The sequence below is a fragment of the Oceanobacillus sp. CF4.6 genome, from assembly GCF_051262635.1.
Lineage (GTDB): Bacteria > Bacillota > Bacilli > Bacillales > Amphibacillaceae > Oceanobacillus.
Window position 1 is genome coordinate 1 of sequence record NZ_JBIMEX010000009.1, and the last position, 115,343, is coordinate 115,343.

The 115,343-nt window shown below is 37.7% G+C and carries 119 protein-coding genes, 7 tRNA genes, 1 pseudogene and 3 other annotated features (1 of these 130 running past the window's edge); of the genes and pseudogenes, 42 read left to right on the plus strand and 85 right to left on the minus strand.

From position 1 onward, the window contains the following. Positions 1 to 65 precede the first annotated feature (65 nt). The 8 genes from ACHABU_RS13715 to ACHABU_RS13750 form a co-directional block, all read right to left on the minus strand. A tRNA-Leu gene (locus ACHABU_RS13715) sits at positions 66 to 149 on the minus strand. A 104-nt stretch (positions 150 to 253) separates the two neighbouring features. Continuing rightward, positions 254 to 326, minus strand: a tRNA-Lys gene (locus ACHABU_RS13720). Positions 327 to 545: 219 nt separating this feature from the next. Then, positions 546 to 620, minus strand: a tRNA-Gln gene (locus ACHABU_RS13725). A 5-nt stretch (positions 621 to 625) separates the two neighbouring features. Then, positions 626 to 702, minus strand: a tRNA-Asp gene (locus tag ACHABU_RS13730). A 26-nt stretch (positions 703 to 728) separates the two neighbouring features. Beyond that, a tRNA-Glu gene (locus tag ACHABU_RS13735) sits at positions 729 to 800 on the minus strand. A 10-nt stretch (positions 801 to 810) separates the two neighbouring features. Continuing rightward, positions 811 to 901 (minus strand) — tRNA-Ser (locus tag ACHABU_RS13740). A gap of 3 nt (positions 902 to 904) precedes the next feature. Beyond that, positions 905 to 979: transfer RNA gene (locus tag ACHABU_RS13745), tRNA-Asn, on the minus strand. 213 nt (positions 980 to 1,192) lie between these two features. Then, complete coding sequence (locus tag ACHABU_RS13750; RefSeq protein ID WP_435765470.1) at positions 1,193 to 1,648, minus strand: SprT family protein; 456 nt, start codon at positions 1,646 to 1,648, stop codon at positions 1,193 to 1,195. Between the two features lie 408 nt (positions 1,649 to 2,056). Between ACHABU_RS13750 and ACHABU_RS13755 the strand changes: the two genes are divergently transcribed. Then, positions 2,057 to 3,553: a catalase gene (locus tag ACHABU_RS13755; protein ID WP_435765471.1), complete on the plus strand. Its 1,497-nt coding sequence runs from the start codon at positions 2,057 to 2,059 to the stop codon at positions 3,551 to 3,553. Positions 3,554 to 3,650: 97 nt separating this feature from the next. On the opposite strand, the gene ACHABU_RS13760 is transcribed toward ACHABU_RS13755, so the two are convergent. The 14 genes from ACHABU_RS13760 to acpS all read right to left on the minus strand — a co-directional run bounded on the left by ACHABU_RS13760 (position 3,651) and on the right by acpS (position 14,744). Next, positions 3,651 to 5,825, minus strand: a complete 2,175-nt coding sequence (locus ACHABU_RS13760; RefSeq protein WP_435765472.1) for a Tex family protein — start codon at positions 5,823 to 5,825, stop codon at positions 3,651 to 3,653. 107 nt (positions 5,826 to 5,932) lie between these two features. Then, positions 5,933 to 6,541: a protein phosphatase 2C domain-containing protein gene (locus tag ACHABU_RS13765; RefSeq protein ID WP_435765473.1), complete on the minus strand. Its 609-nt coding sequence runs from the start codon at positions 6,539 to 6,541 to the stop codon at positions 5,933 to 5,935. After that, positions 6,538 to 7,329, minus strand: coding sequence for an RNA polymerase sigma factor SigB (gene sigB / locus ACHABU_RS13770; RefSeq protein WP_435765474.1), 792 nt, complete (start codon positions 7,327 to 7,329; stop codon positions 6,538 to 6,540). Before sigB ends, ACHABU_RS13765 begins: the two co-directional genes overlap by 4 nt. After that, a complete protein-coding gene (gene rsbW / locus ACHABU_RS13775; RefSeq protein WP_435765475.1) occupies positions 7,304 to 7,777 on the minus strand; it encodes an anti-sigma B factor RsbW in 474 nt (157 codons plus the stop codon). The genes sigB and rsbW overlap by 26 nt, the downstream gene beginning before the upstream one ends. Beyond that, a complete protein-coding gene (locus ACHABU_RS13780; RefSeq protein WP_435765476.1) occupies positions 7,777 to 8,109 on the minus strand; it encodes an STAS domain-containing protein in 333 nt (110 codons plus the stop codon). Before ACHABU_RS13780 ends, rsbW begins: the two co-directional genes overlap by 1 nt. A 124-nt stretch (positions 8,110 to 8,233) precedes the next feature. Beyond that, positions 8,234 to 9,247 carry a PP2C family protein-serine/threonine phosphatase gene (locus ACHABU_RS13785; protein WP_435765477.1) on the minus strand — a complete coding sequence of 338 codons (1,014 nt, stop codon included), beginning with the start codon at positions 9,245 to 9,247 and terminating at the stop codon, positions 8,234 to 8,236. A gap of 91 nt (positions 9,248 to 9,338) precedes the next feature. Continuing rightward, positions 9,339 to 9,740 carry an anti-sigma regulatory factor gene (locus tag ACHABU_RS13790; protein WP_435765478.1) on the minus strand — a complete coding sequence of 134 codons (402 nt, stop codon included), beginning with the start codon at positions 9,738 to 9,740 and terminating at the stop codon, positions 9,339 to 9,341. 2 nt (positions 9,741 to 9,742) lie between these two features. Then, positions 9,743 to 10,099, minus strand: a complete 357-nt coding sequence (locus ACHABU_RS13795; protein WP_435765479.1) for an STAS domain-containing protein — start codon at positions 10,097 to 10,099, stop codon at positions 9,743 to 9,745. A 5-nt stretch (positions 10,100 to 10,104) separates the two neighbouring features. Beyond that, positions 10,105 to 10,974, minus strand: coding sequence for an RsbT co-antagonist protein RsbRA (locus tag ACHABU_RS13800; protein WP_435765480.1), 870 nt, complete (start codon positions 10,972 to 10,974; stop codon positions 10,105 to 10,107). 258 nt (positions 10,975 to 11,232) lie between these two features. Beyond that, positions 11,233 to 11,595: a type II toxin-antitoxin system PemK/MazF family toxin gene (locus ACHABU_RS13805; RefSeq protein ID WP_379497823.1), complete on the minus strand. Its 363-nt coding sequence runs from the start codon at positions 11,593 to 11,595 to the stop codon at positions 11,233 to 11,235. 4 nt (positions 11,596 to 11,599) lie between these two features. Beyond that, positions 11,600 to 11,884 carry an antitoxin gene (locus ACHABU_RS13810; RefSeq protein WP_379497824.1) on the minus strand — a complete coding sequence of 95 codons (285 nt, stop codon included), beginning with the start codon at positions 11,882 to 11,884 and terminating at the stop codon, positions 11,600 to 11,602. A 313-nt stretch (positions 11,885 to 12,197) separates the two neighbouring features. Next, positions 12,198 to 13,229, minus strand: a complete 1,032-nt coding sequence (locus ACHABU_RS13815) for a LolA family protein (RefSeq protein WP_435765481.1) — start codon at positions 13,227 to 13,229, stop codon at positions 12,198 to 12,200. Between the two features lie 939 nt (positions 13,230 to 14,168). Continuing rightward, complete coding sequence (locus ACHABU_RS13820; RefSeq protein ID WP_435765482.1) at positions 14,169 to 14,318, minus strand: hypothetical protein; 150 nt, start codon at positions 14,316 to 14,318, stop codon at positions 14,169 to 14,171. A 69-nt stretch (positions 14,319 to 14,387) separates the two neighbouring features. Beyond that, a complete protein-coding gene (acpS, locus tag ACHABU_RS13825; protein WP_435765483.1) occupies positions 14,388 to 14,744 on the minus strand; it encodes a holo-ACP synthase in 357 nt (118 codons plus the stop codon). A gap of 167 nt (positions 14,745 to 14,911) precedes the next feature. Between acpS and ACHABU_RS13830 the strand changes: the two genes are divergently transcribed. Continuing rightward, complete coding sequence (locus ACHABU_RS13830; protein ID WP_435765484.1) at positions 14,912 to 15,679, plus strand: rhomboid family intramembrane serine protease; 768 nt, start codon at positions 14,912 to 14,914, stop codon at positions 15,677 to 15,679. A gap of 143 nt (positions 15,680 to 15,822) precedes the next feature. On the opposite strand, the gene ACHABU_RS13835 is transcribed toward ACHABU_RS13830, so the two are convergent. Next, positions 15,823 to 17,295, minus strand: coding sequence for a DEAD/DEAH box helicase (locus ACHABU_RS13835; RefSeq protein WP_435765485.1), 1,473 nt, complete (start codon positions 17,293 to 17,295; stop codon positions 15,823 to 15,825). A 528-nt stretch (positions 17,296 to 17,823) separates the two neighbouring features. Here ACHABU_RS13835 and ACHABU_RS13840 point away from each other — a divergent pair. Together ACHABU_RS13840 and ACHABU_RS13845 are read left to right on the plus strand one after the other, a co-directional pair. Then, positions 17,824 to 18,735: a DMT family transporter gene (locus ACHABU_RS13840; RefSeq protein WP_435765486.1), complete on the plus strand. Its 912-nt coding sequence runs from the start codon at positions 17,824 to 17,826 to the stop codon at positions 18,733 to 18,735. A 72-nt stretch (positions 18,736 to 18,807) separates the two neighbouring features. Then, the gene (locus tag ACHABU_RS13845) at positions 18,808 to 19,671 is read left to right on the plus strand and encodes a DegV family protein (protein ID WP_435765487.1); all 864 of its coding nucleotides are present in this window, start codon (positions 18,808 to 18,810) and stop codon (positions 19,669 to 19,671) included. Between the two features lie 29 nt (positions 19,672 to 19,700). Here ACHABU_RS13845 and ACHABU_RS13850 read toward each other — a convergent pair whose 3' ends face one another. The 5 genes from ACHABU_RS13850 to ACHABU_RS13870 form a co-directional block, all read right to left on the minus strand. Beyond that, positions 19,701 to 20,414: an alpha/beta hydrolase gene (locus ACHABU_RS13850; protein ID WP_435765669.1), complete on the minus strand. Its 714-nt coding sequence runs from the start codon at positions 20,412 to 20,414 to the stop codon at positions 19,701 to 19,703. 138 nt (positions 20,415 to 20,552) lie between these two features. After that, positions 20,553 to 20,993 carry a YppG family protein gene (locus ACHABU_RS13855; protein WP_435765488.1) on the minus strand — a complete coding sequence of 147 codons (441 nt, stop codon included), beginning with the start codon at positions 20,991 to 20,993 and terminating at the stop codon, positions 20,553 to 20,555. Positions 20,994 to 21,075: 82 nt separating this feature from the next. Then, positions 21,076 to 21,363 carry a glutaredoxin family protein gene (locus ACHABU_RS13860; RefSeq protein ID WP_435765489.1) on the minus strand — a complete coding sequence of 96 codons (288 nt, stop codon included), beginning with the start codon at positions 21,361 to 21,363 and terminating at the stop codon, positions 21,076 to 21,078. A 151-nt stretch (positions 21,364 to 21,514) separates the two neighbouring features. Beyond that, positions 21,515 to 22,084 carry a DedA family protein gene (locus tag ACHABU_RS13865; protein ID WP_435765490.1) on the minus strand — a complete coding sequence of 190 codons (570 nt, stop codon included), beginning with the start codon at positions 22,082 to 22,084 and terminating at the stop codon, positions 21,515 to 21,517. A 35-nt stretch (positions 22,085 to 22,119) separates the two neighbouring features. Then, positions 22,120 to 23,022 (minus strand): YegS/Rv2252/BmrU family lipid kinase, encoded by a 903-nt coding sequence (locus ACHABU_RS13870; RefSeq protein ID WP_435765491.1) that lies wholly within the window; start codon positions 23,020 to 23,022, stop codon positions 22,120 to 22,122. A 213-nt stretch (positions 23,023 to 23,235) separates the two neighbouring features. Between ACHABU_RS13870 and ACHABU_RS13875 the strand changes: the two genes are divergently transcribed. From ACHABU_RS13875 to ACHABU_RS13895, 5 genes are all read left to right on the plus strand, one after another. Beyond that, positions 23,236 to 24,252: a phosphate/phosphite/phosphonate ABC transporter substrate-binding protein gene (locus ACHABU_RS13875; RefSeq protein WP_435765492.1), complete on the plus strand. Its 1,017-nt coding sequence runs from the start codon at positions 23,236 to 23,238 to the stop codon at positions 24,250 to 24,252. 140 nt (positions 24,253 to 24,392) lie between these two features. Next, positions 24,393 to 25,169 carry a phosphonate ABC transporter ATP-binding protein gene (gene phnC, locus ACHABU_RS13880; protein WP_435765493.1) on the plus strand — a complete coding sequence of 259 codons (777 nt, stop codon included), beginning with the start codon at positions 24,393 to 24,395 and terminating at the stop codon, positions 25,167 to 25,169. Continuing rightward, positions 25,166 to 25,981: a phosphonate ABC transporter, permease protein PhnE gene (gene phnE, locus ACHABU_RS13885; protein ID WP_435765494.1), complete on the plus strand. Its 816-nt coding sequence runs from the start codon at positions 25,166 to 25,168 to the stop codon at positions 25,979 to 25,981. Before phnC ends, phnE (ACHABU_RS13885) begins: the two co-directional genes overlap by 4 nt. Beyond that, positions 25,981 to 26,781: a phosphonate ABC transporter, permease protein PhnE gene (gene phnE / locus ACHABU_RS13890; protein WP_435765495.1), complete on the plus strand. Its 801-nt coding sequence runs from the start codon at positions 25,981 to 25,983 to the stop codon at positions 26,779 to 26,781. Before phnE (ACHABU_RS13885) ends, phnE (ACHABU_RS13890) begins: the two co-directional genes overlap by 1 nt. A gap of 111 nt (positions 26,782 to 26,892) precedes the next feature. Further along, the gene (locus tag ACHABU_RS13895) at positions 26,893 to 28,461 is read left to right on the plus strand and encodes a bifunctional metallophosphatase/5'-nucleotidase (protein ID WP_435765496.1); all 1,569 of its coding nucleotides are present in this window, start codon (positions 26,893 to 26,895) and stop codon (positions 28,459 to 28,461) included. A gap of 74 nt (positions 28,462 to 28,535) precedes the next feature. Here the strand turns inward: ACHABU_RS13895 and ACHABU_RS13900 are convergent, their stop codons facing one another. The 8 genes from ACHABU_RS13900 to ACHABU_RS13935 all read right to left on the minus strand — a co-directional run bounded on the left by ACHABU_RS13900 (position 28,536) and on the right by ACHABU_RS13935 (position 36,152). Further along, positions 28,536 to 29,417: a PepSY domain-containing protein gene (locus ACHABU_RS13900; RefSeq protein WP_435765497.1), complete on the minus strand. Its 882-nt coding sequence runs from the start codon at positions 29,415 to 29,417 to the stop codon at positions 28,536 to 28,538. A 56-nt stretch (positions 29,418 to 29,473) separates the two neighbouring features. Next, positions 29,474 to 30,013: a PepSY domain-containing protein gene (locus ACHABU_RS13905; RefSeq protein WP_435765498.1), complete on the minus strand. Its 540-nt coding sequence runs from the start codon at positions 30,011 to 30,013 to the stop codon at positions 29,474 to 29,476. A gap of 692 nt (positions 30,014 to 30,705) precedes the next feature. After that, on the minus strand, positions 30,706 to 31,368 hold the full coding sequence (locus tag ACHABU_RS13910) for a PepSY domain-containing protein (protein ID WP_435765499.1): 663 nt from the start codon (positions 31,366 to 31,368) through the stop codon (positions 30,706 to 30,708). 91 nt (positions 31,369 to 31,459) lie between these two features. Continuing rightward, positions 31,460 to 32,815 (minus strand): ATP-binding protein, encoded by a 1,356-nt coding sequence (locus ACHABU_RS13915; RefSeq protein WP_435765500.1) that lies wholly within the window; start codon positions 32,813 to 32,815, stop codon positions 31,460 to 31,462. Next, positions 32,815 to 33,504 carry a response regulator transcription factor gene (locus ACHABU_RS13920; RefSeq protein ID WP_435765501.1) on the minus strand — a complete coding sequence of 230 codons (690 nt, stop codon included), beginning with the start codon at positions 33,502 to 33,504 and terminating at the stop codon, positions 32,815 to 32,817. The genes ACHABU_RS13915 and ACHABU_RS13920 overlap by 1 nt, the downstream gene beginning before the upstream one ends. Before the next feature lie 155 nt (positions 33,505 to 33,659). Then, positions 33,660 to 33,980, minus strand: coding sequence for a thioredoxin family protein (locus ACHABU_RS13925; RefSeq protein ID WP_435765502.1), 321 nt, complete (start codon positions 33,978 to 33,980; stop codon positions 33,660 to 33,662). A 59-nt stretch (positions 33,981 to 34,039) separates the two neighbouring features. Continuing rightward, positions 34,040 to 34,858 carry a DUF368 domain-containing protein gene (locus ACHABU_RS13930; protein WP_435765503.1) on the minus strand — a complete coding sequence of 273 codons (819 nt, stop codon included), beginning with the start codon at positions 34,856 to 34,858 and terminating at the stop codon, positions 34,040 to 34,042. 172 nt (positions 34,859 to 35,030) lie between these two features. Beyond that, on the minus strand, positions 35,031 to 36,152 hold the full coding sequence (locus ACHABU_RS13935) for a CapA family protein (RefSeq protein ID WP_435765671.1): 1,122 nt from the start codon (positions 36,150 to 36,152) through the stop codon (positions 35,031 to 35,033). Positions 36,153 to 36,506: 354 nt separating this feature from the next. On the opposite strand from ACHABU_RS13935, the gene ACHABU_RS13940 reads away from it, so the two are divergent. Continuing rightward, on the plus strand, positions 36,507 to 36,692 hold the full coding sequence (locus ACHABU_RS13940) for a hypothetical protein (protein WP_435765504.1): 186 nt from the start codon (positions 36,507 to 36,509) through the stop codon (positions 36,690 to 36,692). A gap of 34 nt (positions 36,693 to 36,726) precedes the next feature. On the opposite strand, the gene ACHABU_RS13945 is transcribed toward ACHABU_RS13940, so the two are convergent. Further along, complete coding sequence (locus ACHABU_RS13945; RefSeq protein ID WP_435765505.1) at positions 36,727 to 37,458, minus strand: YqcI/YcgG family protein; 732 nt, start codon at positions 37,456 to 37,458, stop codon at positions 36,727 to 36,729. Between the two features lie 143 nt (positions 37,459 to 37,601). On the opposite strand from ACHABU_RS13945, the gene ACHABU_RS13950 reads away from it, so the two are divergent. Next, the gene (locus tag ACHABU_RS13950; RefSeq protein WP_435765506.1) at positions 37,602 to 38,462 is read left to right on the plus strand and encodes a dimethylarginine dimethylaminohydrolase family protein; all 861 of its coding nucleotides are present in this window, start codon (positions 37,602 to 37,604) and stop codon (positions 38,460 to 38,462) included. Between the two features lie 95 nt (positions 38,463 to 38,557). Here ACHABU_RS13950 and ACHABU_RS13955 read toward each other — a convergent pair whose 3' ends face one another. The 8 genes from ACHABU_RS13955 to ACHABU_RS13990 form a co-directional block, all read right to left on the minus strand. Further along, positions 38,558 to 40,240: a glycoside hydrolase family 13 protein gene (locus tag ACHABU_RS13955; RefSeq protein ID WP_435765507.1), complete on the minus strand. Its 1,683-nt coding sequence runs from the start codon at positions 40,238 to 40,240 to the stop codon at positions 38,558 to 38,560. Between the two features lie 49 nt (positions 40,241 to 40,289). Beyond that, on the minus strand, positions 40,290 to 41,003 hold the full coding sequence (gene treR, locus ACHABU_RS13960) for a trehalose operon repressor (RefSeq protein WP_435765508.1): 714 nt from the start codon (positions 41,001 to 41,003) through the stop codon (positions 40,290 to 40,292). 12 nt (positions 41,004 to 41,015) lie between these two features. Then, entirely contained in the window at positions 41,016 to 42,677 is a 1,662-nt protein-coding gene (gene treC, locus ACHABU_RS13965; RefSeq protein WP_435765509.1) for an alpha,alpha-phosphotrehalase, read from the minus strand. A gap of 30 nt (positions 42,678 to 42,707) precedes the next feature. Continuing rightward, entirely contained in the window at positions 42,708 to 44,624 is a 1,917-nt protein-coding gene (treP, locus tag ACHABU_RS13970) for a PTS system trehalose-specific EIIBC component (RefSeq protein WP_435765510.1), read from the minus strand. Between the two features lie 270 nt (positions 44,625 to 44,894). Beyond that, positions 44,895 to 46,007 (minus strand): PQQ-dependent sugar dehydrogenase, encoded by a 1,113-nt coding sequence (locus tag ACHABU_RS13975; protein WP_435765511.1) that lies wholly within the window; start codon positions 46,005 to 46,007, stop codon positions 44,895 to 44,897. A gap of 664 nt (positions 46,008 to 46,671) precedes the next feature. Then, on the minus strand, positions 46,672 to 48,498 hold the full coding sequence (gene typA, locus ACHABU_RS13980) for a translational GTPase TypA (RefSeq protein WP_435765512.1): 1,827 nt from the start codon (positions 48,496 to 48,498) through the stop codon (positions 46,672 to 46,674). A 132-nt stretch (positions 48,499 to 48,630) separates the two neighbouring features. Next, the gene (locus ACHABU_RS13985; RefSeq protein ID WP_435765513.1) at positions 48,631 to 49,971 is read right to left on the minus strand and encodes a sensor histidine kinase; all 1,341 of its coding nucleotides are present in this window, start codon (positions 49,969 to 49,971) and stop codon (positions 48,631 to 48,633) included. Positions 49,972 to 49,973: 2 nt separating this feature from the next. Next, positions 49,974 to 50,660 (minus strand): response regulator transcription factor, encoded by a 687-nt coding sequence (locus ACHABU_RS13990; RefSeq protein WP_379497871.1) that lies wholly within the window; start codon positions 50,658 to 50,660, stop codon positions 49,974 to 49,976. A gap of 204 nt (positions 50,661 to 50,864) precedes the next feature. Here ACHABU_RS13990 and ACHABU_RS13995 point away from each other — a divergent pair, with 204 nt between their 5' ends. Then, a complete protein-coding gene (locus ACHABU_RS13995) occupies positions 50,865 to 52,181 on the plus strand; it encodes a S1C family serine protease (protein ID WP_435765514.1) in 1,317 nt (438 codons plus the stop codon). Positions 52,182 to 52,226: 45 nt separating this feature from the next. Here ACHABU_RS13995 and ACHABU_RS14000 read toward each other — a convergent pair whose 3' ends face one another. After that, complete coding sequence (locus ACHABU_RS14000) at positions 52,227 to 52,895, minus strand: TraR/DksA C4-type zinc finger protein (RefSeq protein WP_435765515.1); 669 nt, start codon at positions 52,893 to 52,895, stop codon at positions 52,227 to 52,229. A gap of 240 nt (positions 52,896 to 53,135) precedes the next feature. Between ACHABU_RS14000 and ACHABU_RS14005 the strand changes: the two genes are divergently transcribed. Continuing rightward, entirely contained in the window at positions 53,136 to 54,008 is an 873-nt protein-coding gene (locus ACHABU_RS14005; protein WP_435765516.1) for an NAD(P)-dependent oxidoreductase, read from the plus strand. A 29-nt stretch (positions 54,009 to 54,037) separates the two neighbouring features. Here ACHABU_RS14005 and ACHABU_RS14010 read toward each other — a convergent pair whose 3' ends face one another. From ACHABU_RS14010 to ACHABU_RS14035, 6 genes are all read right to left on the minus strand, one after another. Continuing rightward, positions 54,038 to 54,337: a hypothetical protein gene (locus ACHABU_RS14010; protein WP_435765517.1), complete on the minus strand. Its 300-nt coding sequence runs from the start codon at positions 54,335 to 54,337 to the stop codon at positions 54,038 to 54,040. Between the two features lies 1 nt (position 54,338). After that, positions 54,339 to 55,028 (minus strand): class I SAM-dependent methyltransferase, encoded by a 690-nt coding sequence (locus ACHABU_RS14015; RefSeq protein ID WP_435765518.1) that lies wholly within the window; start codon positions 55,026 to 55,028, stop codon positions 54,339 to 54,341. 104 nt (positions 55,029 to 55,132) lie between these two features. Continuing rightward, positions 55,133 to 55,330, minus strand: a complete 198-nt coding sequence (locus ACHABU_RS14020) for a cold shock domain-containing protein (protein ID WP_067726342.1) — start codon at positions 55,328 to 55,330, stop codon at positions 55,133 to 55,135. Positions 55,331 to 55,901: 571 nt separating this feature from the next. Next, a complete protein-coding gene (locus tag ACHABU_RS14025; protein WP_435765519.1) occupies positions 55,902 to 56,330 on the minus strand; it encodes a spore coat protein in 429 nt (142 codons plus the stop codon). 32 nt (positions 56,331 to 56,362) lie between these two features. Beyond that, the gene (locus tag ACHABU_RS14030; protein WP_435765520.1) at positions 56,363 to 56,932 is read right to left on the minus strand and encodes a spore coat protein; all 570 of its coding nucleotides are present in this window, start codon (positions 56,930 to 56,932) and stop codon (positions 56,363 to 56,365) included. Between the two features lie 122 nt (positions 56,933 to 57,054). Beyond that, complete coding sequence (locus ACHABU_RS14035; protein WP_435765521.1) at positions 57,055 to 57,258, minus strand: spore coat protein; 204 nt, start codon at positions 57,256 to 57,258, stop codon at positions 57,055 to 57,057. A gap of 277 nt (positions 57,259 to 57,535) precedes the next feature. Here ACHABU_RS14035 and ACHABU_RS14040 point away from each other — a divergent pair, with 277 nt between their 5' ends. Both ACHABU_RS14040 and ACHABU_RS14045 read left to right on the plus strand, forming a co-directional pair. Then, the gene (locus tag ACHABU_RS14040) at positions 57,536 to 58,507 is read left to right on the plus strand and encodes a rhodanese-related sulfurtransferase (RefSeq protein WP_435765522.1); all 972 of its coding nucleotides are present in this window, start codon (positions 57,536 to 57,538) and stop codon (positions 58,505 to 58,507) included. A gap of 118 nt (positions 58,508 to 58,625) precedes the next feature. Continuing rightward, positions 58,626 to 59,066: a general stress protein gene (locus ACHABU_RS14045; RefSeq protein WP_435765523.1), complete on the plus strand. Its 441-nt coding sequence runs from the start codon at positions 58,626 to 58,628 to the stop codon at positions 59,064 to 59,066. A gap of 83 nt (positions 59,067 to 59,149) precedes the next feature. Here the strand turns inward: ACHABU_RS14045 and ACHABU_RS14050 are convergent, their stop codons facing one another. Beyond that, positions 59,150 to 59,833, minus strand: a complete 684-nt coding sequence (locus ACHABU_RS14050; protein ID WP_435765524.1) for a GNAT family N-acetyltransferase — start codon at positions 59,831 to 59,833, stop codon at positions 59,150 to 59,152. An 817-nt stretch (positions 59,834 to 60,650) separates the two neighbouring features. Between ACHABU_RS14050 and ACHABU_RS14055 the strand changes: the two genes are divergently transcribed. Then, positions 60,651 to 61,130: a glutathione peroxidase gene (locus ACHABU_RS14055; protein ID WP_435765525.1), complete on the plus strand. Its 480-nt coding sequence runs from the start codon at positions 60,651 to 60,653 to the stop codon at positions 61,128 to 61,130. Between the two features lie 40 nt (positions 61,131 to 61,170). Here the strand turns inward: ACHABU_RS14055 and ACHABU_RS14060 are convergent, their stop codons facing one another. From ACHABU_RS14060 to ACHABU_RS14110, 11 genes are all read right to left on the minus strand, one after another. Next, positions 61,171 to 61,893, minus strand: a complete 723-nt coding sequence (locus ACHABU_RS14060) for an amino acid ABC transporter ATP-binding protein (protein ID WP_435765526.1) — start codon at positions 61,891 to 61,893, stop codon at positions 61,171 to 61,173. Continuing rightward, the gene (locus tag ACHABU_RS14065) at positions 61,886 to 62,545 is read right to left on the minus strand and encodes an amino acid ABC transporter permease (protein WP_379497874.1); all 660 of its coding nucleotides are present in this window, start codon (positions 62,543 to 62,545) and stop codon (positions 61,886 to 61,888) included. The genes ACHABU_RS14060 and ACHABU_RS14065 overlap by 8 nt, the downstream gene beginning before the upstream one ends. 31 nt (positions 62,546 to 62,576) lie before the next feature. Then, entirely contained in the window at positions 62,577 to 63,374 is a 798-nt protein-coding gene (locus tag ACHABU_RS14070; protein WP_435765527.1) for a transporter substrate-binding domain-containing protein, read from the minus strand. Positions 63,375 to 63,442: 68 nt separating this feature from the next. Next, complete coding sequence (locus ACHABU_RS14075; protein WP_435765528.1) at positions 63,443 to 64,600, minus strand: M20 family metallopeptidase; 1,158 nt, start codon at positions 64,598 to 64,600, stop codon at positions 63,443 to 63,445. Between the two features lie 215 nt (positions 64,601 to 64,815). Then, positions 64,816 to 66,255 carry a proline--tRNA ligase gene (proS, locus tag ACHABU_RS14080; RefSeq protein WP_435765529.1) on the minus strand — a complete coding sequence of 480 codons (1,440 nt, stop codon included), beginning with the start codon at positions 66,253 to 66,255 and terminating at the stop codon, positions 64,816 to 64,818. Between the two features lie 72 nt (positions 66,256 to 66,327). Next, positions 66,328 to 66,552: a binding site (T-box leader), on the minus strand. Positions 66,553 to 66,657: 105 nt separating this feature from the next. Further along, positions 66,658 to 67,488, minus strand: coding sequence for a bifunctional hydroxymethylpyrimidine kinase/phosphomethylpyrimidine kinase (gene thiD, locus ACHABU_RS14085; protein WP_435765530.1), 831 nt, complete (start codon positions 67,486 to 67,488; stop codon positions 66,658 to 66,660). A gap of 26 nt (positions 67,489 to 67,514) precedes the next feature. Beyond that, complete coding sequence (locus ACHABU_RS14090) at positions 67,515 to 68,000, minus strand: DUF456 domain-containing protein (protein ID WP_435765531.1); 486 nt, start codon at positions 67,998 to 68,000, stop codon at positions 67,515 to 67,517. A gap of 96 nt (positions 68,001 to 68,096) precedes the next feature. Beyond that, entirely contained in the window at positions 68,097 to 69,548 is a 1,452-nt protein-coding gene (locus ACHABU_RS14095; protein ID WP_435765532.1) for an ABC transporter ATP-binding protein, read from the minus strand. Positions 69,549 to 69,568: 20 nt separating this feature from the next. Beyond that, positions 69,569 to 70,402, minus strand: a complete 834-nt coding sequence (locus ACHABU_RS14100) for an ABC transporter permease (protein WP_435765533.1) — start codon at positions 70,400 to 70,402, stop codon at positions 69,569 to 69,571. After that, complete coding sequence (locus ACHABU_RS14105; RefSeq protein WP_435765534.1) at positions 70,402 to 71,391, minus strand: ABC transporter permease; 990 nt, start codon at positions 71,389 to 71,391, stop codon at positions 70,402 to 70,404. Before ACHABU_RS14105 ends, ACHABU_RS14100 begins: the two co-directional genes overlap by 1 nt. Before the next feature lie 19 nt (positions 71,392 to 71,410). Beyond that, a complete protein-coding gene (locus tag ACHABU_RS14110; RefSeq protein ID WP_435765535.1) occupies positions 71,411 to 73,003 on the minus strand; it encodes an ABC transporter substrate-binding protein in 1,593 nt (530 codons plus the stop codon). A 165-nt stretch (positions 73,004 to 73,168) separates the two neighbouring features. On the opposite strand from ACHABU_RS14110, the gene ACHABU_RS14115 reads away from it, so the two are divergent. Both ACHABU_RS14115 and ACHABU_RS14120 read left to right on the plus strand, forming a co-directional pair. Then, on the plus strand, positions 73,169 to 73,738 hold the full coding sequence (locus tag ACHABU_RS14115) for a M15 family metallopeptidase (RefSeq protein ID WP_435765536.1): 570 nt from the start codon (positions 73,169 to 73,171) through the stop codon (positions 73,736 to 73,738). A 93-nt stretch (positions 73,739 to 73,831) separates the two neighbouring features. Next, positions 73,832 to 74,809, plus strand: coding sequence for a ring-cleaving dioxygenase (locus tag ACHABU_RS14120; protein ID WP_435765537.1), 978 nt, complete (start codon positions 73,832 to 73,834; stop codon positions 74,807 to 74,809). A 565-nt stretch (positions 74,810 to 75,374) separates the two neighbouring features. Here ACHABU_RS14120 and ytzI read toward each other — a convergent pair. Then, entirely contained in the window at positions 75,375 to 75,533 is a 159-nt protein-coding gene (gene ytzI / locus ACHABU_RS14125; protein WP_435765538.1) for a YtzI protein, read from the minus strand. 400 nt (positions 75,534 to 75,933) lie between these two features. Between ytzI and ehuB the strand changes: the two genes are divergently transcribed. From ehuB to ehuA, 4 genes are all read left to right on the plus strand, one after another. Next, a complete protein-coding gene (ehuB, locus tag ACHABU_RS14130) occupies positions 75,934 to 76,833 on the plus strand; it encodes an ectoine/hydroxyectoine ABC transporter substrate-binding protein EhuB (RefSeq protein WP_435765539.1) in 900 nt (299 codons plus the stop codon). A 203-nt stretch (positions 76,834 to 77,036) separates the two neighbouring features. Further along, positions 77,037 to 77,696 carry an amino acid ABC transporter permease gene (locus tag ACHABU_RS14135; protein ID WP_435765673.1) on the plus strand — a complete coding sequence of 220 codons (660 nt, stop codon included), beginning with the start codon at positions 77,037 to 77,039 and terminating at the stop codon, positions 77,694 to 77,696. Next, entirely contained in the window at positions 77,696 to 78,415 is a 720-nt protein-coding gene (ehuD, locus tag ACHABU_RS14140; RefSeq protein ID WP_435765540.1) for an ectoine/hydroxyectoine ABC transporter permease subunit EhuD, read from the plus strand. The genes ACHABU_RS14135 and ehuD overlap by 1 nt, the downstream gene beginning before the upstream one ends. After that, on the plus strand, positions 78,415 to 79,185 hold the full coding sequence (gene ehuA, locus ACHABU_RS14145; RefSeq protein ID WP_435765541.1) for an ectoine/hydroxyectoine ABC transporter ATP-binding protein EhuA: 771 nt from the start codon (positions 78,415 to 78,417) through the stop codon (positions 79,183 to 79,185). The genes ehuD and ehuA overlap by 1 nt, the downstream gene beginning before the upstream one ends. Positions 79,186 to 79,348: 163 nt before the next feature. On the opposite strand, the gene murB is transcribed toward ehuA, so the two are convergent. The 4 genes from murB to ACHABU_RS14165 form a co-directional block, all read right to left on the minus strand. Next, positions 79,349 to 80,254, minus strand: coding sequence for a UDP-N-acetylmuramate dehydrogenase (murB, locus tag ACHABU_RS14150; protein ID WP_435765674.1), 906 nt, complete (start codon positions 80,252 to 80,254; stop codon positions 79,349 to 79,351). A gap of 103 nt (positions 80,255 to 80,357) precedes the next feature. Further along, the gene (locus ACHABU_RS14155) at positions 80,358 to 81,170 is read right to left on the minus strand and encodes an alpha/beta fold hydrolase (RefSeq protein ID WP_435765542.1); all 813 of its coding nucleotides are present in this window, start codon (positions 81,168 to 81,170) and stop codon (positions 80,358 to 80,360) included. 14 nt (positions 81,171 to 81,184) lie between these two features. After that, positions 81,185 to 81,565 carry a YbaN family protein gene (locus ACHABU_RS14160; RefSeq protein WP_435765543.1) on the minus strand — a complete coding sequence of 127 codons (381 nt, stop codon included), beginning with the start codon at positions 81,563 to 81,565 and terminating at the stop codon, positions 81,185 to 81,187. Positions 81,566 to 81,671: 106 nt separating this feature from the next. Beyond that, complete coding sequence (locus tag ACHABU_RS14165) at positions 81,672 to 82,472, minus strand: histidinol-phosphatase HisJ family protein (protein ID WP_435765544.1); 801 nt, start codon at positions 82,470 to 82,472, stop codon at positions 81,672 to 81,674. 140 nt (positions 82,473 to 82,612) lie between these two features. Here ACHABU_RS14165 and hisZ point away from each other — a divergent pair, with 140 nt between their 5' ends. From hisZ to hisC, 9 genes are read left to right on the plus strand one after another with little or no spacing between them, the layout of a single operon-like run. Further along, complete coding sequence (gene hisZ / locus ACHABU_RS14170) at positions 82,613 to 83,860, plus strand: ATP phosphoribosyltransferase regulatory subunit (RefSeq protein WP_435765545.1); 1,248 nt, start codon at positions 82,613 to 82,615, stop codon at positions 83,858 to 83,860. A 2-nt stretch (positions 83,861 to 83,862) separates the two neighbouring features. Further along, a complete protein-coding gene (hisG, locus tag ACHABU_RS14175) occupies positions 83,863 to 84,489 on the plus strand; it encodes an ATP phosphoribosyltransferase (protein WP_435765546.1) in 627 nt (208 codons plus the stop codon). Between the two features lie 6 nt (positions 84,490 to 84,495). Further along, on the plus strand, positions 84,496 to 85,782 hold the full coding sequence (gene hisD / locus ACHABU_RS14180; protein WP_435765547.1) for a histidinol dehydrogenase: 1,287 nt from the start codon (positions 84,496 to 84,498) through the stop codon (positions 85,780 to 85,782). Continuing rightward, positions 85,775 to 86,359 (plus strand): imidazoleglycerol-phosphate dehydratase HisB, encoded by a 585-nt coding sequence (hisB, locus tag ACHABU_RS14185; protein WP_435765548.1) that lies wholly within the window; start codon positions 85,775 to 85,777, stop codon positions 86,357 to 86,359. The genes hisD and hisB overlap by 8 nt, the downstream gene beginning before the upstream one ends. A 19-nt stretch (positions 86,360 to 86,378) precedes the next feature. After that, on the plus strand, positions 86,379 to 86,984 hold the full coding sequence (hisH, locus tag ACHABU_RS14190) for an imidazole glycerol phosphate synthase subunit HisH (protein WP_435765549.1): 606 nt from the start codon (positions 86,379 to 86,381) through the stop codon (positions 86,982 to 86,984). Beyond that, positions 86,981 to 87,703, plus strand: a complete 723-nt coding sequence (gene hisA, locus ACHABU_RS14195) for a 1-(5-phosphoribosyl)-5-[(5-phosphoribosylamino)methylideneamino]imidazole-4-carboxamide isomerase (RefSeq protein WP_435765550.1) — start codon at positions 86,981 to 86,983, stop codon at positions 87,701 to 87,703. The genes hisH and hisA overlap by 4 nt, the downstream gene beginning before the upstream one ends. Continuing rightward, positions 87,693 to 88,454 (plus strand): imidazole glycerol phosphate synthase subunit HisF, encoded by a 762-nt coding sequence (gene hisF, locus ACHABU_RS14200; RefSeq protein ID WP_435765551.1) that lies wholly within the window; start codon positions 87,693 to 87,695, stop codon positions 88,452 to 88,454. Before hisA ends, hisF begins: the two co-directional genes overlap by 11 nt. Continuing rightward, complete coding sequence (gene hisIE / locus ACHABU_RS14205; RefSeq protein WP_435765552.1) at positions 88,454 to 89,095, plus strand: bifunctional phosphoribosyl-AMP cyclohydrolase/phosphoribosyl-ATP diphosphatase HisIE; 642 nt, start codon at positions 88,454 to 88,456, stop codon at positions 89,093 to 89,095. Before hisF ends, hisIE begins: the two co-directional genes overlap by 1 nt. Further along, positions 89,088 to 90,143, plus strand: a complete 1,056-nt coding sequence (gene hisC, locus ACHABU_RS14210; RefSeq protein WP_435765553.1) for a histidinol-phosphate transaminase — start codon at positions 89,088 to 89,090, stop codon at positions 90,141 to 90,143. Before hisIE ends, hisC begins: the two co-directional genes overlap by 8 nt. Before the next feature lie 636 nt (positions 90,144 to 90,779). Here hisC and ACHABU_RS14215 read toward each other — a convergent pair. The 8 genes from ACHABU_RS14215 to fni form a co-directional block, all read right to left on the minus strand. Further along, positions 90,780 to 91,487, minus strand: a complete 708-nt coding sequence (locus ACHABU_RS14215; RefSeq protein ID WP_435765554.1) for a SurA N-terminal domain-containing protein — start codon at positions 91,485 to 91,487, stop codon at positions 90,780 to 90,782. A 240-nt stretch (positions 91,488 to 91,727) separates the two neighbouring features. Continuing rightward, entirely contained in the window at positions 91,728 to 92,675 is a 948-nt protein-coding gene (locus tag ACHABU_RS14220) for a siderophore ABC transporter substrate-binding protein (RefSeq protein WP_435765555.1), read from the minus strand. Between the two features lie 352 nt (positions 92,676 to 93,027). Then, positions 93,028 to 93,783: an iron ABC transporter ATP-binding protein gene (locus tag ACHABU_RS14225; protein ID WP_435765556.1), complete on the minus strand. Its 756-nt coding sequence runs from the start codon at positions 93,781 to 93,783 to the stop codon at positions 93,028 to 93,030. After that, a complete protein-coding gene (locus tag ACHABU_RS14230) occupies positions 93,777 to 94,727 on the minus strand; it encodes an iron chelate uptake ABC transporter family permease subunit (RefSeq protein WP_435765557.1) in 951 nt (316 codons plus the stop codon). The genes ACHABU_RS14225 and ACHABU_RS14230 overlap by 7 nt, the downstream gene beginning before the upstream one ends. Continuing rightward, entirely contained in the window at positions 94,717 to 95,670 is a 954-nt protein-coding gene (locus ACHABU_RS14235) for an ABC transporter permease (RefSeq protein WP_435765558.1), read from the minus strand. Before ACHABU_RS14235 ends, ACHABU_RS14230 begins: the two co-directional genes overlap by 11 nt. Positions 95,671 to 95,958: 288 nt before the next feature. Next, positions 95,959 to 96,681 (minus strand): DsbA family oxidoreductase, encoded by a 723-nt coding sequence (locus tag ACHABU_RS14240; RefSeq protein ID WP_435765559.1) that lies wholly within the window; start codon positions 96,679 to 96,681, stop codon positions 95,959 to 95,961. A gap of 146 nt (positions 96,682 to 96,827) precedes the next feature. Further along, positions 96,828 to 97,283 (minus strand): DUF2188 domain-containing protein, encoded by a 456-nt coding sequence (locus ACHABU_RS14245; RefSeq protein WP_435765560.1) that lies wholly within the window; start codon positions 97,281 to 97,283, stop codon positions 96,828 to 96,830. A 540-nt stretch (positions 97,284 to 97,823) separates the two neighbouring features. Beyond that, positions 97,824 to 98,879 (minus strand): type 2 isopentenyl-diphosphate Delta-isomerase, encoded by a 1,056-nt coding sequence (fni, locus tag ACHABU_RS14250; protein ID WP_435765561.1) that lies wholly within the window; start codon positions 98,877 to 98,879, stop codon positions 97,824 to 97,826. A gap of 134 nt (positions 98,880 to 99,013) precedes the next feature. On the opposite strand from fni, the gene ACHABU_RS14255 reads away from it, so the two are divergent. Then, a complete protein-coding gene (locus ACHABU_RS14255; protein WP_435765562.1) occupies positions 99,014 to 99,553 on the plus strand; it encodes an HD domain-containing protein in 540 nt (179 codons plus the stop codon). 340 nt (positions 99,554 to 99,893) lie between these two features. Next, positions 99,894 to 100,538 carry a hypothetical protein gene (locus ACHABU_RS14260; RefSeq protein WP_435765563.1) on the plus strand — a complete coding sequence of 215 codons (645 nt, stop codon included), beginning with the start codon at positions 99,894 to 99,896 and terminating at the stop codon, positions 100,536 to 100,538. 56 nt (positions 100,539 to 100,594) lie between these two features. Here ACHABU_RS14260 and ACHABU_RS14265 read toward each other — a convergent pair whose 3' ends face one another. The 3 genes and pseudogenes from ACHABU_RS14265 to ACHABU_RS14275 form a co-directional block, all read right to left on the minus strand. Continuing rightward, a complete protein-coding gene (locus ACHABU_RS14265; protein ID WP_435765564.1) occupies positions 100,595 to 101,158 on the minus strand; it encodes a DNA-3-methyladenine glycosylase I in 564 nt (187 codons plus the stop codon). Position 101,159: 1 nt separating this feature from the next. After that, positions 101,160 to 102,002 carry a sulfurtransferase gene (locus ACHABU_RS14270; RefSeq protein WP_435765565.1) on the minus strand — a complete coding sequence of 281 codons (843 nt, stop codon included), beginning with the start codon at positions 102,000 to 102,002 and terminating at the stop codon, positions 101,160 to 101,162. Continuing rightward, positions 101,986 to 102,531, minus strand: a pseudogene (locus tag ACHABU_RS14275) (N-acetyltransferase family protein); the annotation flags it as partial. The gene ACHABU_RS14270 and the pseudogene ACHABU_RS14275, both read right to left, overlap by 17 nt. Before the next feature lie 584 nt (positions 102,532 to 103,115). On the opposite strand from ACHABU_RS14275, the gene pepT reads away from it, so the two are divergent. Continuing rightward, positions 103,116 to 104,345 carry a peptidase T gene (gene pepT / locus ACHABU_RS14280; protein WP_435765566.1) on the plus strand — a complete coding sequence of 410 codons (1,230 nt, stop codon included), beginning with the start codon at positions 103,116 to 103,118 and terminating at the stop codon, positions 104,343 to 104,345. Between the two features lie 20 nt (positions 104,346 to 104,365). Here the strand turns inward: pepT and ACHABU_RS14285 are convergent, their stop codons facing one another. After that, on the minus strand, positions 104,366 to 105,565 hold the full coding sequence (locus tag ACHABU_RS14285) for an MFS transporter (RefSeq protein ID WP_435765567.1): 1,200 nt from the start codon (positions 105,563 to 105,565) through the stop codon (positions 104,366 to 104,368). A gap of 228 nt (positions 105,566 to 105,793) precedes the next feature. Here ACHABU_RS14285 and ACHABU_RS14290 point away from each other — a divergent pair, with 228 nt between their 5' ends. Together ACHABU_RS14290 and ACHABU_RS14295 are read left to right on the plus strand one after the other, a co-directional pair. Then, positions 105,794 to 106,861, plus strand: a complete 1,068-nt coding sequence (locus tag ACHABU_RS14290; protein WP_435765568.1) for a D-alanyl-D-alanine carboxypeptidase family protein — start codon at positions 105,794 to 105,796, stop codon at positions 106,859 to 106,861. A 138-nt stretch (positions 106,862 to 106,999) separates the two neighbouring features. After that, the gene (locus ACHABU_RS14295) at positions 107,000 to 107,527 is read left to right on the plus strand and encodes a hypothetical protein (protein ID WP_435765569.1); all 528 of its coding nucleotides are present in this window, start codon (positions 107,000 to 107,002) and stop codon (positions 107,525 to 107,527) included. 50 nt (positions 107,528 to 107,577) lie between these two features. Here ACHABU_RS14295 and ACHABU_RS14300 read toward each other — a convergent pair whose 3' ends face one another. The 3 genes from ACHABU_RS14300 to ACHABU_RS14310 all read right to left on the minus strand — a co-directional run bounded on the left by ACHABU_RS14300 (position 107,578) and on the right by ACHABU_RS14310 (position 109,636). Further along, on the minus strand, positions 107,578 to 108,117 hold the full coding sequence (locus ACHABU_RS14300) for an HD domain-containing protein (RefSeq protein WP_435765570.1): 540 nt from the start codon (positions 108,115 to 108,117) through the stop codon (positions 107,578 to 107,580). A 199-nt stretch (positions 108,118 to 108,316) separates the two neighbouring features. Beyond that, positions 108,317 to 108,769 (minus strand): DUF2269 family protein, encoded by a 453-nt coding sequence (locus ACHABU_RS14305; RefSeq protein ID WP_435765571.1) that lies wholly within the window; start codon positions 108,767 to 108,769, stop codon positions 108,317 to 108,319. A 162-nt stretch (positions 108,770 to 108,931) separates the two neighbouring features. After that, a complete protein-coding gene (locus ACHABU_RS14310) occupies positions 108,932 to 109,636 on the minus strand; it encodes a metallophosphoesterase (RefSeq protein ID WP_435765572.1) in 705 nt (234 codons plus the stop codon). A 228-nt stretch (positions 109,637 to 109,864) separates the two neighbouring features. Between ACHABU_RS14310 and ACHABU_RS14315 the strand changes: the two genes are divergently transcribed. Next, complete coding sequence (locus tag ACHABU_RS14315; RefSeq protein ID WP_435765573.1) at positions 109,865 to 110,413, plus strand: nitroreductase family protein; 549 nt, start codon at positions 109,865 to 109,867, stop codon at positions 110,411 to 110,413. A gap of 39 nt (positions 110,414 to 110,452) precedes the next feature. Here the strand turns inward: ACHABU_RS14315 and ACHABU_RS14320 are convergent, their stop codons facing one another. Next, entirely contained in the window at positions 110,453 to 110,656 is a 204-nt protein-coding gene (locus ACHABU_RS14320; RefSeq protein WP_435765574.1) for an SHOCT domain-containing protein, read from the minus strand. Between the two features lie 162 nt (positions 110,657 to 110,818). Next, positions 110,819 to 111,072 (plus strand) — a binding site (T-box leader). Positions 111,073 to 111,113: 41 nt separating this feature from the next. Continuing rightward, positions 111,114 to 111,385 (plus strand) — a binding site (T-box leader). Between the two features lie 71 nt (positions 111,386 to 111,456). Here ACHABU_RS14320 and trpE point away from each other — a divergent pair. The 5 genes in view from trpE to ACHABU_RS14345 are tightly spaced (each overlapping or abutting the next) and all read left to right on the plus strand, a layout consistent with a single transcriptional unit that may run on beyond the window. Continuing rightward, entirely contained in the window at positions 111,457 to 112,863 is a 1,407-nt protein-coding gene (gene trpE / locus ACHABU_RS14325) for an anthranilate synthase component I (protein WP_435765575.1), read from the plus strand. After that, a complete protein-coding gene (locus ACHABU_RS14330) occupies positions 112,847 to 113,461 on the plus strand; it encodes an anthranilate synthase component II (RefSeq protein ID WP_435765576.1) in 615 nt (204 codons plus the stop codon). Before trpE ends, ACHABU_RS14330 begins: the two co-directional genes overlap by 17 nt. Then, the gene (gene trpD / locus ACHABU_RS14335) at positions 113,433 to 114,458 is read left to right on the plus strand and encodes an anthranilate phosphoribosyltransferase (RefSeq protein WP_435765577.1); all 1,026 of its coding nucleotides are present in this window, start codon (positions 113,433 to 113,435) and stop codon (positions 114,456 to 114,458) included. Before ACHABU_RS14330 ends, trpD begins: the two co-directional genes overlap by 29 nt. Continuing rightward, positions 114,459 to 115,253, plus strand: a complete 795-nt coding sequence (gene trpC, locus ACHABU_RS14340; RefSeq protein WP_435765578.1) for an indole-3-glycerol phosphate synthase TrpC — start codon at positions 114,459 to 114,461, stop codon at positions 115,251 to 115,253. It abuts the gene before it with no gap. Then, positions 115,243 to 115,343, plus strand: the start of a protein-coding gene (locus ACHABU_RS14345) for a phosphoribosylanthranilate isomerase (protein WP_435765579.1). The gene runs 520 nt beyond the window's last position; only the first 101 of its 621 coding nucleotides appear in the window; it begins with the start codon at positions 115,243 to 115,245; its stop codon lies beyond the right edge, outside the window. Before trpC ends, ACHABU_RS14345 begins: the two co-directional genes overlap by 11 nt.

The window sequence follows — 115,343 nt, forward strand, 5'->3', positions numbered from 1 at the left end:
TTAAAAGCGAACCTCTTAAATGTAACATTTTCTAATGAAGATAGCAAACGTTTTTTTGAAGAAAGTGCGGTCGAGAGGATTTGAACCTCCACGGGTTATTCACCCACTAGGCCCTCAACCTAGCGCGTCTGCCATTCCGCCACGACCGCGTATGATCAATACTATTTAACCAAAGCTCTAAAATGATACATTAATGAAGGGAGTTGAACTCCCACGTCCGCAATGGACACTAGAGCCTGATTCAAGTAAATGATGAGCCATGAAGGATTCGAACCTTCGACCCTTTGATTAAAAGTCAAATGCTCTACCGACTGAGCTAATGGCTCATGTAAAATGAGTTTCCTTTAAATTAACGAGAGCGCACATTATTGTGCTCATCGTGTTGCAAGAATGTTCGGTGATGTTGCACTCCTCGTAGCCCTGCACATAGTCGTTATTTCGCTGATGCAAACGGCCAGTTAATGGCTCATGTAAAATGAGTTATGGAATTCAGGAATAAAAAAATACTATTCTTTAAATAGTATTTACTTCTTTTATAAATAAAATGGCTGGGCCACCAGGATTCGAACCTGGGGTACACGGGATCAAAACCCGATGCCTTACCGCTTGGCTATGGCCCAACTAATGGCGGTCCGGACGGGACTCGAACCCGCGACCTCCTGCGTGACAGGCAGGCATTCTAACCAACTGAACTACCGGACCTAACTATTTTTTATTTAAAAGAAAGATGACCCGTACGGGAATCGAACCCGTGATACCGCCGTGAAAGGGCGGTGTCTTAACCGCTTGACCAACGGGCCAAAAATAAAATGGCGGAGAAGGAGGGATTTGAACCCTCGCGCCGCTTACACGACCTACACCCTTAGCAGGGGCGCCTCTTCAGCCACTTGAGTACTTCTCCATATGGCTCCACAGGTAGGATTCGAACCTACGACCGATCGGTTAACAGCCGATTGCTCTACCACTGAGCTACTGTGGAATAATAATAATCATTTTGCCTGAAATCATTTATCAAAGAATAATTATGGCAACGAGAAATAGAATACAATAAATTCATTTGATTGTCAACTCTTACTTCCGTGCATGCTAACTCATAACAGAGTTAATTTGTTAGCTTATTTAATTTAACATGGATGACATTTTTCGTCAATGGATTATTACATTTTTTTTACAATAACTACGTTTACCATTATTACTTCTGGTAGATTAATTCCCCATGGCAATTTCCACACCTGTACTTTCCTACATTAACTCGCCGCCTTCTATTATAAACATGATGGCACTTATTACATTGATACTTATATCTATACTCTATCTTTTCAGTTGGTAGTGGGTTGCAATGCCTCGGTGACCCGGTCTCTTTTAAAAGGTTTCGGAAGTCTTTATCACGATGCTTATATCCTTTTCCTTCTATATGAAGGTGATAATGACATAATTCATGTTTAATAATGCCCATAAACTCATGTTCATCCATGTCCGTTGCATACTTTGGATTCAATTCAATTAACTTTTTAGCAGGAATATACCTGCCTCCAGTTGTTCTTAAACGATGATTGAAGCGTACATCATGCCGGTACGGTTTATGAAAATATGTTTCCGATAGTTTATTTACCAGTTCAAATAAAGCCTTCTCTTCTAGTAATGCCATTTTAAAATTACTTCCTTATATCTTAATTTGCATCTATTTTACCATACAATATCTATAATGGTATCTTACGCTCCTACATAATATGTATTTATTATAAGGACTTTTAAGCTTTTGTACTGTTCTTTCCCACTCATGCTCACTTCACTATAAATCTTCTCTTCTATCTTTTTCTCAATTAATTATCTCAATTGATAATATCTTTATTTATAAAATGTAACTTCTTATTCTATTTGGTTGCTAAGATGAACGTAATGGTTAGGTTAATTATTTTATGAGGTTGTGCTGTCAAAGCATTTTTTGATTTTATAGTTGAAAATTTACCGACATTAACTAACTACATTTATAGTAATCTGGTAATTATTGTGTTATTATAATTATTGTATTTAATAAATAGGAGGGATACTAATTATGAGTGAAAAAAACCTAAATAAAAAGAAAATGACCACTGCATTCGGTGCTCCAGTACCGAATGATGATGATTCAAAAACTGCTGGCCCTAGAGGTCCATTAGTAATGGAAGATTATTGGTTCCTAGAAAAAATGGCGCATTTCGATAGAGAAGTAATTCCAGAGCGTCGGATGCACGCAAAAGGATCTGGTGCTTATGGTACCTTAACAATAACGAATGACATTACTAAATATACAAAAGCTAGTATCTTCTCTGAAGTCGGTAAGAAAACTGACATGTTTGCTCGTTTTTCAACTGTTGCCGGTGAACGTGGGGCAGCAGATGACGAACGTGATATTCGCGGAACAGCATTGAAATTCTACACAGAAGAAGGTAACTGGGATTTAGTTGGGAATAATACACCAGTATTTTTCTTCCGTGAACCTAAACGTTTCCCTGATCTTAACCATGTTGTAAAACGTGATCCAAAAACAAATATGCATAACCCGGAAGCTAACTGGGATTTCTGGACAAACCTCCCGGAAGCTCTTCACCAAGTTAGTATTGTCATGAGTGACCGTGGAATTCCAAAAACGTTTAGAAATATGAACCTTTTCGGTAGCCATGCATACAGCATGTTTAACGCAGACAATGAGCGTACATGGGTTAAATTCCACTTCTACACAGAACAAGGCATTGAAAACTTAACTGACCAGGAAGCGGAAGCAGTCGTTGGTAAAGACCGTGAAAGTAATCAAAAAGATTTATATGAAAATATCGAAAAAAGTAACTTCCCGAAATGGAAAATGTACATTCAAGTAATGACGGAAGAAGAAGCACGAAATATGCCTTATAACCCATTTGATTTAACTAAAGTTTGGTACAAGGGCGATTTCCCACTTATCGAAGTAGGCGAATTGGAATTAAATCGCAATCCAGAGAACTATTTTGAAGAAGTAGAGCAAGCTGCTTTTGCTCCGACAAACATTGTTCCTGGTATTGGTTTCTCACCAGATAAAATGTTACAAGCTAGACTATTCTCCTATGGGGATGCACAACGTTATCGCCTAGGTGTTAACCACTGGCAAATTCCTGTTAACTATCCAAAAAATGTGGAAAACTTCCATCCATACCATCGCGATGGTGCCATGAGAGTTCAACCATATGGCGGAGGACAGGTTTCATACAGCCCGAACAGCTATGGGGAATGGCAAGATAGTAAGGAACATCAAGAACCTGCATTAAAACTTAGTGCGGATGTAGATTACTATGACTTCGATAAAGATGATGATCTTTATTTTGAACAACCAGGTAAGTTATTTAGATTACAAAGTCATGAAGCACAACAAAGATTATTTGAAAACACTGCACGTGCTATGGAAGGTACTACCAAACAAACTCAACTTCGTCATATTAATAACTGCTATAAAGCCGACCCAGCTTATGGTAAAGGCGTAGCGGATGCATTAAGTATTCCGATGAGTGAAGTGGAAGCTGCTAACGAAGAGTTAGTTTAATGCTAAAAAATAAGCAGTCCTGGGAAATCCTTGGACTGCTTATTTTTATTGTTTTTAAAGAAGGCTGGTTACTGCGTAGTAATCAGCCTTTTTCTATTTAGTTATCACTTTTAACCATCGAAAGAGCAATTCTCCCTTTATTCGCATCAATTTGTTCTACCCAGACGGTAACAACATCTCCAACTGAAGCAATATCCATCGGATGCTTCACAAATTTATTTGCCATTTTGGAAATGTGCACAAGTCCATCTTGCTTCACACCAATATCAACGAACACTCCAAAATCAACGACATTACGAACGGTTCCTTGCATCTCCATACCCGGTTTCAAATCTTCCAGCGTCATTACGTTTTGCTTCAACAGTGGTTGTGGAAAATCATCACGAGGATCTCGCTCCGGTCTACTCAGTGCATCCATGATATCCTTTAAAGTCGGTTCACCGATTTCCAAGTTTGCTGCGACTTCACTTTTATCCAGACTATTCATCTTATCTCGCAATTTTTCTGAACCAATGTCAGATAACCCACAATCGAGCATTTTCAACAACTTCTTCGCATTGATATAGCTCTCCGGATGAATAGGTGTTCGATCCAGTGGATTATCTCCATCAATGATCCGTAAGAAACCAATTCCCTGTTCATATGTTTTCGCACCAAGTCTTGGTATTTTCTTTAATTGTTTTCGGTCTGTGAATTTTCCTTCTTCATTTCTCTTATTCACAATGTTGTTAGCGACTGTTTTACTTAGACCTGCTACATATTGCAACAAGGAAGATGAAGCAGTATTAACATTCACTCCAACCTGGTTAACAGCTGTTTCTACTACAAATGTTAACGATTCATTTAACGCTTTTTGAGCTACATCGTGCTGATATTGACCAACCCCAATCGATTTTGGATCAATTTTCACTAGCTCCGCTAATGGGTCCTGAACCCTACGCGCAATAGATGCGGCACTTCTTTCCTCTACTTGCAAATCAGGAAACTCTTCACGAGCCAAAGCTGAAGCCGAGTAAACACTTGCTCCTGCTTCATTCACAATAATGTAAGGAATCGTTAGCTTATTATTTGTAATGACTTCGGAAATGAAGTGTTCGGTTTCACGTGATGCTGTCCCGTTTCCGATTGCTATCAATTCGATCTGATACTTCTCTATTAATTTCATGACCATTTTTTCAGATCCAACAGTGTCATTTTTTGGTGCGGTTGGATACATGACATCAACTTCATGGACTTTTCCTGTTTCATCGATGACAGCCAGTTTACATCCTGTCCGAAAAGCTGGATCAACTCCAAGGATTGTTTTCCCTTTTAATGGTGGCTGCAACAATAAATTTTTAAGATTAATGGAGAATACTTCTATCGCCTGTTCTCCAGCCTTTTCTGTTAGGTTATTACGAATTTCGCGCTCAATCGATGGCTGAATCAGCCGCTTATAACTATCTTCTAATGCATTCGTTAAAATCTCGGCCAACTTTTCGTCGGTCGTTCTTTTTATCACTTTCTTCTTAAGAAATTGGGTTACACGTTCTGTGGGTGGTTCAATTACCACTTTAAGAATATCTTCCTTTTCTCCACGATTTAATGCTAAAATACGATGGGACACAAGGGAACGGACAGACTCACTGTAATCATAGTACATTTCAAAAATACTTTTTTCGTCTTTTTCTTTATCTTTTACTTCTGACTGGATTGTTCCCCGTTTAAAGGTTTCTTCACGAATATAATCGCGATATTCAGCGTCATCAGAAATCCATTCTGCAATAATGTCATTTACACCCGAAAGAACTTCTTCAACTGTATGTAATTCATGCTCTTCGGAAAAGTACTTTTCCGTTTCCTTTTCCAATTCAAATGGTGAAGATTGCTTCCAAATCAGTTCTGCAAGTGGCTCCAGCCCCTTTTCCTTCGCAATGGTTGCCTTGGTTCTCCGCTTCTGTTTATAAGGACGGTACAAATCTTCCACACGTTGAAGCTGTGTTGCCTGATTTATTTCCCTTTCGAGATCTTCAGTTAATTTCCCCTGTTCTTCAATGATTCGGAGCACTTCTTGCTTCCTATCAGAAAGATTAACCGCATAATGCCATTTGTCCTGTACAGATTTAATTTGCACTTCATCAAGACCGCCAGTAAATTCTTTACGATATCTTGCAATGAAAGGGACCGTATTACCCTCGTCCAATAATGCAATCACTTTTTTAACTGTATTTGTATTAACTTCTGTTTCTTTGGAAACCCATTTAATAAGATTTTGATCTAACTGTTCTTCCACGGTTGTTCCTCCTTCATGTACCAATCTAGTTTACCAAAAATAATTATGTTTTCCCAATCAGCTATATAATCGAAAACCAAAACAAAAAAAGACCGACATCTTGTCAGTCATTTAGGTGATTCGGCTACATATCTCATAGCAATTAATGTGGTATCATCCATTCTGATTTTATCACTCAACTGCTCATATGTTTTTGTAATACTCTCCACGCTCTTGTTGGTAAAGAAGCATTGCGATAATTCTTTATCCTGCACACCATCAGAGAACATAATAAAATTCATATTTGATTCCAGTTTCTGTTTCATTACCTTAAACGACCGATGATATCCAGCTAAATATCCACCGATGGGAATATTACGTTTTTTCAACTTCTCATCTGTTATAGACATTAGTCCGATATTACCAATGGAAGAAAAGGAAGAAATATGATTTTTGAAATCCAATTTTAAGATCCCCACAACTACCCCGCGTTTTCCGATTAGTTGCGAATTACATACTTTCACCAACTGTTCGACAGTAGCATGAATATTACTTTTAATAATATCGATAACGATTTGGGAAGATTCCTTTGCGAACTCTCCGCTACCCAGTCCATCTGCGATTACGCATACAAATTCATTTTCAGTTTCTGTATAAAAATAGCTATCTCCGCATTGATAGTTCCCTTTTTTCGGTTTTTGAAAGACAGAAACCTCTACTCTATTTTGGGAATTCAATCGAAAACCTCCGAGCTTTCAGACTGAATTGCTTCGCGAAGTTTTCTGAGTGAGCGTCTTTGTAATCTCGATACATGCATTTGGGAAATACCTAGCAACTCGCCTGTTTCTTTTTGACTCATATTTTTAAAATACGTGCACTCTAATATCTCTTGTTCACGTTCAGATAGAATGGGGAGAATCTTCTCAAGCATCATTCTTTGTTCGGTATTCTCATAACCATTCTCATTATTTCCTACTAAATCAAGAATTGCTACCGTACTACCGTCTGAATCAGCTTCAATTTTTCGGTCTACGGATAGAGCTTTATAGCTTTTGCTCATTTCCATTGTTTCCAGTATTTCTTCTTCTGACGCTTCCAAATAATCAGCAATCTCACTAACTGTTGGAGATTCCTGATTCATCGTCGTTAACTCATCAACTGCTTTTTTTATTTTTGGGCCCAATTCTTTTATACGACGAGGCACATGTACACTCCATGTCTTATCACGAATAAATCGTTTTATTTCGCCTATAATGGTTGGGATTGCAAAGGATTCAAATGATTTACCAAATGTTGGATCATATCTTCTGACTGCAGCCAATAAACCGATCATTCCTACTTGTACTAGATCTTCATGAATCGCACTGTTTTTAGAATACTTTCGAGCTAGTGATCCAACCAAGTCTTTATAGGTAAGTACAATCTTTTCTTGGATTTCCTCATCTTTAGGCTCTTTTTGGAGATATTCAATCCATTGGTAAACCTCATCTCCACCTCTATTATGTGGTTGAGACTTGGTCGCCATCGATGTCCACCTCTTTTTCGCTAACATATTTTGTCATCAAAACGATAACACCATAGCTATTATTGATTTTGACTTCATCCATTAAAGCCTCAATTAGGAATAATCCAAAACCACCTTCTCTAAGAGTTTCAACCGGTTCACTATTTTTATATGGACCTGTGCCATTTTTTATCTCTGTTAAATTAAAACTACCGCCATGATCAGCAATCATAATTTCAATACGATCTTCGTATACACCGAACCCAATGGTTATTTCACCTTGATCCTCTTCGTTATAGGCATGGTTAACTGCATTTGTTATGGCCTCAGATACTGCGACTTTCAAATCTTCAATATCTTCATAGGGAAAACCCATTCTATTTGCAATGCCAGACATCGTTAAACGCACAACACCCACATATTCAGCTTTAGCAGGGACTTTAATTTCGATAAAATCAAATCTTTCCATTACTCATTTCCACCTCGAATCGTTGCTTTTATATCCATAATCTCGTCCAAACCTGTAATTTCAAAAATACGATGTACTCTATCTTGTAAATTGATCAATGTTAATGTGGAATTGCTTTCCTTCGTGGATTTTAGGGCACTTATGAAAACTCCCAATCCAGTACTATCCATATAATTAACATTCTCCATATCTACTTCTACAATTCTTCCATCCACCTTAGTCAACGGAAGTAAAGCTTCTTTCAGCTTTGGGGCAGTATATGCATCTATTTCACCTGCTACATTTAGTATCGACTTTTCAATTCCTTCCACAACTTTTACTGTTAAATTCATTTTATACCTCCTCATACAATAGTAATTATGTAGAGTTCCCTACATCAAACAGTAGATACGATATTCATATTTGTATTTATCCTAACATTCCTCATGAAGAGTAGTTTCCCGTTAAAACGAACCCTTAAACATCTTTTCTTAAAACCAATAAAGTAAAATCATCTCTCAACTGAAAATCCTGCAATCTTTCAAAATGTTTATAAACACTTTCCACCATTTGTTGTGCAGGTAAATCGGCATATTTCTTTATAATATCGAGTACTTCCTGAATTTCAATAAATCTGTCGCTATCTCTGCACTCCGTTACACCATCAGTAAGTAAAATGACCATATCATTTTTATTAATGTCTATCTCATATTCATTATATTCCGTATCCGGTGACACACCCAACACTAGCCCTTTGGTTTCAATTTGCTGAAAGGTATCCGTTTGCGAATTATAATAAAATCCAGGCTCATGACCAGCTGAAGAAAGGCGAAGTTTACTTTCTGAAGGCATATAATGCGCATAACACATTGTGATAAACATGCTTGGATCCACGTTCCGTTCCACAACCCTATTCAGATTTTTCAAAATTGATTTAGGACTCATTGATTCTTCCGGATAACTATCCATGGAATATTTAATCATCGACATACATAATGCAGCAGGGATTCCCTTACCAATCACATCTGCTATAGCAATACCTAAGGAACCGTTTTTCCCTTTCACAAAATGATGATAGTCACCGTTCATCTGATTAGCCGGGACACTAATAATGCCAATATCCAAACCTTCAATGGTGGGCTTCTTTGTTCCTAATAGGGTTTTTTGCATATTTGCAGCTACCGATATTTCTGATTTGAGTAAATGCCTTTCTTCTCTTAACAATGGAATTTCTTGCATTGCTAGTCCATAAAAAATCATGGCTTCTAGTAGGAAATTCATGGAATGTTTATATTGTTCACTAAGGTCAGGGTTTATTTCCGCCATCGCCTGAATATGAAGGTTCACTATCTCCTCTGGCAAAATTTGGTTTTTTATAAATTCTTTACTAACCTTCTCTACACCATAGAGTGACTGTTCATCCTGTGATGTTAAATAGTATTTCAATAACTCTTTGTAATTCTTCGCATTTTTGCTTATAACTTCTTCCATTCATATCCCCCTAAAAAATTAAATAACAGGATAAAACTCTACAGAAAAGGTGTTTGCACAATAAAAACAAACACCTGATCACTTCCTGTATTTAGCGAACCCATTTTATCGTCTTTATTCGAGTTCCATTTCCGATTTCTGATTCAATATCAAATTCATCCATTAAACGTCTGACACCCGGGAGTCCTGCGCCTAGCCCACCTGAAGTAGTATATCCATCTTCCATAACTTGACTGATATCAGAAATTCCAGGTCCTGAATCTACCGCCGTCATACATAAACCTCGATGTTCTATGTTGTCTATAACCTCAAAGCAAATTTGACCTTGTTCAGCATATAAGTATATATTACGAGCTAATTCGGATACCGCGGTAGCAATCCTAGCCTGATCGACCGTGCCAAATCCTAGCTTCTTGGCCATCTCTCGCCCAAGCTGTCTTGCTCCTACTATATCCCACTCTTTATTAATGTTTACACAGGATTGTGGCTCCATGCTTATACCCCCAATTCCTGGTGCAGCTTTACTAGCCCTTGTTCAAGGTCTAAAGCTGTGGGTACATTTTGCAAATGTATACCTAAGTCGATTAAAGTCATTGCGACAGCAGGTTGAATACCAGTTAAAACTACTTTTGCCCCCATTAAATCTGACATTGAAACTACGTCACCTAAAACCTTTGCAATAAACGAATCTATGATATCGACAGATGTTAAATCTATGACTACTCCTGACGCTCCACTTTTATGAATCTTATCCAGTAGATCTTCCTGAAACTGAATAGCGGTTTGATCATCAATTTCCGTCTGAATAGAGATAAGCAGATAATTGTGCAACTTGAGTATTGGAATTCGCATCAGTTTCACTCTCCTCTTATAGAATCCATAATTTGTTCAATATTATTCTGTTTCACGTCTATGTCTACAACTTGACGTCCGGTAATTTCCAGAGCCTTTGTGAATCCTTTTTTCAAGGAACTTTTAGTAGGGAAGTTACTCAAATCTATTCCTAGATTAACGATGGTTTGTGCAATTTCCGGACGTATCCCGACTAAAATGCACGTCGAACCTATTAACCTTACCGCTTCTGCAGCTTGAATAATATGATGGGCAACCATTGTATCGACCACCGGTACTCCGGTAATATCAATTAATACAACCTCCGAATTATGTTTAATTGCTCCCTCTAGTAAGTTTTCCATGATTAATTTTGCTCGTTCTGTATCAATCGTACCAATAAGCGGCATAATCGTTATACCTTCCATAACTGGGATCAGCGGTGCGGATAGTTCCTGTAATGCTAATCGTTGAAGGGATAAAATATGCTCCCAGCTCCCGGAATATTCATTAACTAGTTCACGAATAATCGGCTCTACCCAATTATCCACACTTGTTAATACATTGGAGAAATAGTCGGAATCCACTTGATCGGATTGTGTAAGCAAATAGTCTGTTGATACTCTTCTGAAAACCTGTAACCCATCTGTAATATAACTTAACGGCCAACCTAGATTGATTATTTTTTCAGAGAAATCTTCAACAGCCTTCGTAGACCCTTGATTACGTATGCTTGTAAATATTACATTAACAAATTCACGGTTTGTGCTTTCATATAATTCATCAGAAATTGTCGCCGTATAATTTCCCGATTTCAACGAATCAATTTCATCCATCCATTTTTGTACAATTGAATCACTATTATCAATGACTAGCTGTTTGAATCTAGCATCCATCTCTTTACCCCCAATGGTGTTTTTATAATTATTTTTATAAAAAGCCTTTTAGATATTGTACCATACAAATAATCTACCAAAAAGTTTTACAATCACCTGTATTGATGAGCATTTACCTTGAATCGGACGTTTAAGTAAGAATGATATGTAGTTGATAAAATCAAATAACCATTTATATTTACCCTATGATTTATCCTTCTAAACCTTCTTTTATTAAAAATCATAAAAAAACCCATTCTCATAGGAGAAGGGTAGTAGTTAATTGCCACTGTATACATCTTTGAGTCCAAGACTGATTTCCACAGCTTGGTTAATTTTATCCATCATTTCTTTATCTAATTTTGTTATTTTATCAGTTAAGCGTTGCTTATCCAATGTTCTAATCTGCTCGAGCAGAATTACAGAATTCCTGTCAAATCCATAACGCTTGGCATTGATTTCTACATGGGTTGGCAATTTAGCCTTCTGGATCTGCGCAGTAATTGCTGCAACGATAACCGTCGGGCTGAAGCGGTTACCAATATCATTTTGAAGGATCAGTACCGGGCGTACGCCTCCCTGCTCTGATCCAACTACAGGGGATAAGTCAGCGAAATAGACCTCGCCTCTTTGAACGATCAAATTATTACACCCCGATCACAGAGCGCTCTAGGGTGTTTTCAGCCTCCTCTTCAGCTTGAAAGGCTTCTGAAGCAATCGTTAAATTAATACGGCCCATTTCTTCATACCCGCGTTGCATCGTTTCTTGAAATCTTTGGATATGCTCCTCTTTCTTATGGTTTAGGTAGCTTTCTGTTGCTTTACATATAAAATCGCTTAAATCGCTATTTTCATATTTCATTAACCCATCCACCTCATTCAGTAGGTTTTTTGGTAACTTAACCAAGATTTCTTGTAAGCTCTCTGACAAAACCATGCACCTCCGACAACTGTTAACGAACGATATAAATTTCTATTTAATCATAGCATTGAATTGGGTTGTTTGCAAAGGGGTTCTGGTGATTTTATATAAAAAACCATGTTTTTGTCGTTTATTATTTATTACTCATGGTAAACGTTACTATTTATGGATAACTTAGAACCTGAAGAAGGTTTATGGATCTATAATCAACTTTAAACACTCCTGTAAAATATATGCAATTCCATCTATATCATGCATAGTAATTAAAGAAACGAGAGAAGACAGGCCTCACTTACAAAGCGAGCCTGCCTGATATTTTGATTTATTTTGCAACCTGCCCCTGAACGGATTGTGCGACTTGAATCATCTCTTCCCTTGTCAGCTCATCACTTGCCAACGTAAAATCTGTCCCATTGTAGCTCCATTCGAGTGTATTATCAGAAAGCGCTGCAATCGTATTACCCAGATTTACGATTTCACCATTCACTTCTTGTGGAGATGATAAAACCGGTGCCGTATGATTAATTTCTTCAATTAAAGTGAAATTCTTGTCCCCTTCAAACGTCAGAATAACCCGGCTTCCGTTTTCCAGTTCTACTTCTTTCTTTTCCATATTCTCTGATCCAGCTGTAAATAAAGGATACAGCACTGTTAGATCTTCACTAGCAGTTTCTTGAACCTGACCAGATGTTTCTTCGTCAGCAGAATCACTACTTGTCATATTTTTTTCCATCGTAAAATCATCTTCATTGAAAGCCGGATCCAATTCAAAATTGGAGAAATTTACTTCCACTAATGCATTTTGGTCCTTGTCCAATACTTTTACCATCGCAGGGGTGTACGTGTCTTTATCAAAGTATACCTCCTGAGAAGGCAGATTATTGTTACTTTGATAATTTGTTTTTGTTTTAAATATATAATGGTCTTCAGTCGTCTCAAATGTAGCTTCTGTATCTTTTAATACATCGTTTACAAGAGATTGATACAAATATGGTTGGCTGCTATTTTCCGGCCATTCCGTTTGAAACTTAAAGCTTTTATCAAGTGCAGGAGTTAATACAAAAACGCCATCTTCATTCTTAAGAATAATTTGGCTTTCCTTTTGATCAAGACTGTTCTCCAATGCTACCCGGTAAAAATCTTCCTGTTGATACCATATTTCAATAATGAATTTTTGTTCTTCCTGTCCCGTATTCATTGCCATTTCGGCTTTGGCCTTATACCCTGTCATCTCTTCCATGTTTTTTTCCAATTTAGCAAGAACATCTTCCTGTGACTTTTCACCACAAGCTGCCAGCAACAATATCAATAAGGCTAAAATAAAAGCCCCGCGATAAACATAGATCTTTTTCATCGACATATCTCCCTTGTCTCGATTAACAAAGGGAACATCATCACACGCAATTTTCAAGAACCTGTACGATACACTTTTGATATACCATCATTTACATCTGTTGGCATTATTCATAATATAAGTGCTTTTTGCTAACCTGTATATCCATTGATTTCCCATGAATAAAACAGGCATTGCAAATAGCATCAAAACTACTTTGGTTCTGAATAATCAATGCAAGCGTAATAAGGAACGGTGCTGACAAGAGCTAAGAAATATAAATTTTGGATAGGCATGGTTAGTTATCCTGGATATAAAGTTATTTTTATTGGATACCAATAATTAGTTTCATGTGATATAACACCATCCGCATTCATACCAACCGGGTACCTGGCATTTCTGTATTTCTTCTAATAATCAACCCGCTTCCGCGACTGTCTTTACGAGCATTTATACTACAGGAAGGGACTGTCTATCGAAATTCCGCTTCGTTCCATAATTTCCGAAGCGCCTATTTTAAGAATCCCACAGACATGTTCTCCTATTTCCATAGTAAAATACTACGCTTCCCCAAAATGTACGCTGCCTTTTCGGCGCACCAAATGCAAATGCATAGGTAAAATCTGCGACCAAAAAGGTGAGACCAGATCCTCGTTCAACTGCAAACAAAATCCGGGTGGTATATCTACTGAAATAATACTGCTATCAGATTCGTTGATTCCTGCAACAAACTCAGACAGTAGTTTCTTTAAATCGCCTTTTACACGAATACCCGAGTATGACATCAATAACTATATCTGATTGGCCCGCAATTTCTCTTATAGCAGAAAATTCTCCAACAAAGTTTACATATTGCCATTCCAATTAATAATTAATTTTTATGATAGAGCGTACCTTTTTTTTCATCCAGAACAATTTGTATAACCCGGACTAAATGCCCTTTATCAAGTAATGACCTTGCTATAACAAATCCATCTTCACTAACTGTCTGCACCACTTAACACTAACCGCCCTGCCAGCATTTCCCATCAGCAACCTGCCATCGAATCCAAATTCATGCATTGTGTAATAATCGATATCGTACATTTCTTTTGCGGTGACAATATACATTTCGTTCCCTCCTACCCGCACTAAAATATATGAGACAACCTTGTCAATTATGCAATAATCAAAAGTTTACTAAGTTTCCAAAACTACTTGAGCCGCAGCATACTCCTTGCTATGAGTGATAGAAACAAATATCTTCAATTCCTCATAACCTTTTGCTACTAAGAAAGGCGCACCGTTTGGATTATTCAGCACTTCAATATCCTGAAAACGAAGCCGCCCGATCCCCGTACCAGCCGCTTTAGCAAATGCTTCTTTTGCAGCAAATCTCCCGGCAATATATTCAATTCTACGGTTATAAGTCGGAAGCCCGTCACATGCTTTCTTTTCATTTCTAGTCAAAATACGATCTGCAAATCTTTGGTTTCTATCTACACTGTCCTGTATTCTATTCAGTTCGATTAAGTCCATGCCAATTCCTTTTATCATTTGTTTTTTACCTTCATTCTTCTAAATTTATGAAGCTGCCAAGTATCTTACATTGGTCATATTGGTGAATATTACGTATTATATTAATAGTAACTTACTTTCATCAGATGTTCAAAGTGTCATATATAAAGGTAAAACAAACATTCTTGTATAGGGGGTCCCCTTAATTGTTTATTCGAAATGAGAGAAGTATAAAAGAATTTATGCAATACTATCCCATCGTATCTACCATAGTTGTTATCAACTTATTTCTTTGGCTAATTAGAAATTTACTTGGACTGCAAATCGGATGGGACATTTACCAATGGGGAATTGGTAGTAATTTCCTAATTGAAATGGGTGAATATTGGAGGCTGGTAACACCTATTTTCCTTCATGCAGATTTGATGCATGTCTTATTTAATTCCTTTTCACTCGTATTGTTCGGACCCGCTCTTGAACAAATGCTTGGCAAATACAAATTTTTATTGGCATATTTGGGGACTGGGATTATCGCAAACATAGCAACCTACTTCCTTGAACCATTATCCTATGTTCATCTCGGAGCTTCAGGAGCAGTATTCGGTCTGTTTGGAATTTATGCCTTTATGGCTTTCTTCCGTAAAAATTTAATTGACCATGGCAGTTCACAAATAGTACTAACCATCCTAGGTATTTCCTTATTAATGACATTTTTGAGAAGTAATATTAATGTTTATGCTCATTTATTCGGTTTAATTGGCGGGCTGGCGATAGCACCATTAATTCTATCTAAAGTAGAGCCATACTCCCCATGGAGAAACATAAGAAAAAGCCGATACCAGGAAGATGACTCCATTCAATTTAACCCAAACCGATGGAACAATAAAAGGCGTATCCCAACAGCTCTAAGGAAAAACATATTCTGGATTATTTTAGGCGTATTAGTTATCTTCGGGTTACTAAGCAGATTATAAGAATCAAAAGCGCACAGAGGTGAAGGAAGTCCAATAGCCCCTGGTCGCTGTAGCTAGCCGAATCAAAAGCGGAAGCTACTAAAACCATACAAAAAAGGCTCCTGAAAAAAATCAGGAGCCTTTTCTATATATAAATTTGTTCTTTATTCATCGCGATTTCTGCGTTGGAAGTTCCCTTTACGGTTTCTTCCGCCTTGATTACGTCCACCTTGACCACCACTACGCTGGCCATAAACGCGTTTGTTGTTCGAACGACGATTATTATCTTTAGAACCAGAACCTTGTGCTTTCTTCATACTAATTGGTGCAACAGAAGATATTCTGACAGGTGTGTCTCTACGTTCTTTTGTCAGCATACTCAAAGCTGCCGCAATAACTGTAATGGAATCATTGTCTTCCAATAATTCTTTAGCTGCTTCCTGAAAAGGCTGCAGATCTTTATCACTAATCGTTTTAACAATCTTATCAATTGTTACTTGTTGTTGACCTCTTTGGGCATCTTGATTGCTTGGTGGAACTAATCGCTTCATTTTACTGTTGGTCGTTTTTTCAATTAAATGCAGATGAGCAATTTCACGAGGTGTTATAAAGGAAATTGCTTCCCCGGTACGTCCCGCTCTTCCTGTACGTCCAATACGGTGAACATAACTTTCAGGATCCTGTGGAATATCGAAATTATACACATGTGTAACACCAGTAATATCAAGACCACGTGCTGCAACATCTGTTGCTACAAGTACATCTACACGACCGCTTTTGAATTTATTCAGAACAGACATACGTTTACCCTGTGTCAGATCTCCATGAATTCCTTCTGCGCGATATCCTCTTGCTTGTAATCCTTCCGTTATTTCATCAACACGTTTTTTCGTTCTGCTAAATACGATTGCCAAATCAGGTGAATTGATATCCATATGATTATTTAGCGTATCGAACTTGTACTTTTCAGGAATTTCAACAAAATATTGATCAATATTTTCTACCGTCATTGCTTTCGCTTTTACTTTGACTTCTTTCGGTGTTTTCATCAATGTAGTAGCGATATTACGGATTTCTTTCGGCATTGTTGCCGAAAAAAGCAATGTTTGACGTTCGGATGGTATACCCTTAAGAATATCGCGGATATCATCAATGAATCCCATGTTTAACATTTCATCCGCTTCATCCAATACAGCTGTTTGAACAGCATCGATTCGGATTGTTTTTCTACGCATATGGTCCAATAATCTTCCCGGAGTAGCAACCACAATATGTGGGCCATCCTTCAATGCGCGAATTTGACGATCCATTGGTGATCCACCATAAATAGACAATGCACGAACACCTGTAAATTTCGCTAATCGATTTATTTCTTCAGCAACCTGAATTGCTAGCTCTCTTGTAGGGGCTACAACCAAGCCTTGAATTTTCTTTAATTTCGAATCTATTTTGTTAATCATCGGAATTCCGAATGCTGCTGTTTTACCTGTTCCTGTTTGTGCTTGTCCAATAACATCGTTACCTTCCATTGCCATTGGAATTGTCTCTGCCTGGATTGGTGTTGCTTCCTCAAATCCCATTTTTTCTAAAGCTTTCATAATTGGGGCTGAAACACCCAGTTCGTTAAATTTAGTCAATTAATAGTCGACTCCTTTTTTTTGTGAAAATTTATTCGCAAAAGAGGCCCTTGAGTTTTTCTTATACTTTATTCTTTAAATAATTTCCCGCCTGAACATGCAGATAAAACCTTCTGAATTTACAATTTCCGCCATTTTTCACAGCATGGATGCTCTTCGATGTGGAACTGAAAATTGCGCTGATATGCTGAAATCTTATTTTATTTTTGTTTATACCAGCTATTTAAAAGGGAATATATGACCGATCTCGTATCATTATATTTTATTCATATTAAAGTACAAAAAAGGCTTCACCTATACGTGGTAAGAGGCCTCAATACTAATGCTTCCATTATCATACCACATATATTGTATTTAAATCTACTATGCGGCTTGATGATTTTTCTTTTACCATGGTAGAATTAATGATACCATCAGATTTCAGCCTCAAATTAAATTAATATTTATCATATATATGAGTTATATTACATTTCGACAGGATAACTACATAGAGATTGATTAACCATCAAATTGCAAAGGATGTTTTTCATGCGCCTCCCTCCATTTAATCCATATTCCGCTGTTATTATTGGTGTAATTGCTGTATCGACTTCGGCTATCTTAGTAAAGCTAGCACCAGGGGCCCCCGCTGCCATCATTGCTAATTATAGGTTATTATTTGCAGTTCTGATTATGTTACCCATCGTTTTATTAAAATATAGACATGAATTCCGCTTCATATCGAGAAAGAATTGGATACTTTCCATCCTTGCTGGCGTATTCTTGGCATTGCATTTTATTTTATGGTTTGAATCTTTAAATTACACATCTGTAGCAAGCTCGGTCGTTCTAGTAACGATGCAGCCTATTTTCGCCTTCATTGGTGCCTATTTATTTTTCCAGGAAAAGTTTTCGTACGGTACTATTATTAGTATGCTTATTGCGTTATTCGGAAGTTTGATCATTGGAGTAGGTGATTTTCAACTGGGTGGAATGGCACTATTCGGCGACATTTTGGCATTGCTCGGAGCGATTGCAGTTACATTCTATTTTTTATCCGGACAAAGTGTACGAAAGCATTTATCATTAATGACATATACCTTTGTCGTCTACGGTGTCAGTTCCATCACATTAATTATCTATAATTTGGTACTGCAAAATCCATTCTTTGGCTATCCTACAGATCATTGGTGGATCTTCCTAGCTTTAGCTATTGTACCGACCTTTTTGGGACATACCTTATTTAATTGGTCACTAAAATGGCTAAGTGCATCCACCATCTCCATGGGAATTGTTTTCGAACCGATTGGAGCTAGTATACTTGCTTATTTTATACTAGGTGAGTCACTGACATGGTCTCAATTATTGGGTGGTACAATTGTTATATTCGGTCTCTTTCTATTTATTATGAGCACATCGAGGAAGACCAAGGTTACCATTTCCAGAAAAAACCTAAAATAGCTTCATATTCATATTAAGAATGTAAAAATGCTGATATAATATATAGTAAATTAATCGTAAGCAGGTGAAGGCATGAGAATTCAACTTATGACAGACGGTGGAGCAGATATTCCTGAACGCTTATATGGAAATCTCGATATAAAAGTGGTCCCACTTTATTTACATTTCAGTGATGGGGAATATAAAAGTGATGTTACATTAGATTTAGCAGGTTATCATCAAAAAGTAAAGGAACTTAAGGAATTACCACGTTCTGCAGCACCAAGCCCGAACGACTTCTATGACGCATATAAAGAAGTAGATCCAAGTATACCTATTATAATGCTAAGTTTATCAAAGGAACTAAGCAGTACGTATGACAATGCTATAATTGGTAAAACCATGCTTCTTGAGGAGGAACCAGAACGCAAGATTGAAATAATTAATACAAAAACAGCATCGTGCGGAATATCACTTTTATTGCATGAGGCAAGCGTCAAACTTAATGAAGACTATCCCTTTGAAGAACTTGTTAAACATATGCGCGAGCGTGTAGAACAGACTACCACACTATTCGTATTAAAGACGCTTGAAAATCTTGTTCTTGGTGGAAGACTTGATAAGGTGAAAGGGAAAATTGCAAAGACATTGAACATCAAAATATTAATGCGTGCAAGTGACGAGGGTGCGATTGAATTAGCAGAAAAAGTACGTGGGGATAAAAAATCCATCAGACGATTTGTGGATCAGATTGGTGAATATACCAAGAATGCAGAAGAAAAAATCATCTCCATGACACATTGCAATGACGCAGAACGTGCAAAACAAGTTCTATCCGACATTCGAAGCAAATATTCATTCAAAGACTCCTACCTTACAGATACAGGACCATTAATTTCAACATATGGTGGTGAAGGTGCATTAGTAATCGCTTTTTTTAAAGACAATATTAAATAACAGCGCTAAATGAAAAACCCTGCTCCCTTTTATACAAGAGCAGGGGTTTTTTCTCTCTCTTCAACAAGAAAATCATAAACCATTCCGTTTAATGTGTCCTTATCATCTCCCAGGCAAATGAGATGTCTGGATCGGTCAAAAAACACAATCTCTTTTTGATCGGAATGAATTTCCTTATCCAAATAATAAGCCGTTTTATATGGTACCATACCATCCAAATGACCTTGTGCTATTAATACAGGGGATTCCACTTTATCCAAATAGCGTCGCGTAAACCTTACTAATTTCATAAATTCAAAATTAGCTTTCATTGGAACTGCACCAAGCTTCTTTTTGTAATGGTTAAACATTTTATTATCCTTGAGTCCTCCCCGGATTCCGTCACCGATCACATCAGCGAAATCCAAACCGATTTGTTTAAAGCTTAAATATCTTCCTGAAGTTGCCAACAAGACAAGCTTATCGATTTTATACTTAGCCGCGAGATAGGCCGCGATCATTCCACCCATGGAAAATCCGATGACATAGACCTTTTCATATTGGTTTTGAAGTTTTTTCAACTCATTTTCAGCTGCATTTATCCATTTTTTATAAGATACATTTTTCAAATGAAGTTCTTTGCCGTGCCCTGGTAAGGTAGGAACTTCGATATACCAATTCGTGTTTTCTCTCAAATATTCAGCCAGAGGCTCCACTTCATAAGGTCCGCCTGTGTATCCGTGTATTACTAAGCATGCAATCATAAAATATTCTCCTCTTTTCCCGCTTCCTTCCCCATCTATATCTTCTTCCATAATCCTTCATCCTATTATCAATCGCCTTATTTTTAATTTCCTGTTCTTACAAAATTAACTAGTAACCGCATGAAGCAATCTGGAATATTATCTAAAGGTCTTAACAAGTGTACTAAATTGTTTTACAATGGGGGACACTTGGTGATAGGTATTTGCTAACTGTCCAACGGTAGATAAAACTTTATCAAAATCAATCTGTCCATTTCCATTATAGAAATAGGATGTTGGGCCATCTGTCGGACTTCCTATTGGTCCACCAACATTCCCTCCTGTTGGGCCTCCAGCAGATCCTACTGTTGGGCCTCCTACATTGCCATTGTTCTCTGTCAACAACTCAGCATTCATCTGCGATTCAATAGGCCATTGAACAGGCAATTCAGGTTTTGCAAATAATTCATATGGTGTTTGGTGAAATTCCGGTACATACCAGTTTTGGTTGTGATGATATGATGTGAGATATGAGCTGGGATTGTTAGAATAATTAACTGGTGGAAATTCATTACGTTGATTAAAGGCTAGATATTGCATTTCTACACACCTCTTTTATCGATTTCCTGTTTATAATAGAGTATGCGTATTTAATACAAAGTGTGTACATTCAACATTGATCCTATTTATCGAACCCCTCAAAAAGGGAACTGTAATGTGATGCCTTGTCATCCAGCCCTAATGCATACTTAATTTTGTTTTTTTGGTATCCCAGTATAACTTTCTGATCATCAATATAAGTTGCAGGGGTCCCGTAAATTTCTTTTGCTTGAAGCTCTTTCATATATTTCGTGTTATCTGATACATTTTTCGTAATATAAGGGATATTGTGTTCGTTCATCAATTTAATGACTTTATTGGAATGAACACTGTCATTACTTATATAAACTATAACTTGATTGTTACTCATTCTTATTCCTCCGATACCATTACCTTATCATAAGGGTTGTATACTTTTCTGGTACCCGTTCTAAAATATATCTAAACCGAAATAAGCAAGAAATATTACATTATTATTACAAAAAACATAGCCATTCAGCTATGTTCACTATAAAAAAATATTAATTCTGAGTTCTTATTTTCTTTCGATAAATTACAAAGCCAATGATTGCTAACGCGATGATTAGAACACCATAGAGTTGGATTTCTCCTATTAAATTCTTAACATATTCAATATTCCCTACACTTCCCAACCATAGCATACCTACCATCCATGGGGCAATGCCAATAATCGTCAAAATAATGAAATTCCAAATGTTCATCTTACTTATCCCAGCAACATAGGATATATAGTTACCAATGCCAAGTGGCCTGGAGATTGCTACACTCCATTTACCAAATCGCTTAAATGCTTTCTGGGCTTTTTCGATGTTTTTCCTGTTTGTCTTTTCTTTTAGTTTTTCTTCCATCTTATAACCAATTGTGAATGGAATAAGACTGAATATCGTATAGACAAGACTTGCTATTAGGCCAATCAATACTAATTTTAAAAAAGATAAATTCAATAAATACCCAAAAAATAATGTAATAAATCCACCTGGGAAGGGAACGGATGAAGCTTCAATTGCTACAGAAGCGAACAATCCCCACATCCCCAGACCACTTATAAAGTCAATAATTGTATCCACCACAGCTTGTCTACTCCTTCTGCTTACTCTTTATTTTTTTAACCAACACTAGGTGCCTGAATCATTTTAATATGGTTTTGTAATACCGTAATTTCAGCAGGTGTAGACGATAGAATTTCTCCATCCATATCAATATCTTTCGTTTCCATTGTCGAAATAGATAGTTGGTCCGTCTGAAAATGTGTCAACTGTTCCATCTCTTCTTTATTTGTATTTTCCCTATCCATACGGAGTAATTCCCGAAATGAAGATAAATTAGAACTTTTTACGATCAATACATCCAGCAATCCATCCGTTGGGCTGATTGTTGAAATAGGTATTTCTCTCGTACCAATATACTTCCCGTTGAGAATAGCAATTAAAACTGCCTCGCCTTCATATTTATCCTCATCACTCCATAATTTATAAGTGAAAGATTCAGCATTATTGACGGTTCGAATTGCACTCATTAAATAACTGAGTGCTCCCAAGCTTTTCTTTTCATTTTCATTCATATTTTGCGAGGTATCTGTTACTAAACCAATTCCCCAAAAGTTAAGAAAGTATCGCTGATTTGATTTTCCTACATCAATATATGTAGGTTCACCCTGAATAATCATTTCAGCTGCAGCTTGCAAATTCTGTGGGATTTGTAACATTCGACTAAAGTCGTTGGAAGTACCTCCCGGCAAAATAGCCATAACTGGCCTCTTCGCTAAAGGAGCAATACTGTTTAAACATGTATGCAGCGTTCCATCTCCTCCTAAAATGATAAGGAGGTCAATATCTTCTCCATACAACTTACATGCATTTTCAGTTTCTTCTACTGTTTTCGTCTGTAAAACAATAAGTTCCTTTATATTTTTACTCAATATCGGTAACGTCTGTGAAAGTTTTTGTTCGATATTATTTTTCCCGGCATGAATGTGATATAAAAATAATGCTCTTTTATATTTAGGCATATTTTCCTCCTACTTATATAACTAGATATAACCTATTCTAAAAATATCAAACCCAAAAATGCCATTTAAGCAAGTACACCATTTTATTGACATTTAATTGTAAAAATATTGTAAAATAACTGTAAATTTACTAAAAACGACTATCTTTTTTTGGATGAATAATATTTAATAGAACAGTAAGCTTATTTATACATAAAAAACAGGAGGGTCAAAATGAAAAAACTTTATAGTCTATTACTTGTATTAGCATTAGCACTTGTATTAGCGGCGTGTGGAGGATCAGATGATACAGATGCCAGTAATGAAAACGAAGAAGCTGACGAAACTTCTTCAGAAGAGACAACTGAAGAAGCAACCGAAGAGGAAACTGAAGAGACAACTGAAGAGGAATCTGTAGAAGCAACTGAAGGTACGATACCTGAGACTTTAGTAATCGGGTTTGTACCATCACAGGACTCTGATACAATTGCAGATACAATTGAGCCATTAGCAGAGCGTTTGGGTGAGGAACTTGATATTGAAGTTCAAGGACAAGTTATGACAAACTACAATGCACTAGTAGAAGCAATGGGAGCTAATCAAGTACATGTTGGTTTCATTCCAGCATTTGGTTATGTATTAGCTAATGAGCAGTATGATGTTGAAGTAATTTTGAAGTCCATTCGATACGGTTCAGGTACTTATAAAGCACAATATTTAGTACGTACTGATTCCGAAATTGAGAGTTTAGCAGACTTAGAGGGTAAGACCTGGGCATATGGTGACCAAGGATCTACATCCGGTTATCTGTTTCCCGCAAATGAATTAATGGAAGAATTCGGTTATGAAACAGCTGCAGAGTTAGAGAGTGATTTCTTTGGTGGTACAGTTCAAACCGGTGGTCATGATAATTCAGCAATTGCCGTGTTTGAAGGAGACGCAGATGTAGCGACTACTTTTGACGATGTCCGTACTGAACTTGAAGAAGAATATCCAACAGTGATGGATGATCTTAAAGTTCTTGGTTATACACAAGAAATTCCGAATGATACGATTTCTGTCACGAAAGAACTTGACGATGAATTCGTTCAACAAATCAAAGATACTTTCTTATCCTTCAATGAAGATGAAGAAATGATCCAAATTATGAACGAAGTATACAACTGGGATGAAATCGATGAAGCTTCTGATGAAGAATACCAAGTTGTAAAAGATACGTATGCTAAATTTAAAGACAATATTGAACTATAATTATAATATTGATTAAAATCGTATTGACCAACTTCGAATAGGTTGTAAACAATTAAAAAAAGGGGAGTAATTACTCCCCTTTTTTCCTACTGTTCAGGAATAGAAGACTAACTTAGTCTATAATGGAGGAAATACATACAATGATTGAATTTAAAAACGTTGGACTGGTATACCCTAACGGCACAGAGGGTTTAAAAAATATAAATGTAACCATAAATGATGGAGAGTTTGTTGTCATTGTAGGATTATCCGGTGCGGGAAAATCCACTTTTATCCGTAGTATAAACCGCTTAGTAACCCCCACTTCGGGTTCTCTTCTTGTTGATAATGAAGACATTCTTAAATATCGTAGTTCCCATCTGCGAAAACTCCGCACAAAAACAGGTATGATATTTCAAAGCTATAATCTAGTAAAACGTTCCAACGTTTTAAAAAACGTATTGGCAGGTCGTCTTGGTCATACTGGTACATTACGTTCCATTTTTAATGCCTACAAAAAAGAAGATGTTGGTCTTGCCTACGAGAGCCTGCAACGTGTAAATATTGCTGAAAAAATTTATAGTCGTGCTGACGAGCTGAGTGGTGGACAACAGCAACGTGTTAGTATTGCTCGTGTGTTAACGCAGCAACCTAACTATATTCTGGCTGACGAACCTGTTGCATCCCTAGACCCACCAACATCTCACCAAGTAATGACCTATTTAAAAAAAATTAACAAAGAAGATAACATCACTACAATCGTAAACCTTCACTTTATTGATATGGCAATGGAATATGCTGATCGTATCATTGGTATGCGTGCCGGAGAAGTTGTCTTTGATGGACCAGTATCCGAAGTTACAGAAAATACTTTTGAAGAAATTTATGGCCGTACAATACGTGAGGATGACTTACGTGGGGGGGCAGATGAATCGTGACAACTGAAAACAACTCCATTACTCCGAGGGCTGTACCACCTATATATCCTGCAAAAATAAAAATGCAGGTCACACTTATATTTTTCGTTGTACTAGGAATCTATCTATTTAGTATGTTTTGGACACAACGACAAATGGCTGGTGGATTCGGTGGAGCAATCGGCAATATGTTTACGGTCGCCGAAAAGTTCTTCCCGCCCAACACAGCAGTAATATCAGCTATTTGGGGACCTATGGTAGAAACGATTCAAATGGCAATTATTGCAACCACGGTTGCTGCAATCTTAACCGTTCCTTTGGCTCTTTTAGCAGCAGAAAATGTAACGACGTTTAAGCCATTATACGTTATAACGCGAACATTCCTGAATATTTTGCGTACCATTCCAGATTTAGTATTGGCAGTTATCTTTGTTGGGTTATTTGGGATTGGACTCTTTCCTGGAATTCTTGCACTCATTATTTTTTCCTTGGGTATCCTGGCAAAACTCATCAGTGAGACGATTGAGTCTGTCGACATGAATCCGATGGAAGCAATGCGTGCATCGGGTGGTAACGTTTTTCAAGTAATTTGGTATGCATTAATACCACAAGTGTTACCCCAGTTTACTTCACTTGTACTCTATGTGTTTGAAATTAATATTCGTGCATCTGTTGTATTGGGATTAGTTGGTGCAGGTGGGATTGGGTTGATTTTGAATCAGCAATTAGGATTTTATAATTATCCGAATGCGATGATGATTATAATTCTTATCTTTGTAGTAGTTATTGTTATTGAATACATTAGTACGAAAATAAGGGAGGCATTGTTATAATGAAGAATTATTACTTACCTCCAAAACCAAAGAACACCATATATAAAAATATTAAAAACATAATAATCGCGCTTTTTATTCTAGCTATGTATATCTGGACCTTCGTCAGTATAGACATTGATTGGGGACGCGCAATCGAACGTGCAGCCAACAACTTCAGTCGTGTGATACCAAGGCTGTTCAGCCCAGACTGGTCTGCAACAGGTGACGTTGCAATGAGTATGCTTGAAACCGTATTTATTGCGTTTGCTGGCTCCTTAATGGCAGCAGTTTTGGCGGTTCCTTTAGCATTTCTTGCAGCTCGGAATATGATGGGTGGCATTATTTTTTCAACAATTGGTAAGTGGATTCTATCCGCTGTACGTGCCTTCCCGGATATCATTTTAGCAATATTATTTGTAGTTGCTGTTGGACCGAATGCATTTGCAGGGGTACTGGCGATTGCTATTGGTTCAACAGGAATGCTTGGAAAAATGTTCGCAGAAATTATTGAGTCAATTGATATGGATGTAGTTGAAGCAATGGAAGCAAGCGGAGCCAACAAATTACAGATCTTATTCTATGGTGTTATGCCACAGATTACGCCTGAATTCCTTTCTTATGCCATCTACCGTTTTGAAGTGGATATACGTGCCTCCTCCATTCTTGGTATTGTAGGTGCAGGTGGAATCGGGACAATGATCATCTTTGCCTCTAATAACCGGAACTGGAATGAAATGGGAACCATCCTATTGGCCATTATTATTGTCGTAACAGTAATTGACTTTGCTTCCGCAAGAATCAGAAGAAAAATCATCTAATCGTGAATGTTTTAAGGGTTGAGAAATTATATTTTTACGAGTACGATGTCCCAGAGGAAGTTTTTTACCCTTCTTTGGGACACTTTGCTTTTATAGAAAGGATGCAACGTATTGCAAACAGCTAAAATCACCCTACTTTATACAAGTGATATTCACGGGAATGCAATGCCTATTTTATATGCAACAAATGAAAAGGCAGATATCGGATTAGTCAAATATGCATCTATTGTGAAGGAAGAAAGACAGAATACCGAAAATCTTATTGTCATCGATAATGGTGATCTCATTCAAGGAACACCGTTAATGACTCATTATGTAAAAGAACATCGTGATAAAGAAAATCCCATGATAGGAATTATGAACCGAATCGAAATTGATGCCGGAGTTATCGGAAATCACGAGTTTAATTTTGGAGATAAGATTCTAGCGGATGCAATTAATCAATCTGACTTTCCATGGATTTCAGCAAATATACTGGATAAAACTACAAATAAACCGAAGTTTGGCCCTCCATATATCATTAAAAGGCTACAAAATGGTATCAAGGCAGCCATCGTTGGTGTTACAACGCATTATATTCCTAACTGGGAGTCTCCTAGTCATATTAAGGGGATTGCTTTTGCCGATGCGTTTTCCATACTAAATAAATGGGTTCAACATATTCGAGAAGTTGAAAAACCAGATATTTTGATTGCTTCGTATCATGGAGGCTTTGAACGTGATATTGAATCAGGAGAACCCACAGAAAAACAGACCGGAGAAAACCAAGGCTATCAAATGTGCCAGCAGATTGAAGGAATTGATATATTGCTCACAGGGCATCAACATCGCAGATTAACTGGATCAATAAATGATGTACTGATCATGCAACCTGGGAATAATGGACAGGGTTATGGAAAAGTCGAATTGCAGTTGGAATGCAATAACGATACATGGAAGATAACAGATAAAACCGGAAGCCTTCATGAATTAAAACATGCAGACACGAATCAAGAAATAGTAGACTATATGAAGGGCTTGGAAGAATCGACACAACAATGGCTGGATGAGCCGATCGGTCAGATTAAAAGTGATATGCTCATCGATGATCCTTTCCTGGCGAGAATTAACAAACACGCTTTTATCCAGTTCATACAGGAGGTTCAGATGGATGCAAGTGGTTGCGATATTTCTGTTACTTCGCTTTTAAATAACACGTCAACTGGCTTTGGATCTGTCGTTACAATGAGAGATATTGTTTCTAATTATATGTATCCAAATACACTGGTTGTTCTTGAACTGACTGGAAAGGATATTAAAGATGCGCTGGAAAAAAGTGCGGAGTATTTCATAGCCATGAATGATAAGGTAGCTGTGAATCCAGCGTACATCCATCCAAAACCACAGCATTACAATTATGATATGTGGGAAGGAATTGAGTATACGATTCACGTATCCAAGCCTGTAGGATCAAGAATTTTAAATCTGAGTTATCATGGGGAGCCTCTTGACTTAAAGCAAAACTATCATGTCGTTCTAAATAATTACCGTGCATCTGGTGGTGGAAATTACCACATGTTTAAAAATAAACCTGTTGTGAAAAAGATTCAACAAGATGCAGTTGAGCTAATCAGGGCATATTTTGAAAAGAAACAGGTTGTAGATCTACTCGTAAAAAATAACTTCTCAGTAATCGTTTAAAAATAAAACGGTATTATTTTATAAATAAAGAAACCAAGCTGTGATCTCATTTCAGCTTGGTTTCTTTATTTATATCAATCGTCATCATCGTCGTCATCTGTATCAATTTCGATTACCAAAACCGCCCCAGTATAAGCATCAATTTCAACCTCTGCTTCCTTATTCCCATTTTTTATTTCAACTTCATAAATTGAACGACCATCATCGTTATCAAGCTCAATTTCTTCTACATTTCCAGAAAACTGGTCAAGCGCAATACTTTTTGCCTTACTTTCTCCAATAACAGCATTTTTGGCCGGCTTCTCTGGCTTTTCTACAGCTTTGTTATTGCTCTCCGCTTTCTTTGGAGTTTTTGGAGCAGGTGCAGTTTTAGTTGCAGAATCAACTTTGGCTGTTTCGGTATTGGATTTTACATTCTGCGTTACCTTGGTACTATCCTGATCATCCGAATTATCGTCATCTTTCACTGCCTTTTCTTCGGTTATTTTTGGACTTTTTTCGGCTGTATTTACTTCTTTAGCGCTATCATCTTTGTTACCATCATGATTGTTTTCTTTTTCTTCCATTGGATGCTCTTCGTTTGGCTTTTCTGTGAATTTCAACTCAGTAGCATCTTGATTCGTACTTTCTTTATTTGTTACTGTTTTTTCATCCGACGCTACCTTCTTTTGCAAGGCTTTTTCAGTTAGATTTAATACTTCTCCCGTATTTCCGTCAACAGATAATTCATATTCTTTACCTTCAATACCAATTTCGACTTCATAGATTGGACTCTTGGCTTCCTTATCCAGTTCCAGTTCCGTTATTTCTCCCGGATACTGATTCTGTAACTGAGATCTTACATCTTTTAGTGATAGATTTGGGTCAGCCTGGACAGTGCCTGATTGAGAAAATCCAAGTCCTAAGATAGCCGCTGCAGCCATAGTACCAATTATGATACCGAATTTATTATTCATTTTTTCCCTCCGAATTATTATTTTCGTTAAAATGGAAAGGATAACCTTTTAATAACTCAATCTTTATCTATTTCCATCTCCATGATTTCACCTGTAATCGCGTCAATTTCAAATTCTGCTTCTTTATTGCTATTTTTAACATCAATTTCATATATCAACTGATTATCGTCTATATCCAGTTCGAGGTCAGTAACTGTTCCATCAAAATTTTCTAATGCAATCTTTCTTGCTTTTTCATCACCAATAACCTCTGAATTAACATTGGCTCCATTAGTTGGTTCCTCTAAATGGTTATCGTCATCTCTATCAACATTTTCGCTTTGTTTTTCTTTTAATACTTCACCAGTATCACCGTCTAACTCTAATTCGTATTCAACTCCATCACCCTGTACTTCTACTTCATAAATTACTTTGTTAAATTCGTTATCTCTTTCCATTTCTGTTATCGTTCCAGGGTATTGATTTTGAATTAATTGGCTTACTTCTTCTGTCGATAAAGTAGGATCTACTGGCGCAGCCTCTGATTGATATATACCAAATCCAAATACACCAGCAACTGTTAATGTACCTAATGTAAGAACTAATTTTTTATTCATGATACTTTCCTCCTTGTTTTCTTGTTACCTTTATACTATCCATCTCACCTGAAAGTCCCATGTGAATAAGATTAGAAATTGATGAGAAATACATGAAGTTACTATCATTTAGGAGCAGTGCTTTTTATTTCAAAATAAGAAAGTATGGTTTCTAGAAAATTATTTTTTAGTCACAAAATCTATAAACTCCGAAGTAACTGCTGGTTGGTTTCTATCGGTATGCAGAAACTTCGGCGATCGCTCTGGGAAATACACTGCGCTTTTCGCGGGCGGCTGGTGAGCCTTTCCTCCCGCAGAAGTCTCCGTGTATTTCCCAGAGCTGATTAGATGTTTACAAACTATTAACTGCATTAGTGATTGCTATAAAAATCTCATAAAACAGCTTCACCAGTCCGGGTGAGCGGCGGGCGGTGACTCCTGCGGGAACAAAGGTTTTCGGTGGGGCGAGTAATCGCAGTCCCAGCACGTGTCCGAAGACCAGAAGAGTGGTTTTCTCATCGGGGCTAAGGCCGTGCCCTAAGGATGCGCATCCGCCCAGAGCGATCCCGGACGGCGATAGAAGCACACGATTTTGGATATCAGCTAGTAGTTACTTCGCATTTCATCTCAACTGCGAAGTTTATAAAGCAGCAAGCAATACAAAAATTCCAATAAAAAAACTGCCGGAATTTTATGCTGGCAGCTTTAACATGTTAGTCATTGTCTTCTTCTTTATCAATTTCCAACACTAGAACGTTTCCAGTGTAGGCATCAATTTCTACTGTTGCTTCGTCTTCTCCATTTTCAATTTCCACTTCGTAAGCATAACGCCCTTCGTCTTCATCCAACTCAATTTCAGTTACGGTCCCTGACCATTCAGCAAGTGCTATTTCCCTTGCCATTGCTTCACTGATCATTGCATTACTGGAATCTTCCTCCGTATTAGTATCTTCCTTTTGACTAGGCTCTTGCTTTTCATTGGCACTATCTTCTTGCTTTTGTTCTTTCGATGGACTTTCATTTGTCTCTGATTGATCCTGTTCTTTCTCTTTATCACTATTGTTATTTTGAGCGTTATTATTTGGAGTTACTAATTCATCTACTTTTAAATCAATAACTTCTCCCGAGTTTCCATTGAGTTTAATCGTATATAGATTCCCATTATTTTCTAGTTCGACTTTATAAAAAGCATCCTTAGCGTCTTCTTCATATTCTAATCCTAGAATTGAACCTGGGTACTGTTCCAGAACCAGACCGCTAATTTCATCTGATGATAATGTCGGTTCTGCAGACGTAGCACCAGATTGATATAAACCGAATCCTAATACTGCAACTGCAGCTACTATAGATAAAGTAATTATTAATTTTTTCTTCACCGTTTTTTCTCCTTCCTTAACACCATCACCCTATCACAAGATCATGAATTTGACCTGTGAATTAGATTATAATTTGATGAGTAAGGGGCTTCTAGCTATCAATCGGTAGACGAAGTGAAAATGTTGAGCCTTCTCCTAATTTACTTGATACGGTAAGCTCACCGGAATGTTCTTCCGTAATTATTTTCGAAATTGCCAAACCAAGGCCACTTCCACCTGTCTCTCTGCTTCTAGCCTTATCCACACGATAGAAACGATCAAATATCCGAACATGCTCTTCTTCAGGAATACCGTCTCCATGATCTCTTACTTGAAAATAGACATCATGATTGATTTTTGAAATACTTATATTGATTTGATCACTACTATATTTTATCGCATTCTCAATGAGTATATAGATAACCTGTTCCAATTGACCTCTGTTTCCCTTCACAAATAAATCCTCAGCATTTTTTTGGAAAAAGAATTCGCGTGAATAGGCCCGTTGAAATTTAGCTATCGTTTCTTCTGAAAGTAAACCTAAATCAACCCTTTCCATGTTCGATGATTGTTTATTCTTTGCAAGTGAAAGCATTTGTTCCACCAGTTTGTTCATACGATCTGCTTCGGAGTCAATTGCTTCAATGGATTCTTTAAAAAGTTCCGGATTGTCACTTCCCCGTCTTGCCAGAAGCTGTGCATAACTTTTCACAATCTGAATGGGAGTCTTCAACTCATGGGAGGCGTTGGAAACAAAAATCTCCTGTTTTTCAAAGTTATCACGTAAATAATCAATCATTTCGTTGAATGTCATTTCCATTTCATAGAGCTCATCCCGTGACCGGTTATCCAAATCGAGTTTTTGCCAAATGTCATGCTTTGTATTATCTTTCATTGCTTGTTTTAACTTCTGGATTGGATTTAATAAAAAGCGACTAAGCAATGACCCCGCAATTACAGATGGCACTAACATCATTGCTCCTGCTAAAACCAATACATAGAACAAAGTCGTCATGGTCTCTTCCAGATGAACGAGTTGATTAGACATCTGTAATGTTACAACTTCACCTGAACCCCAAATGATTGGTTTGGTTATCACCGCAATATCCGGGCTATTTTGACTAGAAACAATTGCTTGAGATTCAGCTGTCGTGTATTCCAACGGTAATTTTTCGTAATCTTCAACTTTTGTTGTTATGGGAACTTTATAGCCGCCATCTTCATCAATAATCCGAATCGTTCCATTTGTTGGCAGATATGCATTAATTAAGTTACCCGCTTCTTCATTAGTTATTTCAGGGTTTTCGGCGAAGGTTACTGTAAGCGTCTCTGCATGAACAGCTAATTGTTCAAGTTCACTGTCTGCTGCTGTTTTTTGAAAAAGAAAGTAGATGGATGTATTCACAAGTAAAATGAGTACAAGCATAAACAAACTGGAAAAAGTTTGAATTTTTGTTCTTAATTTCATTATCCATTATCCTTTATTGTATATCCGACACCTCTTACGGTCTGGATATATGCTTTATCATAATCTTTATCCACTTTTTTTCGTAAATAGCGTATATAAACATCGACTACATTGGTATCGCCAAAATAATCAAATCCCCATACTTGCTCAATCAACTTGTCCCTGCTCAGTACAATATTCTTATTCTTTAATAGGCATACAAGCAGATCAAATTCACGTGGTGTCAATTCAATCGTACTTCCATTTCGCTTCACTTCATGGCCGTTCAGATTCACTGACAGATCTCCTACAGCCAATACATCTTCATTGACCTGCTTCGTTACTGGTTTTCTTAAGTGTACACGAATGCGCGCGAGTAGTTCCTCAATTTGAAATGGTTTCGTTATATAGTCATTTGCACCAAGATCCAGGCCACTTACCTTATCATGGACCTCATCCCTTGCAGTCAGTAAAATTATTGGCGTACGATCGTCTGTCTTCCTAATTCTTCGAAGAACCTCCAATCCGCTCAATTCAGGAATCATAATATCCAATAAAACTAAATCCCATACTTTTTCCTCAATTAATCGAATAGCTTCTTTTCCATTAGCTGCTATTTCGGTTTCATAATTTTCATATTCTAATTCCAATTGTAGGACACGGCTTATTTTCGGTTCATCTTCCACAATCAATATTTTTGTCTCGCTCATTTTCACACCAGCTTTCTATCTATCTCCATCTAAAATGGTATTTGTAAACTATTTTATATTTATTATACTAATAAACAGATAATAACACGATATCATGGTAGAAAAATACAAAATAAAAACACGATCATCCGGTTAATGAATGATCGTGTTTTTATTTAACCCAGCTGCTGATGTAGGAATTCTGTTACAGACTCAGGTGATTTGGTATAGGCGCTATGCTGATGTGCAAGCTTTTCTCCACTTTGGAAGATAAGTACGCTCGGAATACCCATTACTTCATATTGTTCAGCCAAACCTGTGACTTCATCACTGTTGACTTCATACCATTGATAGTTCTTAAATTCTTCCTGAACTTCTCCGATAAACATATCCATTCGTTTGCAGTCCGGGCACCAGTCCGCAAAGAATTTAACGATGACAGGCTCTTCACTCTCAATAATTTTATTAAATTCCTCTACAGTTTGAATTGCTTCCATGATAATCACTCCTTTATATCCATTGTATCGATTACACCTCATAATGTCTTATGGTTTGCTTATGTCTCCTTATATTCGACTCTACCGAGAATGTATGCGACGAACAAACCAGCTGCAAAGGTACCTACACTGAGCAATACGAAGGAAGTACTTGTTGGCCATCCAGGATACACCACGAAGATGGATCCGATTACCAGTCCAATAATTACAGCAAACGTTCCACTGTAAAAATTCTTTAAAAAGTAGGCGATCACTTTACTCATTACAATAAAACCTATCGCAATTCCGAGACCAGTTACTGCAATAATATCAAGTTGAAGATTACTGATTGCAGAAATAATGGTTGCATAAACACCTATCAGCAGTAACATAAAGGACCCACTAATCCCAGGGATAATCATTGCACTGCTGCCTATAAACCCAGAGAAGAAAAGAAGTACATAGGTAGGTGCAGTAACATTCTCAATAACTTCCCCCTCAATCGGATTAAAGAAAGCCATAGATGCGACGACTACCACACCGATTAGAAGCAAAAAGTAATGCTTCGGTTTAAAATTATGCTTTGCCTCCGCTTTATGAAACAAATACGGTAAAACGCCCAATATTAATCCAAGAAAGAAAAACTGGGTTGGGCCCGGATAATGTTCAAATAACCATTCGATGACATTGGCCAATAAAAAGATAGCTGTTAATATACCAAGACCCAAGGGAATCAGAAAACCCAAATGTTTCTTCCAATCCTTACTGAATAAACCATTGATCGAAGTAATCAGCCTATCGTATATACCAAGTAAAACTGCGATTGTACCACCACTGACACCAGGAATAACATCACTGGCTCCCATCATTAAACCACGGTAGAAATTTTTCCATTCCATTTCTAATATTCTCCTCTATGTAACTTCTTAAATTAATTACGATAATAACAATAATATCAAAAATAGTCCTTTTTTTATAGAATAAGCTACCTACCAAGGTACTTTTGTTTCAATAAAAAACCATCTAAATAACCTTTTTGAAATTTAGATGGTTTCATTTCATCTATATTCGTTATTTTTCCACAAACTCCAAATCTGGCATCCATTGCGACATATGGTTTTTAATTTCTATATATTGTTCTTCAGCGCCTGCAAGGTCTTTGTCCGTTAACTTATACATTGGTATAACTTCATAATCAATCCAGTCGGATCGAAAATTTACGAAAGTAGGCATAAACTTCGGTGAATGTATCTCTATATCCTGCTCATCTCCGAACACCGTTTTCGTGATGGAGAATGTAAGAACTCCACCTATCCGCTGATATAGATCTTGCTGGTTCGATAGGAAATTCCCTAATGAATAAGCAACAAAGGTTTGATTACCATCCTCACCCGTAACCCATTCCATTGGTTGCAATACATGGGGATGATGTCCGATGACCACATCCACACCCTGATCTGCAGCAAATTGAACAAGATCTTTTTGTGTATCATTAGGAAATCGTTCATTTTCATTCCCGAAATGAAGACTTAAGACGATAACATCTGCCTGCTCCTTTACCTGTTCAATTTCACTCTCGATACTTTTTTGATCTATTAAATTTACTAAATAACCCTTTCCTTCAGGTACCGGGATACCGTTTGTTCCATACGTATAAGATAAGAAAGCAATAGAGATCCCTTCTTCTGTTTCGTAAACTCGCAGCCTATCCTTATCCTGCTCATTTTTATATGCTCCTGCATACATCATATCGATTGTTTCCCAGTGATCGATAGCATTTTGTATTGCCGCTTCTCCACGATCTAACGTATGGTTATTAGCAAGTGTTACCACATCAACGCCAACATCTTTTAAAGCATCACCAACTTCATAGGGACTATTAAAAGAAGGATAGGTTGATAAGCCTAATTCTTCTCCACCAATCATTGTTTCCTGGTTTGCAACTGTAATCGTAGCATTGTTCAGATATGGCCTAACTTCTTCGAGCATAGGTAAAAAATTATAGCCATTTTCCACCTTTGCATCTTTATAAACAGGACTATGTATTAACATATCGCCAATAGCAGACAACGTTATTTCATGCGCTTCTATTTTATGTTCTTTCATTTGAAGACTCGTTTGTTTGGATGGAACATTTTCTTCACTGCTGTTTAATGCAGCTTTCGTTTCCTCTCCACAAGCTCCCAAAACCATAGCGACAATAATTATAAGGAATACACCGATTCTTCCTCTTTTATGGGGATAGCACTTACACAGGGATTGGTAATGGCTAGTATGTTCGCTTATATAATTCATAGGTAGTTCTCCTTACTATTTTTCTTACATCATATCACTTTATTACAGGTACTTACAGATTTATTCAAAATTCGTTCAATTTTACAGCTTCCTATACTTCATTCGACATACTCCTTTTAGCTTAGTTAAAACGATTCAATATAAATGTCATTCAATAAAGAGTTTGATATAATGAACTAGCATAAATTCACATAATATTTCATATAAATTCGCATATTTTAATTAAAATATCTTTTACCTATAGTAATGGGGGTGCTATGTTTGAAACGCTATTTAACAGCTATTCTAATGGGATTAAGCGGAATTATTATCGTAATCGGCATCGGTTTGGATCTTTATTGGAGTGGTATCGTGTCATGGGGGTTGGCAATTATATTATTGTTATTTGCAGCCTATTATTCCAAATACATCCCAAATGATAAGCAGAGCAAAGAATAAACGAGAGAAACTGCATCAAACAGTCTCTCTCGTTTTATTTAGCATGAAAGGGACATTTCCCCTCTATTGGTTTGATATCATCTCCGATAAAGAATTGCTTCCATTCTCTATGTTTTTTATCCCCGTAATGGCTAATATTCGGGTGTTTCGGGAGACCATCCCATTTTTCAACTCTTTCCCTTACCCTTTCACGAGACATTACTCCGCTTTGCTCCGTTCCTTTCAACCCTTCAAATATTTTACGTGGTTGAAAACCAATGATCAGACTGTTTCCCAAGTCCCTTGTTTTTCTCTGCTTATAGGCTGGTGCGTTTCCAAATGCAAAATAGGGTTCCTTGGCAAAACAAAAATTCCATAAATAATGATCGGGATCTTTCGGATAATCGGACGGCCACTCGTGTTGGTCAAAGTCATGAAGGTATTGAAGAACGTTCCAGAAGTATTCCCGGTAATATTCCAGAGGCTTTTCTTCCTTCTCCGGTTCAACGAACAAAAAGAATCCGTGTCGTATCATCTTTTTCTGATTATCGAACAGACGATTAAATTCTTCGAGCATCATTGGTAATTGGCTCCAGTCATTATGCGATATATAGCCATATCTTAATTCTCCCCTTTTCTGCCCCGACATTCCAAAATAACACGGAAAGGTCTTATCTGTTACAATGCTCTCAAAGGTTTTATATTCTTCTTTCAACCAATCTGGTAAATTATCTGTGTTGGATTCCATATCATCTTTTGTAAGTAAATAAGTAGCTGTTTTGTCCATGACGCTTCCTCCTATGTAACTTTAATATATATCTGATACTAAAAAATACCCTCACTGGATTTTTTCAAACTATTACGTAATAATGTTTATAACACATAATATCAGGGAAAACTCAGTTAGATTATGTATTGGAGGATAAGTAAATGAAGAATGAAACAGCAATGGAAAATACGCTTGAAGTTAATTGCCGGAATGAATATGATCCACTGAAACAAGTCATCGTAGCTTCCCCACGTTATATGGAAATCAAAGAAGTAATTAATAAAACACAAAGGCATTACTTAAATGAAAATATTAACATAGATAAAGCCGTTCGGCAGCATGCACACTTTATACATACCCTTGAATCAGAAGGTGCCAATGTAGTAATTTTAGAAGCAAAGAAACAATTAAATGAACAGGTTTTCACACGGGATATCGGATTTACAATAGGAGATCGATTCTTTGTCTCATCCATGAAGAAGGATATACGCAGACAAGAAGAACGTGTATTAATCGAATGGTTAACACTTGAGCAAATCTCCTATTATCGATTTGCTACGCCTTCGATTGAAGGTGGCGACGTAATCGTGGATAACACAAAAATTTGGGTTGGCCAAAGCGATCGAACTTCACCAACAACCATCGAACTTCTGGATGAGCAACTTCCTAATCATACGGTTACTCCCATTCTAATGAGAAAAGATATTCTTCATCTCGATTGTATTTTTAATGTTATAAGTGAAGATACTGCTTTAATTTACTCCCCTGCAATGGATGAGGGTTCTTATAACATCTTAAAATCTTCGTACAATTTGATCGAAGTGACAGAAGAAGAGCAATTCAACATGGGTCCTAATGTACTTTCGATTGGTAATAAGAAACTAATCAGTTTACCTGAAAACAAACGGTTAAATCAAGAATTAACACGAGCGGGTTTTGATGTAATTGAGGTACCTTTTTCAGAAATTATAAAGTCTGGTGGGTCATACCGTTGCTGCACCTTACCATTACTCAGGAAGTAGCAGAAAAAGCATTAGCCGGTAAGTTATCGGTTAATGCTTTTTCTTTTAGGGAAATTTGTTGCTTTTACAGATATAAAATACGACGTAACTTTAGATTAAATCCCCTTGTATACTCTTGCTTCATACGGTTTTAGGGTGAAGCTTGTTGGATCACTCGCCTCTTCCATATTATAGTTGCCTATGATCCGTTCCTTTGGTTCAAAATTAACATTATCCGGTAAATTAAATAGAACCTCTTCTTCACTGAAGTTTGTGATTACTAGTAATTTTTCATTTTCTAATGTACGCATGTATGCATAAATTTTGTCATGATCCGGTAAAATTAAGTGGTAATCACCATATACAATAATTGGATGCTTTTTCCTCAGTTTTATTAATTTACGGTAATAGTGATAAATTGAAAATTCATCTTCAATTGCTTTTTCAGCATTGATCTCTTTATAGTTGGGATTTACTCTTATCCACGGTTTTCCCGTTGTGAAGCCACCAGCAGGTTGACTATTCCATTGAAATGGAGTCCTTGCATTATCCCGTCCCTTTACATTTATGGATTCCATTACTTTATCATGATCCTCATTACCTTCTATCACTTTTTCATGATACATATTACGGATTTCGATGTCTTCATAGTCATCGATGGAATCAAATCGGACATTTGTCATTCCTATCTCTTCCCCTTGGTAAATATAAGGTGTTCCTTGAAGCATATGGAGGAATGTTCCAAGCATTTTCGCTGACGCTGCCCGGAATTCCTTGTCATTTCCAAACCTGGAAACGATTCGTGGTTGGTCATGGTTATTCCAATATAGACTATTCCAGCCAGTACCATGTAAACCCGTTTGCCATTTAGAAATATTTTCCTTTAAATCGGTTAATTGCAATGGTTTCAAATCCCATTTGCCACCCGTGCCCGAATCTAAATTCATATGCTCAAACGTAAAGACCATCTGTAACTCTTTCCGTTGATGATCTGTATATTTTTTTGCTTCTTCCACATCGACACCTGGCATTTCACCAACAGTCATCACATCATAGTTTGATAATACTTCCTTATTCATTTCCTGCAGAAATTCATGAATACGGGGGCCATTTCTGAATAACTTACCACCAGATACATACTTTTCTCCTGGTTTTTCGGCACCATCGGGTAATCCCGGTACCTTAGAGATAAAATTAATAACATCCATGCGGAAACCATCAATCCCTTTATCCAACCACCATTTCATCATGTTGTATATTTCTTCCCGTAGCTTCGGATTCTCCCAATTCAAATCGGGTTGCTTTTTACTGAATAAATGCAAATAATATTCCTTCGTATTCTCATCATACTCCCAGGCAGATCCGCTAAAGGATGACTTCCAATTATTTGGCTCTTTTCCATTTTTTCCTTCACGCCAAATATAATAATCGCGATAGGTATTATCTTTTGACTTCTTTGCTTCCTGAAACCACATATGTTCATCGGAAGAATGGTTTACAACAAGATCCATAATGAGTTTCATCCCTCGATGATGTATTTCGTCCAGCAACTCTTCCCAATCTTCTATTGTCCCAAATTCATCCATAATGCCATAATAGTCGGATATATCGTAGCCATTATCATCATTTGGGGATTCATATACCGGCGATAGCCAGATGACATCTACACCTAAATCTTTTAAGTAATCAAGTTTTTCTGTAATTCCTTTGATATCACCAATACCATCTCCATTGCTATCATGAAAACTCCTTGGGTAAATTTGGTAGACGACACTTTCCTTCCACCAGTTCTTCTCCATAAAAATTTCCTCCAATGATAAGGACACCGCTCACTAAAGAGGCGGTGTCTTAGTTTTTAACTCTTCTGGCAAAGTCCACAAACTTGAATTTATCCGGTCTATGCCTCGACTCTGTGAATTGGAATAAATTGGCATCATCTAAATAAACGTGGCTTCGAATAACTACTACATTCGAAAACCCTTCAAGGTCTAATAATTTACGGTCTTCTTCTGTTGGTTCCTCCACTACAATTTCTTTCTGTGCAAAACCAATCACAAGTCCTAATTCATTCTCGATATAGTCATAAATCGAACGCTCACAGATTTCCTTCGATAGTAAGGGTACGTATTTTTCGTTGAAGTAATCTTTATCCAATATAATCTTCTCACCGGAAATTTCCCGGACTCGTACAACATTCCATATCGCATTAGAATTGGAATTCAGTATTTCTGTTAATTCATTTTCCGAATCTAAATAACCGAGCTTTTCTACCGTAGTTCTGCTGTTAAATTGTAATTTCTCTGTCAGTTCTGTATAGCTCTCAATACCGGAGACCGGAAACGAGAACTTATTAAAATCAATAACTACCGAACCTTTGCCACGAATTTTTTGAATATACCCATTCTGCGACAACAGGTTGAGCGCTTTTCTTATCGTTTCCCGTGACGTACGATAATGATCCGTTAATTCATTCTCAGAAGGAAGCATGGTTGAAACTGGCCAAACATTTGCCTGTATTTTTTTCACTAAATCTTCATAGATGGTTAAATATTTTTTTTGCATCTTATTCCCTCATCATTTTATATAATAGACAATGGACTCATACGGTCTTAAGTTTAATTGCTCCAAGTTTTTAGGAGAATCATCGTAATTAGACAACAAGACCTCTGGACTTGCAATCGCTTTTTCCAATTGCAAATCAACCGTTACTTCTTTCCCATAGAAATTACTGATCACGATTAACTTTTCCTCATTCCAGTTCCTTGTATATGCAAAGATTTGAGGATCTTCCTCAAAAAGTAATTGATAGTCCCCGTAGGAGATAATATCATATTTTTTCCGTAATTCGATTAACTGCTGGTAATAGTAAAATATCGAATTTGAATTCTGTAACGTTTTTTCCGCATTGATTTCAGGATAGTTATCGGCTGCAGAAATCCATGGTGTTCCACGCGTAAACCCTGCATGTTTATCAGCTGACCACTGCATCGGTGTTCTTGCATTGTCACGTGATTTTTGTTGTAGAATACCAATGATTTCTTCTTCTGTTTTCCCTTCACTTTTCAATGCTTTGTACGCATTTAAGGATTCCACGTCACGATAATCTTTCATGGAAGTAAAGTTTGGATTCGTCATCCCAATTTCTTCTCCCTGGTAAATATATGGCGTTCCTTTCATCATATGGAGCGTTGTAGCGAGCATTTTTGCTGATTCCGAGTGATATTTTTGTTCATCACCAAATCGGGAAACAACGCGGGGTTGATCATGATTGCACCAGAACAGTGCATTCCAACCGTCCCCTTCATGCATCCCTACTTGCCAGTCTGAAAGGATGTTCTTCAATTCAATAAAATCAAAAGGTGCTTTTGTCCATTTCTCACCATTTGGGTAATCAACTTTTAAATGATGAAATTGGAATGTCATTGTAAGCTCCTGGCGCACGGGTTTCGTATACAATACACAATTTTCCAATGTAGTCGATGACATTTCTCCTACAGTGAGCATATTGTGCTTTGCGAAAACCTCCTGATTCATTTCATGTAAATATTCATGAATACGTGGACCGTCTGTATAGTATTTGCGTCCATCTCCCCTATTATCGCTAGGGAAATTCTGATTTTTTGAAATAAGGTTAATGACATCGAGTCTGAAACCATCGATTCCCTTTTCAGCCCAAAAACGCATCATTTCAAAAAGCTTCTCTCGTAGGTTTTCATTCTCCCAGTTCAAATCTGCCTGTGTCTTGTCAAATAAATGCAAATAATATTGCCCTGTTTTTTCATCCATTTCCCATGCAGAACCACCAAATTTTGACTGCCAATTATTTGGCACTTCTCCATCTGCTCCATCCTTCCAGATGTAGAAATCACGAAAGTCATTGGCTTTGGATAATGCAGCCTGCTGGAACCATTCATGGTCTGTGGATGTGTGATTAATAACGAGATCCATAATGAGTTTCATCCCACGTTTATGTGTTTCATCCAATAATTCTTGAAAATCTTCCATCGTCCCATATTCTGGCTCGATGGAATAATAATCACTAATATCATAGCCATTATCTTTTTGGGGGGACTGATATACCGGTGTCAACCAAATAACGTCGACACCGAGTTTCTTAATATAGTCCAATTTCGATATAATCCCTTGGATATCACCTGTTCCATTGCCTGTTGTATCGTGAAAACTTTTGGGGTAAATTTGATATACTACTGATTTTTTCCACCATGCTTCACTCATGTTTTCACTCCTTATTCTAGTTGTTTTGTATTATTTTATTTTTCGTTTTGCAATAATAAAAGTAATGATAAATGGTACTACGATAACGATTAACATTCCAAGGAAGAAGGATACCATACCGCTATCGATTGATAAGAATGCCGGAATACCTCCAACTCCGATAGATGAAGCTTGTACGTTAGCGACAGTGATGAAGGCACCCGCAATGGCAGTACCGATTAGCGCTGCAAAGAATGGATATCTATATTGTAAGTTAACCCCAAACATTGCCGGCTCAGTAACACCCAGCCAAGCGGAAATACCTGATGTACCAGCTAAACCTTTCAGCTTTTCATCTTTGGCTGCCAGGAACATTGCAAATACCGCAGAACCTTGAGCAATATTTGATAATGCGACAATAGGCCATAAGAATGTCGTTCCAGTACTTCCTATTAATTGTAAATCAACAGCAAGGAATGTATGGTGCATACCAGTTATTACTAATGGTGCATAAAGGGAACCATAGATCAGTCCACCAATAATTGGTGCTGCTTCGAAAATAGATACTAAACCATCTGTTATCCAACTACCGATTGTAAATGTAACAGGACCAATCAGAATAAACGCAAGAAAACCTGTAACCAATAATGCAATTGGTGCAACTACCAATAGCTGCAGAGAATCAATCACGCGTTTTTTCAGCCAAATTTCAATTTTTGCCAATACCCATGCCGCTACTAATACCGGCAATACTTGTCCTTGATAACCCATCATATTCACATCAAAACCAAATAAATTCCAAGTTGGGGCATTGCCTTCTGCAACTGCTAGTGCATAATCACTTGCTGGCATTAATGCCGGGTGGACGAGTATTAAACCTAGAACAATACCAAGTAATGGATTACCTCCAAAACGTTTCACTGCAGACCAGCCAATCAATGCCGGCAGGAAGGTAAAGGCCGTACTGGCAATGACATTAATCATGTCTGCTACGCCAGCCCATGATGGATACATTTCAATAAGTGGGGCATCCGTAAATATTGGGTTGACTAATATATTATTAAGTCCCAACAGCAGACCGGCGGTAACAATCGCCGGGAGTATCGGAATAAAAATATCTGCAAGCGTCTTTATCGCCCGCTGAAGGAAATTCTGTTTTTTGCCTCCTGCAGCTTTTACGTCATCTTTTGAAGCTTCTTCAATACCTGTTTCATGAACCATTGCTTTATAGACTTTATCAACGGTTCCTTGTCCAATAACGACCTGGTATTGGCCATTTGCTGAGAAAGTTCCTTTGACAACTTTCAAATTTTCCAATGCATCTTTATCTACAATGTCCTCATCGACAAGTGCAAAGCGAAGTCTTGTTACACAGTGGGTTGCTGCATCAATGTTTTCCAAACCACCGACTGCTGCTACTATTTGTTCTGCTTCTTCGCTGTATTCCAAACCATTTGTACTGTTTTTATTCTTTTTTGGCTGATTTTCTGGTTCCGCTTTGTCCTTCAAAGTCAACTGTAATAAGGTTGATTCTCCTGCGATAACAGTATCGTCACTTGTTTTCTCAAAGGTACTAAGTATATCTCCATTCGTAATAATTATTGGTGTCATGTGGCTTGATGCTTTCTCTTTGATTAATTGTAAATCAAAAGTTACTAACGGGTCTCCTACTCTTACCCGATCCCCTTGTTTAACATGAACTTCGAAACCTTCCCCATCCATGTTTACAGTCTCCAAGCCAATATGAATTAATACTTCTATACCTGAATCGCTTTGAAGACCAACAGCATGCTTCGTTGGAAAAGTTAACGTTACTTCCCCATCAATCGGCGAAACAACTTTTCCATCTGTTGGTTCAATTGCAAGACCATCACCCATCATTTTCCCGGAAAATGTTGGATCTGAAACATTTTCAAGAGGTGTAATTTTACCAGTGAGTGGTGCGTAAATAATTTCTTGATTTGCCATGAATAACCCTCCCATAAATTAAATCGTCGTTCTATATAAACCTATACTTGTATATACATGTTACTTTTTATAGTATAACTTGTATATACAGGTAATGCAAGTGCTTACATTGACATATCTTTGCTATTTTTATCCAATGAATTTGTCGTATACTAATTTACTTTTCCCTTAAACGTCTTCTTACTAAACCTAACTGACCGTTTTTGATGAACAGCCAAAGAAGCCCCTTGTCACTTTAGAGACAAGAGGCTTTTATTTTATAAATTTTATTTAATGTAATTGATTGTCAGGGATCGGAATGAAAATAAGTTGATCATCATTTTCGGTTGGATTTCCTCGACCATCTGTATTATTTGTAATAATATATACCCCACCATTAATAGCTAATACATCCCGGACTCTTCCAACATCAGAAACGATAAGATCCTGTGTTAATTTTATTGGGTCAAACTTTCCTAATCCTTCTCCACGTAAGGAAGCAAAGTAGAAATCCCCCTGGTAATAAGCCATTCCAGATGGTGCCCACGTTTCTTCACCTGAATGGAGGAGAGGGGACTCCATTCCTTTTTCTATTTGGTCACCTTCAATGACCGGCCACCCATAATTATTTCCTGCTTGAATTTGATTTATTTCATCATGCGCCTGATTGCCATGTTCTGTTTCATATAATTCTCCATTCGGTCCCCATGCAAGCCCCTGAGGATTACGGTGGCCATAGGAAAATACATAAGATCCTGAAAAAGGATTATCATCCGGAACCGAACCATCTGAATTCATACGCAAAATCTTTCCTGCTAGACTGTTCTTATTCTGCGCTAAATCCGGATTTGAGGCATCTCCAATCGCTATAAACAATTTGTCATCTGGACTAATTTCAATCCTACCACCATGATGATAGGTTCCTCCAGGAATTTCATCAAGTAGTATAGAGGTTTCCTCCCATTGCTTTTCTGTCTCTTCTATTGTTACGATTCGTTGATAATTGCCATTATCTTTTTGGTAGGAATAATACGCATAAGCTGTTTTAGATTCATTGAAATCTTTTGGAAACGCTATACCCAATAGACCTGCTTCAGCCTGCTCTGCTAAAGGTTGATCAAATTTTACTGGTTTCCTGACTTGTCCATCTCCATTAATGGTAACGATACTTCCATTACGTTCACTTATATAGATCGTATCTTCAACTTTAGCAATTTCCCATGGTATGTCCAAGTTCTGTGCAATTACTGTTCTTTCTCCATCAGGAACAGGTTGCGTATCAGTTTTTTTTTGCTCTGTAACTTCATCCTCTTCTGGTGCAGTCGGATCTGTAACTGGTTGTTTTTCACAGGCAGCAATTAATAGCAGCAAAAATATCATAAAAGATGATATATAACGAATCATAATTACCTCCATTAAAAGTTTTGTTCGTACGTTCGTCTATTGAATTCAAATTATAATACTTTTATAAAAGGCTCTTTCGTAATGTTTGTTGCATTATAATCCTCGTAGTTGAGATAAACTGCGAAGTAACTGGTGGCTGATATCCATGGACATGTGCTATTGCTGCCGTCCGGAATCGCTCTGGGCGGATGCGCATCCTTAGGGCACGGCCTCAGCCCCAAAGAGAAAACCGCTCTTCTGGTCTTCGGACACGTGCTGTTCCCGCAGGAGTCACCGCCCTCCGCTCACCCGGACTGGTGAAGTTGTGATACGATTTTTATCTAATATCACTAAGCTGTTAATCTTTTGTAGGCTTAACACCAGCTCTGGGAAATATACGAAGAATCCAGCGGGAGGAAAGGCATAGGTGAGACTCTGAAATGCGTTAGCATGAAGAGGCTCACCAGCCGCCCGCGAACCGCAAGTATATTTCCCAGAGCGGTCGCCGAAGTTGCTGCATACTGATAGAAAACCAGCAGTTACTTCGCAGTTATACATTTTGTGACAAAAAAAACAAATCTTTTTGGGGTCCACCACAAACCGCAGTCCCACTCTTTTAAAAACAGCCTTATAAAAAACAGCAAAGGCATATCATATGCCTTTGCTGTTTGGTAATATTTATAAATTATACTGATTTCTTTTTAGTAGATCTTTCACGTTCGTTTTTGTTTAAGATTTTTTTACGTAAACGAATTGATTCAGGTGTTACTTCACAATACTCATCATCATTTAAATACTCAAGTGCTTCTTCTAATGACATTTCACGAGTTTTGCGAATTGTAGATGTCTGGTCTTTATTGGCAGAACGGACATTTGTTAAATGTTTTTCTTTCGTGATATTAACCGTTAAATCATTATCACGATTATGTTCGCCAACAATCATTCCAGCGTATACTTCTGTACCTGGGTTAACAAAAATAGTTCCACGGTCTTCTAATCCCATAATTCCGTAAGTAGAAGCTTTTCCGTTTTCCAATGCTACAAGTACACCTTCACGACGTCCACCAACTTGACCTTTAATAACAGGTTCGTAAGCATCAAACGTGTGGTTTATAATTCCGTATCCACGAGTCTGTGTCATGAATTCAGTTGTATATCCAAGCAGTCCACGGGATGGAACTTTGAATTCAATACGCACTTGTCCGTTACCATGATTGACCATATCAAGCATTTCACCTTTGCGCTCTCCAAGTGATTCCATAACTGGTCCAGTATATTCTTCTGGGACATCCACTTGAACACGTTCAACAGGCTCACATTTCACTCCATCAATTTCTTTAATGATAACTTGTGGTTGAGAAAGTTGTAATTCAAAGCCTTCACGACGCATGTTCTCAATCAAGATAGATAAGTGAAGTTCTCCACGACCTGAAACTGTCCATGCATCGGGAGAATCAGTTGGATCAACACGTAAACTTACATCTGTCTCTAATTGTTTTAACAAACGTTCTTCAATTTTACGTGATGTAATTGACTTACCTTCACGTCCTACAAATGGACTATTATTAACGAGGAAAGTCATTTGCAATGTTGGTTCATCGATTCTTAACCAAGGCAATGCTTCTGGATGTTCCACTGGGCAGATTGTATCCCCAACATTAATATCTTCCATACCTGAAATTGCAACAATATCTCCTGACATTGCTTCTTCAATTTCGGTTCGCTTCAAACCAATGAAACCAAATAATTTGGTTATACGGAAAGGTTTCTTCGTGCCATCTTCTTTTAGAACTACCACTTGTTGTCCTAGTTTAATGCTACCTCTTACAACACGACCAACACCGATACGACCAACGTAATCATTATAATCAAGTAATGTAACCTGGAATTGTAATGGCTCTTCGCTTGTATCCACTGGTGCTGGAATATGTTCCATGATAGTAGTGAATACAGGATCCATTGTTTCCTGTTGATCTTCTGCTTCAAGTCCTGAAGTACCATTTAATGCAGATGCATATACAACCGGAAACTCCAATTGTTCATCATTAGCACCAAGTTCAATAAATAAATCTAAAACTTCATCAACAACCTCGGTTGGTCTTGCATTTGGTCGATCAATTTTGTTTAACACAACAATTGGTGTTATTTTTTGTTCCAATGCTTTTTTCAGTACAAAACGTGTTTGTGGCATTGTTCCTTCATAAGCATCAACTACTAAGGCTACACCGTCTACCATTTTCATAATACGTTCCACTTCGCCACCGAAATCGGCATGTCCTGGAGTATCTAAAATATTGATTGTAGTATCGTGATATTTAACCGCAGTATTCTTTGCTAAAATTGTAATTCCACGTTCACGTTCTATATCACCAGAGTCCATTGCTCGTTCATCTACATGTTCATTATCACGGAAAGTTCCGGAATATTTTAACAGCTGATCCACAAGTGTCGTCTTACCATGGTCAACGTGAGCAATAATTGCGATATTGCGAATGTCTTCTCTTAATTGCATAAAAAGTACGCTCCTCTATTATTTACAGGATGATTAACTTGATAATTATATCATAATTATTACCTTTGAAAAGATGTTTTACTTAAAATTAATAAAATTTTTTCGAAAAATCACTCAAAGTAAGCATTATCCCTATGATTTTTCTTTTCCAGTTTCAAATAGAATCTTGAACTTAGCACCACCTAGTTCAGACCTATCTACAGAGATGGTCCCATTTGATTGCTCGATGATTGCTCGTGCAATGGCCAGTCCTAAACCAGTTTCCCCATTCTTACCTTTTACAAACCGATGGAATATATGGGCTGCTTCTTCTGGCGGCACACCTTCACCATCATCCTCCACTACCATTTCTATCATTTGTTTTTTCTTGAGAACCTGTACCCTAACTTTCGAGTTTGCATGGCGGATTCCATTGAAAACAATATTAAGTACTGCCCTTAACATCTTTTCCTCATCAGCAACTATCATAATATTATTTTCCACACTTTGCTCAAAATTAATCCCTTTTTCAGTTATTATAGGGAGTGCACGATCAATAACTTTGTCTATGAGCTCTTTTGCATCTATTGGAACTGGTTCAGAATCAGATAGATCACTATCGAGTTTAGCCAATAATATCATTTCATTTATAATCCCTTTTAGCCGGTTTACTTCAGTCACCATCACTTCAAGGCCTTTTTCACTTTCCTTTTCATCGAAAATGCCATCTTTTATCCCTTCAGCATAACCTTGAATGGTCATTAGTGGTGTCTTCAGTTCATGACTAGCATTTTGGAAAAACGTTTGCTGTGAATTCATATATCGTTGGAGTTCCTGTGCCATATCAAACACACCCTGTTCCACCTCTTTGATTTCACCCGTCGCTTTTACACGGTCCATGTCTTTGAACTGCCTTTTTTCAATTTTTTTCAATTGACTTTTCAATTGCGAAAGCGGTGTTACAAGCTTATTTGTCATAAAATAACTAAGCAATACGGCAGCTACTGCACCTATTAAAAAAACAAGGAATAACCGATTGAAGAAATCCTGTTGGACCATTTCTAAATCATCCATCGGAGTTAACAGTATTAATTCAAGCCCGGAAATATCATAAAATAAAATTCTTGAGGTAACAAACCGTTCATTCTCATATTCCCAAAGTGTTTCATTGGCAGAAAAATCATTCTGTTGAAAGAATTCATTAACGACTGGCAAAGACATTGTGGAAAAGAGCACAGCATCCTGGTTTCTGTCATACATAAATAATTGCAGATTCTGCTCCTTTAGAAAACCATTGAACTGTCTGAAGTCGCTTTCCGTTCCATATTGTTCATTTAAGACGCTTACTAGAAGCTCGCCCGTTTCTTCCAACTGTCGCTGTTCGTCCTGAATTAGCAAGTCCATAATGAGTGAATAAATAACATAACCTGCAGCAGCCATGATGACAATAAGTAATGCTGTAAATGCTGCATTAAGCTGTGATTGAAGTTTCATAATCAGTCCTCATCTTTACGCAGGCGGTACCCAAATCCCCATACTGTTTCCAGTGGAATATTGTCCATTTTTTTTCGTATCCTTTTAATTAGATCATCTACAGCGCGGTCACTGCCAAAATAATCATTTCCCCATATTTTCATTAACAGTTCCTCTCTGGAAAATGCCCTGTTTGGATTTTCACCCAACAAGAGTAACATATCATATTCTTTTGTTGTTACCTCATATTCTTTTCCCTCAAAGAAAATACGACGGTCATTTTTGTAGATTAAAAGATGATCCACCTTTAACCTATCTTCATCTAGCTCCCTCGGTTTTTTACTAGGCAGGGTTCGTTTGAACAACCTTTTCACTCTTGCGATTAACTCCCTTGGACTAAAAGGTTTCGTCAGATAATCATCTCCCCCTAATTCAAGTCCGAGAATCTTATCAATTTCTTCATCTTTTGCAGAAATAATAATAATCGGTACATCACTTTCATTACGTATTTTTTTGCAAAATTCATAGCCATCCATCCCTGGCAGCATGATATCCAATACCCACATATCTGGGGGATTGTTTTCCCAAAGTTCCCAGCCTTTTTCAGCAGAGTCCATGATTGTTACTTCATAGCCTTCTTTTCTTAAATATGCTGAAACGATATTTTGGATATTAACGTCATCTTCCACCAAACCAATATGATTATTCATCATCGTATTTTCACCTTTTTCACATTATTTAATTCAAGAAGCTTACCTATTTTATTGTATTCTTTCTATTCATTTTTACATATCTTATCAAAACTTTACAACCTTACGTGTAATTACACATTTTTTACACATTTATACCAAACCCTTTCCGCTCTGTCCAATTAAAATAAATGTATACCATAAAAACGAAGAGGGGATTTATTGATGGATAAATATGAAGAACAAAACGACCGATTCCAATCGACGACTGATTCGGAAGATATAAAAAATACACCTGAATCAGGTGAGGAATCCTTGGAGAAAGAAGAACAACAAGAAAACCTCTCCTTTCAGGAAACACAACAGAAGGAAGTAAGAAGCAAAAAAGGAAAAAGAAACTGGACAGGTGGATTATTAGGTGGTCTTGCAGGAGGAATTATATCAGCAATAATTGTCGCTGTTCTGTTTACTTATAATATAATTCCAGTAAATAATACCAGTGATGAATTCAATTCTGCAGAAAATGAATCAACACCCGATATTGTAAATACCATTGCAACGGAAGAAGCTGATGTCTCCTCGAATATGGATGAAGTGGCTCAATCAGTAGTCGGCGTTGTAAACCTTCAGCAACAAAGTGTATGGACAGGAAGTCAGGAAGCTGGTACAGGATCTGGAATTATTTATAAGAAGGAAGATGGAAAAGCATATGTAGTTACGAATCAACATGTCGTTGAAGGTGCCCAGGAGGTAGAAATTATCCTGAATGACGAGGAGCGTATACCAGCAACCGTTTTAGGTGGAGATGGATTAACGGATTTAGCAGTTTTACAAGTTGACGGCGAAAAAATAAATACAGTAGCAAATCTTGGATCATCCGATAATTTGCAAGTTGGAGAAACCGTTCTAGCCATTGGGAATCCATTAGGAATGGAATTCGCCAATACCGTAACTAAAGGGATCATTAGTGGCTTAGATCGCTCCGTACCTGTGGATACCAACAGTGACGGCCAAGCCGATTGGGTGACAGAAGTGCTGCAGACGGATGCTGCTATCAACCCTGGTAACAGTGGTGGTGCTCTTGTGAATGCAGATGGAGAAGTTATCGGTATTAACTCCATGAAAATTGCTCAGAGCTCTGTAGAAGGGATTGGATTCGCTATCCCTGTCGATTCTGCCCTTCCTATTATGGAACAATTGGAAACCGAGGGGGAAGTTGCACGTCCACTCATCGGTATTAGTACTGCTTCTTTAAATCAAGTACCACCTCAATATCGATATGATATTAACCTTCCTGATGATGTTGAAGGTGGAATGGTCATAGCTGATGTACAGCAAGGTTCCCCGGCGGACACAGCTGGATTACAACAGTTAGATGTCATTACAAAAATAAATGACCAGAAAGTTACATCACTCGTGGAGTTGAGAAAATATCTTTATTCCGAAACAAATGTGGGTGACAATCTAGAAGTGGAATACATTCGAAATGGGGAACAACAGACAACAACATTAGAATTAGAAGTAATCAATCCAACGGAATAAACAGCAATCAAAAAAGACTCCTTTTCTTTTGAAGGAGTCTTTTTGTTAATCTAAATCCTCTTCATACTTATTATGGTTCGGAGTCACCCCCGAGTATTTTCCATGGATATCTGCTGCCAGAAAGTTCTCCACATCTTCCACAGCACCGATTCTTTCATCACTGTTTTCATACATCTCATTATAATGATCCTTATCACCATATAAATCTGACTGGTTATTGGATGTCCCATATCGACTCACTTCCTGCCAAGCATCCTCAGCATCATAACCAACCTGTTCTTCATCCGTTACTTCATTCGGATTTATATTTGGGCTGAATACTTTTTCCTCGATCGTCCTTGGTTGATCAAAGGTGTCATTTTTAGCATGTTCCAGACATTTATCTGTAGTTGGGATTGCCTCTAATCGTTCATATTGAATATCTTCTCCACATGTACTACATATTCCATATGTGCCCTCTACTATCGCATGAATCGATTTATTTATATCTTCCAATTCCTTTTCGGCATGTTCATTTAATGCAAGATCCTTTTCTCTTTCAAAAAGTTCTGTTCCCGCGTCACCTGGATGATTATCATAATTAGATAATTCTCCAACAGACTCCTTGGCAAATTCATACTTCATCCCAAAATGATCCTCCACATGCTGAATTAACTCATTTTGCCGATTCATTAAAACAGCTTTACACTTGGATAATTGCTCTTTCGTAATCACGGAATATCCTCCTCCATATTACTTAGATGTGCTACCTATACTATGTGTAAAAGCTATGTTATGATTCCTGATTCACACTCCCAAATCATGTCAACACGGGGAAAGTTATCCTCAAGAAATGTATCTGGATTTTGCTGGAAACCGAATCATGAATAAAATTATTTTACCTTGTAATAGCAGGATTTTAGTAGTTTTTTGTAGAATAACAATATATGTTAAAGAAAAAAGGGGAATCGTTATATGCTTTCGAAAGATACTACAATTGGATTTATCGGTACAGGTGTAATGGGGAAAAGCATTGTAGGAAATTTGATGAATGCGGGGTATTCTGTGAATGTCTATACACGTACAAAGGACAAAGCACAGGATTTAATTGACAATGGCGCAATATGGATAGACACGGTTGCTGAACTTGCTTCTTCTTCGGAGGTAATTATCACGATGGTTGGCTATCCATCAGACGTCGAGGAAGTCTATTACGGAGATGCCGGTATTCTAAATAATGCCCAAGCCGGATCTTTCACTATTGATATGACTACTTCAAAACCTTCATTGGCAAAAGAAATTTATGAGAAAGCAAAAGAAAAGAAGCTATCCGCACTGGATGCACCCGTTTCAGGAGGGGATATTGGCGCCAAGAGTGGTAACCTTGCCATTATGGTCGGTGGTGAAGAAGATGCCTACGCAACCCTCCTACCACTCTTTGAAGTAATCGGTGAAAATATTATATTGCAAGGAGATGCAGGTGCTGGTCAATATACAAAAATGGCAAATCAAATCACGATTGCTTCCAATATGATAGGTGTTTGCGAATCCATTATGTACGCAAAAAAAGCTGGTCTGGATCCCGAACGTGTCCTTAGAAGTATAACGACTGGTGCTGCAGCAAGTTTTTCTCTTTCCAAACTAGCGCCACGCATGCTCCAAGGCGACTATGCTCCCGGTTTCTATGTAAAGCATTTCATTAAGGATATGACAATCGCACTTGAATCTGCAGAAGAACTCGGTTTAGCCACACCAGGCTTATCGCTGTCATTAAAATTATACAAAGAACTCGCTGAAAAAGGGGAAGAAGACAGCGGTACCCAAGCATTAATCAAGCTTTTCGAATAGTTTATTATGTATTAAATTGAAGCGGGAGTTTACTTATCCCGCTTTTCTATATATTCCTGCACGATAAATGCTAAGTCGTCATTGCCAAATAATTGTAAAATGTTCAAAACAGTTTGATCTGGAATTTCTTCGGATTCATTTGCAGGAACAGTTAACTCCAGTACTTCTGACATCGTACTATTTTTTATCTGGCCAGGATATGCTTTCTCGTATATGATTACCGGATCAAGCTTATTATTAATGCACCATTGTGAATAAACTAAAATCATCATTCTTTCATCTTTTTGATAATTCTCGATCACTTGCTTTTCCCTTTCTTTTTCGTCCATATTACTCACCCACCTTTCGTAATAGAAATACCCACATGAAGGTTAATGCCTGTTTTAGTTTTAAAGGTAAATCTTCGTACTTATCCTTTTGAACGCCTTCTTTATATACCCCAAGACCATCTACATATTCGAGTTTTAATTCTAGTGCCATTGCATTAAATTCCCAGGGCATCATTGTATTACAAATCACCTTTTCACCCAACAGACGTGGATAGCTGTTTGCACGTGGTCCGGCTGTTGGTCCAAGTATTCCGGTGCAGATAAGACCATTGTTCTTCACTACACGTTGTAATTCTTTTAATGCATGAAACGGATCTTCCACCCATTCCAACACATTAATCGCTATAATTGCATCAAAATAATTGTCCTCAAATGGAAGCTCATTAACATCCCCCTGTTGGAAGGACATGCTGTTTTCTGCCTGCATTCTGGATTGTGCCAGCTGAATCATTTCATTCGACAAATCTATTCCAGTAACACGATAGCCGGCACTACATAATTTAAAACTGCCGTATCCATCCCCACAACCAATATCGAGAATTTCACTCCCCTGCTCCAAATGTTCGGTCAACAATGGCACAATATCTTTTCTACTTCCATGCTCCCACATATCCATGCTTTTTTTATTCCAAAAGTCTGCCCGTTTATCCCATTCATTTTCCGCTACAGATTTCCAGTTAAATGAAGTCATTATGTTCCCCCATTTCTTTAGTAATGCCTCTTACTCCACCAGCTTATATAACCAAAAAAAGACTTATCCCATAGATGAGACAAGTCTTTATAAATTACTATATATTACAGACGTGTAACATTTGCAGCCTGTGGTCCACGGTTACCTTCTACAATTTCAAATTCAACTTCCTGACCTTCTTCAAGCGTTTTGAATCCTTCAGCTTGAATTGCTGAGAAATGTACGAATACGTCATCTCCATCTTCGCGTTCGATAAAACCGAAACCTTTTTCTGCATTAAACCATTTAACTTTACCAGTCATTTAAATGACCTCCTTATACAATATCGTGCAAAGTAATTGAATCATAAATACTTTTACACCGTCTTGAACAAGAGATCGTAAAGTATTATATTCAAACTTCAATTTCCTTTTGCTATTTTAACTTTAACTTTTTTCGAAAAAAAATGCAAGCGTTTATATGTTAATTTTTGATAAAAACAATTACTTTTTAAAACGGTTACATTTTGCACATATTCTGGTTCTGGGTCATAATAAAACGATAGAATAAAGTCATGATTTACATACTTTACGAAAGGGTTGCAGCTAATGAAAACTCCTTTCCAGCTTAACAAAAAATAAATCCCTGAAATTACAAACCCTGACCTTGTTATTCGTATGCTTTATTGTATTAATTTCTTAAGCTCATGTACAATTTCTGTCTAAGCTCGGAAGGTAACCCCCGACGATTTCCACTTTATTAAATATCGGAGCACTATTTTAGAAGACTCACGAAAATAGAGAGATGTTTAGTCTCTCCAAACATTAACTATAAATTTTACCGGAATCACCAATCGCTTCATGGAGATCCCGGTTAAAACCTTAACTAAAGTGCTTAGAGAATATCTAAGCTTGCAACGATTGCAACTAGAAGTTGTACTAGCAATTGGATATTAATTGAAACGTCTGTATCGACTGTAGTAATCTGTACATTCTTAGACCCTTCTACAATTGTTTTTTGATGATTGGACTGTCTTGTCTTGGAAACTTGGTTAAAGTCTTGCATGACATCCTTTGCCCGATTAGAGTCCCCTATTGTTATACTAAGAACCACAGCGATTGCAACCTGGATACCAAGTTGCAGGGAAACTGCTGCTTGCGTATCTGTCGTTTTAACATCAATGTCTTCCGAATCCTTGATGATAATCCATTCATCTGATACTTGTTTAATCGCATCGCGCTGTACAGCCTCTTGGTCAACATCAGCCTTCTCATCTCTATCGTCACAATGATCTAAAGCACGCCATTCTTTAAGCTGTGTCATTCAATACACCTCTTTTCAACATTTATTTTGTTCTATAAAATATCGACAATAACGATCAACGCCACTAATAACTGTAATAAAACTTGAATATTGACTGCCAGGTCTGTATCCGTCGTTCTTACAGTTGCACCCTTCGTATTATAGATATAGATTTTCTGTCTATTCGTTTGCGTCATATCAAATTGTTGCATTAACTCTTGGGAGACTGCTTCACTTGTTTCGGAATCTCCAATTGTTATTCGAAGAACCAACGCAATGGCAAGTTGTAACCCTGCTTGTAGTGAAATACCTGCCTGTGTATCTGTCGTATTAATCACGATATCACAGGATTCCTTCACCCAAATTAGTTCTGCGGACTCTTGCTCCATAAATGAGAATTGTCCAGCCTCTTGGGAAACAGTTGCATCATGATCATGGTCATGGTGATGGTTCGTTTTGTCGTTGAAATCAAATTCGGGGCTGCGGCTTGATTCTTTTCTGCATCTTCCATCACATTTATGACCGCAACTGCATCTACTCCGACCTTCCGTATTATCTAAATAGAAATGTTTACTTTTTCGGTTATGAGCATTCGTATCTCTGTCACTTCTATAAATCGCCATATTGACACTCCTTTCTTTGGTTATAGGATAATTTATGGTTTTTTCAACTAGAAGATTGTACACATGCACTAGTATTTTAATAAATAAAGAAAACACCTAGCTTTAGGTGTTTTCTCTATGTTTTATTCACTTGTATGATTCGTGTTTTTATTATTAAATTTATCAACCTGCTCCTGCAAATCTTCTACCATGTCTTTTAGCATTTGTTTTTGTTCATCAGACAAATTCTTCTTTAATTCGTCCGGTTTAATTCCATTTTTCTTAAATATACTATCGACCATAAGATCAACTACTTTTCCAGGGACTTGATTAGATGAATCGCTCATTTTCTATCCACTCCTTTCAATATATTTTATACTATGGTATTTAACTAGAAATTGACTATGCTGTTGTCTATAGTTCCTTGGGTCGTCACATTCAGATTTAGAATCTAAAATCAAAATATAGGAATCAATACAGGTAAGAATGGTAATACTTAAAGACGAAGATGATATTGAAAATCTTTTTAAGCCGTGGTAAAATAATGTCTTGCAAGATAAAAAGTAAATATCGACTACCAACCATTTATATCTTGCAAATATGAATGAACAGGTGGTAATGAAAATGGAAAGCAATGCAAATTATCAGGTATTATTGTATTACAACTATGTGCATATTGAAGATCCCGAAAGCTATGCAGCTGAGCATCTTAAGGTTTGTAAAGAACTTGAACTAAAGGGTCGAATCTTAGTAGCTAAGGAAGGAATTAACGGTACCGTTTCAGGGACTGTTGCGCAAACACAGAAGTACATGGATGCAATGCACAATGATCCACGCTTTGTAGATATGGTATTTAAAATTGATCCTCACGAAGGGCATGCCTTTAAAAAAATGCATGTACGTCCACGTAATGAATTGGTTACGCTTCGATTAGAAGATGATATTAATCCACACGAAGTTACAGGAGAATACCTGGAACCTCAAGATTTCTACGAGGCAATGCAGGATGAAAACACAATCGTTTTGGATGCCCGTAATGATTATGAATATGATTTGGGCCATTTCCGCGGTGCCGTTCGTCCTGACATTGAAACATTTAGAGACTTACCAGATTGGGTACGTGAAAATAAGCATATTTTAGATGGTAAAAAAGTTCTCACTTACTGTACAGGTGGAATTCGCTGTGAAAAATTTTCAGGGTGGCTTGTAAAAGAGGGCTTTGAAGATGTTGCACAATTACATGGTGGAATCGTAACTTATGGTAAAGATCCAGAAGTTAAAGGTGATTTATGGGATGGGAAATTATATGTTTTTGATGAACGCATTTCTATTCCTGTTAATCGAAAGGAACACGTTGTAGTCGGCGTTGATTATTTCGATGGACAACCTTGTGAACGCTATATAAACTGCGCAAACCCTGAATGTAATAAACAAATTCTTTGCTCGGAAGAAAATGAGCATAAATATATACGAGGTTGCACGCATGAATGTCGCGTGAGCCCTCGCAACATGTATGTTAAAGAACACAATCTCCCCGCAGAAGAAGTCGAGTCGAGACTGGCAATCCTTGGAGAAAGTATGAAGCAAGAAGCATAACGAGAGAGACGGCCTGAACCTAGGCCGTTTTTTGTTTTGCCTTTTTTATGTTTTAGAAATGAATAGTAGGGAATATTTTTTACATAGCGCAATCAAAATTCACAGGAGGTAATTATAAATGGCTAAACACATAATTGGTGCTTACAACTCAGAGGAGGAAGCGGTACAAGCAATTAGTGAATTTAAATTGGCAGGTTACAAGACAGAAGATCTTACTATTCTTACCAATCGTAATACAAATACCAAAAATCATGACTTGGAAAGTTACACAGATGTAACTATAGAAAAGGGGTCATATACCCCAGAGGATGCTTCATTTTTTGATAAGATTAAGAAAGTATTTAAAGACGAGGGCACACTAAACATTTCACCTTATGAGCAATTAGTTAATCATGGGGTAGACCATAAAGACGCTGAGAAGTATACTACTAACGGAGAATCATTTAAGCTTTATTTACTATCCGATGAGTTACTAGGGATACCACCAACAGACAGTGCTTTTCATCATAATCCCAAATTATCAACTAACCTTGATGACAATATGAAAAAAAACTTATAATAATAGGAACAATACATGTAAGAAGACTGTCCCATAAATGGACAGTCTCTTCGTTTATTTATAACATTTTTGCATGATGTAAACTATTTCTTATAGCAAACATACCATTCATCCGCGATATTTTTCATCGAAACACCTCGGTATCCTGTCATTAATATTGCTTGCTGCCGCTCAATATCTTCCATTTTAATATCTATTTCTTTTGTAGGAACGGTTTGGGCTTCTATGTTTAAATCTTTCTTAAATACATAGCGGAGCTTCCCCCCGAATTTCTCTTTTAACACAGCTATCTCCATACCAAGCGCAAATTTATCTTTTAAACTTGCTATGTTAAAAGGCGCCACTGTTGCAAGGATATACCGATACCGGTTGTCATCTATATTGTTTACTAGTATTTTCCCCATGTATGTCTGTAAGCCATTTCCTCGGTAATCAGGGTCTACATTGGAAATTTCAGAGTAAATAATCGTTCCAAATTTTTCTTCTTTCAAACCAATATCGGCACCTAGACCTTCTTCATCCTTTTCAGGTGCCAGCATTGCTCGAAAGGCAATCATTCTTTCATCCACAAAAACGCCAATCATTAAATTACGATCCTTAAGAATCCTTGTAAACTCTTCGGTCGTAAGCGGCTGCAAAACATCTGGTTCAGGAAGTCCCTGTACAACCTTACTTTGCAAATTGATTACTTCGGGCAAATCTTTTATCGTTAAGTACCGAACATAAAAATTCATTCCATTATCAAGTTTTCCTGTTGTTAAATACATATTTATTCCATAATCCTTTCTGTATAGAGGTACAGCTTAAAATAGTTAACTCAACTTTCGTTTCAATAAAATAAGTTCAAATAGGTAACTGGGTAAAACTTAGAATGTTTCTAATAATCTCCTTGTTAACCTTGTTAAAAAGTTAGGCTGTTTTCGTAATGTTTATTGCTTTTTAATCATCGCAGAGTTGAGATAAAATGCGAAGTAACTGCTTTTCCCGCCGTCCGGGATCGCTCTGGGCGGATGCTTTCCGCGGGCACGGCCTCAGCCCCGAAGAGAAAACCACTCTTCAGGTCTTCGGACACGTGCTGTTCCCGCAGGAGTCACCGCCCGCCGCTCACCCGGACTGGTGAAGTTGTGATACGATTTTTATCTAATATCACTAAGCTGTTAATCTTTTGTAGGCTTAACACCAGCTCTGGGAAATATACGAAGACTTCAGCGGGAGGAAAGGCTCACCAGCCCGCCCGCGAACCGCAAGTATATTTCCCAGAGCGGTCGCCGAAGTTTCTGCATACTGATAGAAAACCAGCAGTTACTTCGTAGTTTATGTAAAAGGCGGTGATAAAAGCAACAAAATTAACGCGAAAGAGCATTGGAATTTCGATGTGTCTAGACTGTTAAGCGCAAGCAGTTAATCCAAAGTCATCTCTTATTGTGCAGGGTTATTTCCAGCCCTCTTACCAAGGCTTATTTGCCCATTTCACTCTGCAAAAGTTGAGTAATTAATTACTAAAAGCATTTTATACTATCAGTTCGATATTTTGACTTATAAATTCTACATTGTTATAATCCCCCCCATAAAGGAGGAGTTTATGTGACTATTTATAATTATACCGCAAGTACAATTCAAGGCGCGGAAAAACCCCTATCTGATTATAAAGGGAAAGCAATGCTGATTGTTAATACTGCGAGTGAATGTGGATTTGCTCCACAATTAGAAGGATTACAAAAGCTATACGATAAATATAATGACCAAGGTCTAGAAATATTAGGGTTTCCAAGCAATCAGTTTGGTAGTCAGGAACCTGGTTCAGATTCCGAAATAGCCAACATTTGCCAAAGAAACTATGGCGTTACTTTCCCTATGTTCAGTAAGATTGATGTCAACGGAGAGAATGCACATCCATTATTTAAACATATGACTTCAGAAAAAAAAGGGCTTTTGGGTGGCCAGATTAAATGGAACTTCACCAAATTCCTAGTGGACAAAGAAGGTAATATTGTTGACCGGTTTGCTCCACAGAAAAAACCTGAAAGTCTTGAAAAAAATATTGAAAAATTACTGAACGTTTAAAATAACCCCCTCCAGTACATGCGGAGGGGGTTGATTCATTTTATAGTACCTTATCCAAAAAGTCTATAGCCCTCGCTGTTTTCGGTTTGTCGAAAAATTCCTTAGGATTCCCTTCCTCCATGAGGACACCATCATCCAAAAATAAAACTTTATCAGCTACTTCTTTCGCAAAGTTCATTTCATGTGTCACGATTACCATTGTCATACCTGTATCCACAAGATCCTTCATAACATCCAGCACTTCCTTTACCATTTCAGGATCAAGTGCTGAAGTTGGTTCATCAAACAACATAATATCCGGATCCATAGCAAGTGCCCTCGCAATAGCTACACGCTGCTTCTGGCCACCAGAAAGACGATTTGGATAAGCATCTTCTTTATCAGTTAAACCAACTTTTGCAAGAAGCTCCTTACCATTTTCCACTGCAGTTTCTTTCGATTGTTTCTTAACCTTTTGCGGTGCATACGCAACATTTTCCAACACCGTCATATGCGGAAATAAGTGAAAATGTTGAAATACCATTCCAATATTTTTCCTAATTCCCAACTTATCTACTTTTCCATTTGTTATATTAACATCTTTAATATAAATTTCTCCGCTTGTTGGTTGCTCTAAAAGATTCAGGCAGCGCAAAAAGGTAGACTTACCGGAACCAGACGGTCCAATTACCGTAACAACTTCTCCCTGATTAATCGTTGTGGAGATATCTTTAAGTACTTCATTTTTACCAAATACTTTTGTTATATTCGAAACTTTAATCACTCTGTCTCATCCTCCGTTCCACAAGTGCACCAATTTTAGTGAGAATGAAAACCATTACCCAATAAATTAATCCTGCAAATAGGAGTGGCTCAAAATTCGCATATAAATCAGCACCAACAATTTGGGCCCGGCGCATCAGATCAAGATACCCGATGGTAGAAACAATTGCTGATTCTTTTGTTAATGTAATAAATTCATTCATTAATGCAGGCAGTATATTTTTGAACGCCTGCGGAAGAATGATATTCAGCATCATCGGCCGATATGGAACACCGAGCGCTTCCGCTGCTTCTGTTTGCCCTTTATCCACTGCCATAATTCCTGCGCGGATAATTTCAGATACATATGCTGCAGAATTTAATCCAAATGCCAATATTGCAGATAAAAATGCGGAGATATCATAACCAGTCAACTGAGGTACTGCAAAATAAATAATCATTAATTGCAAAATAAGTGGTGTACCTCTAAATATTGATGTATATGCATCCGCAAACCATTTCAATAGTGGTATTTTTGTGATTTTACACATTGCTAAAATTGTACCAAGAATAAAACCTACAACTATTGATATACTTACAAATTTTAATGTTGCCCCTATTCCTTCCAACATAAAAGGAATATAAGGCACGATTTGGGTAAAATCCAAATTCATGCCCTATCACCTCGTTTCTCTTGATGCGATTTTATTCTGATTCTGATTCTGTTAACCATTTTTCTTTCAATTCATCTAATTTACCACTGGATTCAATTTCTTCCAATGCAGCATTTACTTCTTCAACTAATTCGCTTCCTTTAGGGAATGCGATTGCCATACCTGGTGAAACTGTGGTAGGATCATCGAATCCGACAAATCCTTGTTTCTCAATATACCCTTTCGCTACTTCTTTATCCAGATACATCACATCGATACGATTCGAGTTCATTTCCTGAACCATAATTCCGGCATCATCTACTTTTTTAACTTCAAATCCATATTCTTCACTTAATTGATCCGCACCTTCTTCTTGTATCGTCCCAAGCTGAACACCGACTTTTTTTCCTTCAAGATCTTCAAGTGCTTCGATTGGTTCTTCAGCTTTTGTTACAAACATTTCTCCTGAACGATTGTATTCACTGGAAAAGTCCACGTTTTCTTTACGTTTTTCAGTTGCACTCATACCGGCCATTACCATATCCACACGTTCTGCCTGTAATGCTCCAATTAATCCATCAAAACTCATGTCTTCAATTTCCAGTTCATAGCCTAGTTCCTCAGCAATAAGCTGAGACAATTCAATATCAAATCCTTCAAAATTGCCTTCTGTATCACGAGATTCGAATGGTGGGAAATCTGCTGAAGTAGCCATTGTTAATACTTGTTTTTCCTCTGATTCTCCTGAATCTGCATTAGAATCTGTATCTGTCTCGTTGCTACCGCCACACGCTGCTAACAATATAATCAATAAAAATGTTGTAATTAATTTACCAAATGATAATTTCATGTTTTTTATCTCTCCCTATTTTATATTAAGTTATATTTTTCCATTATTCTTTACAAAAGACTTCTTTATTATGATGGAGCAAATTCCGCTTGAATTGCTTTAAATAATGCTTTATCTGTTAAAACATCAAAACCAGTTTGAGCTAATGAGAGTGCTCCATCATGAAGTGCTTGCTGGCCTTCTTCTGTTACCGTTTGATCAGCAAATTCTGTTGTATGATGGATTAACCCAGGCTTATTCATTCCTATATAAGGGTGAATTGCAGGGACAACCTGACTGACATTCCCCATGTCAATGGAACCATATGATTCTTTTGCAGGAAGAACCGGATGTTTACTCGTACGCTTCAAGTTTTCTGTATATCTATCCGATAACACTTGATTCGTTATCATATTATCATAACTTAATTCGTAATTTGAAATTTCCAGTGATGCCCCTGTCATTAATGCTGCACCTTCTGCAATATTTTTCACCTTTTTAACAACTTTGTCTAGGTAATCTCTATCTTTGGCTCTCACATAAAATTGCGCTGTAGCTTTATCTGGAACAACATTTGCCGCCTGACCACCTTCCGATATGATTCCATGAATTCGAACATCGGGAGTTACGTGCTGCCTGAGAGCATTTATTCCATTAAATAGTTGTATCACACTGTCTAATGCGTTAATACCTTGTTCAGGAGATGCAGCTGCATGGGCGGATTTCCCTGAATAACTGAACTGTATAGCATCCATTGCAAGTGATTCTCCACTCTCATTGGAAACATCTCCAGGATGAACAATCATCGCTACATCAATATCATCAAAAGTTCCTTGCTCACTCATTGGTACTTTAGCTCCATTAGTTTCTTCGGCAGGTGTGCCCAATACGATAACACTTCCACCCGTTTCTTTTACTAGTTTACTGAGTGCGATGCCCGCTCCAGTGCTCATTGTTCCAATCAGATTATGACCACAACCATGTCCTACACCAGGCAATGCATCATATTCAGCCAAGTATGCAATCTTCGGTCCCGGCTTTCCGCTATGAAATTCCGCCTTGAAAGCTGTCGGCCGTTCAACAATTCCCGTTTCAATTTCAAAATCATGTTTTTTGAGAAAGTCTGTAAGGACCTGCATCGACTTGAATTCCTGATCTCCCAGTTCGGGATTCTCATATAATTGATTACTCATTTTCCAAAGACTATGAATAATATTATCTATCTCTTGATTTAATTGTTTTTTCATAGTTGCCTCCATCATTAATGTATATTTATAAGTTTATATGTATATTTATAACATACATTCACTAGATAGCGCAATAGGTTTTTATATAGATGGTATTTTCCAATGAATCAGTCAATAATATTCGCTCTATTGCTAATCAAAACGAGCAATCTCTGTGTCGTTTGCCTGATATAATCAAGAAAAGAGCACTGTCACAGCAGTGCTCTTTTCCATAATTAATATGCTTTTGCCCAGTAAACCATTTCTTTTGCTTCCTTACCACAGCATACACATGTATCTGCTACTGTCTCCTGTTCAAATGGAATACAGCGGGAAGTTGCTGTTGTTTCCTCTTTAATCTTCTCTTCACAAGCAACATCTCCACACCACATTGCTTTAATGAATCCACCCTTTTGATCAAGCGTTTGTTTGAATTCTTCCATATTTGTTGCAACACTTGTCATTTCATTGCGGTGGTCCAATGCTTTCTGGTATAAATTAGACTGAATTTCTTCCAATAATACCGGTAGGCGCGCTTCCAAATCACTAAGTGCTACAAATTCTTTTTCACCCGTATCACGACGAACGAGAACAACTTGCTCTTTTTCAATATCTTTAGGTCCCATTTCAATTCGAACTGGGATACCTTTCATTTCATATTCATTGAATTTCCAGCCAGGCATTTTATCGCTGCCATCGATATCTACACGGACAAGATCCTTTAATTGATCACGTAATGTGTAGGCCTTATCTAAGACCCCTTCTTTATGCTGGGCAATCGGAACAATCATTGCCTGTGTTGGAGCAATCCGTGGTGGTACTACTAATCCACGGTTATCACCATGAACCATGATTAATGCACCCATAATTCTTGTTGAAAGTCCCCATGACGTTTGATGAACAAACTGACTTTCTCCATTTTCATCTAAATACGTAATATCAAAGGCTTCAGCAAATCCGGAACCGAAATGATGTGACGTTCCCGATTGCAATGCTTTTCCATCATGCATCAAGCTTTCAATCGTTAACGTATATTTCGCCCCTGCGAATTTTTCTTTATCGGTTTTACGACCCTTCAGAACTGGAACTGCAAGGTGGTTTTCTACAAGGTCAGCATAGACACCGAGCATTCTGTCTGTTTCCTTTGCGGCATCTTCATCTGTCGCATGCGCAGTATGACCTTCCTGCCAGTGGAATTCAGATGAGCGCAAGAACGGACGTGTTGTTTTTTCCCAGCGAACGACATTTGTCCATTGGTTATAGAGCTTTGGTAAGTCACGATAGGAATGAATATTTTTGGAATAGTAATCACAGAAAAGTACTTCAGAAGTTGGACGGATAGCTATTCGCTCCGCTAGCTCCTCATCTCCACCATGTGTTACCCAAGCTACTTCCGGTGCGAATCCTACAACATGGTCCTTTTCCTTTTGCAGAAGGCTCTCAGGGATGAACATTGGGAAGGCAACATTCGAGTGGCCTGTTTGCTTAATTTTGCAATCGAGCTCATCTTTTATATTTTCCCATATGGCATAGCCGTATGGCTTAATAATCATTGTTCCGCGTACTTGGCCGTAATCAACTAAATCAGCCTGTTTTACTACATCTGTATACCACTGGGCAAAGTCATCTTCCATAGCAGTAATTTTTTCTACAAATTGCTTGTTCTTCTTACCCAAACCGAACACCTCATTTTATTCATATTTTATTCATATTTGATTCATATTTAAACACAAAAAATCCTCCATCCGAAAAGGGACCGAGGTCTGGTGGTACCACCCTTGTTTGCAAAGGATTATCCTTGCACACTTAGCTTGATAACGGTTATGAACCGCGCACATCTTAAGGCAATCATTTGCTTTTCCGATGGCGAACTCAGGAGGCAGGTTCTAATTCATGTCTTTGGAAATTCACAGCGTCCATTTCCTCTCTTGAAAAGACAAATTAATTATACTAATCCTCTTCAACGTTTCTATATGTACTAAATATATAGACTCTAATTTAGAAAGTCAAGCTTACTCAGTGATTAGCATTTCACTCCTTAACTATTGATTTTCCCCTTCTCCACACCCCCAGAAAAGTCATACCGTTTTCACTGTAATCGGATGTGCTTCACCATATTTTCTTTCAGCAATAGGATAGGTTGGTCCAACAATATCTGTAAAGGAAAATCCATATTCAATTGCTGTCGTTACAAAGCTTTTAGCAAGATGAACTGTTTCTGCAACTGGCTTTCCCTTCGTAAGATAAGCGGTAATTGCTGCTGAGTACGTACACCCTGCTCCACTCGTATTAACCGTATCGATTCGCGGAGCTTCAAAGGTAGTGAGCGTCTCCCCATCATATAATACATCTACTGCTGGTCCAGTTAACCTTCCGCCCTTTACCAACACATACTTGGGTCCGAGAGCATGTAAGTCAACCGCGGCTTGCTCTAAATCTTGAAGCGTATGCAGTGGCCTGTCCCCTAGAAGAACCGATGCTTCAGGTATATTTGGTGTAATCATCGTTGCCAACGGAATAAGTTTACGTTTCAATGCATGAATTGCATCATCCTCCAACAGTTTGGAATTCATTTTCCCTACCATTACCGGATCGACAACAATCGTTTTAATCCCTGAATCCTGAATCAAACCTGCAACCGTTTCAATAACTTCCTTCGTAAACAACATTCCTGTTTTTAATCCATCTGCACCAACTTGTTGTATCGCAGTATAAAACTGAGCCTCAATTGCTTCCATCGTTTGTGGGTGTACATTTTTATTTGTCTCTGGATGACGACCTACGATAGCCGTCACTACGCTCATGCCATAAACATCCAATTCCTGAAATGTTTTTAAATCTGCCTGGATTCCAGCACTGCCACCCGCTGCCGAACCCGCAATGGTCATTACTCTTGATGGATAATTCATATGATAGGATCCTTTCTGTTTACCCTTTAGAATAAAACTAAAATAAAGAACCAAATAATCATTACAACTTGAATGACTATCTTTGCAAATGTACCACCTAGAAAACCAAATAACGAACCGATTGATGCCCGGAAAGCTTCTTTTGTGGTTCTCTTTTGTACCATTTCAATGATAAAAACAACAATGAATGGAACGTAAATAATTCCGAATGGTGGTGTAATGAAAGAACCAATAATTACCGCTACTGCTGCTCCACGTTCACCCCATTTGCTTCCGCCATATTTCTTCACAAAGTAACTATTGGCAATAATATCCGCAACAATGAGCAGAATCGTAAATACAGCCATCACGATCCAAAATATTGCGTTTAGTTCCGTTCCGTCCAATACAAATTGATACAGCAAGAAGCCTACCCATAATACAAGCACCGATGGAACAATCGGAAAAACAATTCCAGCAAAACTTAAAATAAATAGTGCACTAATAATAATCCAGATTATGACGTCTAACATAATATTCCAATCACCCTTCAAAAGCTAAGATTAATGGATTAACTTCCATTCAGTATATCGTAATTCGGTTTTGAAAGGGAAGGAATATACTTTACCTTATACATTTGTAATATCATTAAAATTGATAATACGATCACTTACTCGTTTCAATAATTGATAATCGTGACTGACCGCAAGTACACCGAGATTCCTCTCTTTGGCTAACTTTAAAATTGTTTTCCACAGATGCGCCTGTGAGATGGAATCAAGCATTGTCGTCATCTCATCTGCAATAAGATATTTTGTATTACCATGAAGCGAACGGGCTACTGAAAAACGTTGTAATTCCCCACCAGATAACTCACTTGGCCAACGTGACAACCACTCCTCTTTCATCTCTAAATCATGAAGTAATTCACTTTCCGCCATCCCACTCTCTGCCAACACCTTTTTCATCTGCCACTTGGGATTTATTACTTTTTCAGGATGTTGCCAAACTAATTGAACCGGATGCATTACAGAATCAAAATTTATTTCCCTATTTACTGTCACCGTACCTGTCTTTGATTTTAAATATCCAGCAATAATTTGTGCCATTGTTGATTTACCGGATCCGCTATACCCATGTAATCCAACTATTTCACCAGGATTCACCGTTAATTCAAGATTTTCAAAGAGATTGGGATCTTCCCCATAATGGTAACTTATTCCTTTTACAACAAGCCTCTGCTCTTCACTATAAGATTTCTTTATATCTTTCATTTTCTTCAAGTCAGTAATAAATTCATTTTGAGGCAAGGCATTCCAAAGGTCTTTCGTATAGGAATGGCTTAACCTTTCCCCTTTCCCACTAAAATCTTCAGCACTCGCAATTTCAATTGTCCTACCTTCATGAAAGACAGCTATTTTATCTGCAAATTTTAATGCTGTATTTATATCATGTGTGATAAACAGAATGCCTTTTCCATCTGAAGCTAATTGTTGAATACTCCTTACTGTCTCCTGAAGCACTCTCGGATCCAATCCAGGTGTTGGTTCATCCGCTATAATTAAATGAGCATTGCTGGCCATCGCTGTTGCTGCCAAAACCCTTCTAGCCATTCCACCAGATAGTTCAAAGGGATACTTTTGACCGGTTTCTGTTGGCAATCCAATCTCGCCGAATATAGCTTCTTGAACCGTCTTTTTATTTTTGGTTCGAATGACGGACTGCACTTGTTTTCCAGTCTTTATCAATGGATTGAGTGCATTAACAGATTGGGGAATAAGTGAGATTTCCTTTCCACGTAGTTGAATCTGCTTATTGTGAGTTAGCACTTCTCCTTTGTATTTTAATGTTCCATTAAGCAATACATTGTCAGGAAGTATACCAAGAACCGCATTTGCCAGTAGACTCTTTCCTGATCCACTGGCACCTACAACCGCTACAATTTCCCCTTCATGGATCGTTAAATTTAATTGACGTATAACATCCAGTTTGGTTTCTCGCAAACCTTTTTCATATCGACGAAAGGAGAGGGAAAAATCTTTTACCTCAAGCAATGGGTTTTTATCTTTTGTTGTTTTCATTCTAGTAGATCCCCTCTTTCTCACCTCTGCCCATGAAATGGATCAAGTAATCTCTTTAAATTTTTACCTAGCATATCAAATAAAGCCACCATGATTAATAATGAAAGACCCGGGAAAAATGCCAACCACCACATTCCGGTTGACAAATAACGCATCGACTCGGATAAAATAACTCCGATTGCAGGTTGTTCGGTGGATAACCCAAAACCAAGAAATGTGACAGCAGCCTCATGTAAAATCGCATGCGGAAACAATAAAATAAAACCGATAAAAAGCTGCGGAACTAGATGAGGCAATAAATGCTGCCTTGCAATCCACCACCTCGATTTCCCCAACCGTTGAGATACCCCTACATATTCTGCACTTATTATTTGCAGCATTTCAGCTCGCAACAAGCGAGTTAGGCTTGGCCAGTGTGTAAAGGCAAGGCCTATCACTACCCCTTTGATTCCACCACCCATTGCAAAGGAAATCAATATCAGAAGAACAATGTGAGGAACACTCAGGAATAAATCGATAAGCCAAGTAACCAGATAATCGATTTGCTTATTCCAAGAAGCCAATAAACTTAAAAGTAGAGCAATACCAGCACTCAAAGAAGCTGCAAGTAACCCTACTCCCATACTCAGTGTTAAACCCTTTAAAGTGCGTGACAGCATGTCCCGTCCAAGCCAATCCGTCCCAAAGAGATGATCTAGGGACGGGGCACTATTTTTCATTGCCAAATTTACAGAAAGCTTGTCTGCGTCGATGATTATCCCACTTATAACCATTCCAAATAAAAAGATCACTACCAGAACAATAATAGCTACTGTTCGCTGTCTAAGATTTAATAGTTGAATTCGTCCCCTCATCAGATATCATCCTTTCTAATGCGAGGATCAATCACGTTATACAATAGGTCAGCAATTAAGTTTCCTGTGAAGACAAAGATCGTACTAAATAATACAATTCCCAATAATAGCGGAATATCGCCACCAAGACCCGCTTGCACAACCGCCTGCCCAAGACCCGGATAAGAAAATACTTGTTCTGCCAAAACCGCTCCACCAAAAAGTTCACCAAATGATGCAAAATGCAAGGAAATAGCCGGAAGTGAAATATTCCGCAGACCGTGATTCCATAATAAGGTAAACCCTCGTTCCCCTTTAGCTTTTGCGAAACGAACATACTCACTTTCAAGTACTTCAATCAACTTTTGCCTCGTATGCAACGCAACATTTGCAACACCAGCAATACTCAATGTCAATGCAGGTAAAGCTAAGTGCCGTAACCGTTCAAAAAGCGAGACATCCTCTGCCAATATGCCGGCAGGTGATCCAAGCCCAATCGGAAACCAACCAAGCCAAACGGAAAACAGCATGAGTAATAATAATCCGAGCCAAAATGCCGGCGTTGATGCAAGCAGAAAGCAATATCCTTTAATCAATCGGTCTATCCAGGTTTCCTCTTTCATACCTGCAATAATACCTAGTATAAAGCCAAACAGGCCTGAGAGTATCCAGGCCATACCCATTAATGCTAAAGATGCCAGGAAACGTTCCCCAATCGTCTCAACAACCGAGCTTCGATACAACAGGGATGTACCCAGTTCTCCCTGTAGTACATTCCCCCCCCAGTTTAAAAATTGTTCGAATTTCGGTTCGTTTAACCCCCAGTAATCCGCAATATCTTCACGCTGCTCGGGACTAACTCTCGTCATATCTGCACCGATATAAGATTGCACAGGATCTATTGGTGAATAACTAATCAATGTAAAAGAAAGTATACTGACTGCAATTAATAATGTTGCCAGCTTAATTGATTTTCTAATGATGTATTGTGCAATTTGTTTATATCGCAATGTTTAACCTCTTTCTCTCTTACTCTTTCCAACGCCACTGCTCAATAAAATCCGTAACTGGCCACCCATGTCCATGCGGCTGAATTTTCTGTTCGCCAATTTCCAGGTTTTCATTAACGAAATATAAATGATTCAGATTAACAAGCCATGCCCATGGTGCATCACCTTGTGCTGAAAATCCTGTTTCTCCATCCCATTGCGCTTTTTCCCAATATTTATGTGCTTCTTCTTCCGAAGTCGCATGCATTGCTTGATTCAAGTATTTATCAACAACAGGGTTCGAATAGTAATTGGCATTATAATAGCCAATACCTCTTGTTTCACTACTGTAGAGGTTGTAAATTTCCAGAGGGTCGTGACTTCCCCATCCCATCATTACCGGCTGTGAATACATGTATTGTTCCAATTCGTTCCAGCTTTTCCCTTCCGTCGTAACCTGAATTCCCAATGGCTTCATCATATCGGCGAATGTAATGGATAAGGATTGACGAATTTGATCGCCTGCAGGATACAGTAATGTAAATGCTGCAGGCAGACCATCTTTCTCACGGAAACCTTCTTCATTCTCCACCCATCCAGATTCTTCTAAAATCTGTTTGGCTTGTTCGACATCATTGTCTCTTATTGACGTATCCGCGTTCCACCAAGGTAAATGGTCCGCAACGGAATATGCCGGAGTCCCAAACCCCTCCAGAACCCCATCAACAAGTGTTTGACGATTCACACCAACATTTATAGCCTTACGTATTGCAATATCAGCTGTAACATCATTTCCTATTGGAAAACCATCAACAGTTTGTTCCCCTTCCTTTACATACGGGAACATGATGCCTCTATTATCTACGCTCTCTAATTCGATAAGATTCATTCCAGTTATCTCCTCATTAGCAAAAGCCGGCGGCACAGAAACTACATCTACTTCACCTGCTTTTGCTGCTGCAAATGCAGCATCTTCGGATAAAAACAAAAAGGTTAGCTTGCTAAAAGTAGGCTTGTCTCCATAATATTCCGGATTCGCTTCTACAATAATCTGCTGTCCTTTATCCCATTGAACCAACTGAAATGGTCCCGAACCGATTGGATTTTCATTATACGTATTATCATATGCATGCTCGGGTACAATCCCTGTTGAGACCAGTAAATAAATAAAAGTGGATTCCGATTCTTTTAACGTGAATTCAACGGTATATTCATCAATACGTATTACTTGTTCTAAATTACTGAGATCAATAATCGAACCGCTTTTTTTTGCTGTTTCAAATGTAAAAATAACATCGTCAGCTGTAAGGGGCTCCCCATCGGAAAAAAATACATCCTCACGAAGTTCTATCGTCCACGTTAGCCCATGATTACTCACTTTATAATCAGTAGCTAAATCATATTGAATGTTAAAATCTTTATCATATGTTAATAATGTACTTTGAAAAAGGGGTGAACCATAGCGTCCCCATCCTGTTGTAGGATCAAAGCCCTCATCAGGTTCTCCACCAACAGCAAGGATCAGCTCATCTGTTGCTTTCGGTTTTTCATTTTCTTGTGTCCCTGAACAAGCTCCCATTAATACAACAAGGATAATTAATATTGCCAAGGCAAATGCTTCTTTTTTCTTCATTTTATAGTCCCTTTCCATTGATGCTCTATCCTATTCATTGTAATTCCTCTTGAATGATACTGCAATAAAACATGCATTTATTTTTGTTTAACATTTTATCGATTCTTCATCCAAATATATCTGTTATTATGTAAGTATATCTATTCTAAAGGAGCACGCAATTGCATGAAAGGTTTTACCGATACATTCGTAATATGGATCTTCATTATTATATTTTTGATTGCGCTTTTTTTCCTTTATAACCAGTTGGAAGATGACACGTATGTGCATCTGGATGAGGACGCTCCGATGCCTACAGAACTCCATCCAATCGTGGAGGAGAAAAAAAACGCTCTGATTGAGAAGGCTTCTGATATTAACATCAAAGTCTTTATAACAGAAGAAACACGTTCCTTTGAAGCCCAAAACCAGTTATATGAACAAGGGAGAAATAATAGAGGTTCTATCGTCACAAATGCAAGAGCTGGAGAATCCTATCATAATTATGGGTTGGCAATTGATTATGCATTAGAAAACGATGCAGGCGAGGTCATCTGGGACATCCAATATGACGGTAACGATAATGGGGAACCTGATTGGTTTGAGGTTGCTGACATTGCAAAAGATTTGGGTTTCGAATGGGGAGGCGATTGGAGAAATTTTAAAGATTACCCTCATTTACAAATGACATTTGGTTTAAGTATTCGCCAACTTCAAAATGGAATTCGACCTCGGCATCATGAACCGGAAGCATAATTTTATAACTAGAATTTGGACAAGGCACAAAATTAAGTCTATACTTTATTTATATTTAATTAAAGATGTTTTATATTTTTAGGAGGAAAATCCATGAAGATAAAAGGTATACATCATGTATCTGCCATTACAGCTAATGCTAAAGATAATTTTCATTTTTATACAGAGATACTCGGGATGCGACTTGTCAAAAAAACGGTCAATCAGGACGATACATCTATGTACCATTTGTTTTATGCGGATGAAACAGGAAATCCAGGTACCGATTTAACCTTCTTTGAAATTCCCAATGCCGGAACAACCTATCCGGGAGTAGGCAGTATTTCATCAACCTCCTTACGCGTTCCAGATAACGCAGCACTGGATTATTGGAAGGAACGTTTCACTGAACACAATGTTGATCATGATGATATTGCAATGCAAGGGGAACGTAAAATCATTCGTTTTCGTGACCCTGAAAGACAGCGTCTCATACTTGTTTCAGATGAGAAAAATGATGGGATTGCAGGTGGGAAGGTTTGGAAACACAGCACGGTGCCCACCGATAAGGGGATCATTGGGCTTGGACCCTCGAAACTGACTGTACGTAAGGCTGAACCGACAGTGGACATATTAACCAAACTTTTGACATTTAAACAGATTGGCAGCTACCCTTCTGAAGTTACGGATCAACCAGATATACTCGTATTCTCAACTGGTGATGGAGGAACGGGTGCAGAGGTTCATCTTGAAGTAAGAAAAGATCTTCCACAGGAAAGACCTGGACGAGGAAGTGTGCATCATGTAGCATTCCGTGTAGAAGATAAGGAAGAACTGACAAAATGGAAAGACCGTCTGGAAGAAATTCAACTGCCCAATTCAGGGATGGTGGAACGTTTTTACTTCCGATCTCTTTATTTTAGAGATTCAAATGGGATATTATTTGAACTTGCAACAGATGGACCAGGATTCGTAACGGATGAAGACATTGAACATCTTGGAGAATCATTGGCATTGCCCCCTTCTTTAGAAAATCAGCGTAAGAAAATTGAAGCACGCATCAAACCTTTGGAAACAAAAAGATCGCACTAATGAATAGTGTGATCTTTTTTATGAGCTGTTATCTAAAAGATTGGAATGCGGTTACTCGTTCAACGAAAAGTACTACTGTTATTTCATAAAATCTATAAACTACGAAATAACTGCTGGTTGGTTTCTATCGGTATGCAGAAACTTCGGCGACCGCTCTGGGAAATACACTGCGCTTTTCGCGGGCGGCTGGTGAGCCTTTCCTCCCGCAGAAGTCTCCGTGTATTTCCCAGAGCTGATTAGATGTTTACAAACTATTAACTGCATTAGTGATTGCTATAAAAATCTCATAAAACAGCTTCACCAGTCCGGGTGAGCGGCGGGCGGTGACTCCTGCGGGAACAGCACGTGTCCGAAGACCAGAAGAGCGGTTTTCTCTTCGGGGCTGAGGCCGTGCCCGCGGAAAGCATCCGCCCAGAGCGATCCCGGACGGCGATAGAAGCACACGATTTTGGATATCAGCTAGTAGTTACTTCGCAGTTTATCTCAACTCTGCAATGATTAAAAAGCAACAAACATTACGAAAATAGCCTTTTATTACAAAATAGTAATCATGTTGCTCTTTTTTTCATTCTCTCTTTTCCATATCTTCTTTCTTGTCTTCATCAGGCAACGGATCGACGGAATGCTTATAACTGTATCCTTTTGACAATGTTACGAGCGAAAGACCAACAACAATTGCTACAACTACTACCGATATAATTCCTACAGTTATATATGTCCCCATTAATTAAAACCCCACTTCATTTCTCCTTCTAAAATCATCTTTATCTACAGATTAAACTACAATTATCTCCTTTTCAATGGTTATATAAGAAATTACATCTGTTCCTTCCTCCTAAATTTAGCGTATATGAGAGTATTCGGAATTAACCATGAGTATCTTTCTGTATCTTAAAGCTCATATAACTTAAACGTTGAATATGAAGGTAAATTAGAAATTATCTAAAAATACAGTGTTTGAATGATAAGCTAAAAATCTATAACATTATACTTATGAATGTTGGAACCTAATTTCTTCCATTCTATTTTTTTCACCACTTTACGGTGATATATACCTAGTAAAAAGTCATCATGCAGAGAAACATAGTTTGTCATTACTACAATAAACAGGGAGGTCATTGATTTTGAAAAAATTATTAGTTACATTATTTTTTGGCTCCATACTCTTACTTCTGGCTGCTTGCGGTTCAGATGAAGATGATTCCAACGCTGAGTCAGGCGAAAGTGAAGATAGTGGAAGCAAATTAGAAGAATTACAAGAGCAAGGTTCAGTTACCATTGGTTTTGCTAATGAAGCACCATATGCATATGAAGATGGGGAATTGAAAGGTGCATCGGTAGATATTGCGAAAGCAGTATTTGCAGAGCTTGGTATTGATGAAATGGATTCGCAGCTTTCTGATTGGGGCCAACTAATTCCAGGAGTACAAGCAGGACAATTTGATGTTATTACTGCTGGTATGGCAATCAACCCAGATCGTTGTGAAAATGCAGCATTTAGTGAACCTACGATGCAATATGGTGAAGGGCTGATTGTAGAAGCTGGAAACCCATTAGGCTTAGAGAGCTATGAAGACATTGCCAATAACCCAGATGCAACCGTTGTCGTTATGGAAGGTGCAACGGAAGTAGAATTTCTAAAATCTGAAGGTGTAAGTGAAGATCAAATCCAAACAGCACCGGATATTCCAGCAACATTCTCAGCTGTACAATCCGGACGTGCCGATGCGACAACAGGTACGGAAATGACTGTCAAAATGGCTTTAGAGTCAGCTAATACCGATGAACTAGAATTTGTTGAATCATTTGAACAACCAGATATTGAAGGCGTGCCAAGTTTTGGTGCAGCGGCATTCAGTCTAGAAAATACTGAATTACGTGATGCTTACAATGAGAAACTAGCAGAATTAAAAGAAGATGGAACAATTTCTGAACTACTGGAAGCTAACGGTTTCAGTGGCGAAAGTAACTTCGTACCAGTAGATGCCGTAACAACAGAACAAATTTGTAACGGAGAAGCTTAATATTTAAAACTTTATAAATAAGATTACATGAAGGTATGACTCCATAGGGTCCGGTTCCCTCACCCAAGGGGACTGGGCCTATGTTTTTTTCCGGTTTAAAAAGATATTTTCCTGTTTTACATACTGTGTTACGAATTTCTATTAAATATTTTTGGTTTATTATGAAATAAAGTACCATAAAATCCTATAAAGGAGTGATTACGATTAACACAATCATTGAGATTACCCCACAACTTGCCAGAGGTCTTGGTATAACTATCAGTGTGCTTCTTGCTTCAGCTGTCTTTGCTTACTTGATGGCCTTTATTGCTGGTTTATGCCGCCTTTCTAAAAATGTGTTCATTCGGAAATTCACTGGTTTTTACGTTGAAGTATTTCGTGGAACCTCCTTAATTGTTCAGTTATTTTGGCTTTACTATGCAGTCCCAATGCTCTTTGGAATAGAACTTGGTTCCAATTGGTGGATTGGTGTAATAGCAATTGGATTGAATTATGGTGCATACCTTTCTGAAGTTGTCCGTGGATCTATCCTATCTGTTGCGGAAGGACAAACAGAAGCTGCAACAGCACTCAATATGTCCAGTTTTCAACGTATGAGGCTGATTATTTTCCCACAGGCTGTACGCATGATGCTTCCTGAGTTTGGTAATTATACGATCCAAATATTAAAAGGTACATCTTTAGTATCATTAATTGGAATGAATGATATTTTATACTACGGAGATATCATAAGAAGTTCCAATCTGTCGCAAGCACCGCTTGTATACTTTTTAGTACTTGTTTTCTACTTTATCCTTGCACTTCCATTGATATGGTTAACACGAAAAGGTGAAAGCATTTCAAAGAAAGGAGTGGCTAGCTAATGAATTTTACTTACTGGAACTGGGATACATTTATTGAAGCCCTACCTTTTGTATTACAAGGTTTAGGAATAACGGTTGGTTTAACGATTACATGTTATCTATTCGCACTCGTATTTGGTTTTGTTTGGACATTTTTACGCAGAGTTCCAAATAGATTAGTGAACTTTATCGTTACATGGACAATGGAATTTATTCGCTCTACACCTCCCCTCGTTCAGTTATTTTTTATTTACTATGCATGGCCAATGATACCAGGTATAGGTGTAACATTAAGCCCTTTCGCAAGTGCAGTAATTGGGCTTGGAATTCACTTCAGTACATATGTAGGTGAAATCTATCGTTCTGGTATTGAAAGTATTGATAAGGGCCAATGGGAAGCTTCACGAGCGTTAAACTTTACGACAGTTGATAAATGGAAGAAAATTATTTTACCACAGGCATTACCGCCAACAATTCCTATGCTAGGAAACTATTTTATTATTATGTTTAAAGAGGTACCACTTGCTTCAACAATAGGTGTAGCTGGTATAATGCTTATGGCAAACAGTTATGGTGCACAGAATTGGGCATACTTAGAGCCGTTGACAATTGTTGGGATGATTTTCTTAACACTAAGCTATCCATCTGCAATTCTAATTAAGAAATTAGAAGTAAAAATGAACACTCGATTTGATAAGAATGCGACTGTGAAAAGCACGAAAAAAGGAGTAGTGATGTAATGTCTGAACCAATTGTAAAATTCCAGGATGTACACAAATCCTTTGGAGATGTAAAAGTCTTAAAAGGAATTAACTTAGATATTAAATCCGCCGAAAAAGTAGCGGTAATCGGACCAAGTGGATCCGGTAAAACGACCATCATCCGTATGCTGATGACATTAGAAGAACCAACATCTGGGGATATTATTGTCGACGGCACGAATCTATGGAAAATGGAAAAGAAAGGTGAAATGGTTAAGGCAAATGAGAAACATTTAAGAGAAGTCCGCGGAGATATTGGAATGGTCTTTCAGCACTTTAACCTCTTTCCACATATGACCATACTGGAAAACTGCATGACTGCACCAATTCATGTGAAAAAGGAAAATAAAGAAGATGTGCGGAAACGATCCATTCAAATGCTAGATCGAGTTGGCCTTGGAGATAAATTAAATAATTTCCCAAGTCAACTTTCAGGTGGGCAAAAACAACGCGTGGCAATGGCTCGTGCTTTAGTTATGCGCCCGAAAATTATGTTATTTGATGAGGTAACTTCTGCACTTGACCCGGAATTAGTTGGCGAAGTTCTTGAAGTTATCCGTGATATCGCTAAAAATGATGATATGGCCATGGTCCTTGTTACACATGAGATGGACTTTGCCCTTGATATAGCAGATAAAGTACTATTCCTTGACGAAGGTGTCATTGCAGAGCAAGGAACAGCGAGTCAAGTTATTGAACATTCTACAAATGAGAGGCTGCAAGAATTTCTACACAGGTTTAGAGCATAGATTTATAATTACTGCAATGTCCCCTCGATGGAGACACTGCAGTTTTTTTGGCTGTGCCTTCACTACTCAGCATGCTTTATTCCGCGGTTCTAATGATCAATTCCGCAAATTCTTCATAGCAAAAAAGCTGTGACCACCGATATGGATGGTCACAGCTTTTTTGCTACTCGGCTAAATCTTCACCAATTATTTTGACTTCACGCTCTAGATTCACATCAAATTTAACTTTTACAGTAGTTTGCACCAAATGAATCAGATCTATATATTCTTTTGCAGTAGCATTATCTTTGTTAACTATAAAGCCTGCATGTTTAAGCGAAACCTGTGCGCCACCAATCTGCTTTCCTTGAAGATCACTATCCTGGATCAACTTCCCTGCAAAATAGCCTGGTGGACGCTTAAACACACTTCCACAGGATGGATATTCCAGTGGCTGCTTCGTTTCCCTGCGATAAGTCAGATCGTCCATAACTTCCTTAATGCTATCGTATTCTCCATGTTCAAGTGTGAAAGTTGCTTCCAGAACAATATAGCCTTTATCAGGTATATTACTCGTACGATAATCCAGATCAAGTTGTTCGGCAGTTAAGGTCAGAATGTCACCTTCACGGTTGACTACTACCGTGCTCGTTAAGACATCCTTAACTTCTCCACCATATGCACCCGCATTCATGAATAGGGCTCCCCCAACAGAACCTGGTATGCCACAAGCAAATTCCAAGCCGGTCAATTTCTCATTTAGCGCTTCACGGGAAGTATCAATAATCCTCGCCCCACTCCCAGCAATAATCGTATTACCAACCGTTTTTATAGTAGCAAGCTTCTGGAGATTCATGACGATCCCACGAATCCCACCATCTTTCACAATTAAGTTGGATCCATTGCCAAGCATCGTAAAAGTAATATTTTCCTGATTGGCTAGCATTATAATTTCCTGTACTTGTTCGTAAGTTTCAGGTGTTACATAAAAATCTGCCTTACCCCCTAGACGGGTATACGTATGATTTTTTAAGAGCTCATTCACCATCACATTACTCTTGGATGTTATTTGTATTAATTTATCGTACATATGATGATTCGTTGTCACTCATATCATTCCTTTAAAAAATTATTCAACAAACAGGCAGTAGACCTGTTGACTTTTTTCATAAACAATCCTTATCTATTGTAAGTTATTGGCCATCATCTTGCCACAAAAAAGAATGTATCATTTTGTCTACTTCTTTATTTTCATGCAATGCGCTATGGCCCAATCGTTTATTTTCAATTATAATTTCCTGATAATTCCCTATCGGTATAATCGTTCGTAATGCTTGCACACTTTTGGGGGTTGCAATGAGATCTCCAGTACTACCGATACTCAATACGTTAATATCAGCTGGAAATGTACTTTCCTTTAACAGTTGAAGCGCTAGTGAACTCGGTTTTAAATCCTCTGCTGCTGCGTCTTGATGAATTTGAAAATAGTCCTCATTGTAAATTCCATCAAATGGACTGCCGATGGTAATCAATTTATTTACTTCGGGATAACCGTCCCCTGCATAATCCATTGTATATTTCAGGGAGATGATCCCTCCCATGGAATGTCCTACAAGATTAACGGATTCAATCTGATACTTTTCTTTCATATGCAGAAGAACGGAGGAAATCCATTCTGTACTATCTGCGAAACCCGCTCGATTATTTTCCATAATAATTTGAACAAAGGTGGGGGCATGTTTTCCTTTACTTAAATTATAATCACGTATTCTTCCTTCTTTGGAAACATAATAGACCAATCCCTTATTTCCCCATCCATATTTTTTTTCGAACCTGTTGAGCATAAATCCAAAAGAATTCGCTGTCCCTTTATAACCATGAATAAAAACGGTTGGCTCACCAAAGTATAATTCGGATTTAGCCTTACTCGGCATATAGATGATCGTCAATATTCCAGAAATAAGCATCGATACGGTTACAATATTTATAATATGTTTGTTTTTCAAGAACTTCCCCTCATTTATATCGTTTTGCGCAATGTTTTCTGCTTTAGGATAAACCATGTAAAATAGGAACCCGTTAGAAATAAGACTAGTTTCACAACGACTAAAGGGATGACAAATATAATGGTATAGAGCAATGAGATCCATAATAAGCTTACACCAACAATCTTAGCTTTCAATGGTATCCCTTTTCCCTCTCTATAGTTTAAAATATAAGACCCAAAATATTTATTCGTTATCAACCAGTTATACAGTCTTTCTGAGCTTCGTATATAACATGCCGCTGCCAACAGTAGTAACGGTGTCGTCGGAAGTAATGGGAGAATTATCCCCACTATCCCTAACACTAATGAAACGGAGCCTATTATAATCAAAAAAAGTTTTTTAATATAATTCATGAATACACCAGCTTAAAAAATGTAATGTTTCTTAATTATACCATTTCGGAACGTTTCGAAGAGATGTATCGCTAAAAAAGTCACATAACTTTCCTATTTCACAATGTTATTTTAACAATGTACTTATTTTATGGAAAACCGGTTCGCCATTTTGATATGTTGCAATATAATTCAACCCAATTGACTGAAGTAACTCCAAGGACTCATTGAACTTATATGCAAGTGTTGTTTCCACATGGGAATCTGAACCGAGAGTAACAATTTCTCCTCCACATTTTTTATAAAGCTTGAAAATATCTATACTTGGCATACCACTTTCAAGACCATATCTGAAACCGGATGTATTTAACTCAATCCCCTTTCCTTCCGGGATGATTTCTTTAAATATATCCCCGATGATGTCGTGGAAGTTTTCCTTACTCTTCTCTTTTGTATACCGCTTTACTAGATCAATATGTCCTAACACATGAAAATCCTTAAAGTCCTTAATACACGCATATAGTTCTTTATAATATACCCCATATGCTTCTTCTACTGTCCTGTTTTTAAAAAACTCTCCTGAATGTAAATCCTTTCTTTCCGATGCATGCATGGAACAAATGACAAAGTCAAAAGTTTCCTTGTTCATCAAATCTTTATGCTTTGCCGATAAGTGTGGCTGCACCCCTATTTCCACACCTTTTTTTATACGAATTTTTTCTGCATATTTTTCTTGCATTTCTTTTATTTTTTTATCGTATTGATTTAAATCAAAGTCAAATATCCAATCTTTATCCGGGTAATCATAATCAATGTGCTCCGTAAAGCAAATCTCCTCAAGACCGATATTTATTGCCTTCTCAATTGTTGTTTCCATCGCAGTATTACAATCTGCTGAAAAATTACTGTGGATATGATAATCAAACATATTTTTCGCTCCTCTTTCGGTTGACTTTTTTCTATATAATTATTATAATACTAAATAACTTTACTTAGTTAAAGTGATAAAGCGATAAAATGATAAAGAGTATAAAAAAGATAAACAACCTCTAAAAAGGAGTTTTACAAATGCAACGGTATATTACGGAAACGAACAGAAATAAGAATGTGGAAGACTTTCAAATGAGAGATGATTTAATTGCTACATTAAAAAATCGCTTTACTACTTACGGCTATAGACAAGTACAAACATCAACATTTGAAAATTATGATATGTATTCCGACATAATTGGAACTGTAAATAAAGATGAAATGATTAAAGTCATCGATACGACCGGAAAAGTACTCGTTCTGCGTCCGGATGTAACGATTCCTATTACTAGAATAACAGCAGCCAATCAGAATTCCAATGACTTTAATCAGCGTTTATTTTACGTACTGGACATATTCCGCCAATCTAGTGGACTTCCTAATCAGAAGGAAAGCACACAGGCAGGTGTCGAGTTTTTCGGGGAAAATACACCGGAAATAGATTCAGAAGTTATTATGCTGGCAATTCACACATTAAAGGATCTTAATTTTCAAAATTTCAAGATAGAAATTGGTCATGCAGGATTCTTTAAAGAACTAATCCAACAGGCGTCATTGTCCGAACAGGAACTGGAACTTTTACAAACGTTAATTCAGTCTAAAAATATAACGGAAATCGAGCTACTTCTAAATGATTTGCCGATTGAGGAAGAACTGCAAACAGCTATACAGTCTATTCCGATGTTATATGGTGAACCTGCCAGTGTCATCCAGCAGGCGGAGAAGATTATTCGAAGTGATAAGATGCAGCAAGTTCTCCATAATCTTATCGATGTATATGAAGTTCTGAAAGATTACGGTGTAGATGACTATGTCAATTTTAATCTTGGACTAATTAACAATATGAATTACTACTCTGGGATTATTTTCCAAGGATTTGTTGATCAAGTTGGCCAACCCGTCTTAATGGGTGGTAGATATGATAATCTCGGTAAACAATTTAACAATGCCATGCCTGCTATCGGTTTTGCATTCGAAGTTGATTTTCTCCAGCAGGCTATTCAACAGCAGGGATTGGCAGAGCCTGTCGATCAGGCAGTCGATATTATCATTTATTATACAAAGGAAAAACAAAAAGAAGCTTTAAAAGCGGCGTACGAACTGCGTAATCAAAATTATCAAGTCTTAACATTTTCCAAAGCGTCCAGTAGCTTAAAACCGTTAGCTTCCATAAATATAGTAAACTATGATGAAGAACAGAATATACTTTTCAGCAATAACAAAAAACATACCTTTACTGAAACGAAAGAGATACTATCGCTGATAGAGAGTACAAAGGGGGATTAACATTGCAACCTATTACAATCGCATTAGCCAAAGGTCGCCCAGCCAAAAGCACGATTGACCTTCTGGAGAAAACAGGCATCCATTTTAATGATTTTCATGAGAAAAGCAGAAAACTTGTATTCTATAATGATGATCAAACCATTAAACTCATTTTTGTGAAAGCAATCGATGTACCAACATATGTGGATAAAGGTGCTGCTGATATTGGAATTGTTGGGAAAGATAATATATTGGAGTCACAGGCCGACGTATATGAACTATTAGATTTAGGTCTTGGTAAATGCAAATTTGCTGTGGCTGGAAAAGAAGATCAGCAATTAAAACAAAGTCAGCAGCTTACAATTGCAACGAAATATCCAATTATTGCTAAAAGGCACTTTGATAAAAAAGGCCAATCCATTGAAGTTGTAAAGCTGAATGGTTCCGTCGAATTGGCACCACTTATTGGTCTTGCAGATTATATTGTGGATATCGTTGAGACAGGAAATACACTGAAAGAAAATGGTCTAACCGTTTTTGAGGAAATTGAAAATATCAGCACGAGGTTAATTGTGAATAAAGCGAGCTTTGCCACAAAGTCCGCTGAGGTTCAGCAGCTAATTAATCAATTAAAATCCGCTTTGGAGTGATAAAGAATGAACATACTAACAGCAGAGCAATTTGCAAATGAAAGGAAAGACCCATCTTCCGCAAGAAGCAATGAACAGGCGCTAGATCATACAGTTTTGGAAATAATTGAACAAGTACGCAAAGATGGTGATGATGCACTAATCCGCTACACCGAAAAATTCGACCGGGCAAAATTGAATTCATTAACCGTATCAAATGATGAATTTAAAGAAGCAAGAGAACTTGTGGACCCAGCATTTCTTCCTGCCATGAAACAGGCAACAGAAAACATCGAGTCATTTCATATGGCTCAAAAGGAACAATCTTGGTTCATGAATAAAGAACCAGGAATCATGCTCGGGCAAAAAGTTACCCCATTAGATAAAGTTGGTGTCTATATTCCAGGTGGAAAAGCTGCCTATCCATCATCTGTCTTAATGAATGTCATTCCTGCAAAGATAGCTGGCGTGAAGAAAATCGTAATCACCACTCCTCCACAACCAAATGGGAAGATTAATCCTTATGTACTTGTTGCCGCTGAAGAAGTTGGTGTCCATACCATCTATAAAGTTGGAGGAGCGCAAGCAATCGCTGCGTTAGCATACGGAACTGAGACAATTGAAAAGGTTGCAAAAATTGTTGGTCCGGGGAATGCTTATGTTGCCAGAGCTAAAAAATGGGTTTACGGCGATGTAGCAATTGATATGATTGCAGGTCCCAGCGAAATCTGTGTCGTAGCCGATGAAACAGCACCACCAAATTATGTTGCTGCAGACTTACTATCGCAGGCAGAGCATGATGAATCTGCAAGCGCAATATGTATAACAACAAGCAATACATTGGCAGAGCAAATAAAATCAGAAATTGAAAAACAAACAGCAACACTTGAACGTAAGGAAATTATTGAACAATCCATTAACCAACACGGAAAGATTATTGTTGCTACTGATTTAACCGAGGCCTTTACAATCGTCAACGAAATTGCACCCGAACACTTGCAGCTGATGATTGAAAATGCCAGTGACAACGTACAGTATATCAACAATGCAGGGGCAATATTCCTTGGCAATTATTCACCGGAGCCACTAGGTGATTATTTCGCTGGTCCAAATCACACCTTACCAACAAACGGTACGGCAAAATTTGCCTCCCCTCTTGGTGTATATGATTTTATAAAAAAATCGAGTATTATCAGTTATTCGAAAGATGCCATTCAAGATGCTGCCGATCAAATAATTACGATAGCAAATGTAGAAGGATTAACAGCACATGCAAATTCCATCCGGATCAGAAAGGATGAACCAAATGCGTAAAGCAACAGTTAGCAGACAAACAAGCGAAACATCCATTGACCTTGATTTTACGATAGATGGTGACGGAACTTCTTCCATTAAAACCGGGATTGGATTTTTCGACCATATGTTAACATTAATGACAAAGCACGGTTTATTTAACCTAGAAGTAAAGTGTGATGGTGATTTAGAAGTCGATCAACATCACTCCGTAGAGGATATTGGAATTGCTCTTGGACAAGCTTTTTATGAATCTCTAGGTGATAAAAAAGGAATCACTCGATATGCCACGGTGACAACTCCAATGGATGAGGCATTATCCACCATTTCCTTAGACATTAGTGGACGCGCCTATTTTGTCTATCATATGGAAGGATTAAAAGATAAAGTTGGCAACTTTGATACAGAACTCGTGGAAGAATTTTTCCAAGCCTTTGTCAGCAATGCAAACGTAACCCTTCACATCAATCTGGCTTACGGAAAAAATACGCATCACATGATTGAATCGATTTTTAAAGGATTTGGTCGCGCCTTAGATCAGGCTACTCAGATAAACCCACGTATAAAAGGCGTTCCTTCAACAAAGGGAAGTTTATAATTGGAAAGGAAGATACTTAATGATTGCAATCATTGATTATGGTGCAGGGAATATTAAAAGCCTGCAATTTGCATTGGATAAATTAAATAAGGATTCTGTCGTGACCAACGATCCCCAAATAATCAGGGATGCTTCTTCCATCATTCTTCCCGGTGTAGGAGCTTTTAAGGATGCGATGGATGCCATCAATGAACTTGGATTGGCAAAAACATTAAAACAAGAAGTTGCCGCCGGAAAGCCCATTCTAGGCATCTGTCTCGGAATGCAACTATTCTATGAAAGAAGCTATGAGGATGGTGACTGGGAAGGTCTCGGATTTCTAAAAGGGAATGTAAGCAAAATTAAAGATATCGTTAAAGTACCTCATATGGGTTGGAATACGATCACAAAGCATCAAGAAAGTCCATTAATGAACGATTTACCAGAAGACTTTTATGTTTATTTCGTTCATTCCTATGCAGTTAGTTCGCATGAAGAAAACGCTCTTATCGGCAGCACGCAATACGGTGGAGTTGTCCCTGCCATTGTTCAGCAAGGCAATGTAACAGGCATGCAATTTCACCCTGAAAAAAGCGGGGATATCGGAATTAAACTACTACAAAACTACGGGGAGATGATTTCATGATCCTGTTTCCAGCAATCGATATTCGAGGCGGTAAATGTGTCCGTCTTACACAAGGAGACTATAATAAAGAGAAAATCTACGGCGATTCTCCAACAGCAATGGCTTCCCAATGGCAGCAAAAAGGTGCGGAATATATACACACGGTAGATCTTGACGGGGCTAAAACAGGAGATTCACTGAACCTTGATGCCATTAAAGAGATTGCCGCAAATACCAATATTCCTGTTCAAGTTGGTGGCGGTATTCGTTCACTGGATATTATAGAAGATTACCTATCTGCTGGTGTTTCACGCGTTATCATTGGTACAGCCGCCATTAATAACAAGCAATTTTTAAAAGAATCCGTAGAAAAGTATGGTTCGAAAATTGCAGTTTCTATTGATGCACGTAATGGATTTGTTGCAACAGATGGTTGGACAGAAACAAGTACAGTAAAAGCAATTGACCTTGTAAAAGAATTGGAAGCACTTGGAGTGGAGACGATTGTTTACACTGACATTTTAAAGGATGGAATGATGCAAGGCCCAAACTTCGAAGAGCTTGAAACTATCAATAACGCAACAACAATGGATGTCATTGCCTCCGGTGGTGTTTCAACAAAAGAAGACATTCGTAAACTAGCATCTCTTCATATGTATGGAGCAATTATCGGAAAGGCATTGTATGATGGAACATTGAAATTTGAAGAACTAATAGCAGGTGATCAAAATGCTGGCTAAACGAATTATCCCGTGTTTGGATGTAGATAAAGGTCGCGTTGTTAAAGGGAAAAAATTTCAGAATATCAAAGATGTTGCTGATCCAGTTGAATTAGCAAAAAGATACAATGAAGCAGGTGCAGATGAACTTGTGTTCTATGACATTACAGCTTCCAATGAAGAAAGGGATATTTTCCTTGATGTGGTAGAAAGTGTCGCTAGAGAAATTGCTATCCCCTTCACAGTTGGTGGAGGAATTCGGACAGTGGAGGACATTCATAAAGTACTCCGTTCCGGTGCGGATAAAGTATCGATAAATAGCGCAGCAGTAAACAATCCCAGGCTTATCACAGAATCCGCTTTGAAGTTTGGCAGTCAATGCATTGTATTATCCATCGACGCAAAAGAAGTGGCAGCGAACAAATGGAACGTCTTTACGAACGGAGGACGTAATGATACCGGACTCGATGCGATTGAGTGGGCAAAACGCGGGGAAGAACTTGGCGCAGGTGAACTTGTTATTAATGCAATGGATTCGGACGGTGAAAAAAACGGCTATAATCTCTCATTAACGAAAATAATAGCTGAAACGGTTAATATTCCCGTTGTCGCAAGTGGCGGAGCCGGGATAAAAGAACATTTCAGTACGGTATTAAAGGAAGGTGCTGATGCAGCACTAGCAGCTTCTGTATTTCACTATAATGAGATAAAAATAACCGATTTAAAAAAATATCTTCACGAGGAAGACATCATTGTCAGGAGGAACAACTAATGGAAATAAACATCGAACAGCTCTCGTTTGGTCAGGACGGACTTATCCCTGCAATTGTACAGGACGCAAACACTGGGAGCGTATTAACATTGGCATATATGAATCAAGACTCTTTACTGAAAACCATTCAAACGAATGAAACTTGGTTCTTTTCAAGAAAGCGTCAGGCACTTTGGAATAAAGGGGAAACATCAGGGAACAAGCAGGAGGTTAAAAAAATAACCTTTGATTGTGATGCAGATGCACTGTTGGTACAAGTCAAACCAATCGGTCCAGCATGTCATACCGGAGAAGAAACCTGCTTTCATAACGACCTTTATACAAATGAAGTCCCATCACATGATATCGTTTATCAAATTATTGCAAGAATTAAGGATCGCCATGTGAACCCTGTTGACGGAGCTTATACTTCTTATCTTTTTGAAAAAGGAATTGATAAAGTACTGAAAAAGGTTGGAGAAGAAACAACAGAAGTAGTAATCGGAGCAAAAAATAACGATAAGCAGGAAACAACAAGTGAAATTTCGGACCTTATCTATCACACACTTGTATTAATGGAACTCATGGGTATTTCCATAACAGATGTTAAAAATGAATTATTGAAAAGGCATATTAAAAAGGAAGGTCAAAATCGTGAGTAAATTTTGGAGCGAGGCGACAAAACGATGTGTTCCTTATGTTCCTGGGGAGCAACTTAATAAAACGAATATTATCAAACTGAATACCAATGAAAATCCGTACCCACCTTCTCCCAAGGTAATTAAAGCAATCATAGAGGAAGCAGACCGAAATTTAAACCTCTATCCTTCACCAACAGCTGATACGCTAAAGGAGGAGATTGCTGCATTCCATCATTTATCGAAAGCAAATATATTTGTTGGAAATGGTTCAGACGAAATATTGGCTCTTTCTTTTATGGCATTTTTTGATTCAAATAGGAAAATTAAATATCCAGCCATTTCTTACAGTTTTTATCCGGTATATGCGAAACTTTTCAATATACAATCCGAACAGGTTCCTCTGAACGCCGATTTTACAATCCCTGTTGAAGACTTCTTCAATTCTGAAGGTGGAGTTATCTTTCCCAACCCTAATGCACCTACAGGCATTTATTTGGAAATTGAAGCGGTTAAGGAAATTTTGGAAAATAATCCGGATCAAGTTGTTATTGTTGATGAAGCATATATTGATTTCGCATCCGAATCAGCTGTTTCCTTAATCAATTCCTATGAAAATTTACTCGTAATACAGACGATGTCCAAATCAAGATCTCTTGCAGGTCTTCGGGTAGGCTTTGCCTTAGGACAACCTGATTTGATAGAAGGATTAGTTCGCATTAAAGACTCTTTTAATTCCTATACTGTAGACAGGCTGGCAATCACTGGAGCAGAAGCGGCAATAAAAGATGTGGATTATTTTAACGATACTAGAAATAGAATTATCCAAACGAGAGAATGGACGATAGCAGAGATGAATAAACGTGGATTTTCTGTATTACCTTCCCAAACAAATTTCATTTTTGCTACACATTCTGACAAGGAAGCAAGTCACCTGTATTCCTCTTTAAAAGAAAAGGGGATATTAGTAAGGCATTTCAAGAAAAAGCCGATAAAGGACTATATTCGCATAACAATTGGCACGGATGAACAAATGCAGACATTCTTTAAAACGCTGGATGTTATTATTTAGCGGTTCTATATATTTTTTTAATCATGTAAAAGTCTTTTTTCTTAATTTTTGCTGCTTTATAATCCTCGTAGTTGAGATGAACTACGAACTAGGATGAGTAACTTCGGCGACCGCTCTGGGGAAATATACTTCGCTTTCCGTGGGCGGCTGGTGAGCCCTCCTCGTGCTTCGCACTGCGGGGTCTCACCGATGCCTTTCCTCCCACAGGAGTCTTCGTATATTTCCCCAGAGCTGGTTTTAAGCTTACAAACCGCTAACTGCATTAGTGATTTATAAAAGTCACATCATACAGCTTCACCAGTCCGGGTGAGCGGCGGGCGGTGACTCCTGCGGGAACAAAGGTTTTCGGTGGGGCGAGTAATCGCAGTCCCAGCACGTGTCCGAAGACCCCGCAGCGGTGGGTTTTCCGCGAGGAGGCTGAGGCCGTGCCCAAAGGATGCGCATCCGCCCAGAGCAATCCCGGACGGCGGGAAAAGCAGTTACTTAAAGAAATCAACCAACTAGCAGTTACTTCGGAGTTTATAGACTTTGTGACAAAAACAACAATTCCCTTTGGTGGAGTGAGTAACGCCAATTCCAATCTTATAGAAAACAGGCATGAAAAAGCATCGTTCCAGTTGGGAGCGATGCTTTATTTTATAATACAGTTTCTACCTCAGCGTCTTTTTTCAATTCCTCTACTTTGGCACGTAACTGTTCACTTTGTTTTTCGTTCACGAGAATTTCTTTAATTTGACCTTCTACTTCTTCCAATTCACCGATTTCTTCGTTTTGCCCTTTCAACTGATCATAATATTCCTGTATTTCCTCATCAGACACTTCCGCGTCAAATTCATCTACATATTTTATCGTAATCAAGTCATCCATAAGCTGTTTTTTGAAGTCTTCTTCCGTCATCTTATATTGCTCCAGTAAAGCGGTAAATTCCTCTTCACTACTCGTTTCTTTAATGGTATTCAATTCTTCCTGTGCTTCCTCTTCCGTAACTTCGATGCCCTTTTTTTCTGCATCCTGTTTAATGAGCGTTTGCTCAACAAGAATATCTACCGTTTGGTTTTTGATCAACTCATGATCACTCACATCTTGTCCATACTGATACATTGTCGTTTTCACTTGACTATAAATTGGGTTATAGTCTACCCCCTTAATCTCTTCCCCGTTTACAACCGTTACTGATGTGTCTTCATCAAGCTTTTCCTCTTCCGTTATTTCCAATTCCTGTTGTGCCTGTTCAGATGTTGTATTGTCCTCTGTATTTTCACTTTCCTCTGTTTCATCATTACCGCAAGCTGCCAAAGAAATGATCACAGTAAGTGTTATTAATATCATCAAAAGCTTTTTCACGCTTTTTCCCTCATTTCTATTAAGTCTTCCTTCATTCAACCATATATGTACATTCAATATCAAGTATAAAAACTACTCTAATTTCGCAATAGGGACTGCAAGGGCGGCGTTCATGGTCCATATTTTCATTTGATTAACAAATTAAATGAATATTTACTAACTTTTCCCTAGAAATAAAATATAGCGCAAAAGCTGCAAAAAAAGCAATCAGCATATTATAGATGCTGATTGCTTTTTTACTTATTTTAAACTTGTGTCGATTTCATTGATCATTTCTGCAACGGATGTTAATCCACCACCAGAAAGATACCAATAATCCGGGTTCAAATAAATAATATTATCATTTTCGTATGCTTTTGTATTCTCGACTAGTGGATTTTCTACTAGTTGTTGTGCGGACGTATCCCCACCAACAGCTGCCGTTCTATCTACTACATATAATAGTTCCGGATTTTCTTCCATAACATATTCGAATGAAACGTTCATCCCATGTGTTGATGCTTCAATTGATTCATCCACTGGTGGTACACCAAACACATCATGAATCAGACCGAAACGGGAATTTGGACCGTATGCACTGATTTTATCATCATTAGCTAAAATAATAAGTGCCTTTTTATCTGCCTTAGTAGCTTTTTCATTTACAGCTGCGATCGATTCATCAATCGCTTCTAATTCAGTATCAATATCTTCTTGTGCATCAAAAATTTCTCCAACAACACTCATATTTTGCTTAAAAGAATCCATATAATTGGTTGTATCTACACCAAGATGAATGGTTGGTGCAATTTCTTCAAGCTGTTCATATAAAGCAGCCTGACGTGCGGAAATAATAATTATATCCGGATTAATTTCTGCGATTTTCTCAAAATCTGGTTCTTTTAAACTTCCAATATTTTCATAATCATCGCTTGCGTATTTTTCCAAATATGCTGGGATTGTTCCTGATTGAGGGACTCCCGCAACATCTACACCTATTTGATCCAATGTATCCAAGATCCCAAAGTCAAAAACAACTATGTTTTCCGGATTTTTAGGCACCTCTGTCTCCCCAAGTTCGTGGGACACAGTAACTGTCTCGTTGCTTTCCGTATTTTCTCCTGCATTTGTTTCCTCATCCTCTGAGCCACAAGCAGCAATGAATAGAACCAATAGACTCATCATAAGTATTAGCCAAGTTTTTTTCATATAAAGTCACTCCCTTTTGTTTAAAATATATTATTATAAATAACAAATGTCGTATGATTATGCAGAAACTCTCGAATTTAATATATCCTATCAAAATGAGCAGCAGTTTTCCAGCGAATGAGCTGTTCTATTTATGTTCCCCGTCATGTTTTGAGCGCTCAAAACATGCAGGATTTTATATTTTATAAGCAAAATCATTTACCAAATCATTTAGATGAGGTAAACTAAAGGTAAGTTATTGGTCCTTTATAACCGTTTGGTCAGTTGACTATTCAGTTATAAGGGGCTTTTTTTTGCTCTCATTTTGTTTAAAATAAAAATTCTTTATCCACACAATCACATTTCATTGTTATTAGAAATACACACAAATACGTCTATCATCTATTTCTTTGATGTCAATATCCATATCGTAGATCTCTTTAAGCACACATTTGTCGATTACGTCACATGTGCGTCCCTGTTTGACAATTTTTCCATCTTTCAGGGCTACGATTTGGTCTGAGTAGCATGATGCAAAGTTAATATCATGAATAACAAGGAGAATGGTTTTACCCATTTCATTTACAAGCTTACGTAATGTTTTCATGATTTGTACGGAATGACGCATATCAAGATTATTCAATGGTTCATCAAGTAAAATATACTCGGTATCCTGAGCAAGAACCATTGCAATATGTGCGCGTTGACGTTGGCCGCCACTTAATTCATCCAGATACTTATCTTGCATTTCACCAAGCTCCATATAATCAATTGCTTCATCAATTTTCTCATTATCTTCTTTCTTTAATTTACCCTGAGAATAAGGAAAACGACCGAACGAAACCAGTTCACGAATTGTTAATTTCAGATTGATTGCATTGGATTGTTTAAGGATTGAAATCTTTTTAGCCAGTTCGTTATTCTTTGTATGCATAATGTCTTGACCATCTATTGTTATGGCACCATTATCTTTTGCTATTAGGCGGCTGATCATGGAGATTAACGTACTTTTACCAGCACCGTTAGGACCGATAAAAGATGTGATTGTTCCTTTTTTGATTTCCACTGAAACATCCTCGATTACGTTCTTTTTGTTATATGCTTTAAACACATTTTTCAAATCTACCATTTTTTATTCTCCTTTAACAAAAGATATATAAAGTACATGCCACCGATAAAGTTGATAATAACGCTGATCGTCGTATCAAATGTAAATACTTTTTCTACAACGAACTGCCCGCCCAGTAAAGCAATTATACTTATAAAAACAGAGCTGAGTATTATATAAAAGTGACGATAGGTTTTCATTAATTCGTACGCCACGTTCACAACCAGTAAACCGAGAAACGTAATCGGACCGATAAGTGCAGTGGATATCGATATCAAAATTGCTACGATAATCAATAACCGCTTAACCACATAATCATAAGGAACTCCAAGGTTTATTGCCTCATCCTTTCCCAGTGCTATAACATCCAGGTATTTATAAAAACGAAGGAAATATAGCGTAACAGCTGAGATAATAATGACAGACAGATAAACCAAATCTGTATTCACATTGTTGATACTCGCAAACATCTGATCTTGCGCAACCATAAATTCATTCGGATCAATGAGCACCTGCATGAAATCTGTAAAACTCCCAAAGAATGTGCCAAGTATCATCCCAATTAAAAGCAGAAAATAAATGTTGTTTTTTTCTCCTTTAAACAGGAAACGATAGAGGAATAATGAGAATAACACCATGATGCCAATTGAAATAAGATAATTAATATCACTATTCATCATAACAAGTGAATTAGCACCGAAAATAAAAATAATAAATGTTTGAATCAACATATAGAGAGAATCAAGTCCAAGTACACTTGGCGTCAGAATTCTGTTATTCGTAATTGTCATAAAGACAACAGTTGAGAAAGCGATGGCCCCACCAGTGAGGACGATGGCTAACACCTTAATAATTCTTCTCGGTAATATATATTCAATATTTCCACTTAGATCATAAAATATATATAACATTGCTAGTAAGAATGCGACTACGGCAAGGATGATTGTTTTCTTTTTAAAGCCCATATTTTTTTCTCCTTAATAATAGATAGATGAAGATTCCACTACCTATAACCCCAACGGTCAAGCTGATTGGAATTTCATAAGGATAAATGATAATTCTGCCGACGATATCGCAAAACAGGACAAATACCGCACCTAGCAATGCCGTATGTAATAATGACTTCTTTAAATGGTCTCCCTGATAGATGGTAACAATGTTTGGTATGATCAAGCCAAGAAATGGAATAACACCAACTGATAGTACTACGGATGCAGTAACCAATGCACTAATGATCAATCCAAGATTTACTACTTGCCTGTAGTTGAGACCAAGGTTTTTCGAAAAATCTTCGCCCATACCTGCAATCGTAAACTTATTGGCATAAATATATGCTAAAAACAGGACAGGCACACTTATAAACATTAATTCATAATTTCCGCTCATAATCATGGAGAAATCTCCCTGCATCCAGGATGACATATTCTGGATAAGATCATTCTGATAAGCGAAAAATGTGGATATGGAACTGATGATATTCCCAAACATCAAGCCAATTAAGGGGATAAATATAGCATCCTTGAATTTGATTTTCTCAAGGATTTTCATAAAAATGAATGTACCCAACAAAGCAAAAGCAAATGATACAAGCATTTTTTCCAATGGGCTGGCTGCAGCGAAAATCATCATAGAAACAAGAACACCCAGCCTAGCAGCATCCAAAGTACCTGCAGTAGTTGGGGATACAAACTTATTTCTCGTTAATTGCTGCATAATCAAGCCAACAATACTCATACTCATTCCTGCAACAATAATACTCAACAGTCGCGGAATTCTGCTCACAAGTAATACTTGCTGCTGTGCTTCAGTTAAATTAAATATGTCCAGAGGTGATAAATTAGAAACACCTATAAAAACGGATGCAAATGAAAAAATCACTAATGCTAGAATTAAATACCTTATCTTCATAAACTGCCCTTCTCTTCAAAAAGCGCTGTGTTTCACTTTAGTAGAAAGTTAGACTAGAACAGCGTCTTTCCTGTATCCCCAAGATTGTTAACACTTTCAATAAGTGTTATTAATAATAATTATTACCTTTAAATCACTCTAAATAAGAATGATATTCATTATCAATTAGCCTTACAATTATCAGTATAACAGAATTACAGTTACCGTCAATAAAAATAAGCACATTTTCCAATAATAATTTAAGCATAAAAAAGCGTATCGCGAATATTCTTCTTCGCGATACACTAATTATTTATGATCAACATCGCAGCCCTCATCCGTACAATAGGAAGTTTCTGATTTTTTGGGGTTCAGTGACTGCAATACTGGTTTTTCTTTCTCTTCATCCCATATTTTTTCCAGTACTTCTGAAAACACTTCTAGAGGTTGGGCCCCGGAAACCGCATATTTTTCATTGAATACAAAAAATGGTACTCCTTGTACTCCAATTTGACGGGCAGTATCAATATCTTCATTTACTCGATTTCTGTATTTATCGGAAAGTACTACCTTTTCAACCTCTTCTTTATCCAATCCCACTTCTCCAGCCAGTCTGATTAATGTATCCTTATCGCTCATAAGCTCCGATTCGGTAAAATAAGCATATAGAAATCGTTCGGTAATTTCTTTTCCTTTCCCTTGACTCTCAGCGTATTTAGCTACTCGATGAGCATCAAAGGTATTTGCATATTTCATATCATCAAAATGGTATGTTAATCCAACACTTGCAGCTTGCTGACCAACTTGTTGATTCATGGTTTTAACCTGTTCAAGAGGCATTCCCTTTAGTTCAGAAAATGTTTCATAAAAATCTTTACCAGGTATATGCTTTGCAGTCGGGTCAAGCTGATAACTTTTATATTCTACTGATATACTTTCACGATGCGGAAACTGTTCCATAGCATTTTCCAGTCTGCGTTTTCCAATATAACAGAACGGACATACAAAATCGGACCAAACTTCAATCTTCATAAAACACACCTCGTTTCTTTAAATATTGTAGCACACGGCAAAGTCACCATAATAATAATATGCTTATACGAACAAATGGAAAGATGACTTGTTACTAAGGCATATAAAAAGACTACCTACTATAGAGTAGCCTTTACCGTATTGATTTAATTATTAAATGATTGTTCATCCTGCACCGATCCATCCTGTTTATAAATTGATAATGATGTACCTTTGTTTTCAGCTATTTCCCGGGCTCTTTTGATTGCTTCCTCTTTATTATCAAAAACTTCGCTTGCACGTTCGGAACCACTTGACTTTACAGCCCAGCCATCCTCATGTATTACAACCTCTTCCCCTTCTTCCATACGTTCAGGATTGCTGTCATATTTTTTTCCTTCTTTTGAACGTTTTGTTGGCTTACCATGTTTTCTATAATCATCGATTTCATCTTTTGATGCATTTTCATGCCATTCCTTTGCTTGCTCTATGGCTATCGGAATTGCCCGTCCTTCTTCATAACCTTCATCCACCATAGCATTGGCAATGTCAATGGCTTTCTTCTTCTTAACTTCATTTAGATTTTTCATGGAAGTTGGGTAATCATTTAAAGTCCACGGCATTTTATTTCTCTCCTTGTTTTTTTACTTTACTTTTACCCTAGTTCCAGTCTGTAAAACATAGTTATATTGAAAAGCCAGACATAATCATTAGATAGGAACTTCGGCGACCGCACTGGGGAAATATACTTCGCTTTCCGCGGGCGGCTGGTGAGCCCCCTCGTGCTAACGCACTCCGGGTCTCACCGATGCCTTTCCTCCCGCTGGAGTCTTCGTATATTTCCCCAGAGCTGGTTTTAAGCTTACAAACTGATAACTGCATTAGTGATTTATAAAATTCATATCACTAAGCTTCACCAGTCCGGGGGAGCGGCGGGCGGTGACTCCTGCGGGAACAGCACGTGTCCGAAGACCAGAAGAGTGGTTTTCTCTTCGGGGCTGAGGCCGTGCCCGCGGAAAGCATCCGCCCAGAGCGATCCCGGACGGCAAGATAGCAGTTACTTCGCAATTTAACCACAATTCACTCGGTAGGACGAGTAATTGCGGTCTCAATCGTTTAGAAAACTTTCTAAAAGAAAAACAGCCAAAGCCCTGATCTTGGCCTTAGCTGTTTTCTTTCATTAAAGATTGCCCCATGACACTGACGCGATTTGTATTTCTTAATTCTTCCAGATTTTTTACGCCTATACCAAACATCGTCATCTTCAGTTCAAGTTCAATTTGATCCATTGTTTGTTTCACAGCTTCTTCTGATTCAGTAGCCGCCTTCAGCAATTGACGTGCGAAACCGATGATATCGGCTCCAATCGTAATGGCTTTTGCTGCATCCACACCTGTTTTCATTCCACCACTTGCAACAAGTGGTGCATCTGGAAGTTTGCTGCGTACAGATACAATGCAGTCTTTCGTTGGATTCCCCCAACTATTAAATGCTTCGGCAGCCGCTTTTTTTAGTGGGTCGCGCGAACGCAGTTTTTCCACCTGACTCCAGGAAGTTCCACCTGCTCCAGCAACATCTATATAGGATATTCCAGCATTGTATAACTTTTCTGCAACTACACCATCAATTCCAAATCCAACCTCTTTGACGCCCACTGGTGCATCCAGTGTTTTACAAACTTGTTCAATCTTAGGAAGCAGATTTTCAAAGTTTAAATCTCCTCCGTCCTGAACTGCTTCTTGCAAGCTATTCAAATGAAGTACAATCGAGTCCGCACCAGTTTTATCAATAATCCTTTGGCATTCTTCCGGACCATAACCATAGTTAAATTGTACTGCACCAATATTAACGATCAAAGGAGCAGTAGGCGCCTGTTCTCGAATAAGGAAAGACTCTTTATGTTTATCACTTTCCAGAAAGGCTCGTGTTGATCCAATCGCAAGTGCCCAACCATTTCTCTCAGCAGCTAGAGCAAGGTTTTGATTAATCGTTGCAGCAAGCTCTGAACCGCCAGTCATTGAACTTACTAGAAACGGCGCTTGGAGTTTCTTATTTAAAAAGCTTGTTTCCAGCGTAATATCATCAAAATTTATTTCTGGTAATGCATTATGTATAAAATGAATTCCTTCAAGGCCAGTAGACTTATTAACACCTTCTACATTTCCAGTTAAACAAAGGCGAATATGCTCGGTTTTCCGTTGATTGATTCCTTTTTCCATAGGTGGTACCTCCACTAATTTTAAAATCTTTACTTTATAGTTTACTTGTTTAGCCTATAAAATGAAAGAAAGAGCTCTCACTAATCCTATGGTATATTTAGGTTATTAAATTGAGAATAAAGGAGAGGGAAATATTGAAAGAAAAGGCTAAAGAATATGCATCCAAGGCACATAAAGAACAAACTCGGAAAAATTCAGATGCACCATATATAACCCATCCAATACGTGTAGCAGAAAGACTGGAAGCAGCAGGGTATAGTGATGAACTAATTTGTGCTGGATATTTGCATGATGTAGTGGAAGATACACCCGTAGAGATAGAGGATATCGAAAGAGAATTCGGTCCTGAAATTTCTCATATTGTTGCAGCTCATACAGAGGACAAGTCAAAGTCGTGGCGAGAACGTAAACAGCATACGATTGACACGGTAACGAATGCTGAAAAGGGGATTAAATATTTAATTATAGCAGATAAACTGGATAATCTAATCGGCCTTGAAGAAGACTTGAAGCAACAAGGAGATGCTATTTGGAAAAATTTTAATGCGGGGTTTAATGAGCAATTATGGTATAACCAATCCATCGTTAAGAATATGTATGTTGGGTTAACTGACGAAGACATTCCAGATTATTTCAAGGAGTACGAGGCAGTTGTGAAGCGGGTTTTCGGATAGATAATACGTACGCGCAACTTACTTCTTTAGTTTTTTTAATAAACCAGAAGCTATTTTATGCTCCTGGTTTTCACTTTACCTTTTATTCATTTCACTCGGTACACTGCCATTTAAAAGTACCTAATTTTAAAACAGGACTTTATACTTAGCTGGTTTATTCCGATATATAACGTAGAACATTTCTGTTTTAAATGGGGGGATTAGATGAACGTGAAAAAAGGTAAAAAGCGATTCAACAAAAGCAAGAAAGAATCATTTAATTGGAAAAATATACGCATAAGCAATAAATATTTAACTGTTATTTCTATCATTGCAGCATTATTCTTAATAGGCAGTAGCGTTGTTTTTTTTTCAATTCAATAAAACGAATGGTGATATAAAGACCATTGATGAGATAAGCATATTGGTTAATGATATGATGCAATTAACTTCAACCATACAGCAGAAAGATGTACAAATTGCCGACTATTTATTAACACAAAAGACAAAATATATCGACTCATTTAACGCGTATACCGAGGAGCTACAATCTTTATCAAACAACTTAGAATCAACACTGAATACCGATGAACAAAAGGAAATTCTAAATTCAATCCTGGCAAATGATGAAAATATTAATGATACTTTTTTTAACAAGATGGTCCCTGCTGTTGATGAAGGTCTAATCACCTATGCAGCTTCATTAAGGAACTATTCCTCTGACTTGCGTAACGAAAATACTGAACTGGTAAATCAGTTAGTTGACATCACAGAAATGAAACAAACAAAAGCCAATCTTAAAGATGTTGCAACTAGCAGTAATTCCATGAACCATCTAATTGAAGAAATTGCTTCCGTATCAGAGGAATCTGCAGCTGGGGTTGAACAAGCAGCTGCCTCCGCACAACAAACAGCAAGTTCGATGGAAGAAGTCTCTCATAGCGCAGAAGAACTTTCAGCGCTTGCAGAGAGATTAAACGAACAACTTAAAATATTTAAACTGTGAGACTAAATTCAGGGTATTTCCTTCTAAGGAAATACCCTGAATTAAAAAGTATTATTTCATTTTTGATGGTATAAAAAACATTCCTTCGTATGGTCATTTACCATACCTGTAGCCTGCATAAACGCATAGCAAATCGTTGGTCCAACAAACTTAAAACCACGTTTTTTCATGTCCTTACTCATTTGCTCCGATCTTTTTGTCTTTGCAGGTACTTCTGCAAGTGAATCCCAATCATTTTTAATTGGAGAGCCATCAACAAATTGCCAACTATACTGATCAAAGGTTCCAAACTCTTCCTGAACTTGCAGAAAAGCCCTTGCATTTGTAATAACTGAATTTATTTTACTTTTATTTCTAATAATACCCGCATTTTGTTGCAAACCATCTATTATTTTCTCATCATATTTACTGATAATCTCTGGATCAAAATTTTCAAATGCTTCTCTATAATTTTCTCTTCGTTTTAATATCGTAATCCAGCTTAATCCCGCCTGTGCACCTTCCAATGTAAGCATTTCAAATAATTTTCTATCATCATGAACAGGAACACCCCATTCGTCATCATGATAGTTTATATAGATAGGATCGGATGTGACCCAATCACAACGTTCTTTACCCATTCTAATTCTCCTCTAAATCGATTTCGTTTTCATCATAGGATATCCAATCACTAAAGCTACCCGGATATAGTTTTATATTAGTAAATCCTGCTGCTTTTAATGCAAGGATATTCGGACATGCGGAAACACCAGAACCACAGGAAACAATGATTTCATCTTCTTTGGACAAACTTGCAAAATGGTCTTGTAGCGCTTCCCCTTTTCTCCATATACCATCATCCGAGAGCACATCTTTCCAATAATAATTTTTAGCGCCCGGAATGTGACCTGCTTTGCTGTATAACGGCTCCCATTCCCCTAAGTATCGCTCTCTTGCCCGCGAATCAATTAATACGGCGGAATTTGTTTTCATTTTATCCTTAACTTCCTGCATATCTAAGATTCTATTACTATTGATTTCAGCCTGGTACTTCTTAGCTTTCAACGAAGGAAGTTTTTCTGTCACTTCATTTCCTTCTTCCACCCAGCGATTATAGCCACCTTCAAGAATATACACTCTTTCATGACCAATTGTCTCCAGTAGCCACCATAATCTTGCGGCAAACATCTCATTGCCTTGGTCGTAAATAACGACCGTTGTATTTTTATCAATCCCTATATTTCCAATTTTCGATGCAAACAGTTTAAAATCTGGTAGTGGGTGACTACCACCGTGTTTCTCTACCCTGCCGGACAAATCTTTATGAAGATCCAGATATACTGCTTCAGGCAAATGATTTTTTAGATACATTCTTCTCCCTACATCATGATCATCCAGCTCAAATCGGACATCAACAATTACCGTATTGTTTAAATGGTTTTCCAGTCTCCTCTTTAATCTGCTCACACTAATTAGATTCGTCATCGTATCCCTCCAGTAATTTACTCATATAATATTCATCTACAAATCTACCTTTTATGAATAAAGAATTTCTTTTTATCCCTTCTATCCTAAATCCCGATCTCTCATACAATTTTACAGCAGCTCGATTTTCTTTAATTACAGTTAATTCCAGTCGATAGACTTTATGCTTAGAAGCCCAACGTTCCAGCTCCTCAAACAATGCTGTTCCGATGCCCCTTCCCTGATATTCGTCTCTGATACCTACAACTATGTAAGCACTATGCTTATTTCTATTTGTATTCCCACCTATTACAAAAAGATAACCAACCAACCGTTCATCCTTTTCCACTATAACAATTGTAGAATTGTGTGATTTAGAAAGCGCTTTGATCATTTCAGACTGTTTTCCAGCTGAAACTTCCCTTTCCCCGGCTTCATACAGCATGTAAGGACTCTCACTCTCAACCCGCTCTACAAGTGAAGCAAGCTCTTCTGCATCTTCAAGTTTAACTTGTCTAATCATTCGCCCACTTCCATTCCTATCTTTATCTTTGGCTCTTTGTTTATTTCTTTTTAATCATTGAAGAGTTGAGGTAAACTACGACATAAAATAAGAAGATTCGGCGACCGCTCTGGGAAATATACTTCACTTTCCGCGGGCGGCTGGTGAGCCTCTTCATGCTAACGCATTTCAGAGTCCCACCTATGCCTTTCCTCCCGCAGGAGTCTTCGTATAGTTCCCAGAGCTAGTGTGGTGTCCAATAGTCGAATGACAGTAACCACTAGTAACCAACCTATTGATTAGAGAATGATTCCCACTATTATGGCAGTTGATTGGAGTGGAGGACAGTTGACTCCTGCGGGAAAAGCACGTGTCCGAAGACCCCACAGCGGTGGTCTTCCGCGAGGAGGCTGAGGCCGTGCCCGCGGAAAGCAACTGTCCGTAACGGAAATCAAGCAGCAGTTACATCGTAGTTTATAGATTTTTTAGCCATAACAACGATTGTTTAGAAAACATCCTTATCTAATGATACCAATTCGACAAAAGTATTCAGAATCCTTTTTACAGTTATTTCGAGTTCCGTTATATACTATGGTAAAATAATATTAAAATGAGAAGGAGCGATAAAAATAATGAGAGAAGAAATTATTGACCGCTTTACTACATACGTACAGTTGGATACACAATCAAATGAAGATTCCAAAGAGACACCTTCAACTTCAGGACAATGGGATCTTATACATTTATTGTCCGATGAATTAAAGCGTATTGGTATGGAAGATGTCGTTTTTGATGAAAATGGCTACTTAATGGCTACTCTTCCTTCAAATACAAATAAAGAAGTCCCAACTATAGGGTTCCTTGCACACGTGGATACCGCGACAGACTTTACCGGAAAAAATGTGAAACCCCAAATCGTGGAAAACTTTGACGGAAATGATTTAATACTGAACCAAGCATTAAATGTTGTCCTATCCTCCAAGGATTTCCCTGAGCTTCCAAGCTACAAAGGACATACACTTATTACTACCGACGGCACAACATTGCTTGGTGCAGACAATAAAGCAGGCATAGCAGAAATTATGACTGCGATGAATCATCTCATTCAGCACCCTGAAATCAAACATGGGAAAATTCGTGTTGCCTTTACCCCCGATGAAGAAATCGGCCGTGGGCCTCATAAATTTGATGTGGAACGTTTTGATGCTACTTATGCTTATACAGTGGATGGCGGTCCGCTTGGTGAATTACAATATGAAAGTTTCAATGCGGCTGCAGCAAAGGTAACGTTTAAAGGCAATAGTGTTCATCCAGGTACCGCAAAAAATAAAATGGTGAATGCCGCGAAATTAGCTACTGAATTCATCACGAAGTTCCCGGAGAATGAATCTCCGGAGCAAACAGAAGGCTATGAAGGCTTCTATCATCTTATCTCCGTTAACGGTGATGTGGAAAACGCAATGGTCTATTACATCATCCGTGATCATGACAAAGAAAAGTTCGAGGAACGAAAAACTACCATGCAGAAATTTGTTCAGGAAATGAAAGAAACCTATGGCGACGCTGCTGTTGAATTGAATATGTCGGACCAGTATTACAATATGGGTGAAAAAATTGAGCCCGTCCTAGGAATTGTGGATATTGCCCGTCAGGCGATGGAAAACCTGGACATTGATCCCATCGTCGAACCGATTCGCGGAGGAACAGATGGTTCCCAATTATCGTTCATGGGATTGCCAACCCCAAATATTTTTACAGGCGGTGAGAACTTCCATGGCAAATTTGAATATATTTCTGTGAACAATATGGAAAAAGCATCCAATGTCATTGTGGAGATCTGTAAGTTGTTCGAAGCTGAATAATATTCAAGTCAGATTCTATATTAGAATCTGGCTTCCTCCTTTTCTACATCAATAAAAAAAGAAGCCGTCAGTCCAATTGCCATGAGAGCAGCCAGAACAATAAGTGTGATAGTATAACTTCCATTATGCATAAGCCATATTGATAGTAAAGGACCTAAAGTAGCACCTATAAATAGAATAAAAGCATAAAAAGATGCAGCCATAGCACGCTCCTTCCCACCAAAATCCCCGACTAGCAACATGATTGCGGGAAATGTAATCGAAATACCTGCTACGTAAAAAATACTCATCAGCGCGATAACAACCAGATTCGTTGCCATTCCGACTGCTACTAATCCTACTACGCTCATGAACAACCCCATTCGAAACACAAGTAAAAGGCCATACCTCTTGATAAGACTTCCTGCTAACAAAGAAAGAATCATTCCAATAACACCGACTGCACGAATAGTGAGGATTTCCTTATCGGATAAATAAAAAGGTGAGCTGCTCAGATATGCACCAAGTATGGTGTACATCCCGATAAATGTTAAAAGCAGCATCATGGTAATCAGATAACAAAGTAATAAATTTTTATCTGTGAATATTCGTTTTACTGTTAATAAATAATCTTTTATAATCATGCTCTTAGCTTCGGCCCGATTCTCGTACAGAAGAAAGTATACAGCAATCGCGCAACTAAAATACAACCCTCCAAAAATCAGAAAAATTTTCTGCCAATCAAACGTTTGATTAATAATTCCGGCCACCACCTGACCGAATATTCCTGCAGTCACAAAGCCAAAACTTATAAAGCCAATAACGGTAGCTATTTTACTTGTCGGAAAAACATCATACACATAGGCCAATGCTGAGGGAGCAAATGTTGCAGCCACAAGCCCCTGCAATCCACGCAACACTACAAATAGAAGAAAGTCATCGATAAATCCAATGGATACGGAAACTGCTGTTAAACAGCATAACCCGAATAAAATTATAGGTTTACGCCCAAATCGATCTGATAATGGTCCAAATATTAAAAAACCAATTGCGTAGAAAACAGAAAATATGCTGGTTGGCCAAGCAGCAATACTTGGCTCTACGTGAAATATCTCAGAAAACTGACTAGTTAAGGGTGTTGTAACATAAACACTGGATACAACAAATAAAGCACAGCAAAAAAGTAACAGCGTAAGAGTTAGATCACTACCCCTTGTTTGATACCTTTCATTAATGTCCATACTTGAATCCTCCCCTGCAATACATAAGATATGAAGACATGAGTCCTTTCATAACCTTGCAAGTTCACAACCTATTAAAATTTTCCAACCTTTCCGAATGAATTGTATTTTAACTGACTACTGTTCTTGTAAAGGCATATGTGAGAAAATGATTATACGTTTATACTTCTGTTATGATTTATAAAACATAATTTACAATAAGGCAGATTCTCAGGGGAGATATGTATCATGTTTAAGAAACGTCTAACTATTTCGTTTATAATAGTTACAATATTATGCACGATGTCCGCATGCTCATTATTTGATCAAACGTTTGATCAAATAGATGAAACAAGTGAAGCACCTTCAAATCCCACCCCGGAACAAGAGGGGAATGCGTCGGATCCAAGCAAGAATCCGGAACAAGAAGAGCAAGTTATCCTTATCCCAGAAGACTCTCTTCAAAAGAAAGATAAAGGCGATCAAGTGATAAAACTGCAAACTGTATTCAATCATATGGGATATGAGTTAACTGTGAATGGTGAATTTGATGACGCCACCGCATGGGCTGTAACCGATTTCCAGTTACAGAGCGATTTATTGTTAGCATCAGGGATTTATGATGAGTCAACAAAAACAGTATTAAAAGATGTAATCGAAACTAACGTAGCAATTACTGCCGGTTCGGGATTGCCTCAAAAAGTAGAACCTGCATTTACAGACGCTGGTACAGAGGTTATCGCAAACCCTTATGATCAGCTCGCACTCATCAATAAAGAACACGCCCTGCCAGCAGATTATATTCCAGAGGATTTAGTAGTTCCTAATGTCCGTTTTCCTTTCACAGAAGATTTGCCAAAAAAACAGATGCGGGAAGCAGCTGCAAAATCTTTAGAAAAATTATTTACTGCAGCTGATGAAGCTGGACTTGAACTATTTGCTCAGTCTGGCTATCGTTCTTATGATAGACAGGATACTATCTTTGCTTCCAATTCCCTCGAGCATGGGGAGGAAACAGCAAATACTTTCAGCGCACGTCCTGGTGAAAGTGAGCATCAATCTGGACTTACAATGGATATTACTAGCCCTAAAGTTAACTTTGATTTAATTACTGACTTTGGGGATACAGATGAAGGAAAATGGATGGAAGAAAATTCCGCAAAATACGGTTTTATTATACGTTTCCCAGAAGGAAAAGAAGAGATTACTAAATATCAATATGAACCATGGCATCTTCGTTTTGTAGGTGAGAAGGCTGCAAAGGAAATCATGTCCCAAGAAATTACATTGGAAGAATATTTAGAGACAGTAGAATAAAGAAATTAATCCTGTTCATTAAGAGCAGGGTTTTTTTATGATTAAATTATTAAAAAGAGGGTATTTTCTCTGTATGTAACATAGGAGAACGATTATTTTTCCTATGGATTTCACATATTTACAGAAGTTGGTGTTACTATGTTCGGTTTAATGGATTTTTTAAAATTAACAATTTCTATTTTTATTATTTTACCTATCGTATCGATGATTAGAGAAGTTGGTTATTTAATTGCAGGCAAAATCTTTGGAGTTAAAGAGGCATCCATTACAATCGGTTCAGGTCCTTATCTCTTCAAATTTTGGATATTCGAAGTACGAAGATTTTATTTCATGTACAGTTGGTGTCATTATGATTCGCTCGAAAGAGATACTAAAATTGCTCATATATTTATATACGCCTCCCCTATTCTTGCCAATTTGTTTGTTGCATTAGGCATTAACGCACTTCTGGCAAATAACTTACTTGAATATGAAACATTCTGGAATCAGTTTATTTTTTACGCCTTTTATTTTTTGCTTTTTGATGCGATCCCAATGTATTACCCAGATGGACAGCCAAGTAATGGGAGAGTGGTCTATGATATCATTCGTTATGGGAGACGCAGTGATTTCAAGCGAAATGACCCGCAAATGAATGTACCGATGGAGTCGGAAGAGGATAAATGAGAACGGATTAAAAATAGATGGAGTAAGAGGAGAAAAAGAGGGGCAGCTCTTTATACATTTTCCGAGGAGCGTGCATTCTTAGTTAATGCGGAATCAATTTGTTTATCCAGTGCTTTTATACGCTCGAGAGCAACATATTCCTCGATTTGTTTATAATGATGATTTCCACCATTTTCTTCGTCTGCTTCATCTGCCAATGATACAACCTGCTGCAATGGTTTTAATTTCAGTTCTCCTTTTGGTAAATAAGAGTCCGTATGGAGCAAAATAGCAACTGCTATTTCCTTGGCAGCCTGACGATCTTCTCCAATGCGAATGAGCAGTTTATGGGCCCTGCTAGCACCTTTTATTGCATGAATATCATTCTCTTTGTACAACTCATAATCCCACTCTCCATCTCGATACCATGTATAATGCCCAATATCATGAAGCAGCGCAGCCTTCGTAGCATGATCTGGATTTACATCGAACCGTCCGGAAAAAATATATGCGTATTCTGCGACAGCAATTGCATGTGCAATGCCTGACCTTTTTAAATATTTCTGTGTAACAGGATGCGTAAAAACTTGTTCTAGTGTTACCTTCCTCATAGTAGTATTCTCCTTTCCCTAATTTACAACTTTATTCCGCGAAGGAAATTTTATCCCCCACTGAAGACGCTTAAACATATTGGTTCTCTTTCTCAAGTAGTGAATCTAACTAAATATAAATTTTAACGAATATAGCATAAATCGTACATATATACAATAGTTACCTTTTTTAAAATTGCTCAAACACTCCTATCCTCCATTAAAATGGTTTCAGAATCATCAGTGCAATGATAATCAGGAAAATAAGGTTTTCGATTCGTTCAAAGAAGAAAAGTTTATTAGATAGTATATGATAAACATCTGGAATTTCTTCAGCTTCATACTCCGTTAATAATGCTTTAACTGGTTTGGACCTTGGTGCCAAGACAAATGGCCCAATAGCCAAAGCCCCGAAAAATAAAGCAAGGCTCAGCCAATACCATCCTTGTGTAAAAAGATACGTATGAATAAACCCCATCCAAATTCCTGTTATAAGCAATAATGTTCCGCCGACCATTGTAAAGATATGAAGTCGATTACGTATTTTGTAAGCATGTCTAAGCTCTGTCATATTAGTAGCCTTCTTAACAGTTAAAATCATTACAAATCCCGGACCCATCCCTAGTATTGCAGAAAATATATGAATAAATACAAGTAATTCATAAAGTGACATAAGGGCACCCTCCTAAAATAATTACTATAAATAAGCATATACTTTTTTAAAAATTATGTTGTGACATTCATCACATAACAAGATTTTTTTCATCAAAAAAACACAGAAATTCGTACTTCCTGTGTCTTTGAAAAATTATAATCTATAAATGCTTCAATCACTTTAAAAATCTTCAATTAAACGCTCTGTAACAGTACCATCCTTTGAACAACGATAGTAACGATTGCTTTGCACATCCACTAATGCAAGTGCAGCTGCATCTTCAGGGAATGTTCCATTTCCAAGATCACATTGTATGAATTGTCCTTTTACATGTACCGTGTTATAGGGATTATGACCACGATATACATATTTTCCACCTGTCCAGGTCTTCAGAATTGTTTCATCCATTTCAAGCAATTCTTTTTGGTTTATCCAAACAATTTCCCTCGGCTGGTTTTCTTTGTCTACTCCGATACTTACACCCGCATGCGTATAAATGGCATAATCATCCTCAAAAATAAGGGGTAGCCTCTCCAACCATTTAGCATATTCTTCGGCGACATCCCAACCCTTCTCTGATCCAAAAACCTTCTTGAAACTTGCTATCGTATCATCTCCACCAAATTCCATCCACATGGGAGAAAGCTCATTCATAAACCAAATCATCATTTCCTCATGATTTCCAATCAGGATATGAATCCTATCCGAATATTGTTCATGATTATTCTTAGCCCATTGCAACATTTCTGCACTCTTTGGACCACGATTAATCATATCTCCACCAATAATTAGACGGTCCTTTTCCGGATTGAAGTTCACATGATTAATTAAAGATATAAATGAGTTGTAATCACCATGGATATCACAAGTATAAAACGTTCTCATTTGTTAACTCCCTTTTATTTCAATAGTTAAATTTATTATTAAGGTAAGTATTCACCTAACAGTCATGAACTTATTTTATCCTTGAGACAAATTCTTGTAAAGCCGTTTTTGAAATTAAGATATATATTCAAAGTACTTACTAACAAGTAATTGCATTTCCAAATTTAATCCTATACAATTTAACTGAAAAAGATTATCAATTAAATACTAGTTTAGGGGTATATAGCTATGGAAAAATCAGAATTAGCAAGAATTATCCGTGAAAGGCGCGCGGTGAAAAAAGGATATAACGATAAAGAAGTTACAGAAGAAAAAGTTCTCGAATTATTGGAAGACGCCATTTGGGCACCTAACCATGGATTGAGACAGCCATGGAGATTTCTTTTTGTTGGCGAAAAGCAGTTAACTGGTTTCGCTAAAAGAGTAGCGTCTACCTATCCAGAAGATAGACAAAAAAACCGGGAAGATTATCTAACTGAGCCGAACGCCATACTTGTTGTTATGATGGAAGAGCCTGAAATTCCAAAACAGTGGGAAGAAAATTATGGGGCAACTGCATCCATGATCCAAAACTTCTGGCTACTTGCCTGGGAGGAAGGACTTGGTGTTGTTTGGAAAACAAACCCTCATATTTATGATCCAAAAGTCAAAGAATTACTTCATGTTGGGGATAATGAAAAAATAATTGGTTTTCTGCATCTTGGATACTTTGATGAACAACCCGTTACTAATGAAAGAATCTCCGCTAGAGATAAATTCACGTCATTTAACGCATAATGTACAGATAAGCAGCTTGGAAGACCCTTCCTAAGCTGCCTATTTTATTTTACCCCTTCTCCTTTTCGCTTCTTTAAATTCCTCTTCTGTAAGCTCTCCCCTTTCCAGTCTTTCTTTCATGATCGTTAAAGAATCCTTCGCGTTGGGTTGAAATTTCCCGGATCGGAACTTGCTCAAAATAACGATTAGAATGATTAGGATAATAATTGAAAGGACTATTCTCACAATCCACTCTACAGGCATTCCCATCACCTCATGAACTATATTACCCGTTCTGAATATATTTAATCTAAAGCTATTTATTCCAACAGCTTCACGCATTTAATTAATAGTCTGAATTATTCTTTAAAAATGACTTGACATTTATATTCAATTATCTTAATATTAGTTTTAATAACTTAAATAACTTAAGCAATGACGAAGATTAGTAGTCTATCGGGACACGCAAGAGAGCTGGTGGTTGGTGCAAACCAGTGTGATTCCAATAGATGAATGGACTTCTGAGCTTCCAAACCGAACCATGACTTCTATTTGCAGTAGGCTTTGGCGAACAGGTCTCATCGTTATACGAGACGAGAATATTAAGCATTATGCTTAATATTGCTAAAGTGAGCTGTTTTCAGCTAATAAAGGTGGTACCACGGTCCCTCGTCCTTTTCGGATGAGGGGCCTTTTTGTATTATCAGAACAAAATTTCATATTAAAATCGTTAAGTAAGAGTAGTAGACAATTTCAGAAGCGTTAAAGAGAGCTGGTGTTGGTGGGATTCCAGTACGCGGGTAATTGTTGAATGGACTTACGAGAGGTTTCCTTAAAAAGCGGGATTGGGGCTTGATTACGGAAACACGGTCTTCCGCCGTTAGATGGATAGGATATCGGATTCATATCATAAGTTTGAATTCCCGTATCTGAATAAGATGAAAAGATTTCCTTTTCAAGTGAGGTGGCACCGCGGTCACATACGTCCTCTATAAGCACATGTTATATGTGTTTATAGAGGACTTTTTTATTTACTTAAAAAATTCTTAAAAGAGGTGAGAAAGATGCAGAACAATCACTCATTCAAGTATACAAAGATGGCTGCTGGAGATTTAACCCCTATACAGGTACTCGAAAATTTAACAGGAAGGAAAAAATTCTTGTTGGAGAGCACCTTTCAACATGATCAGAAAGGGAAATTTTCTTTTTTAGGTATGAACCCGTATGAAGAAATAATTGGTCGTGGAAATCAAACAACGATTATCAACATGGAAACAGACAAATTGGAAACTAAAAAAGAAAATGCTCTCTTGTACATTAAAAATCATTTACCAATGGTGGAAACAAATTTACCGTTGCCTTTCTTTGGTGGAGCAGTTGGTTATATCGGATACGATTCTATTCGAGCTTTTGAAGACATAGGGAATCCCTTGCCAGATGAACTGGATATGCCTGACATTCATTTCATGATTTACAAGGATGTGATTGTTTTCGATCATACAAACAACGATATTTATCTTATTGCTGTGAATCCGAATAATGAATCCGAGAATGTTCTTGAAGCGAGAATTGAAAAATTAAAAGAATCACTATTGAAAGACGAAAATTCTACTACTATTGATTTTGGAAGCATCCATTTTGAATCGGAAACGACAGAAGAAAGCTTTAAGGAGAAAGTTAAAATTGCCAAAGAACATATAAAACATGGTGATATTTTTCAGGTGGTACTATCCCAACGGATGACCGCAAAAATTAATGAGCACCCGAGTTTCCCCCTTTCTTTCTATCAAAAGTTGAGAAAGGCGAATCCTTCTCCATATATGTTTTATATCGACTTTGAGGATTATCTGATTCTAGGAGCATCACCAGAAAGTTTAGTTCAGACGACCGGAAGAGAAATAGTTACAAATCCAATTGCAGGAACAAGACCTCGAGGCAGAACGACTGCTGAAGATGAGGTGCTTATGAATGATCTGCTTTCGGATGAAAAGGAAATTGCTGAACACCGAATGCTCGTTGACCTAAGTAGAAATGATATAGGGCGTGTATGCGAGATTAACAGTATTACTGTTCCCACCTATATGAAAATAGAAAAATACCAGCATGTCATGCATATTGTTTCTGAAGTTAAAGGGAGATTGCATAAAAACTATTCAGGCATCGATGCACTGATCACCTGCCTTCCAGCAGGGACCGTCTCTGGCGCACCTAAGATCAGGGCGATGCAAATTATAAATAAACTGGAAGAAAAAAAGCGAGGTGCATATGGTGGCGGTATCGGCTATATTAATTTCAATCATGATTTAAATATCGCTCTTACGATACGATCATTGGTTATTAAAAATAACATTGCTCACTTACAGGCTGGAGCTGGAATCGTTTTTGATTCTGTACCAGAAAATGAATATAAAGAAACATTGAATAAAGCAAGATCTTTAATGGAGGTGCAGGAACTTGATCCTATTAATTGATAATTATGATTCATTCACCTATAACCTTTTCCAATATTTTTCCGAACAGAATGTCGAAGTCGTAGTTGTAAGAAATGACAAAATATCAATAAATGAAATTAAAAAAATGGACCCTGAGGCAATCATTATTTCGCCGGGTCCTGGATTACCGAACAAAGCAGGTATGTGTATAGACACTGTGAAAGAATTCTATACATCTATTCCGATATTTGGAATATGTCTCGGGCATCAGGTCATTGGAGAAGCACTAGGAGGTAAGGTGCGACCAGCAAAGCAAATCAAACATGGTAAAACTTCACTTGTATCCCATAACGAATCTGGGGCTTTCAAATATTTGCAAAACCCAGCAGAAGTCATGCGCTATCATTCTTACGTTATCGACCAAGAGGATTTTCCTGATGAGTTGGAAATTGTAGCAAGATCTATCGATGACGATGAAATCATGGCAATCAAACATTATAAATACCCAATTTATGGACTGCAATTTCATCCAGAATCGATAGGAACCATTTCCGGTAAACAAATAATCAAAAATTTCCTAAGTGAAATAGGAAAGGAGTTAGCTACAAATGAAACAGTATCTCAAAAAAGTAATTAATGGTGAAAATTTAACGGTAGAGGAAATGAAGGCAGCAACAAATTATTGCTTTACGGATGAAGTGACAGAATCTGAAATTGCCGCATTACTCACAGCTCTACAAGCAAAGGGAGAAACGGCAGATGAGATAGCTGGTCTTGTTGAAGTCATTCGTGGGAAATCATCTTTCCATACGAGCCCAATACCCGATGCAATCGATAACTGTGGTACAGGTGGTGACCAATCCTACAGCTTCAATATCAGCACAACCTCGGCTTTTGTAATGGCAGGTGCTGGAATTACTGTTGCAAAACACGGAAATCGTAGCATATCAAGCAAAACCGGTAGCGCAGATGTACTGGAGCATTTAGGTGTCTCGCTCTCATTTTCAAAAGAGCATGTCGAGCAAATGTTGATCGAAAATAAGATTGCTTTCCTATTTGCACCACATGTCCATGAAGCACTGAAACCATTTTCAATCGTACGCAAAAATCTGGGATTACCTACCATTTTCAATGCAATTGGCCCACTGACAAACCCAATTCAACTGGATACACAATTAATCGGTGTTTACCGAAAAGATTTGCTTCCTACCATAGCTGAATCTTTGAAAAAGTTAGGAAGACGTCGTGCCGTAGTAGTTACTGGTGCTGGTTCCATGGATGAAGCCTCTCTTGCAGGTGCTAACGATTTAATTATTCTTGAAAATGGGGAGCTTACATCCATTAGTCTTCATCCTGAAGAAGTTGGTTTACCCGTATATTCAAACGACAAGATTCGTGGTGGCAATCCAAAAGAAAATGCCGAAATCCTCATGTCTGTTTTAAAAGGTAAACAAGGAGCATATTTTGATACTGTGTTATTAAATGCAGGATTAGGGATATTTACCAATGGTAAAGCAGCCACCATAAAGGATGGAATCAGCTTGGCACGCGAAAGTATCCTCTCAGGTGCAGCATTAGAGAGATTAGAACGTCTAGTTGACTTTAGTAGTAAAATTCCAAGCGAGGTGTATTAAATGACAATCCTAGATAAAATTTTAACTGAAAAGGCAAAAGAAATTGTTCAATTAATCAATGTTCCATTATTAGAAGGAAATAAAAAATCCGTTCCTACTTTTAAAAGTATCGTTGCATCTTCTTCCAATATGAATATTATCGCTGAAATCAAACGGTCCTCCCCTTCCAAGGGAGCGATTGATATGGATGTCAATCCAGTTGAGCAGGCAAAGCAATACGAGGAATCAGGTGCTGCAGCCATATCCGTATTAACTGACAAACCCTTTTTCAATGGTTCTATGAAAGATTTGCAAGCAGTCAGAAAAGCCGTTGACCTTCCCATTTTATGTAAGGACTTTATCATCGACTCGATTCAGATAGATCATGCCAAGGCTGCTGGAGCTAATATTATTCTGCTTATCGTTGCGGCACTATCCGATGAACAATTTAAAAAGCTCTATAACTATGCAACAGAACTGGATCTGGAAGTACTCATCGAAGTCCATAATGAAGAGGAAATGACGCGAGCTCTGGAAATGAATCCAGAAATCATCGGAATCAATAATCGGAACTTAAAGACATTTGAAATTGATTTGCAGACAACAGAGAAACTTGCGGCTATGATAAAGAATCCGGAAACCATCCTAATCAGCGAAAGTGGAATGAAGACAACTAAAGATGTGCAACGTGCTGCGAATGCAGGCGCAAATGCTGTCCTTGTTGGTGAGACATTTATGCGGGCCGACAATGTTGAAGAAACCTTTAAGGCATTTCAGATTCCGTTACCTGTTGGAGCAAAAATAAATGCTTGTTAAAATCTGTGGGATAACAACGATTGAAGCAGCCGACGCTGCAGTAAAGGCTGATGCTGATTTTATAGGATTTGTGTTTGCAGAAAGCAAGCG

What these genes read in the sequence shown, in the direction of transcription:
- ACHABU_RS13750 (WP_435765470.1), bottom strand. Translation starts at nt 1,648, where the DNA reads ATGGCATTACTAGAAGAGAAGGCTTTATTTGAACTGGTAAATAAACTA.
- ACHABU_RS13755 (WP_435765471.1), top strand. Translation starts at nt 2,057, where the DNA reads ATGAGTGAAAAAAACCTAAATAAAAAGAAAATGACCACTGCATTCGGT.
- sigB (WP_435765474.1), bottom strand. Translation starts at nt 7,329, where the DNA reads ATGGCGACCAAGTCTCAACCACATAATAGAGGTGGAGATGAGGTTTAC.
- rsbW (WP_435765475.1), bottom strand. Translation starts at nt 7,777, where the DNA reads ATGGAAAGATTTGATTTTATCGAAATTAAAGTCCCTGCTAAAGCTGAA.
- ACHABU_RS13780 (WP_435765476.1), bottom strand. Translation starts at nt 8,109, where the DNA reads ATGAATTTAACAGTAAAAGTTGTGGAAGGAATTGAAAAGTCGATACTA.
- ACHABU_RS13785 (WP_435765477.1), bottom strand. Translation starts at nt 9,247, where the DNA reads ATGGAAGAAGTTATAAGCAAAAATGCGAAGAATTACAAAGAGTTATTG.
- ACHABU_RS13790 (WP_435765478.1), bottom strand. Translation starts at nt 9,740, where the DNA reads ATGGAGCCACAATCCTGTGTAAACATTAATAAAGAGTGGGATATAGTA.
- ACHABU_RS13795 (WP_435765479.1), bottom strand. Translation starts at nt 10,099, where the DNA reads ATGCGAATTCCAATACTCAAGTTGCACAATTATCTGCTTATCTCTATT.
- ACHABU_RS13800 (WP_435765480.1), bottom strand. Translation starts at nt 10,974, where the DNA reads ATGGATGCTAGATTCAAACAGCTAGTCATTGATAATAGTGATTCAATT.
- ACHABU_RS13815 (WP_435765481.1), bottom strand. Translation starts at nt 13,229, where the DNA reads ATGAAAAAGATCTATGTTTATCGCGGGGCTTTTATTTTAGCCTTATTG.
- ACHABU_RS13820 (WP_435765482.1), bottom strand. Translation starts at nt 14,318, where the DNA reads ATGTATATTGTCACCGCAAAAGAAATGTACGATATCGATTATTACACA.
- acpS (WP_435765483.1), bottom strand. Translation starts at nt 14,744, where the DNA reads ATGATAAAAGGAATTGGCATGGACTTAATCGAACTGAATAGAATACAG.
- ACHABU_RS13840 (WP_435765486.1), top strand. Translation starts at nt 17,824, where the DNA reads ATGCGCCTCCCTCCATTTAATCCATATTCCGCTGTTATTATTGGTGTA.
- ACHABU_RS13845 (WP_435765487.1), top strand. Translation starts at nt 18,808, where the DNA reads ATGAGAATTCAACTTATGACAGACGGTGGAGCAGATATTCCTGAACGC.
- ACHABU_RS13850 (WP_435765669.1), bottom strand. Translation starts at nt 20,414, where the DNA reads ATGATTGCATGCTTAGTAATACACGGATACACAGGCGGACCTTATGAA.
- ACHABU_RS13855 (WP_435765488.1), bottom strand. Translation starts at nt 20,993, where the DNA reads ATGCAATATCTAGCCTTTAATCAACGTAATGAATTTCCACCAGTTAAT.
- ACHABU_RS13860 (WP_435765489.1), bottom strand. Translation starts at nt 21,363, where the DNA reads ATGAGTAACAATCAAGTTATAGTTTATATAAGTAATGACAGTGTTCAT.
- ACHABU_RS13870 (WP_435765491.1), bottom strand. Translation starts at nt 23,022, where the DNA reads ATGCCTAAATATAAAAGAGCATTATTTTTATATCACATTCATGCCGGG.
- ACHABU_RS13875 (WP_435765492.1), top strand. Translation starts at nt 23,236, where the DNA reads ATGAAAAAACTTTATAGTCTATTACTTGTATTAGCATTAGCACTTGTA.
- phnC (WP_435765493.1), top strand. Translation starts at nt 24,393, where the DNA reads ATGATTGAATTTAAAAACGTTGGACTGGTATACCCTAACGGCACAGAG.
- phnE (WP_435765495.1), top strand. Translation starts at nt 25,981, where the DNA reads ATGAAGAATTATTACTTACCTCCAAAACCAAAGAACACCATATATAAA.
- ACHABU_RS13900 (WP_435765497.1), bottom strand. Translation starts at nt 29,417, where the DNA reads ATGAATAATAAATTCGGTATCATAATTGGTACTATGGCTGCAGCGGCT.
- ACHABU_RS13905 (WP_435765498.1), bottom strand. Translation starts at nt 30,013, where the DNA reads ATGAATAAAAAATTAGTTCTTACATTAGGTACATTAACAGTTGCTGGT.
- ACHABU_RS13915 (WP_435765500.1), bottom strand. Translation starts at nt 32,815, where the DNA reads ATGAAATTAAGAACAAAAATTCAAACTTTTTCCAGTTTGTTTATGCTT.
- ACHABU_RS13920 (WP_435765501.1), bottom strand. Translation starts at nt 33,504, where the DNA reads ATGAGCGAGACAAAAATATTGATTGTGGAAGATGAACCGAAAATAAGC.
- ACHABU_RS13925 (WP_435765502.1), bottom strand. Translation starts at nt 33,980, where the DNA reads ATGGAAGCAATTCAAACTGTAGAGGAATTTAATAAAATTATTGAGAGT.
- ACHABU_RS13930 (WP_435765503.1), bottom strand. Translation starts at nt 34,858, where the DNA reads ATGGAATGGAAAAATTTCTACCGTGGTTTAATGATGGGAGCCAGTGAT.
- ACHABU_RS13935 (WP_435765671.1), bottom strand. Translation starts at nt 36,152, where the DNA reads ATGGTTTTGGGAGCTTGTGGAGAGGAAACGAAAGCTGCATTAAACAGC.
- ACHABU_RS13945 (WP_435765505.1), bottom strand. Translation starts at nt 37,458, where the DNA reads ATGGACAAAACAGCTACTTATTTACTTACAAAAGATGATATGGAATCC.
- ACHABU_RS13950 (WP_435765506.1), top strand. Translation starts at nt 37,602, where the DNA reads ATGAAGAATGAAACAGCAATGGAAAATACGCTTGAAGTTAATTGCCGG.
- ACHABU_RS13955 (WP_435765507.1), bottom strand. Translation starts at nt 40,240, where the DNA reads ATGGAGAAGAACTGGTGGAAGGAAAGTGTCGTCTACCAAATTTACCCA.
- treR (WP_435765508.1), bottom strand. Translation starts at nt 41,003, where the DNA reads ATGCAAAAAAAATATTTAACCATCTATGAAGATTTAGTGAAAAAAATA.
- treC (WP_435765509.1), bottom strand. Translation starts at nt 42,677, where the DNA reads ATGAGTGAAGCATGGTGGAAAAAATCAGTAGTATATCAAATTTACCCC.
- treP (WP_435765510.1), bottom strand. Translation starts at nt 44,624, where the DNA reads ATGGCAAATCAAGAAATTATTTACGCACCACTCACTGGTAAAATTACA.
- ACHABU_RS13975 (WP_435765511.1), bottom strand. Translation starts at nt 46,007, where the DNA reads ATGATTCGTTATATATCATCTTTTATGATATTTTTGCTGCTATTAATT.
- typA (WP_435765512.1), bottom strand. Translation starts at nt 48,498, where the DNA reads ATGCAATTAAGAGAAGACATTCGCAATATCGCAATTATTGCTCACGTT.
- ACHABU_RS13985 (WP_435765513.1), bottom strand. Translation starts at nt 49,971, where the DNA reads ATGAAACTTCAATCACAGCTTAATGCAGCATTTACAGCATTACTTATT.
- ACHABU_RS13990 (WP_379497871.1), bottom strand. Translation starts at nt 50,660, where the DNA reads ATGAATAATCATATTGGTTTGGTGGAAGATGACGTTAATATCCAAAAT.
- ACHABU_RS13995 (WP_435765514.1), top strand. Translation starts at nt 50,865, where the DNA reads ATGGATAAATATGAAGAACAAAACGACCGATTCCAATCGACGACTGAT.
- ACHABU_RS14005 (WP_435765516.1), top strand. Translation starts at nt 53,136, where the DNA reads ATGCTTTCGAAAGATACTACAATTGGATTTATCGGTACAGGTGTAATG.
- ACHABU_RS14010 (WP_435765517.1), bottom strand. Translation starts at nt 54,337, where the DNA reads ATGGACGAAAAAGAAAGGGAAAAGCAAGTGATCGAGAATTATCAAAAA.
- ACHABU_RS14015 (WP_435765518.1), bottom strand. Translation starts at nt 55,028, where the DNA reads ATGACTTCATTTAACTGGAAATCTGTAGCGGAAAATGAATGGGATAAA.
- ACHABU_RS14020 (WP_067726342.1), bottom strand. Translation starts at nt 55,330, where the DNA reads ATGACTGGTAAAGTTAAATGGTTTAATGCAGAAAAAGGTTTCGGTTTT.
- ACHABU_RS14025 (WP_435765519.1), bottom strand. Translation starts at nt 56,330, where the DNA reads ATGACACAGCTTAAAGAATGGCGTGCTTTAGATCATTGTGACGATAGA.
- ACHABU_RS14030 (WP_435765520.1), bottom strand. Translation starts at nt 56,932, where the DNA reads ATGGCGATTTATAGAAGTGACAGAGATACGAATGCTCATAACCGAAAA.
- ACHABU_RS14035 (WP_435765521.1), bottom strand. Translation starts at nt 57,258, where the DNA reads ATGAGCGATTCATCTAATCAAGTCCCTGGAAAAGTAGTTGATCTTATG.
- ACHABU_RS14040 (WP_435765522.1), top strand. Translation starts at nt 57,536, where the DNA reads ATGGAAAGCAATGCAAATTATCAGGTATTATTGTATTACAACTATGTG.
- ACHABU_RS14045 (WP_435765523.1), top strand. Translation starts at nt 58,626, where the DNA reads ATGGCTAAACACATAATTGGTGCTTACAACTCAGAGGAGGAAGCGGTA.
- ACHABU_RS14050 (WP_435765524.1), bottom strand. Translation starts at nt 59,833, where the DNA reads ATGTATTTAACAACAGGAAAACTTGATAATGGAATGAATTTTTATGTT.
- ACHABU_RS14065 (WP_379497874.1), bottom strand. Translation starts at nt 62,545, where the DNA reads ATGAATTTGGATTTTACCCAAATCGTGCCTTATATTCCTTTTATGTTG.
- ACHABU_RS14070 (WP_435765527.1), bottom strand. Translation starts at nt 63,374, where the DNA reads ATGAAATTATCATTTGGTAAATTAATTACAACATTTTTATTGATTATA.
- ACHABU_RS14075 (WP_435765528.1), bottom strand. Translation starts at nt 64,600, where the DNA reads ATGAAAAAACAATTAAATCAAGAGATAGATAATATTATTCATAGTCTT.
- thiD (WP_435765530.1), bottom strand. Translation starts at nt 67,488, where the DNA reads ATGAATTATCCATCAAGAGTAATGACCATTGCGGGTTCGGCAGCGGGT.
- ACHABU_RS14090 (WP_435765531.1), bottom strand. Translation starts at nt 68,000, where the DNA reads ATGTTAGACGTCATAATCTGGATTATTATTAGTGCACTATTTATTTTA.
- ACHABU_RS14095 (WP_435765532.1), bottom strand. Translation starts at nt 69,548, where the DNA reads ATGAAAACAACAAAAGATAAAAACCCATTGCTTGAGGTAAAAGATTTT.
- ACHABU_RS14100 (WP_435765533.1), bottom strand. Translation starts at nt 70,402, where the DNA reads ATGAGGGGACGAATTCAACTATTAAATCTTAGACAGCGAACAGTAGCT.
- ACHABU_RS14110 (WP_435765535.1), bottom strand. Translation starts at nt 73,003, where the DNA reads ATGAAGAAAAAAGAAGCATTTGCCTTGGCAATATTAATTATCCTTGTT.
- ACHABU_RS14115 (WP_435765536.1), top strand. Translation starts at nt 73,169, where the DNA reads ATGAAAGGTTTTACCGATACATTCGTAATATGGATCTTCATTATTATA.
- ACHABU_RS14120 (WP_435765537.1), top strand. Translation starts at nt 73,832, where the DNA reads ATGAAGATAAAAGGTATACATCATGTATCTGCCATTACAGCTAATGCT.
- ytzI (WP_435765538.1), bottom strand. Translation starts at nt 75,533, where the DNA reads ATGGGGACATATATAACTGTAGGAATTATATCGGTAGTAGTTGTAGCA.
- ehuD (WP_435765540.1), top strand. Translation starts at nt 77,696, where the DNA reads ATGAATTTTACTTACTGGAACTGGGATACATTTATTGAAGCCCTACCT.
- ehuA (WP_435765541.1), top strand. Translation starts at nt 78,415, where the DNA reads ATGTCTGAACCAATTGTAAAATTCCAGGATGTACACAAATCCTTTGGA.
- murB (WP_435765674.1), bottom strand. Translation starts at nt 80,254, where the DNA reads ATGTACGATAAATTAATACAAATAACATCCAAGAGTAATGTGATGGTG.
- ACHABU_RS14160 (WP_435765543.1), bottom strand. Translation starts at nt 81,565, where the DNA reads ATGAATTATATTAAAAAACTTTTTTTGATTATAATAGGCTCCGTTTCA.
- ACHABU_RS14165 (WP_435765544.1), bottom strand. Translation starts at nt 82,472, where the DNA reads ATGTTTGATTATCATATCCACAGTAATTTTTCAGCAGATTGTAATACT.
- hisZ (WP_435765545.1), top strand. Translation starts at nt 82,613, where the DNA reads ATGCAACGGTATATTACGGAAACGAACAGAAATAAGAATGTGGAAGAC.
- hisD (WP_435765547.1), top strand. Translation starts at nt 84,496, where the DNA reads ATGAACATACTAACAGCAGAGCAATTTGCAAATGAAAGGAAAGACCCA.
- hisB (WP_435765548.1), top strand. Translation starts at nt 85,775, where the DNA reads ATGCGTAAAGCAACAGTTAGCAGACAAACAAGCGAAACATCCATTGAC.
- hisH (WP_435765549.1), top strand. Translation starts at nt 86,379, where the DNA reads ATGATTGCAATCATTGATTATGGTGCAGGGAATATTAAAAGCCTGCAA.
- hisA (WP_435765550.1), top strand. Translation starts at nt 86,981, where the DNA reads ATGATCCTGTTTCCAGCAATCGATATTCGAGGCGGTAAATGTGTCCGT.
- hisF (WP_435765551.1), top strand. Translation starts at nt 87,693, where the DNA reads ATGCTGGCTAAACGAATTATCCCGTGTTTGGATGTAGATAAAGGTCGC.
- hisIE (WP_435765552.1), top strand. Translation starts at nt 88,454, where the DNA reads ATGGAAATAAACATCGAACAGCTCTCGTTTGGTCAGGACGGACTTATC.
- ACHABU_RS14220 (WP_435765555.1), bottom strand. Translation starts at nt 92,675, where the DNA reads ATGAAAAAAACTTGGCTAATACTTATGATGAGTCTATTGGTTCTATTC.
- ACHABU_RS14225 (WP_435765556.1), bottom strand. Translation starts at nt 93,783, where the DNA reads ATGGTAGATTTGAAAAATGTGTTTAAAGCATATAACAAAAAGAACGTA.
- ACHABU_RS14230 (WP_435765557.1), bottom strand. Translation starts at nt 94,727, where the DNA reads ATGGGCTTTAAAAAGAAAACAATCATCCTTGCCGTAGTCGCATTCTTA.
- ACHABU_RS14235 (WP_435765558.1), bottom strand. Translation starts at nt 95,670, where the DNA reads ATGAAGATAAGGTATTTAATTCTAGCATTAGTGATTTTTTCATTTGCA.
- ACHABU_RS14240 (WP_435765559.1), bottom strand. Translation starts at nt 96,681, where the DNA reads ATGAAGATTGAAGTTTGGTCCGATTTTGTATGTCCGTTCTGTTATATT.
- ACHABU_RS14245 (WP_435765560.1), bottom strand. Translation starts at nt 97,283, where the DNA reads ATGCCGTGGACTTTAAATGATTACCCAACTTCCATGAAAAATCTAAAT.
- fni (WP_435765561.1), bottom strand. Translation starts at nt 98,879, where the DNA reads ATGGAAAAAGGAATCAATCAACGGAAAACCGAGCATATTCGCCTTTGT.
- ACHABU_RS14265 (WP_435765564.1), bottom strand. Translation starts at nt 101,158, where the DNA reads ATGGGTAAAGAACGTTGTGATTGGGTCACATCCGATCCTATCTATATA.
- ACHABU_RS14270 (WP_435765565.1), bottom strand. Translation starts at nt 102,002, where the DNA reads ATGACGAATCTAATTAGTGTGAGCAGATTAAAGAGGAGACTGGAAAAC.
- pepT (WP_435765566.1), top strand. Translation starts at nt 103,116, where the DNA reads ATGAGAGAAGAAATTATTGACCGCTTTACTACATACGTACAGTTGGAT.
- ACHABU_RS14285 (WP_435765567.1), bottom strand. Translation starts at nt 105,565, where the DNA reads ATGGACATTAATGAAAGGTATCAAACAAGGGGTAGTGATCTAACTCTT.
- ACHABU_RS14290 (WP_435765568.1), top strand. Translation starts at nt 105,794, where the DNA reads ATGTTTAAGAAACGTCTAACTATTTCGTTTATAATAGTTACAATATTA.
- ACHABU_RS14295 (WP_435765569.1), top strand. Translation starts at nt 107,000, where the DNA reads ATGTTCGGTTTAATGGATTTTTTAAAATTAACAATTTCTATTTTTATT.
- ACHABU_RS14300 (WP_435765570.1), bottom strand. Translation starts at nt 108,117, where the DNA reads ATGAGGAAGGTAACACTAGAACAAGTTTTTACGCATCCTGTTACACAG.
- ACHABU_RS14305 (WP_435765571.1), bottom strand. Translation starts at nt 108,769, where the DNA reads ATGTCACTTTATGAATTACTTGTATTTATTCATATATTTTCTGCAATA.
- ACHABU_RS14310 (WP_435765572.1), bottom strand. Translation starts at nt 109,636, where the DNA reads ATGAGAACGTTTTATACTTGTGATATCCATGGTGATTACAACTCATTT.
- ACHABU_RS14315 (WP_435765573.1), top strand. Translation starts at nt 109,865, where the DNA reads ATGGAAAAATCAGAATTAGCAAGAATTATCCGTGAAAGGCGCGCGGTG.
- ACHABU_RS14320 (WP_435765574.1), bottom strand. Translation starts at nt 110,656, where the DNA reads ATGCCTGTAGAGTGGATTGTGAGAATAGTCCTTTCAATTATTATCCTA.
- trpE (WP_435765575.1), top strand. Translation starts at nt 111,457, where the DNA reads ATGCAGAACAATCACTCATTCAAGTATACAAAGATGGCTGCTGGAGAT.
- trpD (WP_435765577.1), top strand. Translation starts at nt 113,433, where the DNA reads ATGAAACAGTATCTCAAAAAAGTAATTAATGGTGAAAATTTAACGGTA.
- trpC (WP_435765578.1), top strand. Translation starts at nt 114,459, where the DNA reads ATGACAATCCTAGATAAAATTTTAACTGAAAAGGCAAAAGAAATTGTT.